Annotated in this window: 101 protein-coding genes and 1 riboswitch (1 of these 102 running past the window's edge); of the genes, 40 read left to right on the plus strand and 61 right to left on the minus strand. The window is 67.9% G+C overall.

Annotated elements, in window-relative coordinates:
* Positions 1–427 precede the first annotated feature (427 nt).
* The 3 genes from E3T28_RS07210 to E3T28_RS07220 form a co-directional block, all read right to left on the minus strand.
* Positions 428–1912: an amino acid permease gene (locus tag E3T28_RS07210; protein WP_134429329.1), complete on the minus strand. Its 1485-nt coding sequence runs from the start codon at positions 1910–1912 to the stop codon at positions 428–430.
* Between the two features lie 140 nt (positions 1913–2052).
* The gene (locus E3T28_RS07215; RefSeq protein ID WP_134429331.1) at positions 2053–3549 is read right to left on the minus strand and encodes a phosphohexomutase domain-containing protein; all 1497 of its coding nucleotides are present in this window, start codon (positions 3547–3549) and stop codon (positions 2053–2055) included.
* A complete protein-coding gene (locus E3T28_RS07220; RefSeq protein WP_134429333.1) occupies positions 3546–3779 on the minus strand; it encodes a DUF3499 family protein in 234 nt (77 codons plus the stop codon). Before E3T28_RS07220 ends, E3T28_RS07215 begins: the two co-directional genes overlap by 4 nt.
* Positions 3780–3823: 44 nt before the next feature.
* Here E3T28_RS07220 and E3T28_RS07225 point away from each other — a divergent pair, with 44 nt between their 5' ends.
* Complete coding sequence (locus tag E3T28_RS07225; RefSeq protein WP_134429335.1) at positions 3824–4276, plus strand: metallopeptidase family protein; 453 nt, start codon at positions 3824–3826, stop codon at positions 4274–4276.
* 211 nt (positions 4277–4487) lie between these two features.
* Entirely contained in the window at positions 4488–5168 is a 681-nt protein-coding gene (locus E3T28_RS07230) for a hypothetical protein (RefSeq protein ID WP_134429337.1), read from the plus strand.
* Positions 5169–5741: 573 nt separating this feature from the next.
* Here the strand turns inward: E3T28_RS07230 and E3T28_RS07240 are convergent.
* Positions 5742–7136: a glycosyltransferase family 87 protein gene (locus E3T28_RS07240; RefSeq protein ID WP_166786955.1), complete on the minus strand. Its 1395-nt coding sequence runs from the start codon at positions 7134–7136 to the stop codon at positions 5742–5744.
* A gap of 112 nt (positions 7137–7248) precedes the next feature.
* On the opposite strand from E3T28_RS07240, the gene E3T28_RS07245 reads away from it, so the two are divergent.
* Positions 7249–8556, plus strand: a complete 1308-nt coding sequence (locus E3T28_RS07245) for a molybdopterin-dependent oxidoreductase (RefSeq protein ID WP_134429341.1) — start codon at positions 7249–7251, stop codon at positions 8554–8556.
* Positions 8553–9074: a hypothetical protein gene (locus E3T28_RS07250; protein ID WP_134429343.1), complete on the plus strand. Its 522-nt coding sequence runs from the start codon at positions 8553–8555 to the stop codon at positions 9072–9074. The genes E3T28_RS07245 and E3T28_RS07250 overlap by 4 nt, the downstream gene beginning before the upstream one ends.
* On the opposite strand, the gene E3T28_RS07255 is transcribed toward E3T28_RS07250, so the two are convergent.
* From E3T28_RS07255 to E3T28_RS07265, 3 genes are read right to left on the minus strand one after another with little or no spacing between them, the layout of a single operon-like run.
* The gene (locus E3T28_RS07255; RefSeq protein ID WP_134429345.1) at positions 9023–9718 is read right to left on the minus strand and encodes a class I SAM-dependent methyltransferase; all 696 of its coding nucleotides are present in this window, start codon (positions 9716–9718) and stop codon (positions 9023–9025) included. The genes E3T28_RS07250 and E3T28_RS07255 overlap by 52 nt on opposite strands.
* Positions 9715–10371, minus strand: coding sequence for a TIGR04282 family arsenosugar biosynthesis glycosyltransferase (locus E3T28_RS07260; protein WP_134429347.1), 657 nt, complete (start codon positions 10369–10371; stop codon positions 9715–9717). The genes E3T28_RS07255 and E3T28_RS07260 overlap by 4 nt, the downstream gene beginning before the upstream one ends.
* Entirely contained in the window at positions 10368–11036 is a 669-nt protein-coding gene (locus E3T28_RS07265; protein WP_134429349.1) for a glycosyltransferase family 2 protein, read from the minus strand. Before E3T28_RS07265 ends, E3T28_RS07260 begins: the two co-directional genes overlap by 4 nt.
* 120 nt (positions 11037–11156) lie before the next feature.
* Between E3T28_RS07265 and E3T28_RS07270 the strand changes: the two genes are divergently transcribed.
* Positions 11157–11909, plus strand: a complete 753-nt coding sequence (locus tag E3T28_RS07270; RefSeq protein WP_241979216.1) for a response regulator transcription factor — start codon at positions 11157–11159, stop codon at positions 11907–11909.
* Complete coding sequence (locus E3T28_RS07275; RefSeq protein WP_134429351.1) at positions 11906–13072, plus strand: sensor histidine kinase; 1167 nt, start codon at positions 11906–11908, stop codon at positions 13070–13072. The genes E3T28_RS07270 and E3T28_RS07275 overlap by 4 nt, the downstream gene beginning before the upstream one ends.
* Before the next feature lie 165 nt (positions 13073–13237).
* Here the strand turns inward: E3T28_RS07275 and E3T28_RS07280 are convergent, their stop codons facing one another.
* From E3T28_RS07280 to manA, 8 genes are all read right to left on the minus strand, one after another.
* Positions 13238–14302 carry an NAD-dependent epimerase/dehydratase family protein gene (locus E3T28_RS07280; protein ID WP_134429353.1) on the minus strand — a complete coding sequence of 355 codons (1065 nt, stop codon included), beginning with the start codon at positions 14300–14302 and terminating at the stop codon, positions 13238–13240.
* A complete protein-coding gene (locus tag E3T28_RS07285) occupies positions 14299–15237 on the minus strand; it encodes an MTAP family purine nucleoside phosphorylase (RefSeq protein WP_134429355.1) in 939 nt (312 codons plus the stop codon). The genes E3T28_RS07280 and E3T28_RS07285 overlap by 4 nt, the downstream gene beginning before the upstream one ends.
* Positions 15238–15258: 21 nt before the next feature.
* Positions 15259–16716 carry a DUF5719 family protein gene (locus E3T28_RS07290; protein WP_134429357.1) on the minus strand — a complete coding sequence of 486 codons (1458 nt, stop codon included), beginning with the start codon at positions 16714–16716 and terminating at the stop codon, positions 15259–15261.
* On the minus strand, positions 16706–19861 hold the full coding sequence (locus E3T28_RS07295; protein WP_134429359.1) for a glycosyltransferase: 3156 nt from the start codon (positions 19859–19861) through the stop codon (positions 16706–16708). Before E3T28_RS07295 ends, E3T28_RS07290 begins: the two co-directional genes overlap by 11 nt.
* Before the next feature lie 145 nt (positions 19862–20006).
* A complete protein-coding gene (locus E3T28_RS07300; protein ID WP_134429361.1) occupies positions 20007–20327 on the minus strand; it encodes a WhiB family transcriptional regulator in 321 nt (106 codons plus the stop codon).
* Between the two features lie 159 nt (positions 20328–20486).
* On the minus strand, positions 20487–21461 hold the full coding sequence (galE, locus tag E3T28_RS07305) for a UDP-glucose 4-epimerase GalE (protein ID WP_134429363.1): 975 nt from the start codon (positions 21459–21461) through the stop codon (positions 20487–20489).
* 251 nt (positions 21462–21712) lie between these two features.
* Entirely contained in the window at positions 21713–22669 is a 957-nt protein-coding gene (locus E3T28_RS07310) for a hypothetical protein (RefSeq protein ID WP_134429364.1), read from the minus strand.
* A gap of 275 nt (positions 22670–22944) precedes the next feature.
* Positions 22945–24357, minus strand: coding sequence for a mannose-6-phosphate isomerase, class I (gene manA / locus E3T28_RS07315; protein ID WP_134429366.1), 1413 nt, complete (start codon positions 24355–24357; stop codon positions 22945–22947).
* Between the two features lie 131 nt (positions 24358–24488).
* Here manA and E3T28_RS07320 point away from each other — a divergent pair, with 131 nt between their 5' ends.
* A complete protein-coding gene (locus E3T28_RS07320; RefSeq protein ID WP_134429368.1) occupies positions 24489–25667 on the plus strand; it encodes an acyl-CoA dehydrogenase family protein in 1179 nt (392 codons plus the stop codon).
* 169 nt (positions 25668–25836) lie between these two features.
* Here E3T28_RS07320 and E3T28_RS07325 read toward each other — a convergent pair whose 3' ends face one another.
* Both E3T28_RS07325 and E3T28_RS07330 read right to left on the minus strand, forming a co-directional pair.
* On the minus strand, positions 25837–26121 hold the full coding sequence (locus E3T28_RS07325; RefSeq protein WP_134429370.1) for a metal-sensitive transcriptional regulator: 285 nt from the start codon (positions 26119–26121) through the stop codon (positions 25837–25839).
* Positions 26118–27794, minus strand: coding sequence for an FAD-dependent oxidoreductase (locus E3T28_RS07330; RefSeq protein ID WP_134429372.1), 1677 nt, complete (start codon positions 27792–27794; stop codon positions 26118–26120). Before E3T28_RS07330 ends, E3T28_RS07325 begins: the two co-directional genes overlap by 4 nt.
* A gap of 81 nt (positions 27795–27875) precedes the next feature.
* Here E3T28_RS07330 and E3T28_RS07335 point away from each other — a divergent pair, with 81 nt between their 5' ends.
* Together E3T28_RS07335 and E3T28_RS07340 are read left to right on the plus strand one after the other, a co-directional pair.
* Positions 27876–29180 (plus strand): O-antigen ligase family protein, encoded by a 1305-nt coding sequence (locus tag E3T28_RS07335; protein WP_241979217.1) that lies wholly within the window; start codon positions 27876–27878, stop codon positions 29178–29180.
* A 19-nt stretch (positions 29181–29199) separates the two neighbouring features.
* Positions 29200–30501, plus strand: a complete 1302-nt coding sequence (locus E3T28_RS07340; protein WP_134429376.1) for an O-antigen ligase family protein — start codon at positions 29200–29202, stop codon at positions 30499–30501.
* A gap of 25 nt (positions 30502–30526) precedes the next feature.
* Here the strand turns inward: E3T28_RS07340 and E3T28_RS07345 are convergent, their stop codons facing one another.
* Positions 30527–31561 carry a glycosyltransferase family 2 protein gene (locus tag E3T28_RS07345; RefSeq protein WP_241979218.1) on the minus strand — a complete coding sequence of 345 codons (1035 nt, stop codon included), beginning with the start codon at positions 31559–31561 and terminating at the stop codon, positions 30527–30529.
* On the minus strand, positions 31561–32730 hold the full coding sequence (locus tag E3T28_RS07350) for a glycosyltransferase family 2 protein (RefSeq protein WP_241979219.1): 1170 nt from the start codon (positions 32728–32730) through the stop codon (positions 31561–31563). The genes E3T28_RS07345 and E3T28_RS07350 overlap by 1 nt, the downstream gene beginning before the upstream one ends.
* A 58-nt stretch (positions 32731–32788) precedes the next feature.
* On the opposite strand from E3T28_RS07350, the gene E3T28_RS07355 reads away from it, so the two are divergent.
* From E3T28_RS07355 to E3T28_RS07365, 3 genes are read left to right on the plus strand one after another with little or no spacing between them, the layout of a single operon-like run.
* On the plus strand, positions 32789–33664 hold the full coding sequence (locus E3T28_RS07355; protein ID WP_134429380.1) for a glycosyltransferase family 2 protein: 876 nt from the start codon (positions 32789–32791) through the stop codon (positions 33662–33664).
* Positions 33661–34818 (plus strand): hypothetical protein, encoded by a 1158-nt coding sequence (locus E3T28_RS07360; protein ID WP_134429382.1) that lies wholly within the window; start codon positions 33661–33663, stop codon positions 34816–34818. The genes E3T28_RS07355 and E3T28_RS07360 overlap by 4 nt, the downstream gene beginning before the upstream one ends.
* Entirely contained in the window at positions 34815–35912 is a 1098-nt protein-coding gene (locus tag E3T28_RS07365; RefSeq protein WP_134429384.1) for a glycosyltransferase family 4 protein, read from the plus strand. The genes E3T28_RS07360 and E3T28_RS07365 overlap by 4 nt, the downstream gene beginning before the upstream one ends.
* Here E3T28_RS07365 and E3T28_RS07370 read toward each other — a convergent pair.
* Genes E3T28_RS07370 through E3T28_RS07400 form a run of 7 tightly spaced genes read right to left on the minus strand, consistent with a single transcriptional unit; the run spans position 35888 to position 43023 of the window.
* Positions 35888–37051, minus strand: a complete 1164-nt coding sequence (locus E3T28_RS07370; RefSeq protein ID WP_134429386.1) for a glycosyltransferase family 4 protein — start codon at positions 37049–37051, stop codon at positions 35888–35890. The genes E3T28_RS07365 and E3T28_RS07370 overlap by 25 nt on opposite strands.
* On the minus strand, positions 37044–38678 hold the full coding sequence (locus E3T28_RS07375; RefSeq protein WP_134429388.1) for a DUF2142 domain-containing protein: 1635 nt from the start codon (positions 38676–38678) through the stop codon (positions 37044–37046). The genes E3T28_RS07370 and E3T28_RS07375 overlap by 8 nt, the downstream gene beginning before the upstream one ends.
* The gene (locus E3T28_RS07380) at positions 38675–39961 is read right to left on the minus strand and encodes a hypothetical protein (RefSeq protein ID WP_134429390.1); all 1287 of its coding nucleotides are present in this window, start codon (positions 39959–39961) and stop codon (positions 38675–38677) included. Before E3T28_RS07380 ends, E3T28_RS07375 begins: the two co-directional genes overlap by 4 nt.
* On the minus strand, positions 39958–40926 hold the full coding sequence (galE, locus tag E3T28_RS07385; protein ID WP_134429392.1) for a UDP-glucose 4-epimerase GalE: 969 nt from the start codon (positions 40924–40926) through the stop codon (positions 39958–39960). The genes E3T28_RS07380 and galE (E3T28_RS07385) overlap by 4 nt, the downstream gene beginning before the upstream one ends.
* The gene (locus E3T28_RS07390; RefSeq protein ID WP_134429394.1) at positions 40923–41306 is read right to left on the minus strand and encodes a DUF2304 domain-containing protein; all 384 of its coding nucleotides are present in this window, start codon (positions 41304–41306) and stop codon (positions 40923–40925) included. The genes galE (E3T28_RS07385) and E3T28_RS07390 overlap by 4 nt, the downstream gene beginning before the upstream one ends.
* Positions 41307–41330: 24 nt before the next feature.
* Positions 41331–42020 (minus strand): glycosyltransferase family 2 protein, encoded by a 690-nt coding sequence (locus tag E3T28_RS07395; RefSeq protein WP_241979220.1) that lies wholly within the window; start codon positions 42018–42020, stop codon positions 41331–41333.
* Positions 42021–42063: 43 nt separating this feature from the next.
* Entirely contained in the window at positions 42064–43023 is a 960-nt protein-coding gene (locus tag E3T28_RS07400) for a glycosyltransferase (RefSeq protein ID WP_166786956.1), read from the minus strand.
* Between the two features lie 132 nt (positions 43024–43155).
* Between E3T28_RS07400 and E3T28_RS07405 the strand changes: the two genes are divergently transcribed.
* Complete coding sequence (locus tag E3T28_RS07405) at positions 43156–44553, plus strand: hypothetical protein (RefSeq protein WP_134429399.1); 1398 nt, start codon at positions 43156–43158, stop codon at positions 44551–44553.
* Positions 44554–44635: 82 nt separating this feature from the next.
* On the opposite strand, the gene E3T28_RS07410 is transcribed toward E3T28_RS07405, so the two are convergent.
* The gene (locus E3T28_RS07410; RefSeq protein WP_134429401.1) at positions 44636–46897 is read right to left on the minus strand and encodes a hypothetical protein; all 2262 of its coding nucleotides are present in this window, start codon (positions 46895–46897) and stop codon (positions 44636–44638) included.
* A 203-nt stretch (positions 46898–47100) separates the two neighbouring features.
* On the opposite strand from E3T28_RS07410, the gene E3T28_RS07415 reads away from it, so the two are divergent.
* A complete protein-coding gene (locus tag E3T28_RS07415) occupies positions 47101–48021 on the plus strand; it encodes an ABC transporter permease (protein ID WP_134429403.1) in 921 nt (306 codons plus the stop codon).
* Positions 48022–48025: 4 nt separating this feature from the next.
* Positions 48026–49252: an ABC transporter ATP-binding protein gene (locus E3T28_RS07420; RefSeq protein WP_134429405.1), complete on the plus strand. Its 1227-nt coding sequence runs from the start codon at positions 48026–48028 to the stop codon at positions 49250–49252.
* Here E3T28_RS07420 and E3T28_RS07425 read toward each other — a convergent pair.
* Genes E3T28_RS07425 through E3T28_RS07440 form a run of 4 tightly spaced genes read right to left on the minus strand, consistent with a single transcriptional unit; the run spans position 49249 to position 53833 of the window.
* Positions 49249–50544 carry a glycosyltransferase family 4 protein gene (locus E3T28_RS07425; RefSeq protein WP_134429407.1) on the minus strand — a complete coding sequence of 432 codons (1296 nt, stop codon included), beginning with the start codon at positions 50542–50544 and terminating at the stop codon, positions 49249–49251. The genes E3T28_RS07420 and E3T28_RS07425 overlap by 4 nt on opposite strands.
* Positions 50545–50588: 44 nt before the next feature.
* On the minus strand, positions 50589–51578 hold the full coding sequence (locus tag E3T28_RS07430; RefSeq protein WP_134429409.1) for a glycosyltransferase family 2 protein: 990 nt from the start codon (positions 51576–51578) through the stop codon (positions 50589–50591).
* Positions 51571–52500, minus strand: coding sequence for an NAD-dependent epimerase/dehydratase family protein (locus E3T28_RS07435; protein WP_134429411.1), 930 nt, complete (start codon positions 52498–52500; stop codon positions 51571–51573). The genes E3T28_RS07430 and E3T28_RS07435 overlap by 8 nt, the downstream gene beginning before the upstream one ends.
* Positions 52493–53833: a rhamnosyltransferase WsaF family glycosyltransferase gene (locus E3T28_RS07440; RefSeq protein ID WP_135102704.1), complete on the minus strand. Its 1341-nt coding sequence runs from the start codon at positions 53831–53833 to the stop codon at positions 52493–52495. The genes E3T28_RS07435 and E3T28_RS07440 overlap by 8 nt, the downstream gene beginning before the upstream one ends.
* A gap of 97 nt (positions 53834–53930) precedes the next feature.
* Here E3T28_RS07440 and E3T28_RS07445 point away from each other — a divergent pair, with 97 nt between their 5' ends.
* Complete coding sequence (locus E3T28_RS07445) at positions 53931–54803, plus strand: glycosyltransferase family 2 protein (RefSeq protein ID WP_134429415.1); 873 nt, start codon at positions 53931–53933, stop codon at positions 54801–54803.
* Here the strand turns inward: E3T28_RS07445 and rfbA are convergent, their stop codons facing one another.
* Together rfbA and E3T28_RS07455 are read right to left on the minus strand one after the other, a co-directional pair.
* Positions 54804–55673, minus strand: coding sequence for a glucose-1-phosphate thymidylyltransferase RfbA (rfbA, locus tag E3T28_RS07450; protein ID WP_134429417.1), 870 nt, complete (start codon positions 55671–55673; stop codon positions 54804–54806).
* Positions 55674–55675: 2 nt separating this feature from the next.
* Entirely contained in the window at positions 55676–56284 is a 609-nt protein-coding gene (locus E3T28_RS07455; protein WP_134429419.1) for a dTDP-4-dehydrorhamnose 3,5-epimerase family protein, read from the minus strand.
* Between the two features lie 72 nt (positions 56285–56356).
* Here E3T28_RS07455 and rfbB point away from each other — a divergent pair, with 72 nt between their 5' ends.
* From rfbB to E3T28_RS07470, 3 genes are read left to right on the plus strand one after another with little or no spacing between them, the layout of a single operon-like run.
* A complete protein-coding gene (gene rfbB, locus E3T28_RS07460; protein WP_134429421.1) occupies positions 56357–57343 on the plus strand; it encodes a dTDP-glucose 4,6-dehydratase in 987 nt (328 codons plus the stop codon).
* Positions 57343–58197: a dTDP-4-dehydrorhamnose reductase gene (gene rfbD / locus E3T28_RS07465; protein WP_134429423.1), complete on the plus strand. Its 855-nt coding sequence runs from the start codon at positions 57343–57345 to the stop codon at positions 58195–58197. Before rfbB ends, rfbD begins: the two co-directional genes overlap by 1 nt.
* Complete coding sequence (locus E3T28_RS07470; protein WP_134429424.1) at positions 58194–59339, plus strand: glycosyltransferase family 4 protein; 1146 nt, start codon at positions 58194–58196, stop codon at positions 59337–59339. The genes rfbD and E3T28_RS07470 overlap by 4 nt, the downstream gene beginning before the upstream one ends.
* Positions 59340–59400: 61 nt before the next feature.
* Here the strand turns inward: E3T28_RS07470 and E3T28_RS07475 are convergent, their stop codons facing one another.
* The 3 genes from E3T28_RS07475 to E3T28_RS07485 form a co-directional block, all read right to left on the minus strand.
* On the minus strand, positions 59401–60765 hold the full coding sequence (locus E3T28_RS07475) for an LCP family protein (protein WP_241979221.1): 1365 nt from the start codon (positions 60763–60765) through the stop codon (positions 59401–59403).
* Entirely contained in the window at positions 60762–61229 is a 468-nt protein-coding gene (purE, locus tag E3T28_RS07480; RefSeq protein WP_134429548.1) for a 5-(carboxyamino)imidazole ribonucleotide mutase, read from the minus strand. The genes E3T28_RS07475 and purE overlap by 4 nt, the downstream gene beginning before the upstream one ends.
* 87 nt (positions 61230–61316) lie before the next feature.
* Positions 61317–62453 carry a 5-(carboxyamino)imidazole ribonucleotide synthase gene (locus E3T28_RS07485; RefSeq protein ID WP_134429426.1) on the minus strand — a complete coding sequence of 379 codons (1137 nt, stop codon included), beginning with the start codon at positions 62451–62453 and terminating at the stop codon, positions 61317–61319.
* A 121-nt stretch (positions 62454–62574) separates the two neighbouring features.
* Here E3T28_RS07485 and E3T28_RS07490 point away from each other — a divergent pair, with 121 nt between their 5' ends.
* Positions 62575–63099 (plus strand): GtrA family protein, encoded by a 525-nt coding sequence (locus E3T28_RS07490; RefSeq protein ID WP_134429428.1) that lies wholly within the window; start codon positions 62575–62577, stop codon positions 63097–63099.
* Here the strand turns inward: E3T28_RS07490 and E3T28_RS07495 are convergent.
* Positions 63058–63615, minus strand: coding sequence for a PH domain-containing protein (locus E3T28_RS07495; RefSeq protein WP_241979222.1), 558 nt, complete (start codon positions 63613–63615; stop codon positions 63058–63060). The genes E3T28_RS07490 and E3T28_RS07495 overlap by 42 nt on opposite strands.
* A gap of 6 nt (positions 63616–63621) precedes the next feature.
* The gene (locus E3T28_RS07500; protein ID WP_134429430.1) at positions 63622–64464 is read right to left on the minus strand and encodes a biotin--[acetyl-CoA-carboxylase] ligase; all 843 of its coding nucleotides are present in this window, start codon (positions 64462–64464) and stop codon (positions 63622–63624) included.
* 204 nt (positions 64465–64668) lie between these two features.
* On the opposite strand from E3T28_RS07500, the gene E3T28_RS07505 reads away from it, so the two are divergent.
* A complete protein-coding gene (locus E3T28_RS07505) occupies positions 64669–66282 on the plus strand; it encodes an acyl-CoA carboxylase subunit beta (RefSeq protein ID WP_420898264.1) in 1614 nt (537 codons plus the stop codon).
* A gap of 9 nt (positions 66283–66291) precedes the next feature.
* Positions 66292–66594 (plus strand): acyl-CoA carboxylase epsilon subunit, encoded by a 303-nt coding sequence (locus E3T28_RS07510; RefSeq protein ID WP_134429433.1) that lies wholly within the window; start codon positions 66292–66294, stop codon positions 66592–66594.
* Between the two features lie 436 nt (positions 66595–67030).
* On the opposite strand, the gene E3T28_RS07515 is transcribed toward E3T28_RS07510, so the two are convergent.
* From E3T28_RS07515 to E3T28_RS07530, 4 genes are all read right to left on the minus strand, one after another.
* Positions 67031–68068 carry a hypothetical protein gene (locus E3T28_RS07515; protein WP_134429434.1) on the minus strand — a complete coding sequence of 346 codons (1038 nt, stop codon included), beginning with the start codon at positions 68066–68068 and terminating at the stop codon, positions 67031–67033.
* Positions 68065–69363: a sensor histidine kinase gene (locus E3T28_RS07520; protein ID WP_134429435.1), complete on the minus strand. Its 1299-nt coding sequence runs from the start codon at positions 69361–69363 to the stop codon at positions 68065–68067. The genes E3T28_RS07515 and E3T28_RS07520 overlap by 4 nt, the downstream gene beginning before the upstream one ends.
* A complete protein-coding gene (locus E3T28_RS07525; RefSeq protein WP_134429552.1) occupies positions 69350–70006 on the minus strand; it encodes a response regulator transcription factor in 657 nt (218 codons plus the stop codon). The genes E3T28_RS07520 and E3T28_RS07525 overlap by 14 nt, the downstream gene beginning before the upstream one ends.
* Positions 70007–70115: 109 nt before the next feature.
* The gene (locus E3T28_RS07530) at positions 70116–71429 is read right to left on the minus strand and encodes a class I SAM-dependent RNA methyltransferase (RefSeq protein ID WP_134429436.1); all 1314 of its coding nucleotides are present in this window, start codon (positions 71427–71429) and stop codon (positions 70116–70118) included.
* A 45-nt stretch (positions 71430–71474) separates the two neighbouring features.
* Here E3T28_RS07530 and E3T28_RS07535 point away from each other — a divergent pair, with 45 nt between their 5' ends.
* The gene (locus E3T28_RS07535; RefSeq protein WP_134429437.1) at positions 71475–72128 is read left to right on the plus strand and encodes a Maf family protein; all 654 of its coding nucleotides are present in this window, start codon (positions 71475–71477) and stop codon (positions 72126–72128) included.
* A 109-nt stretch (positions 72129–72237) separates the two neighbouring features.
* Positions 72238–74022: an acetyl/propionyl/methylcrotonyl-CoA carboxylase subunit alpha gene (locus E3T28_RS07540; protein WP_134429438.1), complete on the plus strand. Its 1785-nt coding sequence runs from the start codon at positions 72238–72240 to the stop codon at positions 74020–74022.
* A gap of 131 nt (positions 74023–74153) precedes the next feature.
* Here the strand turns inward: E3T28_RS07540 and E3T28_RS07545 are convergent, their stop codons facing one another.
* Complete coding sequence (locus E3T28_RS07545) at positions 74154–75590, minus strand: NAD(P)H-quinone dehydrogenase (RefSeq protein WP_134429439.1); 1437 nt, start codon at positions 75588–75590, stop codon at positions 74154–74156.
* A 191-nt stretch (positions 75591–75781) separates the two neighbouring features.
* Here E3T28_RS07545 and E3T28_RS07550 point away from each other — a divergent pair, with 191 nt between their 5' ends.
* Entirely contained in the window at positions 75782–76615 is an 834-nt protein-coding gene (locus E3T28_RS07550; RefSeq protein WP_134429440.1) for a purine-nucleoside phosphorylase, read from the plus strand.
* A gap of 134 nt (positions 76616–76749) precedes the next feature.
* Positions 76750–78525 carry a phospho-sugar mutase gene (locus E3T28_RS07555; RefSeq protein ID WP_134429554.1) on the plus strand — a complete coding sequence of 592 codons (1776 nt, stop codon included), beginning with the start codon at positions 76750–76752 and terminating at the stop codon, positions 78523–78525.
* A 317-nt stretch (positions 78526–78842) separates the two neighbouring features.
* Here the strand turns inward: E3T28_RS07555 and E3T28_RS07560 are convergent, their stop codons facing one another.
* From E3T28_RS07560 to E3T28_RS07605, 10 genes are all read right to left on the minus strand, one after another.
* Complete coding sequence (locus E3T28_RS07560; protein ID WP_134429441.1) at positions 78843–79115, minus strand: PTS sugar transporter subunit IIB; 273 nt, start codon at positions 79113–79115, stop codon at positions 78843–78845.
* Positions 79112–79576 (minus strand): PTS sugar transporter subunit IIA, encoded by a 465-nt coding sequence (locus E3T28_RS07565; protein WP_134429443.1) that lies wholly within the window; start codon positions 79574–79576, stop codon positions 79112–79114. The genes E3T28_RS07560 and E3T28_RS07565 overlap by 4 nt, the downstream gene beginning before the upstream one ends.
* 43 nt (positions 79577–79619) lie before the next feature.
* Positions 79620–80741, minus strand: a complete 1122-nt coding sequence (locus tag E3T28_RS07570) for an adenosine deaminase (RefSeq protein WP_134429445.1) — start codon at positions 80739–80741, stop codon at positions 79620–79622.
* Between the two features lie 157 nt (positions 80742–80898).
* Positions 80899–82206 (minus strand): thymidine phosphorylase, encoded by a 1308-nt coding sequence (locus E3T28_RS07575; RefSeq protein WP_198417168.1) that lies wholly within the window; start codon positions 82204–82206, stop codon positions 80899–80901.
* A gap of 8 nt (positions 82207–82214) precedes the next feature.
* On the minus strand, positions 82215–82652 hold the full coding sequence (locus tag E3T28_RS07580; RefSeq protein ID WP_255575855.1) for a cytidine deaminase: 438 nt from the start codon (positions 82650–82652) through the stop codon (positions 82215–82217).
* A complete protein-coding gene (locus E3T28_RS07585) occupies positions 82649–83944 on the minus strand; it encodes an ABC transporter permease (RefSeq protein WP_370260436.1) in 1296 nt (431 codons plus the stop codon). Before E3T28_RS07585 ends, E3T28_RS07580 begins: the two co-directional genes overlap by 4 nt.
* Positions 83941–85209 carry an ABC transporter permease gene (locus E3T28_RS07590; protein WP_174776823.1) on the minus strand — a complete coding sequence of 423 codons (1269 nt, stop codon included), beginning with the start codon at positions 85207–85209 and terminating at the stop codon, positions 83941–83943. The genes E3T28_RS07585 and E3T28_RS07590 overlap by 4 nt, the downstream gene beginning before the upstream one ends.
* Positions 85206–86726: an ABC transporter ATP-binding protein gene (locus tag E3T28_RS07595; RefSeq protein WP_134429449.1), complete on the minus strand. Its 1521-nt coding sequence runs from the start codon at positions 86724–86726 to the stop codon at positions 85206–85208. Before E3T28_RS07595 ends, E3T28_RS07590 begins: the two co-directional genes overlap by 4 nt.
* Positions 86727–86912: 186 nt before the next feature.
* Positions 86913–88004, minus strand: coding sequence for a BMP family lipoprotein (locus E3T28_RS07600; protein ID WP_134429561.1), 1092 nt, complete (start codon positions 88002–88004; stop codon positions 86913–86915).
* Positions 88005–88216: 212 nt separating this feature from the next.
* Entirely contained in the window at positions 88217–89338 is a 1122-nt protein-coding gene (locus tag E3T28_RS07605) for a mannose-1-phosphate guanylyltransferase (protein WP_134429450.1), read from the minus strand.
* Between the two features lie 78 nt (positions 89339–89416).
* Here E3T28_RS07605 and E3T28_RS07610 point away from each other — a divergent pair, with 78 nt between their 5' ends.
* From E3T28_RS07610 to trpS, 8 genes are all read left to right on the plus strand, one after another.
* Positions 89417–90571 (plus strand): glycosyltransferase family 4 protein, encoded by a 1155-nt coding sequence (locus E3T28_RS07610; RefSeq protein WP_134429452.1) that lies wholly within the window; start codon positions 89417–89419, stop codon positions 90569–90571.
* A gap of 113 nt (positions 90572–90684) precedes the next feature.
* The gene (sdhC, locus tag E3T28_RS07615) at positions 90685–91098 is read left to right on the plus strand and encodes a succinate dehydrogenase, cytochrome b556 subunit (protein WP_134429454.1); all 414 of its coding nucleotides are present in this window, start codon (positions 90685–90687) and stop codon (positions 91096–91098) included.
* Between the two features lie 12 nt (positions 91099–91110).
* Positions 91111–91563 carry a succinate dehydrogenase hydrophobic membrane anchor subunit gene (locus E3T28_RS07620; protein WP_134429456.1) on the plus strand — a complete coding sequence of 151 codons (453 nt, stop codon included), beginning with the start codon at positions 91111–91113 and terminating at the stop codon, positions 91561–91563.
* A 17-nt stretch (positions 91564–91580) separates the two neighbouring features.
* Positions 91581–93395 carry a succinate dehydrogenase flavoprotein subunit gene (gene sdhA / locus E3T28_RS07625; protein WP_134429457.1) on the plus strand — a complete coding sequence of 605 codons (1815 nt, stop codon included), beginning with the start codon at positions 91581–91583 and terminating at the stop codon, positions 93393–93395.
* Between the two features lies 1 nt (position 93396).
* Positions 93397–94179: a succinate dehydrogenase iron-sulfur subunit gene (locus E3T28_RS07630; RefSeq protein WP_174776824.1), complete on the plus strand. Its 783-nt coding sequence runs from the start codon at positions 93397–93399 to the stop codon at positions 94177–94179.
* Positions 94180–94278: 99 nt separating this feature from the next.
* A complete protein-coding gene (locus tag E3T28_RS07635) occupies positions 94279–95379 on the plus strand; it encodes a YihY/virulence factor BrkB family protein (RefSeq protein ID WP_134429459.1) in 1101 nt (366 codons plus the stop codon).
* Between the two features lie 9 nt (positions 95380–95388).
* Positions 95389–96312: an exodeoxyribonuclease III gene (locus tag E3T28_RS07640; RefSeq protein WP_134429461.1), complete on the plus strand. Its 924-nt coding sequence runs from the start codon at positions 95389–95391 to the stop codon at positions 96310–96312.
* A gap of 65 nt (positions 96313–96377) precedes the next feature.
* The gene (gene trpS / locus E3T28_RS07645) at positions 96378–97382 is read left to right on the plus strand and encodes a tryptophan--tRNA ligase (protein WP_134429463.1); all 1005 of its coding nucleotides are present in this window, start codon (positions 96378–96380) and stop codon (positions 97380–97382) included.
* Positions 97383–97917: 535 nt separating this feature from the next.
* Here the strand turns inward: trpS and E3T28_RS07650 are convergent.
* The 4 genes from E3T28_RS07650 to E3T28_RS07665 form a co-directional block, all read right to left on the minus strand.
* Complete coding sequence (locus E3T28_RS07650) at positions 97918–98808, minus strand: endonuclease domain-containing protein (RefSeq protein ID WP_134429465.1); 891 nt, start codon at positions 98806–98808, stop codon at positions 97918–97920.
* 331 nt (positions 98809–99139) lie between these two features.
* Entirely contained in the window at positions 99140–100654 is a 1515-nt protein-coding gene (gene glpK, locus E3T28_RS07655; protein ID WP_134429466.1) for a glycerol kinase GlpK, read from the minus strand.
* Positions 100655–100736: 82 nt separating this feature from the next.
* Positions 100737–101501 (minus strand): MIP/aquaporin family protein, encoded by a 765-nt coding sequence (locus E3T28_RS07660; RefSeq protein ID WP_134429467.1) that lies wholly within the window; start codon positions 101499–101501, stop codon positions 100737–100739.
* A 239-nt stretch (positions 101502–101740) separates the two neighbouring features.
* Positions 101741–103429, minus strand: coding sequence for a glycerol-3-phosphate dehydrogenase/oxidase (locus tag E3T28_RS07665; protein ID WP_241979232.1), 1689 nt, complete (start codon positions 103427–103429; stop codon positions 101741–101743).
* A 218-nt stretch (positions 103430–103647) separates the two neighbouring features.
* Between E3T28_RS07665 and E3T28_RS07670 the strand changes: the two genes are divergently transcribed.
* The gene (locus E3T28_RS07670) at positions 103648–104622 is read left to right on the plus strand and encodes a sugar-binding transcriptional regulator (protein WP_134429468.1); all 975 of its coding nucleotides are present in this window, start codon (positions 103648–103650) and stop codon (positions 104620–104622) included.
* A gap of 75 nt (positions 104623–104697) precedes the next feature.
* Here E3T28_RS07670 and E3T28_RS07675 read toward each other — a convergent pair whose 3' ends face one another.
* The 4 genes from E3T28_RS07675 to dhaK form a co-directional block, all read right to left on the minus strand.
* Complete coding sequence (locus E3T28_RS07675; RefSeq protein ID WP_134429567.1) at positions 104698–105819, minus strand: glycerol dehydrogenase; 1122 nt, start codon at positions 105817–105819, stop codon at positions 104698–104700.
* A 388-nt stretch (positions 105820–106207) separates the two neighbouring features.
* The gene (gene ptsP, locus E3T28_RS07680) at positions 106208–108682 is read right to left on the minus strand and encodes a phosphoenolpyruvate--protein phosphotransferase (RefSeq protein WP_134429469.1); all 2475 of its coding nucleotides are present in this window, start codon (positions 108680–108682) and stop codon (positions 106208–106210) included.
* A gap of 3 nt (positions 108683–108685) precedes the next feature.
* Positions 108686–109330, minus strand: coding sequence for a dihydroxyacetone kinase subunit DhaL (gene dhaL / locus E3T28_RS07685; protein ID WP_134429470.1), 645 nt, complete (start codon positions 109328–109330; stop codon positions 108686–108688).
* Between the two features lie 4 nt (positions 109331–109334).
* The gene (gene dhaK / locus E3T28_RS07690) at positions 109335–110333 is read right to left on the minus strand and encodes a dihydroxyacetone kinase subunit DhaK (RefSeq protein ID WP_134429472.1); all 999 of its coding nucleotides are present in this window, start codon (positions 110331–110333) and stop codon (positions 109335–109337) included.
* A gap of 208 nt (positions 110334–110541) precedes the next feature.
* Here dhaK and E3T28_RS07695 point away from each other — a divergent pair, with 208 nt between their 5' ends.
* The 5 genes from E3T28_RS07695 to ribH all read left to right on the plus strand — a co-directional run.
* The gene (locus E3T28_RS07695; protein ID WP_134429473.1) at positions 110542–111327 is read left to right on the plus strand and encodes an IclR family transcriptional regulator; all 786 of its coding nucleotides are present in this window, start codon (positions 110542–110544) and stop codon (positions 111325–111327) included.
* An 82-nt stretch (positions 111328–111409) separates the two neighbouring features.
* Positions 111410–111541, plus strand: a riboswitch (FMN riboswitch).
* A gap of 105 nt (positions 111542–111646) precedes the next feature.
* Positions 111647–112663: a bifunctional diaminohydroxyphosphoribosylaminopyrimidine deaminase/5-amino-6-(5-phosphoribosylamino)uracil reductase RibD gene (gene ribD, locus E3T28_RS07700; protein WP_134429474.1), complete on the plus strand. Its 1017-nt coding sequence runs from the start codon at positions 111647–111649 to the stop codon at positions 112661–112663.
* Positions 112664–112670: 7 nt separating this feature from the next.
* Positions 112671–113303: a riboflavin synthase gene (locus E3T28_RS07705; RefSeq protein ID WP_134429475.1), complete on the plus strand. Its 633-nt coding sequence runs from the start codon at positions 112671–112673 to the stop codon at positions 113301–113303.
* The gene (gene ribA, locus E3T28_RS07710; RefSeq protein ID WP_134429476.1) at positions 113300–114562 is read left to right on the plus strand and encodes a GTP cyclohydrolase II; all 1263 of its coding nucleotides are present in this window, start codon (positions 113300–113302) and stop codon (positions 114560–114562) included. The genes E3T28_RS07705 and ribA overlap by 4 nt, the downstream gene beginning before the upstream one ends.
* On the plus strand, positions 114559–114656 hold the 5' end (the start) of the coding sequence (gene ribH, locus E3T28_RS07715; RefSeq protein WP_134429477.1) for a 6,7-dimethyl-8-ribityllumazine synthase. Its footprint extends 385 nt past the window's final position; only the first 98 of its 483 coding nucleotides appear in the window; its start codon is at positions 114559–114561; its stop codon lies off the right edge, out of view. The genes ribA and ribH overlap by 4 nt, the downstream gene beginning before the upstream one ends.

A 114656-nucleotide genomic window follows, 5' to 3' on the forward strand; every position in this document is an offset into this window, starting at 1 on the left:
ATTTGACATTGTGCACGCTGTTGAGTTCTCAAGGATCGGACGCACTCGACTTCAGGCCCAAATTAGGCTGTCGCTTCGAGGCAACTTGTATAACTTAGCTGCCCGGCCACACCCTGTCAAATCACGGAAAAGCAGCCAATTCCAGCCCGCCGAAGCGACCCGAACCACCACCCACCAGACCAAACACGCAGCCGGAGAAAGTTACAATCTTAGGCCTCCCCCACACCCACCTGAAACAGGAACAAGCATGAGACGAAGCTAAAAACTTTGGTTCCACATGAGGCCGGGAAGCTCTGCGGCTTTCCGCACCTGTGGGGTACGTTTGAATACATTACGGTCCCCACCCACAGCCGTCAAAACCAGACACCGCCCGGGCGTGTCACACCCCGAAAGACAGAACAACCAGGCAGCATCCGTCTCAAAAGACCTACTTCCGGGCAGTCGCGTTCTTGATCGGGTCGAGAGTCTTCAACTCGTCGTCGGACACCGAACCGTCCGTGCCGGGGTGCACGGCATCCCGGTCGCCGCGGTATTTCCACAGGCCGATGCCGACCACGATGCCCGCAAGCAGCAGAGACATCAGGAGTTCCATTCGGGTGCGTTCGAGGATGGCCATGCCCACCAGCAGAGCAACGATCGCGGCGATGGCCACCCAGGTCAGGTAGGGGAAGGCCCACATTTTCAGGCTCAGTCGACTGGCGGCATCCGTGCTCATACGGCGGCGCAGGATCAGCTGCGACACGGCGATGACCAGCCAGACGAGGAGCGCGATCGCACCAGAGGTGTTGACCAAGAGAAGGAAGACCGTATCCGGGGCGATGTAGTTCAGGCCCACCGTGATGAAACCAACCACCGTGGAGGACAAGACGGCGCCGCGCGGCACGCCTCGGACGGAGATCTTGGACCACGCCTTGGGGGCATCGCCGCGTTCGGACAGGGAGAAGAGCATGCGGCTCGCGGTGTAGAGCCCCGAGTTCAGGCAGGAGAGCACGCTGGTTAGCACGATGATGTCCATGATCGTGCCGGCCCCGGGGATTCCATAGAGCTCGATCACGGCGACATAGGGGCTCTTGGCCACCGAGGCGCTGTTCCACGGCAGCAGCGTGACGACGACGGCGATAGAACCGATGTAGAAGACGAGGATGCGCCAGACCGTGGACTTGACGGCTTTCTTGACGGCGTCGACCGGGTTCTCGGACTCGCCGGCGGCGATCGTGGCGATTTCGGCGCCGAAGAACGAGAAGACGACCACGAGCACGCCGCCGAGGACGGCTCCGCTGCCGCTGGGGAAGAACCCGCCGTTGCCGGTGAGGTTGCTCAGGCCGGGGGCGGCGACCCCGGGCATGAGCCCGAGAATGGCCACGACGCCGAGGAGCAGGAAGACGGCGATCGCGGCCACCTTGATCGACGCGAACCAGAACTCGAATTCGCCGAACATCTTGACGGAGGCGACATTGGTGCCGGTGAGCAGCACCATCAGGATGAGAGCCCAGACCCACTGGTCGACCTCGGGCACCCAGCGGTGCACGATCGCCGCGCCGGCTGTGGCCTCGATGCCGAGGACGATGATCCAGAACCAGGCGTACAACCAACCGATACTCAGTCCGGCCCAGCGACCGAGTGCTTTATCGGCGTAGGTGGAGAACGAACCGGTTTCCGGATGCGCCGCCGCCATTTCGCCGAGCATCCGCATGACCAGGATGACCAGGAGTCCCGCGGCCGTATAGGCCACCAGGATTCCCGGCCCAGCTTGCTGGATGGCGGCGCCGGACCCGACGAAAAGTCCGGCGCCGATCACGCCGGCGATGGCGATCATGGAGAGGTGGCGCGGTTTCAGAGACTTGGACAGCTGCCGCCCTCCCCCGTCGTCCGCCTTCGCGGCAGTGCGGTCTGTGTCCGTCTGGTGGGCCATGTCACTCCAGTTTCAGTGGGATGCTGCCACCGCGACGGTGCGGCCGGCTGCTATCCATTGGGAATCGTGTGTCAGCGTATGACGCCCGAATGCGGGTGCCGGAACCGACTCGCGGGCGGAAACGTGCTCGTAACGTGCCGTCAGTCGTCGGCAACGAGCGCGAGGACCGCGTCGCGGATGCGCACCATAACCTCAGGGGTCGCGGCCTCCACGGTGAGCCGCACCACCGGTTGAGGTTGCTGCTGTTCCGGTGCTCGTTGCGGCACGGGGTGCGACGGACGCACGTTGAACCACCAGAACGGTTCGTCGACGCTCGTCATGCCGATCGCCGTGAGGCCGTCGACCTCCTCGAAGTCGGCGGAACCCGTGAACGCGTCGACGATGCGCGCGTAGACCCCAGGCAGGTCGTCGACGGCCACGCTGATTTCGCCGGAATGGGCGTAGGGCATGGCATCCGTCGCCAGCGCCGACAGCGGGCGGGACTGGAAACCGACCTCCGCCAGGACGTACATGGCCGCGAGGAGACCGCTCTCGGCGCACCAGAACCGGGGGAAGTAGTAGTCACCGGAGTGTCCGCAGCCGAGGACGGCTCCGGTGGACCGCAGCTCCGCCCGCATCGGGGCACCGCCGACCGGGACGGGGACGGCGGCCGCTCCGTTCGACTCGATCGTCTCCGCGACGAAGCGGGAGACCGTGAGGTCGTGCAGGACGAGTTGGTCCCGGTCGGGGGTTTCGATGCGCGCCTGTGCGATCACCTGCCGGGCGAGTATCGCGCCAATGGCGGACGCAGGCACGACGGACCCGGTTTCGTCGACGACCACGCAGCGGCCGCCATCCGGGTCGAAGCCGAGCCCGAGGTCGGCCGCGTGCTGGATCACGGCATTGCGCAGATCGGTGAGGGTGGTCGGGTCGGCAGGGTCGATCGGGTGCGGCGGGAGATTTGGGTCCTGGTCGAAAAAGAGCGGCACGATGGTGAGAGGTGACCCTCGGCCGGCGTCGCCGGCGGTGTCGGCCGTGTCGCGGGTGGTCCGGCCTTCCGCAGCGGCGCCGGAACCGTCGCCGAGGACGACGGGAACCGTGACCGCGGCGGCTCCGCGGCCGGCGTCGACCACGACGGTGAGCGGGCGGATGCCGCTGAGCCCGACGATCGCGCGCAGGCCCGCCGCGTAGTCGGGCATCAGATCGAGCGTGCGGCGGGTGCCGGGCGTGGCCACGGGTGCCGTGCCCTCGACCAGGTAGCCGACGGCCCGGTCACGGATGCCGCCCAGACCGTGATCCTGACCGATCTCCTGGGCGCCCGCCCGCAGCAGCGTGAGCGAGGAGGTCGTGATCCGGGCGGCCGGGGCGTTCAGGGTTCCCGAGCCGAATCGGATCTCGTCGGTGGAGCACACGCCGAGGTCGACGACGGTGGCCCCCCGGGCATTTGCGCCCTGCGCGAAGGCGGCCGCGAGTTCGATGGCTTCGCCGCGGTCGTATCCGACGAGCACCTCGCGGCTCCGCGCGCCGACCTCGTCGACGAAGGCGGCGGCAAGGGCAGCCACCATCTGACCGGTCAACGGTTGGTCGGCCGTGCCGCGCACCTCGTCCTGGCCGACGACGGCGTCGAGGCGGGCGGCGGCATCCGTCTGGGCGCTCATATCGTGAATCCCGACTCGGTGTCCGGCCCATCTACCGTGCGGAGACGCACCAGCTGCCAACCCTGCGGGGCGGCGGTCAGCCGCGCGTGCCGGGCGCAGAGGTCGAAGGTGTGCGGTTCGCGCTGCACGGCGAGCGGGCCGAGTACGGCCATTGCGTCGGCGTAGTCGAAGGTGAGAGTCGCGGCGGATTCGTCCGGGCAGGCGACACGGGAGCAGGGCCGGAATGACATTGGCTACAGGCTACCCGTTCAACCGGCAGAACTAGGATGGAAGCATGTCCCGAGCTCGCAGTTCCGCCTCCTCGACCCCGGCGCCCGTTCAGCGCGGGCGCGGTCGGGACCGGCACGGCCGGGGCATCCGCAGCTCGGCCACCGGACCGTACTTGCCGCCCCTGCAGACGCGCATCGACACCTTCGACATGACCGTGGCCTCCACCGTCGACTACCTCCGCTCGGTCTGGCCGGACCAGTTGAGCGATGTCACGTTCGAGGTAGCCGCCGGACCTGCCTCGGTTCTGCCGGGCATCGGGGTGGAGCGCTGGGGCGTGAACGCCGCGGAGCGTCGCGTGGTGTTCTATCGTCTGCCGATCCAGCGGCTGACCCGGCTGCACAGGAACGACGACCTGCATCGGCGAATGGTGATCGAGAGCTGCGTGTTCCGCGCGATCGCCGAGCTGCTCGGCAAGGACCCGTGGGACCTGGCACCGGATCGGTTCCGGCACTTCTAGGGACGATTAATTGCTCTGCTTGCCTCCTCCGCTTGCCGGCGGCCGGGTTCTGCTCGGCCGCTTTTTTGTGCCCGGATCCCCGGAATGGCGGGGTTTCCGGCCGGAGTTCACACTGATTTGAACTTATTCCAAACCGTTTGCCGGAGGGGACCGAACCTCATTCAGCACCAAGAACTGCTGAATCCCAACCACAGACCCTAAGGAATTCCTCATGCGCTCATTCACCAAGACCACGCTCAGCCTCGCCACCGCGGGCCTCCTCATCGCCGGGCTCGCCGCCTGCTCGACCACCGCGGATGCAACCGCCCCGGCGGAGAATTCCTCCTCCTCCTCCTCCGAGGAAGCAACCCCCAAGGCCGTCGCCTCGATCCCCGCGCTGTCGGGCGTCGACACCTCCGTTCTCCTCGACGCTGACTTCGCTGCGGCGCTGACCAGCCTCGGCCTCACCCCCGGAACCGTGGGCACCGCCACCCTGACCGACGGCAGCCTGCACTTCCCGATCACCGGCGGAAACGTGGACTACTACGACCCCGAAGAGGACTACCGCCCCTTCGTTCAGGGCTCCATCGAGCACGAGGGCTCCGGCTTCTCGCTGACCGCCGGCGAGACCACGGTCGAACTGACCAACTTCACGATCGACCCGGGCTCCAGCAAGCTGTTCGGTGACGTGAGCGTCAACGGCGAGTCTGCCGCCACCCAGGTCCTGCTCTTCAACCTGTACGGCGGAACCCTGAAGCCGCTGCAGATGGACGGCGACAACGCCATCCTCGAGGGCACCACCGTGCACATCTCGGCTGAGGCCGCCGGCCTGCTCAACGACACGTTCATGACGGATGCCGTCGCTGACCAGCTCCTGGTCGGCATCGCGAAGATCACGGTCGCCACCAAGTAACACCGCTTTCGTCGAGGGCCCGTCGCGCAGATGCGCGGCGGGCCCTTTTTCGTGTTGCTGCCGGTGCTCGAGCTCGTCGCGGCCCGATGGTTCCCGCCCAGCATCCGTTGTCGCCACCCACGCTAACTGAGGAAAATTTCGCAACACGCCGCTCAGACAGGTTGGGGTGCCCGAACTGGAGTGTCCCGAATATCTCCTCATTCACGTTATGTCGGATGCGGGTAGCCGGCCCGTGTGACAAATGCCGGAAACAGGCGCTGCGGCGAGCCCCATTTCCTCCACAATGCGGTTTTGATCAGGTTATCCACAGGCCGCCGGTGGGCTCCCGGCCGGACCATCGAATGTCAGTGGCTGCCCGTAGGGTGTCCCTCATGAAGACCTTCTACAGTGAGCAACGGGAGGAGCAGACGGTGAAAGTGCGGCAGCCGGATCAGGGCGAAGGGGCACCGTTCTGAGTTTCGTCGGGCCCGGATTCGTCGGGCCCAGATACGACAGGCCCGGATTCGACAGGCCCAGATTCGGACACGCCCAGATGCCACAGGCCCAGATACGACAGGCTCGGTCTCGGCAGGCTCAACCGCCGGGTTTCGACAGGCGCGCGAGCGGTCGGAACAGGCGCCGCGCCACCTCGGGGCGGGCGCGGTGGATCGACATGACGATGATTACGACGATCGCCGTTGCGATGGCCACTCGGGTGAGCGGAATCGACGGGACCAGAAGGCGCAGAGTGAGGGCCATCGGCACGAGGAGCCATTCCCAGCGGCCGCTGAGGGCGATGAACGGCAGCAACAACAGGGCATACCAGGAGTAGCGCGGGCTCAGAATGAGCAGCGCGCTGCCGATCATGACGAGCTGGCCGAGCCACGGCTGGTCGGGGTCAGTCTTCCAGATGACGAGCACGGCGATGACGATTAGCAGCACGCCCGCGACGATGACCGCCGAGCCGCCCGGGGCGACGAGCGAGAGCAGGGCGAAGCGGGTGCCGTCCTCGTACCCTTCCTCGGAGAGGTAGCCGGGCAGGTAGCCGAGCACCCCGATCCCGGTGGTCAGCACATACGGCACGTACAGCAGCAGGAAAGTGACCACGGCCGCCACGGTGACCTTCCAACCCTGGCGTCGCAGCATGGCCGGGGCCGCGAGCACGGGGATCAGCTTGGTCGCGATCGCCGCGCCGAGCGCGATCCCGCCGCTCCAGTAGCGTCGGCCGGTCACCAGGAACACCGCGCTCAGGGTGAAGACCACGCCGAGCATGTCGACATGGGAGTTCGTGACCGCCTCGGTGGCCACGAGCGGGCACCAGGCCCAGAGCGCGGCGAACCGCTGTTCGATGCCGCGGCGGCGCATCCCGACCAGCAGCATCACGGTCGTGCCGACGCTGAGCAGGAGACCCGTCAGCTGCAACGGCCAGTACTCCGCATCCGGGCCTGTGATCGCCCGCACGCCCGCGAAGTAGATCTCGGCCGCCGGGGGATAGATCGTGGGCACGCCGGTGCGGTTCAGGGCCGAGCAGAGGATGTCCCCCGACTCGGATTTCTGCGCCGTCTGGATGCGTTCGCCGACGCACACGGGCTCTCCGGCCTCGGACAGCACCGGGCCGGGGAACAGCCAGTCGGGGCGCAGGGCGTCCAACCGGTCGTCGGCCGGCGTGTAGGCATACGGCGAAATGCCCTCCATGGCCACGATGCCGTCCCAGGCGTAGCGCGCGGAGTCCGTGCTCGTGTTCGGCGGGCCCACCATGGCCGCGGCCCCGATCCCGACCGAACCGGCCAGGATCAGCACCACCACGGCCCGGCCCCGCACCCCGCGCAGCACGAGCACGGCGAGCGCGAAGAGCAGCCACAGCCCGGCGGTGCAGATGACGAGGGGCACCGTGTCGCGTCCCGGTTTGAACAGGTCGTACGACAGCACGCTGAAGGCCGTCAGGGCCGCACTGGCGGCAAGGAGGAGGGAGACAACGGCGATACGCACTCCCCCATCCTGACGGAATCCGGGCACAAGGGCGCCACCGACCCGGGCGCGCGTCACCGGACCGTAAGGATTGCGCCGTCTCTTCGGGCGTTCCGGATGATGCAATGGATCCATGAGGCGAATGATGTACGAGGCCCGACGCGCGCTGGCCTCCCCCGTGCGCAATCCCCGAATGGCGGTCGTGATCGGCCGGCTGCTCGGCGCCGCGTTCATCGTCTGCTTCGGAACCGGCCTGTACAGCCACTTCCTGCAGGAGCCGCTGCCGTGGATGCGGTTCGCGACCCGGCCGGCGTCGCTCTACCAGTTCACCCAGGGCACGCATATCGTGGCCGGCATTGCCTGCTTCCCGCTGCTGCTGGCCAAGCTCTACATCGTCTTCCCCGAGCTGTTCGCGTCCCCACCGGTGAAATCGTTTCTGCACCTGCTCGAACGCGCGTCGATCGCCCTGTTCGTGGGTGCATCCCTGGTGCAGATCACCATCGGCCTGGTCAACACCTACAAGTGGTACCCGTGGCCTTTCCCGTTCCGCGAGGTGCACTACGCCCTCGGCTGGGTGCTGGTGGGGCTGCTGGTTCTACACATCGGCATCAAGCTGCCGGTCATCACCCGGTTCTGGAGCGGCCGTGCCGCCGCCGAGCACGAGGCAACGGATGCCGCGAGCGAGGCGGACACCCCGGCCGACGTCGAAGCGGTGCGACTCTGGGGCAGCAGCCGGCCGTCCGGGGTGACGGGCCGGATGATCGCCTGGATCGACGCCACGCCCTCGGCCGTGGGCGGAGCGAAGGCCTTGACTGAGGCGAAGCCCGCGACGGACGCGAGGGCGCTGAGCCGCCGGGGCTTCCTCACCACCGTCGGAGTCGCCTGCGCGGCCGTGGTGGGGCTGACCGCCGGGCAGACCTTTGCGCCCCTCGACGCTGTGAACGTGTTCGGTCCGCGCAAGAAGGGCGTCGGCCAGCAGGGCGTTCCGGTCAACCGCACGGCCGAGCAGGCGAAGGTCACCGCGTCGGCCACCGCGGCCGGCTGGGTGCTCACCCTCGCCGCCGGCGGGGTGGAGCGCAACTTCAGCCGGGCCGAACTCGAGGCCCTGCCGCAGACCGAGGTGGAGCTGCCGATCGCCTGCGTCGAGGGCTGGAGCCAGCTGGCGGTCTGGCGCGGGGTTCGCCTGTCGGAACTGGCCGACCTGGTCGGCGCCGACGCCGGCGCATCCTTTCGCCTGACCAGCCTCGAGGAGCGCGGCAGCTTCAGGAAGACCGAGATGGGACCGGAATACGTGCGGGACCCGCTGACCCTGGTGGCGCTCGAGCTGAACGGTGAGACGCTCGACCTGCAGCACGGCTACCCGGCGCGCATGATCGCCCCGGGCCGGCCCGGAGTACTGCAAACCAAATGGCTGAGCCGGATAGAGGCGATCACCGCATGAGCACCCCAGGCACAAGCACCACAGGAACGAGCGCCGCAGGCGCTCTCCCTTCGACCGTCGACCGACGGATGCGCGCGGTGCGCACCAGCCTGATCCTGATCGGCACGGCCGGGCTCCTGTTCGGCCTCTACGTGCTGTTCGACACCGTGCGCCTCACCCGACTGCCCGGGGTGGCGCTCTGGATCGGCGCGGCGATCGTGCTGCACGACGCCGTGCTGGCGCCCCTGGTATTCTTCTCCGGCATTCTGCTGCGCCGCGCAGGGCGCCGCGTCGCGGGCACGATCGTGCTGGTCGTGCAGGGCGCCATCGTGGTTGGCTCGATCATGACGCTGATCGTGGTGCCCGCGATCGTGGCGAAGTCGCTCTCCTCGAACAATCCGAGCATCCTTCCGCTGGACTACGGGCGGAACCTCGCCCTGTTCTGGGTGGTCGTCGCCCTGGTCGCGACGGTCTGGTCGGTCGTCATCTACGCGCGCAGCAGGCGCGCGAACCAGCGGCCGTCCAGCCGCCAGTCCTGAGTCACGACCAGACCGGCCGCCCCGGCTCGGTCGCGGAGGCCGTCGATGCCGATTTCCGCCCAGGGGAACACCGCGCTTCGGAGCCCGGTTGAATCCTCGATCGTGCCGAGGTAGCTGTCGTCCCTGGCCGCGTCGTGGCTGAGTTCGACCAGCAGCACACCGCTCGGGTCCAGCAGTTCGGCGCAACGCGCCAGCAGAGCGGAGGCGTCGCCGCCGATCCCGATGTTGCCGTCGACGAGCAGCGCGGCAGCCCAGGCTCCCTCCCGCGGCAGCGGGTCGAAGACGCTGCCCTGCAGCACGTCGAGGCCGGCGTCGGCGGCCATGCGCACGGCGGTCGCCGAGACGTCCAGGCCGAGCGCGGTCAGGCCGAGCCCCATCGCGGCCCGCACCATGCGGCCGGGTCCGCAGCCAATGTCGAGAACCGGTCCCGTGATCCCGTCGAGCAGGCGGAGGTCGGTGTCATCGGCGTCGGCGCTCCACCGACCGGCGTCGATGGTGGCGTGCTCGCCGGAAGACGCCCGGCGCAGGTAGAGCACGTTGTCGGCGTTCTTCAGCGCGGCAGCATAGGGTTCCGCCCCGCCGGCGCCGAACGTGGTCGGTTCGGGCGCCCACTCCCCCTCGAGCAGCGCGGGAACCAGCTTCATCGGAGCCCGTCCGTCGTGCTCGGTGCCGTCATGGCGGTCAGGGCCTCGGCGAATCCACCGGTGGGCGCGATCTCCGCCACCCGGTGGGCGTCATCGATGGTGTCCACGTCGGTGAGGGTGGGCAACAGGCTCACGCGCAGGCCGGCATCCGTCAGCCGTTTCAGCTGCAGCGCCCCGGTGTCGTCGCGGGACATCGGCACGCCGCGGATCAGGTCACCTCGAACGCGGGCATCGGCCAGGTCATTCAGAGCCAGCGCCCAGAAGCCGCCGTCGTCGGCGAAGCCGAACCAGGCGTCCACGTCGTCGGTCCAGTCGGTGAAGACGGGTTCGAGCTGGGCGGAGGTGAGCTGCGGGGTGTCCATGCCGACCAGCACCGTGGGACCCTCGCAGGCGTCGAACACTGCGGCGAGCCGCACGTCGAGGGTGCCCTCCACCTGAGGGAGGATCTCGTAACCGGCTGCGGCGAGCGGCGCAATCACGCCGTCGAAGGCCAGGATGCGGCGGGTCGCGGGCAGGGCGGCAAGCGCGGCGAGGGTGTCGTCGAGGCTGGCCGCCGCCAGTTCGGCGGCCTGCTCGAGACTCAGAGGCGGGTGCAGCCGGGTCTTCACGCGTCCCGGCAGACATTCCTTGGCGATCACGACGATGGTCGTCATCGGCGCGTCTCCCGGAGAAGGGCGGACATGTCGTGGACCGCGGTCAGGGTGCCGCGCACGGTGCCGGTCACCTTACTGCGGCCGACCCGGGGCGAATACGAGGTATCGACCTCCAGGATGCGCCAGTTCGCCTCCGCCGCCTTCAGGAACATCTCCAGCGGATACCCGCTGCGGCGGTCCTGCAGGTCGAGGTTCAGCACGGATTCGCGGCGCGCGGCGCGCATGGGCCCGAGGTCATGGATGTTCACCCCTGTTATTCGGCGCAGACGCCAGGACAGACTGGAATTGGCGATGCGCGCGTGCAGCGGCCAGGAGGCGGCGGTCGCGGGTAGGCGGCGGCCCAATACGAGATCGGCCGTTCCGGCCCGCACGGGGTCCACCAGGCGCGGCAGCTCGGCCGGGTCCATCGAGGAGTCGGCGTCGCAGAAGGCGACGATCGGCGCGGTGGCGGCCAGGAGTCCCGCGTGCGCGGCGGCACCGAAGCCTCGGCGGGCCTCGTGCACGACCAGGGCGCCGGCCGCGGCGGCGATCTCGGCCGATCCGTCGGTCGAGCCGTTGTCGACGACGACGGCCCGATACCCCTCCGGCAGGCGCGACAGCACCCAGGGCAGGGCGCCGGCTTCGTTCAGGCACGGCAGCACGAGGTCCACTTGGATCACAGTCATGAATCGACCCTAGGGGGGCAGGCTCCCCCGAAACACCAGAAGAGATTACGGACTGAGGAAGAAACGGGGTCGCCGGCTCCAACCCGGCACACCCGGTGCCCGCCGCCCTATCCTGAACTCGTGCCCTCTTCCCTGCCCCCGAGCGATTCACGCCCGCTACCGCCCCACGAGCGCCGCATCCTGGTTGTCGACGACGATCCGACGGTGTCCGAGATCGTCTGCCGGTACCTGCGGGCGGCCGGGTTCGTGGTCGACGAGGCGGCGGACGGCCTGGCCGGGCTGGCGACGGCCGAGCAGCTGCGTCCGGACCTGGTCGTGCTCGACCGAATGCTGCCACTTCTGGACGGCATCGAGGTGTGCCGCCGCATCCGTGCCGACTGGGAGATCCCGGTGATCATGCTGACCGCCCTGAACCAGGAAGAGGACCGCATCGACGGTCTCGAGGCCGGCGCCGACGATTACCTGACCAAACCGTTCTCCCCCCGCGAACTCGTGCTGCGGGTTCAGTCGGTGCTGCGGCGCAGCAGTGCGACCGTCGTTCCGGCCGGGCTGATCTCGGCCGGCGAGTTCGACTTGGACGCGCAGGCGCACGAGGTGCGGCTGCGCGGCGAGCCGCTGGTACTCACCACGCGGGAATTCGACCTGCTGTCCTACCTGATCGGGCGGCCGCACACCGTGCTCAGCCGGGAAGACCTGCTCCGCTCGGTCTGGGGCTGGGAGTTCGGCGACCTGTCCACCGTCACCGTGCACGTGCGCCGGCTGCGGGAGAAGATCGAGGCCGACCCGGCGCAGCCTCGGCTGCTGAACACGGTCTGGGGTGTCGGCTACCGGTTCGACCCGGTTCCGCTGACTCTGACCGGGCGGCCGTTATGACACCGGATGTGCTTCCCGCCGCCTCCCTGTTCGCTCTGGCCTGCGCGGTGGTCGTCGGCGGCGCCGGCCTGCTCACCCTGCGACTGCTCTCCCGCACCTCCCTGGTGCTGCAACTGATGGTGATCGCCCTCGCCACCGTGGTGTCGGTCGTCGGCGGGATGGCGGCGGTCGCCTCGCAGATGTACGTGTCCCGGCACGACCTCACGGTCTTCTACTCCGTGGCCGGAGTCGCCGGACTGGTGTCGCTGGCGATGGCTGCGGTGCTCGGTCGGCAACTCGCCCGGGACAGCCGCTCCCTGCGCTCGGCCGCGGCCAGCATCGGGCGTGGGGAACGGGTCGCGTCGACCGACCGGCAGAGCAACAACGAGTTCACGGCGCTGGCCGGGGAGCTGGCCGCGACCGGGGAACGGCTCGCCGAATCCCGCGCCCGCGAGAACCAGATCGAGGAGTCACGGCGCGAGCTGATCGCGTGGATCTCGCACGACCTGCGCACGCCGCTGGCGGGCATCCGTGCCATGGCCGAAGCCCTGGAAGACGGGATGGCCGAGGACCCGGACCGGTATTACACGCAGATGCGCGGGCAGGTGGACCGGCTCACGGGCATGGTCGACGACCTGTTCGAGCTGTCGAAGATCCACTCCGGCACCCTGCGCCTGACGCTGCAGCCGGTCTCGCTCTACGACCTGATCAGCGACACGGTCGCCGGGCTCTGGCCGATCGCGCAGGCCAAGTCGCTCGACCTGCGCTTCGCCGGGGAGACCAGGCTGACGATCCTCGCGGACCCGCGCGAGCTCTCCCGGGTGGTCGGCAACCTCGTCATGAACGCCATCCAGCAGTCGCCGGCCGGCAGCGCGATCGTGGTCTCGGTCACGGCCAGCGCCGGTTCGGGCGCCGGTGCCGCAGACCACGCCGTGATCTCGGTGACGGATGCCGCGGGCGGCATCCCGGAGCGGGACCTCGGCCGGGTCTTCGAGGCCGGCTGGCGGGCGAGCGGTCCGCGCACCCCGGCGGCCGAACCGCTGGGCACCGGCGGCGCGGGCCTCGGGCTGGCCATCGTGCAGGGGATCGTCCAGGCGCATCACGGCGAGGTGCGCGTGTTCAATGTTCCGGGCGGATGCCGGTTCGAGGTGCTGTTGCCGCAGCATCCAGCCGCTGCGACCTGACCCGCACCGATCGCACCGATCGCACCGATCGCACCGATCGCATTCGACGGAGATTTTGCCCGAATCGACACCAAAAGCGCCGGAAATGCCGCTTCTCAGCAAAATCTCCGTCGAATCGGTTCACGCCGGGCTACCGGGTGACGGCGGGGCGCCCGGGCTACCGGGCTACCGGGTGACGGCGGCGCGCAGGGGCGCTGTCGCGAAGGAGCGCATGCCCTCCTCGAAGGAGACGGCGGGCGCCCAGTCGAGTTCGCGGCGGAGCCGTTCGGAGGACGCTGTGATGTGCCGCACGTCGCCGAGCCGGAATTGCCCCGTGACGATGGGGGCCGGGCCGTCGGTGGCCCGGCTGAGGGCGGCGGCCATCTCACCGATCGTATGCACCACACCGCTGCCCACGTTGAACGGGCGGAAGGTGGACGGCTCGGCACCGGCGGTCCAGTCCAGGGCGGCGAGGTTGGCGGAAGCGACGTCGGCGACATGCACGAAGTCGCGGCGCTGGCCGCCGTCCTCGTAGACCCGCGGGGCCTCGCCGCGTTCCAGGGCCGAGCGGAACAACGACGCGACGCCCGCGTAGGGCGTGTTCTGCGGCATCCCCGGCCCGTAGACGTTGTGGTACCGAAGGGCCACGGCCCGGCCGCCGGTGGACCGGGCCCACGCCGACGCGAGGTATTCCTGCCCCAACTTGGTGCTCGCGTAGACGTTGCGCGGGTCGAGCGGGTCGTCTTCGGTGACCAGGAGCGGCTCGAGGGGCTCGCCGGTGGCCTCGTCGACGGGGTCGAACACGCCCCGCTGCAGATCGGTCTCGCGGCGCGGTCCCGGACGGGTGAAGCCCTCCGGTCCGCAGTAGCTGCCCTCCCCGTAGACCACCATCGACGAGGCCAGCACGAGCCGGTCGATCCCAGCCGAGGTCATCGCGGCGAGCAGCACGGCAGTGCCGACCTCGTTGCTGTGCACGTAGTCGGGGGCGTCGGCGAAGTCCACACCGAGGCCGACCTTCGCGGCCTGGTGGCAGACGACATCCGTGTCGCGGAGGGCGAGGGTGACGACGGATGCGTCAGTCACGTCGCCGACGATGATGTCGACCCCGTCGGGCAGCACCGGAAGCCCGCCGTGCACGTCGTTGCGGAGGGAGTCGAGCACACGCACCTGCCAGCCGCGGGCGAGCGCGCCGGCGACGATCGCGCCGCCGATGAAACCGGCACCGCCCGTAACGAGCAGGCGCCGCGTCACTTGTCGGCTCCGGCCGACGCGGCGTCGGTGTCGGCAGGGGAACCGTCGGCAGACGCAGGGCGGCGATCGAGCACGGCACTGACCTGCTCGGGAGCGATCAGCATGCGGGGGGCGAACTGCTCGGGCAGGGCGCGCAGGATGCCGTCGATCGCGGCCAGGATGCGCGGCTGGGCGGCCCGGAGGCGCGTGAAGACCAGGTCGGCGGAGACGGCGTCCGGGTCGGCCGCATCGTCGAGGGCGGGGGCCAGGCCCGCGTCGGCGTCGGTGACGAAGGAGAGGTTGACCGTGCCGATGTTGAGTTCGGCGGCCAGCACGACCTCCGGGTACTGCGTCATATTGACGGTGTGCGCGCCCGCGGCGCGGAACCAGAGCGATTCCGCCCGGGTGGAGAACCGTGGGCCCTGGATCACGACGCAGGTGCCGGTCGGCGCGAAGTCCTCCTCCAACGACGCGAGCGCGTCGACGGCGAGCCGGCGCAGCTCGGGATCGAACGGGTCCGCGGCGGCCAGGTGCGCGACGGTGCCCTGGTCGAAGAAGGTGTCGGCGCGCCCCGAGGTACGGTCGATGAACTGGTCGGTGACGACCAGCATCCCGGGCGGATAGTCGGGGCTGACTCCGCCGACCGCCGAGGAGGAGATGATGGCCTTCACGCCCAGCCACGCCAGAGCCCAGATGTTGGCCCGGTAGTTGATCAGGTGCGGCGCCACCGAGTGGTCGCCGCCGTGCCGGGGCAGGAATGCGACCCGCCGGCCGGCCCGCACACCGATGGTGATGGACGCGGAGGTAGGGCCGTAGGGCGTGATGATGTCGACGGATGTCACGGTGCCGACGTCGAACAGCCGGTACAACCCGGACCCGCCGATCACGGCGACGGCGACGTCTTCGGGCGTGCGCTGGTCGGCGGCGGGCCGGGCAGCGTTGGTGGTCTCGGTCACGGGGGCTCCAGAGGTTCGCGGTTAGCGGGGGTAGACCCGGATCGGGGCCGCCAGCGGACCGGCCTGGTTCAGCGTGAACGCGGCGAGCAGTCCGTCGCCCGCGTAGGACACCGAGGCAACGGTCGAGGTTCCGCCGGAGACAAGGTAGCGCTGCGACTGTTCCAGCGGCACCGTCGCCGAGCCGCCGGCCGGCACCGTCACGGTGCTGGGCGCGCCGTTCTCGGGGCTGATCGTGTAGCCGGCGTCGGCGCTGCCCGTGTTGACCAGGTTCAGCTGGGGGGACGGCCCGGCGGCGGCGGCCACCAGGAACTCGTCGGCGAGGGCGTCGGAGGACGCGAACCAAGCGAAGTCGCGACCGGCCGAACCTGCCGCCGAACTCTGCGCCGCGGCGACGATCGGCTCACTGGCGATCAATTTCAGGGAGTAGGTGCCGGGTACGAGCCCGGTCAGGGGCACCTCGGTGGCCACCCCCGGCTGCACGTCGACCTGCACCGAGGTCCCGGCCGCCTGGCCGGTCGCACCGGTCACGCCGACCTGCACCGTGGCGGCCACGGCGCCGGGCACGAGCACCCGCACCGAGGTCACGTCGTCGCTGAGGCCTCCGACCTCGTCGGGGGCATCCGATCCGGCCGCGTTGGAGACAACCACGCCGGCGATGGCCTGCTCTTCGGTGGGGCCGCTCGAGGGTCCGACCAGGTCGACGCCACCGGGTTCGAGCCCGCGCACGATGCTCTGCTGCAGCGTGGCCGCCACCTGGCCACCCGTGGACAGCACGTGCACGACGGGCGAGCGGAGGTTGGGGGCCAGTCCGGCGAGAGACACGACCCGCTGGGTGCCCGGCTGCACGAGGATGCCGGTGGAGCCGGGAGCGTCCACCGGCCCGGTCTCGCCGAACACGGCCAGGTCGACGGTGGCCACGACGGTGGTCGGATTGCTGAGCAGCACCAGGCTGGTTCGACCGATGTCGGTGGAGCCGCCGACCAGCCAGTTGTCGCCGGCAGCCTCTCCGCAGCCCGCGACGGCCAGGCCGCCGAGCGTTTCGCTGCCGGCGATCTGGGACTGGCTGCCGCTGACCAGCGGTGCCGCCTCCGAGCCGGGCGGGGTCGGCACGCGCAGCAGCAGCGGAGCCCCGAACGACTCGGCGTTCGCATTGTCCGGGGCCTCCATACCGGTGGCCTCCGGGTCGATCCACCCCGACTCGCCCGCCGCCGGGTGGGCGCCGGAGACTGCTGCGGCACTGTCGATGGAACTGGTGGCCTGGGCCTGACTGGAATCCTCGGCCAGCGCAAGGAGCGGCCCCGGGCAGACTCGTTGCTGCTCGCTCGGTGTCGGGGACACGATCACGGATGACGGCTTCTTCTCGACCGTGGGCCAGCTGACGAGGGTGGCGGCGCCGACGGATGCGACGACGACGCCGAGACCGACGAGTCCGGCCACCGCCCGCGCCCCGAGCAGGGCGATTCCGCGTTTACTGGACATGGTGGTGTTCCTCCGAGCGGGCGCCGCTTTCGGCGTCAGGAGCGATGTCGGTTGACGTTTCCCGTTCGGCTCCGGCGGTCGTGCCGGGTTCCGTCGTGCCGGGTTCCGTCGTGCCGGGTTCCGTCGTGCCGGGTTCGGTCGTGCCGGGTTCGGTCGTGCCGGGTTCGGTCGTGCCGGGAACAGCGGACGCAACGGCGCGTTCCGCGGACGGCCGGAAGCCGGGCGCCGGCTTCTTGCGGGCCGCCGCCTTGGCGAGGCGCTTGTTTTCCCTGGTGCGGGCCTTCGCCGTGTTGCGGATGGCCTCGCGACTGGCCTGGCGCACCGCCTCCGGCCCCGCGCCGGTCGGGATCGAGAGCAGCACGGTGGCGCCGATCACGAGCGCGGTGATCAGGAAGAACACCAGGCCGAGGGTGCCGCCGGCGTTGGCCGGAACGGCGCCGTTCGCCGTGGTGGCGACCGAGGCATCCGTCACCTCGTACTGCCAAAGTCGGCCGAAGACCGTGTCGCCCACCGGGGACAGGGCGGCGTTGCCGTCGAGGGCGGTTGTGGTGCGACCGGCGGTCTCCGCTGCCGCTGGGCTGACCGCGTCCGTGACCCCCGGGGCGGCCGGCGTGACGACGGCCGGGCGCAGCAGCACGAACCGGATGCCGAAGTCGGCCAGACCGGCCGCGGCGTCGAGCCCGCTTCGAGAGACGAGGTTTCCGGCCAGGGTGGCCAGTTCCTCCTCCCGCGGGCTGAGGGCCCTGTCGGTGCTGCTGAGGGTGGACTGGGTGTTCAGGGTGGCACCGGGGCCGCGCACGATCGTCGCGAGGATGCCGCCGTCGGGTTGTGGCACGATCTGCAGAGTGCCGACCCGGGCATCCGTCTGCGCCTCGGCGGTCACGAACGCAGGTTGGGTGCGGTCGATGCCCTCGGCCACGACGCTGGTGCCGAGGGGCAGGGCTGCGACCAGCGGTGACACGACGATCACGAGCAGGACGATCGCGGTGACCGCCGGGGCCATGGCGAAGCGCTGCATGCCGCGCAGGGCGAAGACGACCGCGCCGACCAGTCCGAGCCAGTAGAGGCTCAGCCCCGTGCCGGCCCAGATGCCGGCCGACTGGCCCCCGACTGAAATGAGGTAGAGCTGGCTGGCGGCGAGGGCCGTGCCCACGCCGAGCAGTGCGGTCAACAGCGCGAAGCTCGCGCCCCGGGCCCCATGCAGGAAAAGGGCAAGGAGGGCGAGCACGGCCAGCGGGATCAGGAGCACCGGCACGAGCACCGACGCGTCGACGCCGGGCAGCCCGAGCGACTCGAGCAGCGGGGTCCAGCCGCCGAGTTGGCCGGCAGGGAAGCCGAGCAGCAGCTGCCCTACCGAGACGTCGGGGCCGGGCAGCGGCACGCCCGGGTCGGCCAGCAGGGCCAGCCAGTTGCCGCGCAATCCCTGGTCCCAGATCAGCGGCGCCGCGAGGGCGAGGGCCGGCAGCGGTATTCCGATGAACCGCATCACGCTGCGGCCGCTGACCAGCATGGCAATCAGCCAGACCACCAGCAACGCGGGCGCAAGCGATGGCGCCGCGGCGACGATGGCGGCGAACAGCAGGGCCGCCGAGGCAGAGGCCGACCAGGAGCGGGCGGCCATGAACCCGGCGAAAAACAGCCACGGCAGCAGCAGGTGCACGAGGATCGCGGCCGGGCGCCCGGCGGCGAGGGCACTCAGGAAGGTGGGCGCGAGCATCCAGAGCACGGCGGCGACGGCGCGAAGGGACGCGCGCTCGGTGAGGCGGGTCGCCGCCAGCCAGGCGCCGAGGGCAGCGAGCGGCAGAGCGAGGAAGAAGAGCAGGACAAGGGAGAAGGACGGCGACCAGAAGGTGAGCGAGCCCAGTACCGCCAGCACCGACGCGAACGGGTCGGCTCCGCCGACAAAGCCCAGGCCGATGTCGCGCCAGCCGTAGCCGATGCTCCCCCAGAGGTCGGCAGGAGTGTCCGACAGCGGCAGCAGCCCGCCTCCGGTGAGGGTGCGGGCTCCGATCAGCGGCGCCAGAACGATCAGCCCCGCAACCAGTGCGGCGAGCACGGTCCACGCGCCACCGCCGGACATGAAGCGGATTTCGGGGACCTCGCCGTTCACGCCGGTGAGGCTGGCCTCCCGGCGGAGCGCCTGACGGCGGCGCACCTCGACGGTGGGCACGCGCAACGAGGCGATCGACGACCAGCCCAACGTGCGGGTGGCGGCGAAGCGGCGGCGGGCCGCTCTCACCCGCAGCCCGCTGAACGCGGCGGCGAACGCGGCGGAGTACTCGCCCAGGATCGCGCCGGGTTCCTTCTGCAGCAGTTGGACGAACGAGCGCAGGAACGCGAGGGGAACCAGTCCCAGCCAGTGCACGGGGATCATCCAGCGCGGGGAGTAGACGAGGCGGCGATGCAGTTGGGCGGCACGCATGGCGCGGAGACGCTTCCGACGTGCGCGGCCGCGGGAGGAGCCGCTGGTGCCGGCGACGCCGTCGCCGGCCGAGGCGACCTGGGCCGCGGCGACGCCGGAGACGCGGTAGCCGGCCATCCGCACACGCACACAGAAGTCGAGGGAGTCGTCCGCGGACGGCAGGGCCGGGTCGAAGCCGCCCAACTGCTGCCAGACGAGGTGGCGCACCAGCATGCCGCCGGCGCTCACGCCGAGCACGTCGCTCATGCCGTCGTGCTGGCCCTGGTCGAGTTCGCTCTCCACCAAGGTGACGGTCGCGCCGCCGGGAGTCAGGGACTGCCCGAATTCGTGGATGTAGTCGCCGGCATCCCAGTCCATGACCTTCGGGCCGGCCACGGCGACGGATGGCGCAATCTCCAGTTCGCCGAGCAGGGCCGCGAGGGCGCCGGGTTCCGGCGCGCTGTCCTGAGCGAGGAGCCACAGCATTTCCCGGTCGTTCTCCGCGGGTGCGATCACCCGCACGGCCGCGGCGATGGCCTCTCCGAAGCTGATCCCGGCATCCGCTGAGATGAAGTGCGTCGGCGCGTGGGCAGCCAGAAGCGCCGCCGTGGTGTCGGTCGATCCGCAGTCGACCGTGATCACGACGTCGGGTTGACGCGTCTGGCGGCTCAGCGCCTCGAGCGTGCGTTCGAGGTGTTTAGCGCCGTTACGGGCAACAAGGATGGCGGTGACTCTGGCATGCATATGGAGAACAGCCTAGGTTGGATCGGGCCCGATGAGGAGCAATCTGAGGGGCGAGCCTGAAAAACACGGCCTCGCCTCCGGTTCGCTGCTGCCGGCTTCGGGGCCGGATTCGCGTGCGGCAGGCGTTCGAGCGCCCGCCCTGGGCCTAGCTGGCGCGCTTGCGCAGTTTGCGCCGTTCCCGCTCGGACAGGCCGCCCCAGATGCCGAACCGCTCATCGTTGGTGAGCGCGTACTGCAGGCACTGGGTTCTCACCTCACAGGAGGAGCAGATCTTCTTGGCATCGCGGGTCGACCCTCCCTTTTCGGGGAAGAACGCCTCCGGGTCGGTCTGCGCACAAAGCGAGTCCGACTGCCAGGACAGTGGATCGCCGTCGCCCGCTTCCTTGCGAACTCCGGGCACGCCCAGTCGGACCGGGTCAATGAACCAGTCCTCCGGCACCCCGGCACGAGACTCTGATAGCGCCAAATCGTCACCCACCCCACTGCAATACTTGCCCCGAAATTACGCGTCAGCCCTAATTACAGCCGTGTAATTCCTTGCCGTCAAGTCGCAGATAGTAAACCCTCAATATTCGCTGGAGAGTTTCGACTCGCCCAAGAGCGAAAATAGGTGCGATTTGTTTGGTCAGGGCTGAGAGACGGATGCCGCCTGCCGTGATTCCCAGGCGCTCTGCACCATATCCTCGAGGCTGTGGCGCATCGCCCAGTCCAGATCGCGGGCCGCCAGTTCACCGGAGGCGACGATCCGGTCGGGGTCGCCCGCGCGGCGCGGGCCGATCACGGGCGCGAAGTCGATTCCGGTGACGGCGGACACGGTGGACATTATCTGCCCCACCGATACCCCATCGCCGCTGCCGAGGTTGTAGACGGGCAGCACGGGCTCGCCGGCGTCGAGGCGCCGGGCGGCGGCCACGTGCGAGAGGGCCAGGTCGGCCACGTGGATGTAATCGCGCACGCAGGTTCCGTCGGGGGTGGCGTAGTCGTCACCGTTGATGTTCGGGGTGCGACCCTCCATCAGCGCGTCGAAGACGAGAGGAAAGAGGTTGTGCGGGCTGGTATCGCGCAGGTCGAGCGCTCCGGAGCCGACCACGTTGAAGTAGCGCAGGGCTGTGTACGTCAATCCGGCGGCGATGGCCTGGTCGCGCAACAGCCATTCGCCGATCAGCTTCGACTCCCCGTAGGGAGATTCGGGGTTCTTCGGGGTGTCCTCGGTGACCAGGTCGGTGTGCGGGGTGCCGTAGACCGCCGCGCTCGAGGAGAACACCATCCGGCCCACTTCGTTCTCCTGCATGACCGACAGCAAGGTGGCCATGGCCGTGACGTTCTGCTCGTAGGTGTGCAGCGGACGCTGCACCGAGACGCCGGCGTACTTGTAGCCCGCGACGTGCACGACGCCGGTCACGGCGTGCTCCGCGAAGGTGCGCATCAGCAGCTCGCGGTCAAGGAGGGTGCCACGCACGAACGGCACATTCACGGGCACGAATTCGGCGTGCCCGCTGGAGAGATCGTCGATGACGACCACGTCGATGCCCTCCGCCAAGAACGCACGCACGATGTGGGAACCGATATACCCGGCACCTCCGGTGACTAGCCACGCCATTTGAACCTCGCAAGATCTGACGGCAATCGAGCACTGCCGCCCTGCAAGCCTAGCCTCGGGTGCCCGAACGAATTCGACGGAGATTTTGCTCCAGACGCACCCAAACAAGGGTTTTCGAGGCTGAATAGGGAAAATCTCCGTCGAATTCGTCCGGCCGGCGGGCGAGGGGGGGGGGGGTCGGCGGGGTCGGCGGCCACTGGCGATGGATGCGCCGGGGCGGCGACCATGGGGATCGGGAACCGAGCCGATCGCTAGCCGGTGCGGCGGCGGACCCGCGGCATCCGTTCGGGGAAATGCGGGAACGCGGTCGACGGCTCGCGCCGGTAGTCGAACTCCAGCGCCGTGACCATCGCCCGCACGCACAACCCCCACTGTTTGCGGAGAAGTGCGTAACTGAACCGCAGTGTGCGCCCGTTCTTGCTCGCGACCAGCAGATCGCGCTCCCGGTCGGCCTCGAAGGCAAGCGAATCGTCGTGCCAGTCTTTTCCGTCGATCTCCACGAAGGTCGACGGCCCGATCTGGCCGTCAAGACGCCCGACCCCGGTGACGAACGGTTGCGGCACGAAAGGGATGCCCGCGGCCAGTGCTTTGAGCCGGAATTCCGTTTCACCACCCGCGGCGGCGCGCCCGTCGACCTCGTGGCGCCAGGGCTGCACCCGCAGCGGAGCGCGGGCGAAGATCCAGTCCAGATCGTCGAGGACGATACCGACGCCGTTTTCCTGGGCGCTGTGCAACGCCGCATCGAGACACACGATCGCGGTCACCCGGTCGTGGTTGTTCAGAATATGCACCAGGGCCTCACGCACGCCGGTGCGCCACACGCAGTCCCCGCGCCCATCGATCGCCTCATCACTCCACGTCACGCGGCACCGCACGCCGTCGAGCACATCCAACCGCGCGCGCATATCGGTCGGTCGCCGCAACCCGCGCGCCGCACTGGGGACGCTGACGTGGAGTTTGCCGGTGGCCGGGGTCCAGATCCCGTAGGACGTGAGGCAGCTCAATCCGGTGAGCCGCCCACCGATCCGGAACGCCTCAACGGCCGGCTGCGGCGCCGACGGCACCGAATACCAGCCCGTGCGCACCCGCACGATCGTTCCGCGGCTCACCGCGCCGCGGAGGCTGCCATCGCTCCAGCCTCGGGCACGGAGTGCGGCGCGCTTGACGAAGAGTCCGTGGTCGACGATGTCCCTGGTGAGCGAGCGCATGGTCCGGAGTCTCGCAGCGGGGTCGACCCGGCGCCCCGCATCCGTCACCCTGGGGAGAACCCACCCTCGCCACGAGTTGGGGAGGGTCTCACTTCCCGGACGCACCCGCACCCGGCTCGACTGCGGCAGCGCTCCAGTGCGGCAGCGCACGACTGCGCCAAGGAACGAATTCGACAGTGAACGAATTCGACGGAGATTTTGCCCCAGATGGCCCAGAAACGGGCGACAAACAGGTTCTGGAGCAAAATCTCCGTCGAATTGGTGAGAGACCGGGCCTAGGGGGTCGTGGCCAGGAAGACCTCGCCGCTGCCGGCGAACGTGAGCATGCCCTCGTCGGGGGTGATGTAGACCGAGTCGCCGCGCTTGAGGGCGGCGGATGACCCCGAACCGGCCACGAGGAATCCCCCGGCCGTGCAGATGGCGATCGCGGGTCCCGTCAGCGTGACCTGCCGCATCGGCACCCCCGCGTTCGAAGCCGAAGCGGCATCCCGGCCGGCAGGGGCAGCGGCGGCACCGACTCCGGCGACGCCGGCCGACGCACCGGCACCCGCACCGGCACCCGCCCCCGCACCGGCACCCACACCAGCACCAGCACCAGCACCCACACCAGCCCCCTCAGCCTCCGCCGCGATGTGCATGAGCACGAAGTCATCCACGTCGGGGCGGTACTCCGAGACGCCCCGCGACGACACCACGGGCGAAAGATACGGCACGGGCAGCGGCGTGAAGTCGAGCACCTCGAGCAGCTCGTCGACGTCGATGTGCTTGGGGCTGAGGCCACCGCGCAACACGTTGTCCGAGGCGGCCATCAGCTCCACGCCGAGGCCCCACAAGTAGGCGTGGATGTTGCCGGGCGGCAGGTACAGCACCTCGCCGCGCTTCAGCGACACCCGGTTCGTCAACAGCGAGATCACGACGCCGGGGTCCCCCGGGTACGCGCGGGCGAGGTCCCGCACGGTGGCGAGTTCGAGCGGGAAGTCGAGGATCGCGCCGCTCTCCGCCAAGCCGGCAGCGCTCTCGGCGAGCGCGACCACCCGCTCGACCAGCCAGGCCACCTCGCCGGAGTCGCCGCCACGGCCGTCGCGCAGTAGCCAGTCGACGCAGTCGCGCAGGGCGTCCGGGCCGAGCAGGTGCCGCTCGAGCGCATCGAGCGCGCCGGGCTGCGGGTGCTCCGAGGCCACGTCGAGGGCGCGGAGTTCGCCCAGGATTCCGCGGATCTCACCCAGCTCGCGGAACCCGCAGAGGGCCTCGAACGTGTCGCTCAGGGCGAAGATCAGCTCGGGCTTGTGGAACGGGTCACGGTAATTGCGGTCCGCCGCGTCCTGCGGGATACCGGCCGCATTCTCCAACCCGAAGCCGATGCGCGCCCGCTCCGAAGTCGGGTGCGCCTGCAGCGAGAGCGGTTTACCGGCCGCGAGGACCTTCAAGAGGAACGGCAGCCGCGGTGACGCAGGCGCGGTCGGCACACCACCGAGGGTCGCCTCCGGATCTGCCTGGATCCAGTCCAGCAGGGTGCGGTGGCCGCCGACCTGCTCGGGGTCGGTGATGATGCTCGGCGAACCGTGGTGCGCGCCCAGCCAGAGCTCGGCCTCCGGTGTGCCCGACGCCGCATAGCCGAGCAGACCCGGAATGGCGGTGGTCGAACCCCAGGCATAGTCCCGCGGCGAATTGGTGATGCCCACAAACATGGCGCTCTCCTGCACTCTTCGGTTTAGACCAAACTACCAACCGCTTTCGGCGAGCCGGTCCGCGCCCATAGGCTGCGAGCATTCGCCGACCGCCGCAAGCGAGGCCGTCGCCCCCTGCAATGGAGCACCTGATGACCTTCGAGCTACTTCCCAGCGACTTCTACGGCTACGAGAATCTACTGACCGATCAGGAAAAAACCGCGCTGGCCAATCTGCGCGCCTATCTCGAGTCCGACGTTCGGCCCATCGTGAACGGATGCTGGGAGCGCGCCGAGTTCCCGGCCGAGGTCATCCGTCCGCTGGCGCAACTCGGCGCCTACTCCTTCGGCTGGCCCGAGACCCGACCCTTCGAGAACTCAGCGGTGTTCCGCGGCTTCGTGGCCCTCGAGACGGCGCGCGTGGACGCATCCGTCGCCACGTTCGTCGGGGTGCAGAACGGACTCGCCTGCGGCACCATCTCGGCGACCGGGTCGCAGGAGCAGCGCGACGAATGGCTGCCGCGTCTGGCGAGCGGGGAGATCGTGGGGGCGTTCGGGCTGACCGAACCGCTCTCCGGCTCGGACGCGGCGCAGGGCCTCCGCACGACGGCCACTCGCACCGGCGACACCTGGCTGCTGAACGGTTCCAAGCGCTGGATCGGCAACGCCACCTTCTCCGACATCACCATCATCTGGGCGAAGGACACCGCCGACGGGATGGTCAAGGGCTTCATCGTGACCACCGACACCCCCGGCTACACCGCCACCCGGATCGAAGGCAAGATCAGCCTGCGCTCGGTGCAGAACGCCGACATCGTGCTCGAGAACGTGGTCGTGCCCGAGAAGAACCGGCTGCAGAACGCGAACTCGTTCAAGGACACCGCCAAGGTGCTGCGCCTGACCCGCGCCGAGGTGGCCTGGGCTGCCGTGGGCACCTCGATCGGCGCCTACGAGGCCGCCGTCGCCTACGCGAAGGAGCGTACGCAATTCGGCAAGGAGATCGGCGGGCACCAGCTGGTGCAGGACCTGTTGGTGAAGTCGCTCGGCAACATCACCGCCAGCCTGGGCATGGTCGTGCGGGTCTCGCAGATGCTCGACGAGGGCACCCAGCGCGACGAGCACGCCGCCCTGGCCAAGCTCTACACGACGGCACGGATGCGCGAGACGGTCGCCTGGTGCCGCGAACTCTTCGGCGGCAACGGCATTGTGCTCTCGTACGAGGTGGCCCGCTTCTTCTCCGACGCGGAGGCCGTCTACTCCTACGAGGGCACCCGGGAGATGAACACCCTGATCGTGGGGCGCAGCATCACCGGGCAGGCGGCCTTCGTCTAGCGACGTCGGAGCCCGAGTCAGGGTGCGCGACCGTCCTCCGGCCGCGAACCCCCAACGAATTCGACGGAGATTTTGCCGAAATCGGGCCCGAACCGGGTGGAAACGAGCTTTTTCGAGAGAATCTCCGTCGAATTGGTTCGACGCCGGGCTGGGTGACGCGCGGAAGGCGCTACGCCAGCGTCAGGAAGAGCTTCTCCAGCTCCTCGACCGTGAGGGAGTTCTCCCCCTGCGGGTTGTCGAGGCACTCGCGCATCGCCGTGGAGACGATGACGAAGCCCGCCTTGTCGAGCGCGCTCGACACTGCGGCGAGCTGGGTGACGACATCCTTACAGCTGCCGCCGGCCTCGACCGCGGAGATCACGGCGGCGAGCTGGCCCTGGGCCCGGCGCAACCGGTTGAGAATCTTCTTCTGGTTCTGCTCCCCGGCGACGTGGGCAGCGCTGATTTCGGTCATGCCGAAATCCTTTCAGATTTGGCGGCGCTGACGTTCATCAGGCCGAGGGAGGTAACACCAGCGGTCCAGGTGCGGTAGCCGCCGTCGAGGTTCCGCACGTCCAGCCCGATCTGGCTGAGGATGCGCGCAGCCGTGTGGCCGCGCTGGCCCACCTGGCAGTGCACGATCAGAGGCGCGTCGGGCAGTTCGGCCAGGCGGTCCCGCAGTTCGTCGAGTGGCACGTTGATCGCACCCGGAATGCTCCCGGATTGGAACTCCGCCGCCGAGCGCACATCCACGAGCACCGCGCCCGCGGCCCGGGCGGCGGCCAGCTCATGCCACTGCAGCGCACGCGTCGTACCCGCGGCGAGGTTGTCGGCGACGTAGCCGAGCTGGTTGATCGGGTCCTTCGCCGACGAATACTGCGGCGCGTACGCCAGCTCGAGGCGGGTGAGCGCGGATGCCGTCAGCCCGCCGGTCATCGCTGTCGCCAGGATGTCGATGCGCTTGTCGACGCCGCTGCCGCCGACGATCTGGGCGCCGAGGATGGCATCCGTCGCCGGGTCGACCAGAAGCTTCATCGACATGGTCTCGGCGCCGGGGTAGTAGGTGGCGTGGGAGGCCGGGTGGGTGTGCACGACCCGGTGCGCGCGGCCGCGCTGAACGAGGCGCTTCTCGCTCCAGCCGACCATGGCCGCCGTCAGGCCGAAGATGCCGAGGATGGCGGTGCCGAGCGCCGGGGACGCCGTTCCAGGCTCACCGGCGATGCTGTCGGCAGCAGCCCGACCGTGCCGGTTCGCGAGACCGGCCATGGTGATCAGGATGCCGCTGTCATCGATGGCGTCGATCTTCTCGACGCCGTCGCCGACCGCGTAGATCGCCGGATCGTTGGTCTGCTGGCTGCCGTCGACGGCGATGCCGCCGCTGGCGCCGATCGTGATTCCGGCCAGGGCGGCGAGCGAGGTGTCGGGGACCACCCCGACGGAGTCGATGACGAGGTCGGCCGGGACGACGGATCCGTCGCTGAGTTCGACTCCCCCGTCGGCGGCGGCGGCGACGGTCGTATTCAGGCGCACGTCGACGCCTCGCACCAGCAGCTCGTCGAAGATCGGCGCGGCCATCTCGGCGTCGAACGGCCCGAATACCTGGGAGCCGAACTCGACCAGGGTCACGTGCACGCCGCGGTGCACGAGGTTTTCGACGGCTTCCAGGCCGATGAACCCGGCGCCGATGACGACGGCGGAGGCCTGACCCGTGACGCCGGCCAGCAGGGCGGTGATGTGGTCGACGTCGTCGACCGTTCGCAGGGTGCGGGTGGCGAGGCCGGCCGGGGTGATCCCGGTCCGGGCCGTGGCGCCGGCGGCCAGGACGAGTCGGTCGTACGTCTCGGTGGTTTCGGCGCCGGTCTGCGTCCGACGCACGGTGACGGTCTTCGCTGCCCGGTCGATCGCGGTGACCTCGTGGTCGACGCGTACGTCGAGGCGGAAGCGGGACGCGAGGGATTCGGGCGTCTGGAGCAGCAGGTTGCTCCGGTCGGTGATCACGCCGCCGACGTAATAGGGCAGGCCGCAGTTCGCAAACGAGACATAGTGGCCGCGCTCAAATACGATGATTTCGGCCGTCTCGTCCAGCCGACGCAAACGCGTCGCCGCCGACATTCCACCCGCGACTCCACCAACAATGATCGTTTTCATTTCGAACCTCCGGGATAACTATACCCCAGGGGGTATGAAAAATGACAGATGACCGCCCCGGCACGCTCTAGCCTTAGACACATGCCCGCCGTCCAGAGCCGATTCGTGGTTCGCAGCTTCGCGACCCTCGTCTTTTTCTCCACCCTGGCCGGGCAGTTCTGGCGCAGCCTGTTCGGCTGGTGGGGCTACGGCACGATCGCGCTGCTCGTTGTCGCGGGCGCCGTCGTCGCCCTGATCAGACTGAAACCTGACTGGATGTGGCCGCGGTTCCCGAAATCGCTCATCGCCTTCCTCGGCCTGGCCACGCTGTCGCTGGCCTGGTCGTTCTATCTCGGCGCGTCCCTGATCGGGGTCACCCTGCAGTGGGTCACCACCCTGGCCGCGCTCTTCCTGGCCCTGTGCCTGAGTTGGGCCGAGCTGCTGCGCACGCTGTCCGCCGCCCTGCGCTGGATCCTCGCCCTGTCCCTCGCCTTCGAGCTGATCGTCGCCGTGTTCGTTCGGCAGGCCGTGCTCCCCTTCTGGGTCGACTACGGCGCCCGCGACGTGCCGGAGTCGTTTTACTGGTCCCGCGGCATCCTGTTGCAGGGCGGCCCGATCGAGGGCATCGTCGCCAACCGCAACCTGCTCGGGTTCGTGGCGCTGATGGCCGTGATCGTGTTCGCCGTGCAGCTGGCCGCCGGCACCGTCAGCCGCAGCTGGGGCCTGGCCTGGCTGGGCCTCGCGTCGCTCATGCTGCTGCTGACCCGGTCCGCGACCGTGACGCTCGCCGCCGCCGCCGTCGCCTTGGCACTGCTCTTCGCACTCTGGGCCCGCCGCCGCGCCCCCGAAGGGCGCCGGCCGGTGTATCTGGCGGCTGCGGCATCCGTGATCGTCGGCGGCGCCGGCCTGGCGGTCCTCACGCCGACGCTACTCACCCTGCTCGGCAAGTCCGCCGACCTCACCGGCCGTCTCGACATCTGGCGCAGCGTGACCGGGCTGGCCGCCGAGCGCCCGGTGTTCGGCTGGGGCTGGGTGAGCTACTGGGCTCCCTGGGTCGAACCGTTCGAGGGTCTCGCCGTGCGCCGCGGCGTCGTCTACCTGCAGGCGCATAACGCCTGGCTCGACGTCTGGCTCCAGCTCGGCATCCTCGGGCTGATCGTCCTCGCCGCCCTCGTGTTCGCCACCCTCTGGCGCAGCTGGTTCCTCGCGGTCGACCGGCCGCGGCGCGCCCTCGAGGACACGGAACCGTACGCGGCCTCCGCCCTGCTCCCGCTGCTGCTGACGGTGGCCCTGATCGCCCAGACCCTGGCCGAGAGCCGCATCCTGATCGAGTCCGGCTGGCTGCTGCTGGTGGTGCTCGCCGTGACCACGAAGCGGCAGCAGGCCACCAATCAACGGATGCCGTAGGCGGTAGCGTGGGAATGTCATGACCTACCGCGCGAATTCCCCCGCCGTGCCGGACCAGTTCAAGCGACTGTTCGCCTCCCCCAAGTTCGCCTCCTCGCTGACACTGGTCATCATCGGCTTCGCCTTCGCGGCCACCGCCCTGCGCGCCGTGATCGGCCCGCCCGGCGTCGTGGGCATTCTCGTGGGCCTCGTCGTGCTGGCCGCGTTCTCGCTCACCGCCCGCTGGGCCGGCGTCGACTGGCACGGGCTGCTGCCGATCTCGATCATGGTCTTCGTGGGCTGGTGCGCCCTGTCGGTGCTGTGGTCCGGCTACCCGCTGCACACCCTCAGCGCCGCGCTCTACCAGCTCGCCTTCACCTTCCTGGCCATCTACATCGCCCTGGCCCGCGACACCATCCAGGTCGTCCGCGCCACCGGCGACGTGCTGCGGGTGCTGCTCGGACTGTCCCTGGCCCTGGAGGTGCTCTCCGGCCTGCTGCTCGACACCCCCTTCGTCTTCCTCGGCATCCAGGGCAACATCGACTCGTTCGGGCCCGTGCAGGGGCTCTTCGGGTCCCGCAACGTGTTCGGGCTGGTCTCGCTGATCGCGGCGGTCACCTTCGCGGTCGAGCTGCGGTCCCGGTCGGTGCGGCGCGGGCTCGGCATCGGCTCCATCGCCCTGGCCGTATTCGGCCTGCTGCTCACCCGCTCCCCCGTCATCCTCGTGGTGGCCCTGTTCGTGGGCCTCGCCGCGCTGGCGCTGATCTGGTTGCGCGCCACGCCCGCCGCGAACCGATGGCTGCTGCAGACCGGGCTGCTCGGCGGCACTGTCGTGGCCGGCATCATCGCGGTCGCGGCCCGCGCGCGCATCACCGACCAGCTGAACGCAGGTAGCGAGTTCGAGGCCCGCACCACACTGTGGGGCGAAATCTGGCGTCTGGCCACGCTGAACCCCCTCGAGGGCTGGGGCTGGGCCGGCCGGTGGCCCGTCGACGTCACGCCCTACGGCTGGCTCAGCTTCGTCACCGGGCGCCCGCAGACCTCCGGTTTGAACGCGTACCTCGACGTCTACTTCCAGGTCGGCCTGGTCGGCCTCCTGGCATTCCTCGCGCTCGTACTGCTCGCGTTCTGGCGGTCGTGGCTGCTCGCCTCCGACAAGCGCTCAATGGTCTACGTCTGGTCGCCGCTCGTGCTGGTGACTCTGCTCGTCACGTCGGCGGCCGAAAGCACCGTGCTGGTCGACTTCGGCTGGCTGCTGCTGCTGATCTGCGCTGTGAAGGCCGCGCAGGGCAAGAGCTGGCGCAGCCTGCTGCAGCCCACGCCGCACCGGCACCCGGAGTAGCGGGCGCCGGCCGGGAGTCGAGTGCTCAGACCGGCTGCACCAGATCACGCAGAATATCCTGCAGGCCGAGTCCGAAGCGACGGTAGTCACCGACACGCCAGCCCTCGAAGACGGAGGCGACCCGGGCCGCGCGCAGGGCCGGAAGGGTGCTTCGGCGGCGTTCGTGGGCCAGCTTGGCGTCGATCAGAGCGAGTGTTGCGGCCGAAGGCGCAGGCTGCAACTGCGCGGCCCGCGCTTGCAGCGACTGGGCTCGGACCAGCAAACGGGCGTTGCGCGCCGTGCGCGGCGCCCGCAGCCGACCCAGCTTGCCAGCCGCGTCGAGGCTGGAGGCACCGATCTGGTTACCCGCATGCTGCCGGTAGTCCAGCAACGGAAGTTCGAGCAGGTCAACCTCCCCGGTCGCGGCGGCCACGACCGCAAGCCATTCATCGTGCACCCACGCCGCCGGGAACGGGCGCGCCCGCTGCACCAGCCCCCGACTCAGCATCACGGTGGCGCCGGTGACGATGTTGCGGCGCAGCAGGATGTCGAAGGCGTGCCCGTCATGCTCCGCGGCCCGCTCGGCGGCGGAGACCCCCAGGGTGGCGAGCAGGGTACGGCCCGTCTGCCGGCCCGCCTCGTCGACGAGTCGGGCATCCGTATGGAGCAATTGCAGGTCGGGGCGAGCGTTGAACTCGGCGGCCAGCAGGGCCAGCCGCTCCGGGGGCCACACGTCATCCTGATCGCTGAGTGCGAGCAGCTCACCCGTGCAGGCGCCGAGCGCCTGCTCGAAGTTCGCGGTGACGCCGAGCGGCGCCGGGTTGCGGATCAGTCGCAGGGTCACGGTCTTCCGCGGATGCTCCGCCTTCCACGCGGCGAAGACGCGTTCCACCTCAGCCGGGGTTCCATCGGTGGAGCCGTCGTCGGAGACGACGATCTCCTGGGCGGGCGCGCTCTGGCCGAGGATGCTGCGCAACTGTTCCTCGATGAACTCGGAACCGTTATAGGTGCAGAGCGCCACGGACACGCGCGACACAGCGGACATGGGTGGGCGGGCGGCGGTACCGGTTGAACGACTCATCAGCGTCGCTTCAGGCCGACTGAGAGCACCCCGAGGAAGAGGCCACCCATGACCGTTTGCGACCCCAACATCATCAGCAGGGCCGAGGGGATGGCCACCCGTATGGTGGTGCCGGCCTCGAGCGCGCCGTATCCAGTGGACGCCCAGCCGATCAGCTGCGAGAGGGCGATGGCCAAGCCGATCACGAACAGCACAACTCCGAGGATCGCTCCACTCTCGAGGCTGATGCGTTTCTCGAGCCGCTCGAAGTTGCGGCTTCGGGGGATTCGGAAGCCCTCGTGCTGGGCGTAGATCTTGGTCAGCAGGGCGAACAGAAAGGCCTGATAGCCGACGACCGCCAGAGCGGCCAGGTAGATCTGGCTGGAGTAGGTGAAGCCCACCTCCCCCACCACGACGGGCCCGAAACCGAGCAGCACGGTACCGACCAGACCGATCAGGAACGCGGCCACCCCGGGGATGAGGAAGAGCCAGCGCGGGCTGAAGATGAGCAGGAAGCGGAGGTGCCGCCAGCCGTCATGCCAGCTGCGCAGGTGCGGCGGCCGGCTGCGGCCGTCCTTCTTCAGGGTGGTGGGCACTTCGCTCACCCGGGACCCACCCAGGGTGGACTTGACGACCATCTCGCTGGCGAACTCCATGCCCGAGGTCTGCAGGTGCAGGGCAAGCATCGACTCCCGGTTGAATCCGCGCAGCCCGCAATGGAAGTCCTTGATCGGGGAACGGAACAGGGACCGTCCGATCCAGGACAGTACCGGGTTGCCCAGGTACTTGTGCAACGGCGGCATGGCGCCGGGTTCGATGCCACCTCGGAAGCGGTTGCCCATCACCAGTTCGTCGCCTGCGCGCAGCCGCTCGACGAAGCCGTCGAGTTCGCTGAAGTCGTAGCTGTCATCGGCATCGCCCATGATGACGAAGGTGCCCCGGGCGGCCTCGATACCCCCGATCAGAGCGCTGCCGTAGCCCCTTTCCGTGACATCCACCACCCGGGCCCCGTGGGCCTCGGCAATCTGCTGCGACCCGTCAGTGCTGCCGTTGTCGGCGATCAGGACCTCACCGGAGATGCCGCTGCGCCGCAGATATCCCTGGGCCTTGTCAATGCAGATCGCGAGCGTCTCGGCCTCGTTGAGGCACGGCATCAGGATCGAAAGTTCAATGGTTTCGGTGATTGGCATGCGTGGTGCAAGTCCCGTCATTGTTGGTCTGGCTCCATCATCGTACAGAATGTGCTGTGTGGACCTTGGACTGGTGGTGACGACGCTCGGCCGTGTCGAGGGCCTGAAACGACTCTTCGATTCTCTGTCCGACCAGCTTCTCGCCGCGGACGCCCTCGTCGTCGTCGCCCAGCGCAACCTGCCGGAGGTGGAGGCGCTCGCATCCGTCTACCGCTCGGAGAGCATGCGAATCATCGTGATGACGTCGCCGCTCGGTGCGGCCCGCGGCCGCAACGCGGGCGTCGCCGCACTTCCGGCCGACCGGGATCTGATGCTCAATTTCCCCAATGACACAACCTGGTACCCGCAGGGCGCTCTGGCCCGGATGCGGCTCCTGGCTGAGACGTTCCATGCAGGCGCCCTCACCGTGGTCGACGAGAACGGGCCCAAGTTCGTGCTGCCCGAGCCGGGCGCGGCCTTGACCCGGTGGACGGTCTGGAGCGTGATCGAGATGGGCATCCTGATCCGGCGCACCATGTTCGACCGGATTGGCGGCTTCGACCCGGAGATCGGCACCGGCGCCCCGACGCCGTGGCAGGCCGGGGAGGCCACGGATCTGCTCCTGAAACTGATCCGTGCCGGGGAGCAGGCCGGCTTCGCCTGGCAGCCGCCCTCGCTCACGGTGGGCGGAATCAGCGACCCGAGCGGGCTCAGCAGCGCGGAACGACGCCACAAGCTGCGCGGCTACGGCCGCGGGCTGGGGCGGCTGGTGACCCGCTGGAAGTACCCGTCGTGGTGGCGGTTGGCGTTCCTCGGCGGCGGCCTGTTCTTCGGCCTGCGCAACCGTGGCACGAACGCCCTCCTCGACGGCTGGTGGGTGTTCCTCGGTCGCCTCGAAGGGATGCTCGGGCGCACCCTCGGCCCGGCCGGCACGCTCACCGCGGTGACCCGGTGACGGCCGACCTGCCCTCCCCCCTCCGGCTGCGGCGGGCCACCCTCAGTCTGATCACCCTGCTCGGGGGCGTGTCACTGGCCGTCATCCCCGCGGCCACGGTCGCCATCTCCTCCCGGCTGTTCAGTCGCCCGGAGCAGGGCCTGATCGCCGTTGCGGTAATGGTGGCCACCTTCGCCGGCCAGCTCACCTTCGCGGTCGTTCTGGAGTCCCGGCTCAGTTCGGCCGCCACCGAACGCCGGGTGGTGTTCCCGCTCTGGTTGGCGGGCCTCGCCCTGGTCGCCGCCGCGGTGATCGCACTCAACGCCACGAATCCGGTCGTGCTCTGCCTCGGCCTGCCCCTGCTGATCGCGGCCCTCGAGGTGGGCCGGGGCGTCTCGGTCGCCGAGCGCCTGGACTTGCGGGAGATCTGGGCATCCGTTTTCGTGGGTCTGGGCGCCCTCGCCGGCGTGCTGGCCGCGTTCACCGGTCAGGACTGGGCGCTGATCCCCCTCGTGGCCGGTATCGCCCTGGCCACCCTGGTGCGCTGCCTACCGGTGACCCACCGGGCCAGCCGCCCAGAGCCGGCCGTGCTGGGCTGGGTGGTGGCCGACACGGCGATCACCGGCGTGATCTACCCGCTCCTGAACACCATGATCCTCACGCTGATCGGACCGGATGAAGCGGTGCTGTTCACGGCCATCGCGACGGTGTCCGGCCTGCTCGCGATCCCCCTGAACTTCATGCGCCTGCGCCTGCTCAAGGAGCACTCCCGCCTCGATATCGCGGTGTCGGCGGGTGCGGTCCTGGCAGCCGTGGTGGTGCTGGTCGTGCTCGAACTCACGGGCGTGCTCGGCTTCGTTTTCGGCGGCGTCTGGACCAGCTCGGCCACGATCCTGCCGCTGGTGCTCGCCTGCGGCTGGCGGGCCGCGTCGCTTGCCACGACCATTCCGTTCGCCGCGCTGCGCCGGATGGGCGAGGTTCGGCTGCTCACCGGGCTGCGCGCCGCCGTCTCCGTGATGGCCTTCGCCCTGGCCGGAGTCGGCCTGGCCCTGCACAGCCTGTCGGCCGTGTTCCTGGGTCTGCTCGTCGCGGAACTGGCGTCGGCCGTGGTCTACGAGCTCGCACGACGCCACCGGGTACGCGCCGCCGCGCTGGCGATGGCGGCCGCCGCGTGAGCCGCGTCCTCGTCGATCTGCTCTTCTTCACCGGCCGCAAGGGCGGCATGGAGTCGTACGTGCGGGAGGTGTACGGTCGCATCGAACGAGGTGCCGACGGGATAGAGTTCGTCGGCTTCGCCTCGAGCGAACTCGCCGGCTCGGACACGTCCTGGTTCCCGGGCGCGATCATCGACTCCGGCATCAGCGGCGAGAACCGGATCGCCTGGGCCCGCGGTGAGCTCTTCTCCGTCACCCGCGCGGCTCGGCGGCTGCGTGCCGACCTGGTGCACTGCCCGGCGAACCTCGGTCCGTTCTGGTCGCGGGTGCCCGTGGTGCTGACCGTGCACGACCTGCTGCCGTTCCGGCATCCGGAATACGTGCCGGGGGCCTACTCGCGTATTCTCCGCACCATGATTCGGGTGGCCGCGCACGGCGCCCGCCGCGTTCTCACCGTGAGCGTCGCCTCGGCGGACGACATCGTGCGCTTCCTTCGGGTTCCGGCCGCCCGCGTCGACGTGGTGCCGCTCGCGGGCCAGGACACAGATGCCTGCCCGCCCGCGGCACCCCTCCCCCGATTGCCACGCCACGTGCTGGCCGTGGGCAACCGGATGCCGCACAAGAACTTCCCCCTGCTGCTGGAGGCCGTCGCCCTGATCCCCGCCGCGTCCCGGCCGCACCTGACGGTCACCGGCAGCCACGGTGATGACCCACTCGCCCCCGTTGTAGCCAGGCTTGATCTGGAGGCGTGGGTGTCGCTGCGGGGCTGGCTGAGCGCTGAGGAACTTGACCGGCTCTACGCCGAGTCGAGCCTGATCGTGTTCCCTACTCTGTTCGAGGGCTTCGGCCTGCCGGTGCTGGAGGCCATGTCCCGAGGCTGCCCCGTGGTCTGCTCCGATATCCCGGTGCTGCACGAGGTCGCCGGCGACGCGGCCGTGTACGTGGCGCCGCAGGATGCCGCCGCCCTCGCGGCGACAGTAGCCCGCCTACTTGACGACCCGGCCGAGCTGGCTCGCCGGTCAGAGCAGGGCCGTGAGCGCGCCCGCGCCTTCTCGTGGACGCGGACCGCCCGGCACACGGTGGCGTCGTTTCAGCGGGCCCTCTCCGAGCGGTAACGCGCCAGGATCTGGTCGACCGAAGCGCTCAGGCCGTGGCTGAGCCGCTCGCGCCGGAACCAGTCCAGGGTAGTGCGGCGCAACGGCTCACCGGCCTCGACTGCCCGCACGATGGCCGCACCGAGTTCGGACGGGCCCACGGAGACGGACACGAAGCCATTGACGCCGTCTACGACCAGCTCCGCGGCGGCGTTGTCGGGGCCCGCCACCACCACGCTGGGCGTGCCGAATGCCGCCGCCTCGGCGATGACGAGCCCGAACCCTTCCCGGGCCGACGGGTTGACCAGCACCCGGGCACCCTGCACGAGGCCCCGGAGCTCGCCCTCGCTCACCCGCCCTCGCAGCTCGACGGCGGAGGCCAGGCCGAGTTCGCCCACCCGCGCGGCCACGCGGGGCGTTTCAGGGCCGGAGCCCACGATGACCGCGCGCAGGGTTGGCGCCTGGTGACGGGCCTCTCGCAGGGCCGGAATGAGATCGATCAGGCGTTTGTCGGCGATGTGCCGGCCCACAAAGACCAGGTAGGGGTCGACCGGCCGCTCGGTCGTGGCATCGGGCTCGGCGCCGACGAGATCGACCAGTCCCAGCGTGACCGGCTGGGCGCTGCGCCGATAGCGGCGCAGCCGGGCGCCGGTGAACGCGCTGTTGACGGTGTGTACGTCACAGAGACGGATGCCCACGGTCTGCAGCAGGAACGCGATCGTTCCCGGCAGCGCGCCGGCGTACTCCCGCCACTTCGTCCACGGCCAGACCTCGAGCCAGTCGGCGACAACGAGCGCGGGCGTGCCGAGCAGGGCCAGCCGCACCGCGAACAGGTTCAGCACCGGCAGGGTGCTGACGACCACGATGTCGTAGCTCCCGCGCCGGCGGAGGAAATGATGGAACAGCGCCCAGGCGAAAGCGACAGCGCTCCGCGGCGTGCGGGTGCCGCCGGCATCGTAGATGTCCCCCTGCCACACCGGCACGATGGTGAAAGGCGCCGCCGGGGGCGCATCCGTCGGCCATTGACCGCGGGTCACGTAATCGACCGTGCACCCACGCTCGATGAAAAGCTCCGCCAGGCGGCGGTAGACCCGTTCGCCGCCGCCGGTGTTGACCGGGAACAGGCAGTCGAAGGCGACCGCGACCCGCGGTTCAGGCACGGATCATCTCGGTCTCCGGCTCGGGCGACGCGGACGCGCCGGGGTTGGTATCGCCGACGGAGTTGGCTTCGGCTTCGGCTTCGGCACGGGCGCTTCGCGCGGCGAGCCGGCCCGCCCACAGCAGGAAAAGGAGCGAGACGAGGCCATAGAGGGCGACCAGGGGTAACGCCCCCAGCGGTGGTTCCCAATCGGGGTTCTCCCAGATGGTGCTGAACGATTGCTCCGTGCCGACCACGTAGCGCCGCAGCACCAGGAAGAACGCGGCCAGGCCGTAGGCGGCCAAGAGGGTGAGTCCGATCCAGGTCAGCCGGGTGGACAGGAACGCGAGACGCCGCCCCGACCGACCGGACAGGAGCCACGCGGCCACGAGCGTCACCCCCACGTAGAGGAAGAGTCCGTAGCGGCCCTGCCAGATGATGCCGGTCTGGTGCGCGCTGTAGCCCTGCACGAGGGCAGGAACCAGCAGCGCGGCTCCCGTGACGATCCCCATGGTCACCACGCTGCGCCGGTCCAGCCCGGCGAAAGCGAGCGCCACCAGGATGGCCAGGGCGGCCACGAACGGCCAGTAGACGGCGACAGACAGAGGCGTGTCGAGCCAGCCGAAGAACCCGATGGCCTGCTGGATATAGTCCGGGGTCAGTTGGATCACATACGCGAAGCCATGCATGAACGATGCCCCCACCTGGGGCGCGTCCGAGGCATCCGCCTGGCCGGACAGGCTGCCACCCCGGAGGGTCCAGAGAATCGAGAAGAGCCCGCCGGCCGCCACCGACGCCAGCGCGACATAGGAGGAACCCGTCGTGAAGAGGGTCCTCACCGCCCTCCACCCCGTGGCAGCGAAGCACAGGCCCACCACGACCACGAGCCACAGCGGCCCCGTCGCGCGGGCGGTGGCCAGCACGATCGATGCCACCGTGACGATCGTCCAAAGGTAGCGGCGGGACAGTGACGACACCACTCCCGCGTCCCGGCCGTCGAAGTGCTGCAGGAGCCGGAGCAGGGAGATCCAGAGTGCACCGGCCGCCGCGACCTCGATGCCGTTGGGGTTCACCGCACCGAAGAGGTACAGCACCATGGGCGTAGCGAGGAAGGCCAGCCCGAACGGCAGCCAACGGGAACGCCACACCGACATCGCGGTTTGGAAGGCCCAGGCCACGAAGACGGAGCACAGCAAGCCGCTGACGATGCGCATGGAGTAGATCCCGGCCGATCCGTCGAACAGAAGGGTCGGCCAGCCGACGAGGTAATAGTAGATCGGGTTGTACGCGCTCACCCAGGTGTTGAACCAGTCGGCGCCGCCTGAATCCCCTAGCTCGAACCCGCAGTCCGCGGTCATCTCGGGGTGGAACAGGTAGCAGACGATCTGCTGGCTGTAGGAGTACTCCTCCGGCAGGTCGACGACGGAGTGTCTGACCCCCGCCACGGGGTGTCCGGTCAGGTCACCGCGCACCTGTGCGATGGCCTTGGCGGCATGGGCGTTCTCGTCGGGGACGGAGAAGATCGGGCTGGCGAGGGACCACAGGGTGGCGAGCATCGCCATCAGGGCGAAGGCCGTCCAGAAAACGGACCGGGTGTGCGCTGGTTTGTGGCGAACACGGAGCGCCTTCCGGGAAGACAGCACCCTCATGACACGTCTCGTGAGAGGCGGTCTCGCCGTTGCGCAGACGTCCGCACGACAGCCGTGATGTGAATGAACAGACCGGCGGCGGGCCCGATGACCAGGGCTGCAATCACACGATCACCGATCGCCCAGGGCATCAGCACCGCGCCCATGGCGATGACGGCCGCAACCACCCATCCGGCCGTATAGGCGGTGTGACTGTCACGGGACAGAACGGCCGGCCCGGTCACGAAGAGCCCCGCGATCATCCCTGATGCGAACACCAGCGGAACCAGGAGGTCGCTCACCTGCCTCACCGTAACGCCGAACAGCCAGACGAAGACCTGTTCGCCCCAGAGCGCCGTCATCCCCGCGAAGACCGCAGTACCGATCGCGACGACCGTGAGAAAAAGGACCAGAGCGCGGATGATGTTCGCTTCACGGGACGCGAAGAAGACCAGCAGGTAACTCTGGAATGCAGTGAGCGGCACGAGCAGGGGCGCCCGGAGGAGCGTGATGGCCAGAATAAGAGCGCCGAAATAGGCCCGGTCGACTCCGTCAGCGAACAGCGCGAGGAGCGCCGGGAACCCGGTGACCATCGCCGCCATGGCCGCAGCCGCCAGCATGGTGCGGGAGCTGTTCCAGAGCAGGCTGCGATAGGTGCCGTCGACATAACGTGCAAGCGCCAACCGCTTGCGGGCAACCACCAGGACGGTTCCCATCGTGATCGGGAACGGTGCGATCACGGCCCAGGCCAGCCAGGTCTGGTCCCCGCCGAGCGCGAGCACCGACAGGACCGCTGCGAGGCGCAGAGCGCCGTCCAGGCCCACGATCAGAGCTAGGTCGGCCCAGAGTCCGAGTCCGGAAAGGACCCCGCTGAGGGAGGCGACCGCGACGCAGGCCACCGCTCCCACCGCCAACGGCAGGACCAGTCCGAGTTGACTCGCCCCGAAAGCGGGGAGCGCCCAGAGGGGGAAACTCACCGCGATCGCAATACCAACGATCCCGGCCGCGAGAAGAACGAACTTCGGGACCGGAACGCGGGGTTGCCCGGGCACCTCGGCGGTGGCGAGTGCGCGGGTACGCGCCGACACGGCCCGGGTCATCTCCTGTTGAAGGCCGAAGAGACATCCCACAATGAAGTAGAGAACGGCCCAGAAGACAGCGAACACAGAATAGGCAGCGAGGCCGGCCTGCTGGGCCACCGCCAGGGTGACGAGATAACCGGAAACCCCGGCCACCACGGCGGCTCCCCCGATGAGGAGGATGCTGAGCTTTCCCCGCCGGCCGCTGCCGGTGGATTCACTCACCGAGATGATTCCTGGGCGCTCCAAGCCGAACTCACCATGTCACTCAGGGAGCGGATTGCTGACCATCCCAGGACTCGACCGATCTTGTCGACCTCGGCGACCACGGAGGCAGGGTCGCCCGGGCGTGGCGACTCGATCGACGGGTGCAGGTCGGTGCCGGAGACACGTGCCACTGCGTCGACCACATCACGCACCGAATACCCGCGGCCGGTGCCGACGTTGAAGACGTCGAAGGGCTCGGGCTGCTCATGCAGCCGGGAGAGCGCGGCCAGGTGAGCGTCCGCGAGATCGGCGACGTGGATGAAGTCTCGAACGCACGTGCCGTCGGCCGTGTCGTACGTGTCACCGAAAATGACCGGGTTCTGGCCCTCGGCCATTTTCTGGAAGACCATCGGTATCAGGTTGAGCACAGCGCGGTCAGCCAGCTCGGGTCGGGCGGCGCCCGCCACATTGAAGTAGCGAAGGCTGATCGCGCGCAGTGGCCGTGCCGCTGTCTCGTCGCGGATCATCCACTCGCCGACGAGCTTGGTCTCGCCGTAGGGGTTCACCGGCCGTGTCTCGTCAGTTTCCAGGAGCGGGAGCCCGGCGCCGTTACCGTACACGGCGGCCGAAGAGGAGAAGACCAGACGGGTCACCCCGGCCTCGCCCATGGCCGCCAACAGATTGGCCAGACCACCGAGGTTCTGCTGGAAGTACCACGTGGGGCGCTGTACCGATTCGCCGACTTGCTTGCGCGCGGCAAGGTGCACGACCTCGTCGACATCGTGCTCCATCATCAGGTCGCGAAGGCGTGCGACCGCGGTGTCTTCCGACAGCTCCAAGCGCAGGATCGGCACCCCGGGCACCCGTGCTTCGATGCCGGTGACGACGTCGTCCGCGATCACGACCGAGCGCCCCTGCTTGAGCAGCAGATCAACGATATGAGCTCCGATGTAGCCTGTGCCACCGGTCACCAGGGTTGTCATGCGGGATTGACATCTTCCGTCGGGGTTCGGCCGTCCTGCGCCGTGGGTGCTTCGGTCAGTGCGATCTGGCGGGCCAGGTCGGTTATCTGACGGTCGAGTCGCCGGTTGTGAGCGGAGGACGTGACGGCGAAGCCGAGGAAGACCACGATCAGCCCGTAGAGGAGCAGATCCGTTCCGCGCCCCACGCCCAGCACGGAGGCGACCGCGTTGGTCAGGTTCGGGAAGATGACGGCGATGACCGCACTCACCATGACCAGCAACAGTGTCAGACGGCGGATGGCCATGCCCCGCGCACCACGCCGGGGTAGGAGGATCACCAAGCCCAGAACGGCGAAGACTGTGATCAAGACAACCTTGATCAGAATTTGATTAGCGTCCATGGGTTTCCGTCCCTCGCAGTCCGATCATTTGAAGATGAGGTCGCTGACAATGTTGACGGAGTTCCAGACGGACTGGCCCTTCGACCTCGAGTAATCCGTATAGATGATGTGCACCGGCTGCTCGGCGTAACGGAGCTTCAACCGCCCGATTTCGTTGACGATCTCGGAGGCGTGGGCCATCCGGTTCTGGGTCACTCGAATCGAACTCGCCGCCTGGCGAGACAGGGCACGAAGTCCGTTGTGCGCATCCGTGAGGCGCACACCTGATGTGACGTTCTGGAAGACGACGGCGGCCTTGAGGACCAGCCGTTTGATCGCGCCGGGTTTCGTGCGGTCGTCGAGGAAGCGCGACCCCACCACGATGTCCAGCGGCTCCGTCGCCAGGCGCCTGACCATGTCCAGAGCGTCCTCTACCCGGTGCTGCCCGTCGGAGTCGAAGGTCACGAAATACTCGGCCCCCGGGTCGGTGAGTGCGTATCGAAGTCCGGTTTGCAGCGACGCACCCTGACCTAGGTTGATGGGGTGGTGCACGACGTGGGCACCAGCGCGGCGCGCCGCCTGGGCCGAGTCGTCGGTGCTGCCGTCATCCACGCAAACGACGTGGGGGAACGTCTCCCGGGCGTAACGGATGACGTCTCCCACCACGGCTGCTTCATTGAAGAGCGGAATGACGAGCCACGTCTTTTCCGCGATTATCCGGTCCGCGTCGCTCATCGCCGGATCCATCGGACTAACGTCCCTAGTCATATCATCTGCTTCATAATCCATCGGACTTGGCTGTGCCTTTCCCATTCTCTTTCGAGCCTAGGCCCTTGCTCCCTGCGGGACGGACCCGGAACAACAGCGCGTAGGCGAACCTCAAGGCGCGTTGCGGAAGTGCTCTGAACGCACTTCGGACAAGCAGGTTCACGTACATTCGGGGCGTTCTGATCAGACCGTACGAGCGCAGGTTGCGCTGCATCTGCACCTCCGCGGCGAACATCCCGCGGGCGGACCGACGCTTGAACATGGCCGGGTCAGCCCGGAACAGGAGTAGTGGTTCAGCGAGATTCAGCATCGGATAGCCCCCGGCAGCCAGCCGGGCAAACAGGTCATAGTCCTCCATATTGGGGACATGACGCACGCCGCCGACCGCCAGGGCTGCGTCCCGGTCCAGGAAGAGCGTCGGATTGTTGATCGGGCTGTTGGTCAGAACGTATCGCCGGATTCGTTCTTCCGTGAGCGGCATCACCCGCAGTCCGACGATGTTCTCCTCGTCGCCCTCGAATTCCAGCATGGCGGCGCCGATCGCCGCATAGTGCCCACCGGATGCGGCCTGCGCCTGCATTTCCAGCCGGTTGGGCAGGGAGACGTCATCGGCGTCCATCCGGGCGACCCAGCGGTTTCTCGCCGCTTCAATGCCCGCCTGCATCGCGTAGGCCACGCCCCGATTCTGCGCCAGCGAGATTCGGCGCACCCGGGAGTCGACCCCGCCGAGTTCGGCCACGACCGCGTCAAGGCCCGTGCCCAAAGGCCCGTCCTCCACGATCAGGATTTCGTCGGCAGGGAGAGTTTGATCCTGCATACTCCCGAGGGCCCTGCGCAGATGGCCAGGCTCGACTCCGCTGTAGACGGGGATCACCACGGTGATCGGTTCGAAGGATTCGCCGACTGGGCTCACGGTACTATCCATCCTTCTGTTCGTTGCACCCCTTTGCCGGGGATTATCTGCGCTCACGACTAAGGTCGAAGTACCCATGGTATGCGGCCCATTAGACGGCGCGCGCACCCGTTAACGCCCCATCCGTCTTCCAGCTATCGGGGCCGCCGGTATTCTCGACGGAATCCGGGTCGCCTCCAAGAGATTGATATGACCGTGTCACACGAGCAAACCGTCACAGCCGCCGCAAAATACCAGTCGCGATGGAGGCGCCTCTTCATCGCCCTCTGGGTACCGGTCGTTCTGGTCATTGCCTCGTTCGGGATGTCAGCCGTCGTAACCGCGAACCACGGACCGGCTCTCTCCCCTGTTGACGAATGGGTCTATGTCGACTACCTGTTCAAACTTCCCGTACAGGGCATCGTGCACGAGGGCGAGAAGATCGGCAAGGAAGCCCTCGTCATCATGTCCTGCGACGGCGTCACGCCGTACGGCCCGATGGGCCCGGCGTGCGGCAGCAGCGTCGCAGACCTGTCGGTGTTCCCGTACAAGGGCGTCACGTCGGCCGATGCGTACACTCCAGCCTACTTCGCGGTGACGCGCGTGGTCGGAGACGCCGTCCACACGGTCACGGGCATCAATCAACTCTCGTCATGGCGGGTCACGGGGGCGCTCTGGCTCGGGCTGGCCTCCGTGCTTCTGCACCTCCTACTTCGGCAATGGCGCATCCGGCGCCCGGTCATCCTCGGGCTCGGGTTGGCCCTGATCGCATCGCCGTTCGCCTGGTGGACCTATACCTATATCAGCACGGACGCTCCCTCCCTCGCCTTCGGCATCCTCCTCCTCCTGACGGCGGTGAAGATCGGCCGGGGCCAATGGTCCGGGTGGTGGCTGGCGGTGATCTCAACGGCAGCGGTGCTCTTCAAAGTGACGAATGTTCTCGGCGTCTGCCTCGCTGCTCTGTACCTGCTCATACTGTGGCTGCTGGAGCGGAAAGAAACACACTGGGCCGGTTGGAAGACTCGCAGACCGTATCAGCGGAACCGGTCATCGCTTGGATTGCTCTTCTTCGCCGTCCTCGCGCTCGGCGCATCGGTGACCGCCCAGCTGGCTTGGCTGGCCTTCCGCTCAGCGGAAGCGGTCGGAATCCCCGTCGATCAGGCGATCGGCATTCCACTCACACCTGAGGAGCTCGTCTCCCAAGTCGCGACATTCCTTCCCAGCGCGATCGTCTCCAACGTCAATGTCACGGGCTCGACCGACCTCGCCTACGCAATTCCGGGCTTCGTGGTTGCACCGCTCACGTGGATCTGTGTTGCCGGGGTCCTGGGGGCGTTTTGGACCCTGCGCAAGGGATCGAAACTCACCCCGATCGTGGTGTCCGTTACTATGGCCGCTTTGTTCTTCGCGCCCATGCTCGCAATTATGATCCATGTGACGACCGGCAACTACTTTCCGCTTCCGCCTCGGTACGGGGCCTCGATCGTGGGGTCGTTCCTGCTGCTGGCCGGTCTCACAATTCGGAACCGCTGGGCCGTCGGCATCCTCGTGGCCTACTCGGTCGCCCTTTACGCCTACGTTCTCGTAAGTGCCCCGTTGCTGGCCTAAAACCCCAGTTGCAGAAAGAACTGGCCCCGTGCGCTGTAGGCATGGGGCCAGTTCTACGAAAACTACGGGATCGTGATTGAGGTCAGCCCCGTGTACCCCCGGTTCCAGGTGTCCAGGTGAGAACGCCGCCAAAGAACGTCTGAGTGCACACCGAGGCCGCGTTGCAAGTCATCTCTGACTTGGGCCATCCGAGTGTGCCGCCCAGGCCTCCGAGGGTGTTGTAGTACGTGCGCATCTCGCCTCGAAGGGCATACGCGCCGAACTGCTTCGACGCGGCGATGGCTCCCTTCTCGAAGGTCTGCACCGATCCTCCCCCGTTCGCGGCGACGAAGATCTCGCCACTGGTGGGCCAGCCCAGGACCCCCGTGGTTCCACCGGCCGTCGTATAGGCACCGTTGATGGCGGTCCCAACGATCGAGGCCCCTTGGGTTGACGACCAATACAGCGTGCCGCCCACGAACGTCTGTGAGCACCGCGTGGCATCGCCACAGACCTGATCCCCCGTGGGCCATCCCAGCATTCCATCGATGCCGCCGGCCAGATTGAACGCGGTGCGGATGTCCCCGGTGAGAGCGTGCGCCCCACCGTTCGGGGACCAGGCGATCGCCCCGTTCTGGAATGCCTCAACCACACCGCCGCCATTGGCGGACAGGGCAACGACACCGGAGGTCGGAAGGCCTAGCGACCCAGTCGACCCGCTCGTGCCACCCAGCTTGTCGTAAGCGCCCGCCAACCGTGCGTCTACGTACGCCCCCTGACCCGCCGTCGTCCAATAGAGTTTGGCACCCTGGAACGACTGGGAGCAGTCGGCTGCTCCGCAGAGCTGGTCCGACGTCGGCCAGCCGGCGGATCCGCCGATTCCCCCGACGGTGCCGTAATAGTCCCGAATGGACCCGGAGAGTACGTGCGCCCCGCCGCTCGAGGACCAGGCGATGGCACCCTTGGCGAATCCCTGCACGCGCCCGCCACCGTTGACGGTCAAGGTCGATGGCGCAGTCGTCGGCAGCCCGAGGCTTCCCGCCGGGCCTCCGGCAGCCGTGTAGGCCCCCAGCAGTGCGGTCGGAACGAAGCTGCCGCCCGCGGCGGGCGAGGCAAAGAACGTGCCGCCCGTGAAGGGCTGCGTGCACAGACCCGCACCATCGCAGGTCTGGGCGGCGGTCGCCCACCCGGGATCGCCGGTGACTCCGCCGGCTCGCGCCAGCTGGCTCCTGATCTCCCCGGACAAGACCCAAGACCCGGCCTTGGAGGACACGATGGCCCCCTTCTGGAAACCCTGGACTGTGCCGCCGCCGTTTGCCGCGATGCTGTTCGGGTCGGATGTCGGCCATCCGAGTGTCCCGGTGATGCCCCCCGCCAGGCCATATGCGGTGCGGATGGCGCCCGTGAGGACGTACGCGGTGGTACCGGTGGACCAAGCGATGGCGCCGTTCACGTAGCCGCGAACGTACCCGCCGCCGTTTGCCGTGTACTTGGTGACCTTCGTTGTCGGTGCGCCCAGGTAGCCGCCTGAACCGCCCGCCCGTTGGTAGGCCCGTTCGATGTACGTCTCGGGCCCTTCGATCGGGGAGCCGAACCAGTCCGAGTACATGCGCCAGAAATTACGGTTACCGTAGGAGCTGCAGGTGTCGCCGGACCCGTAGAGATTGGAGAGGCCCGCCTGGTTGGGCTGGTATGGCGTGTAGTTGTAGAGTCCGGCCGTGGCCTGATTCCTGATGTATACCGAACTGCTTCCGCAAGAGCTATTCGGGTGGTACCACACTGCGTTCCAGCGATCCGGTGCGTGACGCCACCGGGTCGGATTGTTGGCGTAGTACTGAAATTGCAGCGCAGCGGCGTAGACCTGGTTGAAGAAGCCGTAGTACGACGTATCACAGTCGGCCGTGTCCGGGCATCCGTAGCCGGTGGCACTGCGGTACTGACGCGCCGACGGCCAATCGTCAGTGACTATTCCCTGCTCCTTTTCGAGCAGAACGATCATGGCTTTCTGACTGATGCCACAGGCAAGGCCCACCTTGGCAATGATCTGCGCGGCCGACTCATTGGCTTGGCCCTGATAAGCGTCACAGTCGTTGGAGACCGCGGCGCGAGTTGGCGTGTCCTGTCGATAGTCCTTCAGACAGACGTAGCCGATACGGCACGTCGGCACCCTCTCATTGAGGAATTGCTGAACCTGGGACGCGCTCATGGCGGCCCCGTCGAAGAACAGGTTGTCGCTGATGATGTAGGCCGGATCAAAGAAGGAAGCATCAGCAGCCTGGGCGGCTGGCGGCGGAGCGACTGATACAAAAAGTGCGCCCGCGAGGGCCACCGCCAGCGTCAGCCCAGTCAGGCGTTTGAATCTCACAGGATCTCCATCTTGGTCGGCATGACGCCGGGTTGGCCAGGCGATCCCAGCAGCGAGAGATTCGGGCCCTCGTCTCCTACACCACTCCCCTGGAGGTAAGCAGACCTCAAGGCTATCGACTCACAGGCAATGCGGAGCCTGCAACACGACACGATTTCGCCTAGACTCGTCCTCGCCCATCCCCCCACAATCGAGAGTTGTTCATGTCATTGGCACAAGCCCGCGATCGCGAACAGCGAGTTGCCATGGAAGACCTCAAGCCGGTCGGGCAGTCGACACGCTTCGTCACCGGCACCTGGACCTCGATCAAGGATGTCTGGGCCAGCCGCGAGTTGACGTCCCTCCTCGTGAGACGCGAGCTCAAGGCGCGGTACAAAGACAGCTCGCTCGGCATTGTCTGGAGCTTGGTACGTCCGCTCGCCCAGCTTCTCATCTACTACTTCGCCATCGGCGAGATTCTGGGCTTGGCCCGCAGCATTCCCAGCTTCGCTATTTTCGTCTTCGTGGGACTCACCACCTGGGGGCTGTTCGTCGAGATCGTCCAGGGCGGAACGACCTCCATCACCAACAATGCCGGCCTGATCAAGAAGATCTACTTGCCGCGGGAGATCTTCCCGCTCGCAAGCGTCGGTGGTGCCCTTTTCAACTTCGGCGTGCAACTCATCATCCTAATTCTGGCCACCATCGTGGCTGGCCAGATTCCCATGGACTTCAATCTGCTGTACGCACCCCTCTCCCTGGCTGTACTCATTTTCTTCGCCACAGGTCTGGGCATCCTCCTCGCCGGCCTGAACGTCTACTTGCGTGACGTCCAGCACCTCGTAGAGGTGGCTATCATGGTCCTCTTCTGGGCTTCGCCGATTGTGTACTCATTCTCGTTCGTGCACGACAAGCTGCAGGGAAACTGGCTCGAACAGTTGTATCTGGCAAACCCGATCACCGTCGCCGTGCTCGGGATGCAGCGTGCGTTCTGGGTAGCCGGCACCACCGAGTCCACGTCACAGAACTGGCCGGACGACCTGGCCATCCGGCTCTGGATCGCCTTGGGCATCAGCATCGTGATCCTCTGGATCGGCCAGCGCATCTTCTCACGCATTCAAGGCAATTTCGCACAGGAGCTGTGACCCGATGAGCACGCCGACAATCATCCACGTGGAAGACGTTTCGAAGAGATTCGTCATGCACAAAGACAAGTCCATCAAGGAGCGCATCCTCAACTTCACCCGGGCGCGCAAGCACCAGGACGACTTCTGGGCGCTCAAGGACATCTCCCTCGACATCGCAACCGGCACGACCGTGGGACTTGTCGGACACAACGGTTCAGGCAAGAGCACCCTACTGAAGGTCGTCGGTGGGATCATCCAGCCCACGACCGGCCATGTCAGCCGTCGCGGCCGGATGGCCGCTCTTCTCGAGCTGGGCGCGGGTTTCCACCCGGACCTCACCGGCCGGGAGAACGTCTATCTCAATTCGGCCATCCTCGGCCTCAGCCGCAGCGAAACCGACGGGTACTTCGACGAAATCGTAGACTTCTCCGGCATCGAGGAGTTTATCGACACCCAGGTGAAGTTCTACAGTTCGGGCATGTACGTGCGGCTGGCGTTCGCGGTCGCCGTCCACGTTGACCCTGACCTGCTCCTCGTCGATGAGGTTCTTGCTGTTGGAGACGAACCGTTCCAGCGCAAGTGCATGGCAAAGATCGCTCAGTTCCAGGCCGAAGGCCGCACGATCGTGTTGGTGAGCCACTCCGCCGAGCAGGTTGGCGCACTCTGCGACAGGGTCGTCGTGCTCGAGCACGGGGAAATGCTCCACGACGGCGATCCGGCACAGGCACTGCGCGTGCTCCGAGGCAGTTTCTCCGACGAGCAGGTCAGGCATGAAGAGAAGCTTGAGGCCGAAGGCCGGCCCGAGCACCACGTCGTCGCCGTTCCGCAGGTAAGCGTGACCGCATCGGAGCAGGACAACGCGGGAATTATTGCTCCGCGCGCCGACATCCACGTGAGCGTGCAGTACGAGGTTCTCGAAACCATCGACCCCTGGCTGATCGGCGTCGCCCTGGAGACCGCGGTCGGCAACGTGGTCTTTCGGATGACAACGCGTGAACTTGGCGAGACGCTTCCGCTGGAGCCTGGTACCTACGCGCTGAACGTGACGTTCAAGAACCACAACCTCGGGGGTGGGTCGTACTCGGTCAGCGTCGGCATGGCCTACGAGGCCGGGGCGACGATCCAGGTCGTGAACCCGGCCGCCACGTTCGAGGTCGCGGACTACGGAGTAGGCCGGGGTGCGATCCGTTTGGACGTCGAATCCAGTATCCGACGGATCGAAGCCGCCCGGGCCGCCGGCCTCTCCTAGAAGCCGCGACGCACCGTACGCAGTTTCCGCAAGGTCCGGTTCACCCAACTGTGCCGGATTCCGTTCAGGGTGCGATAGAGCCGACTCGAATAGAGCTCGTCCAGAGTCTCGTTCATCGAGGTGAGCCTGTCCTCCTGCTCCAGGATGTCCGTCTCCAGCTCGACGATGGTGGCGTTGAGTTCGGCTGACGCGTCCTTGAGCTCGTCGGAGAGCGCCTGCATTCGGATCCACTCGCGCACATACGAGCCGAAAGCGGCCTGAACGTTTTCGTGCGCCTGAATCTGCTGACGGGTAAGGTCGCCGATCGCCCTGCGCCGATCTGAGGCGAACTCCAGCAGGTCGTCGAGCCGTTCCGGCAGAAGGTAGACGCGCGTCCAGTCACGACGCACCAAGGCCGCCTCCGCGACCGCGTCGTCGATACCTTCGGAGATCTCTGCGACGATCTCCGAAGTGCTCTTCGTTCCGGTTCCTCTGCCCGAGAAATTCTGCCAGCGCGCTTCCTCAATGTTCGCCCGGCTGATCCAACCCGGTCCGCCGAAATGGTCGTAGCAGTACACGGGGACTCCGGCGACGATCGAGTACTGCACCGTCTTGCCGATGGAGATGATCGCGTCCGTGCCGGCCAGGGTGTCCGGCGTTACCCGCCGCGGAGCGGCTCCCAGCTCGGTCTGGGAACCGATCACGTCCAGGACGAAGTGTTCCCGGAGTCCACCGAAGGCAGCGACGAGTTCGGGTGGGATGTGGTTGGAGACCACCGTGATTCGCCGCTCAGCACTCGGAGTCGGTGACACCTCGCCGAATCGGGCCGGCGCCGCATTGCCCATCACCTGGAGACGATCGGGCTCCACATCCTCGTAGACCCCCGTCCCGCGATGGATTTCCAACGATCGCGGCGACTCGAACAGGACGGCCGTGGCCAAGGACGATTCCAAGGCCGCAGCCATCGTGAACTCAGCCGGGAGAATCGATGACATGTGGTGGAACACGAACAGGATCTCGTTGGCGTGTTCCAGCACGACCACTGGGATGATGGAGTGCTGAATCCACGCGAGGTCAGGAAGCCGTGCCTCCAGGTTCGCAGCGAGTGCGACATCCCACAGCTCGAAGACCGTGACGCCCTCGATCCGGTCGAACTCCTCACGGATCGGGTAACCGAAGGAGTGGGTTGCGATGACGACTTCCACGCCCTGCCCGGCGAGGTACTCTGCGAGTTCCAGGGTCACGATCTCGGCGCCCATGTAACGAAGCAGGTGCGCCTGGGTGATCAGGATCTTCGACCCTTTTAGCTGCATTTCATATCCTTGGAAGTTGCGGGGTCAGTGCTGAGCAGAGGCACTCAGATTTTGCGTGCAGTCTCCAGCGATCCCGAGTCGAGGGCCGCCTGATCCGTGAGATCCGTCAGGGTCGACGCTCGGTAGCTCGTCCACTTCCGCACCTGGTAGGGGGGGTTCATGGCGAGCCAGAAGAACCGGCGCTTCCAGCTGAAGTCGGGGTCTCGGAGAATGCGCAGCGTGTCGCCGGCGATACCCCGCATGGTGAGGCGAAGTTGCGCTCGCCCCGTCATGGGTGGGATCGGGAAACCGATCTGGCGCAGACCGATGGTCTCGTCGAAGATCCGCTTGCCGTACTCGGCCAGGGTGAGGTCGTTCGAGTGCTCGACCGCCGCTCGACCTGCGTACGCCTTGCGATAGCCGGCCTCGATTAGGTCCTTGCCGAAGAGTTGGTCCTCTGCGTAGCGCACATCGCGGTACGGGATGGTGTTGAGCAGGAAGTCTCGCCGCGCGGCCGAATTGACGTCAGAGTAGAAACTGATGGCGTTCAGCACACCCTCACTCTGCACGAACGCATCCTTGTAAAACACGGACGTGCCCCAATCCGGTCCGAAGCCCGCGAAGACACCCTGGATCTCGTACTTGAGCAAGGGGAAACAACCGGAGCGGGGAATCTGCTTGCCCATCACGGCGACAATGCGCTTATCGAGCCGGAACGGTTCGAGCAACTCGCGCAGCCACTGGCGGGAGGCGGGGATGGCATCGTGGGTCAGATACGCCACGAACTCGCCGGTCGCCAGCTGGGCGGCGAGGTTACGGGTCTTTCCGTGGCCGAACTCCGAGTTCGGGATCTCGTGCAGGCGCACCGAGGAGAATCGGCGCACGATGTCGAGGGTTGAATCCGTCGATCCTGAATCGATCACGAGCACCTCGAACGCGCCGTCCAGCTCCTGGCCCAGGACTTCCGTCAGGATGCGTTCGAGGTAGGCCTCACCGTTGTAGGTGAGGATCGCGACCGTCGCACGGGTCGGGGTTACAGCGTTCTCATCACTCATTCGGGTGGTCTCGGATCTCTTCATAGGTCAGCCTGACGCCCTCGTCGAGCTCGGTCATATTCGCCGTACCGAACTCCGAGCGGTAGCGTTCGGTGTCGAGAACGACGCGGTCGACGAACGTGGGCGGGGCCGGTCGTTCCTCAACGGTGAAGTCGATGCCGGTCACGCGGCGCAGTGAGTTGATGATGTCGGACACCGAATAGCCGATGCCGCTGCCCAAATTGTAAAGGTCGAATTCGGTGTCCACGCCCACCATAGGCGTCACCATCCGAACAAGATCCTCCACATAGACGTAGTCGCGCACCATCGACCCGTTGCCCAGCCGGATCACCGGTCGCCCCAAGGAAATCTGTCGGAGTGCGATCGGGATCAGGCCCTGCTTCTTGTTGGGCTTCTGGCGCGTTCCGTAGGGGTTTGAAATGCGCAAGGCAGTGGACTCGAGTCCATGTTTGGCCTTGAAGTAGTGCAGGTAGTGCTCGATCGACAGCTTGCCGATCCCGTACGGGGAAATCGGCAGTGCCCGGTCGATCTCCGAGTACTCTGCCTTGCACTGCGGTCCGTAGATGGCACCGCCGGTCGAGGCGAAGTAGAACCGTTTGATCCCCGAAGTCGCGGCCGACTCGAGCAGCTCAACCGTCTGGGCGACATTGGTGCGGATGTCCAGGGTCGGATCGCTCTCGGCGGTCGCTGGGCTCGTGGTCGAAAGGAAGTGGAAGACGTAATCTTGACCGCTAACGGCGCCTTCGAGATCGGAGCGGCTGAGGAACTCCCCCTGCTGCACCCGCACGCCCGGGGCCGTAAATGTCGGTTTCAGGGAACTGAACCGGTCGAAGGCGGTGACGGTATGCCCGGCAGCGGCGAGTGAATCTACAAGATGGGATCCGATGAAGCCATTGGCGCCGATAACGACTGTATTAGCCACGCATAGCCCCTTCGAACGCCGCGAGGAATTGCACGCCGGAATCCGACCAGTTGACCTGAGCTACCGACTCCGACATGGCGATCGATCGTGCGACCGCATCGGGGTGGTCGAATACTTCGGCCATTTTGCGCGCGATGGCCAGTGGCGAGGCCGGCACGTATTCGATGAAGGGGTTGTCCGAGACCATCCGGTTGTTCGGGCCATCGTTGACGACCGGAGTGACACCGCTCGAGAGCAGTTCCAACGGCAACAGGGACATATTGGACAGCGACATCACGAGACCCGCGGCGCAGCGGTTGTACACGGCGTTGAGTTCGGAGATGTCGAGGCTCGAGAGGTTCGTGTACTCAAACGGGATATTCCAGTTGGACACGTCCCAGCCGGCGAGGTTGATGCGCACCTCGGGTTTGAGCCTGGCGAACTCAGCCAGGGCGAGCAACCCGAATTCGAACGCGCGGCGCGGCGTGACGGGCCTAGCGTAGAAGAAGACCTCGTTGCGACGTCCGACGTTTGTGACGCTGTAGTGAGTCTTGTCCACTGCGAAATCGAAATGGTCCGTGGTCATGCCATATTCGGTGGCGAGCTTGTGGGCCAGCCACCCACCGGCGGTGATGCCGTGAAAGCCGAATTTGTAGGTGTTGCCAGCCAGCAGGGACTCGGTGCCAAGCGGGTAGAAGCTGGCCTCATAGTCCTGCACGAAATAGAACCGGCGAGCATCGGACTTGTCAAGATAGGCAGGGTAGGCCGTCTCCCATCCGGTGGCGAAGAGGGCCTGGGTGCTTGCGTCAACGCCCTGCTCGCGGTCGTACATCGTGATGCGGGCCGCTACTTCCGGGTATGCCCCGGCAGACTTCAGCATCGCGCGGATGTCGGGGATGCTCACGGCGGCGGCACTCGTCGTGTAGAGATAGATCGAGCAGCGGTGCCCGGCTTTCTCGGCGATGTCGATGAACCGGAACAGGTTCTGGTGCCCCCCGCTCTCGAGCCCGGGAGGCGACATGATCCAGGCGATGTCTACTGGGCCTTCGTCGACCACGGTCGGCGAGACTCGCCAGTGCGGGGACTGGGTCCAATCCAGCTCCGCCGCATCCTCATTCGCGACGAGCATGATGGCCTCGTGTCGCGCGATCACCGAGCTGGCCTTCGTCAGGCTCCGCACGATGAATACACGCGCGCCCTCCGCACGCAGAACTCGCGCTGGACGAAGGGCGATGTGCAGCGCCTTTCCTACAAAAACTCGAGGACCCTGCTCGCGGATGATGCGCATACTCCGGTGGAACACAGAGATCCCCTTGTGGGTCGGCATCGGATCGGTATTAGTAGGTATAGACATGTCTGGATCACTCTATCAACCGGCCCGGGCCGGGTCGGAACCCGCCTGTCGGACGCGGCGACCCGGGGCAACACGGCACTGGGTATGCTTGACCCTGATGTCTAGCACTCCCCTCGAATCCACGGTTGTGGTCACAGTCACCTACAATTCGAGTTCCCACCTGCCGAAATTCCTCGACTCGGTGCGCACCAGCGAAGACCACCAGCTCACCGTGATCGTGGCCGACAATCACTCATCAGACCTCGAGGCCATAAGTCTCATTGTCCAGTTGCAAGGTGCACGCCTTCTGCCACTGGGTGAGAATCGAGGCTATGGCGGTGCCATCAACGCAGCGATCGCGTCTCTGCCGAGACACGTCACCTCGATCCTGATCTCGAATCCGGACGTCGAGCTCGGCCATGGCGCAACCAGCGCGCTGCTCGCAGAGCTTGCGGCCGATCCTCTCGTCGGCTCGGTCGGACCGAGAGTGCTCAACGCCGACGGCACCACGTATCCGTCCGGACGAGAGCTTCCCTCGCTCCGAAACGGAGTGGGGCACGCGCTCTTCGCACGCATCTGGCCAGCCAACCCGTGGAGTCGGTCGTATCGTGCCGAGAGCGAGGGTTCCGACGTGCGCCGCCCGGTTGGCTGGCTGTCCGGTTCCTGCCTCCTCGTTCGTCGCACCGCGTTCGAGGAGCTGAACGGTTTCGACGAGGGGTTCTTCATGTACTTCGAAGACGTCGATCTGGGCTACCGGCTGGGAAAGGCAGGGTGGAAGAACGTCTACACGCCCGAAGCATCGGTCGTTCACACCGGTGCGCACTCGACCAGCACCGAGTCCGGCAAGATGGTGCGCGCCCACCATGACAGCGCGTACCGATACCTCGAGAAGAAATACTCTGCTCCCTATCTGGCTCCGGTTCGCTGGGCGCTGAAGCTCGGCTTGACGGTGCGGGCCCACGTCTTGGCCCGCACCGGCCGGCTCGGCTAATCAGTCGTTCGCGGCGATGAGCCCGGTCAGATAACGCCCGTATCCGCTTTTCTGGAGCGGCTCCGCCAGCGCCTCGAGGTCGGAATTTGAGATCCAGCCGGCCCGCCAGGCGATCTCCTCGATGCAGCCGACCTTGAAGCCCTGGCGGTCTTCGATCACGCGCACGTACTCGGACGCCTGCATCATCGACTCGAACGTGCCGGTGTCGAGCCACGCCGTGCCGCGGTCGAGAACCTGAACGTGCAGGTTGCCCTGGGCGAGGTAGCGCTCGTTGACGGTGCTGATCTCGAGTTCGCCGCGCGCACTGGGCTCGATGGTCTTCGCGATCTCGACGACCGAATTGTCGTAGAAGTAGAGGCCGGGAACCGCGTAGTTGCTCTTCGGCTTCGTCGGCTTCTCCTCGATCGACAGCGCGGTCATGCTGCCGTCGAACTCCACCACCCCATAGGCGTTGGGGTTGCTCACGTGGTAGGCGAAGATCCGGGCTCCCACCAGGTCGGCGTTGCCGCGCAGGGCCGATCCCAGGCCGGCGCCGTGGAAGATGTTGTCGCCGAGCACGAGAGCGACGCTTTGGTCCCCGATGAATTCCTCGCCGATGATGAACGCCTGGGCGAGGCCGTCCGGCGACGGCTGCGAGGCGTACTCGATCCTGAGGCCGAGGTGAGACCCGTCGCCGAGCAGCGCCCGGAACTGGTCGTTGTACTCGGGCGTGGTGATGATCAGGATCTCGTTTATGTCCGCCATCATCAGCGTCGACAGAGGGTAGTAGATCATCGGCTTGTCGTAGATGGGCATCAGCTGCTTGGAGATGGCCTTGGTGATGGGCCACAGTCGGGTGCCGGAACCGCCGGCGAGGATGATTCCGCGCATTGTTACTTTCCTTCGTTTAGGGAGGTGTAGAACGCCCGAGCGTCGGCCCAGGTGGGCAGCTGACCGCTGGCGGCGGCTTCGGTCAGGCTCGGGGCATCCGTGTCCTTCGGGGACAGGAGAAGCTCGCCGGCCTCGGGCGGGAAGACCAGGCCGATGTCCGAGTCAAGCGGGTTGATGCCGTGTTCGCGTCCCGGGTTGAAGGGCGCGGTGACGAGGTAGCTGACCGTGGCATCGTCGGTGAGTGCCACGAAACAGTGGCCGAGACCCTCGGCGATGTAGATCGCTCGGCGATCCATGTCGTCAAGTAGGACGCTGTCCCACTGGCCGAAGGTCGGCGAGCCGACCCGGATGTCGATCACGTAGTCAAGCACGGCGCCGTGCGTCGCGGTGACGTACTTGGCCTGGCTGGGTGGGATATCGGCGAAGTGGATGCCGCGCACGGAACCGCGCTTGGACACCGACGTGTTGGCCTGGGCGATCTTGAGGCTGTGCCCGATCGTCTCCTCGAGACGGTCGAAGCGATACCACTCGAGGAAGACTCCCCGGTCGTCTCCGAACTGCTTCGGAGTGATTTCGTAGGAATCGGGGATGGAGAGTTCGCGGATCTTCACCGACTAAGCCTACCAAGCGCTTACCGGTAGAATCGCGGGGGCACTTTCATCAAACGGAACGGTTACCTCCATATGAAGATCCTCGTCACCGGCGGAGCCGGTTTCATCGGCTCGAACTTCGTTCGGCGCACCCTCGAAGACGCCTACCCCGGCCTCGAAGGAGCCGAGGTCGTCGTACTCGACGCCCTCACCTACTCGGGCAACCTCGAGAACCTGGCCCCCGTCGCCGGGTCCCCGCGGTACTCGTTCGTGCACGGAGACATCCGTGACGCCGCGCTGCTCGACGAGCTCTTCCCGTCCCTCGACGCCGTGGTGCACTTCGCCGCCGAATCCCACGTGGACCGCTCGGTGCGCGACGCGTCGATCTTCGTCGAGACGAACGTGCTCGGCACCCAGCAGCTGCTCGACGCGGCGCTCCGGCATGACCTGGCCCGGTTCGTGCACGTCTCCACCGACGAGGTCTACGGGTCCATCGCCGAGGGTTCGTGGAACGAGGAGCGCGCGCTCGAGCCGAACTCCCCCTACTCCGCCTCGAAGGCCGGCAGCGACCTGCTCGCCCGCAGCTACCACCGCACGCACGGTCTGAACATCTCGATCACGCGGTGCTCAAACAACTACGGGCCGTACCACTTCCCCGAGAAGGTCATCCCGCTGTTCGTCTCCAACCTGATCGACGACAAACATGTTCCCCTCTACGGCGAGGGCAACAACATCCGTGACTGGCTGCACGTGGACGACCACACCCGCGCCATCGCGATGGTGCTCGTCGGCGGCCGCGCGGGTGAGATCTACAACATCGGCGGCGGCACCGAGCTGACCAACAAGGAGCTCACGCAGATGCTCCTCGACTCCACCGGCAAGGACTGGTCCTATGTGGACCGGGTCGCCGACCGCCTCGGGCACGACCTGCGCTACTCCGTGGACATCTCCAAGATCCAGGCCGAACTCGGCTACGCACCGCTCGTTCCGTTCACTCAGGGACTCGCGGACGTGGTGCAGTGGTACCGGGACAACCGCAGCTGGTGGGAACCCCTCAAGGCCCGTGCGGAATTGAACTGATGACCCGCTACCTGATCACCGGCGCGGCCGGGATGCTCGGCCGCGACCTGCAGGCGGCGCTCGCCGGCCGCGACGTCACGGCGTCCGACCGCACCGAGCTGGACATCACCGACCGGGCCGCGGTTCTGGCCGGAGTCGTCGGCTATGACGTCATCATCAACGCCGCCGCCTACACCAAGGTGGACGACGCCGAGACGAACGAGGATGCCGCGTACGCGATCAACGCGACCGGTCCGCACAACCTGGCGCTCGCCGCATCCGCTGCCGGGGCGAAGCTCGTGCAGGTCTCGACCGACTACGTGTTCGACGGCAGCGCCACCGATCCCTACTCCGAGGACACCCCGCTCAACCCGATCTCCGCCTACGGCCGCACCAAGGCCGCGGGCGAGGCGTTCGTGCTGGCGGAGCACCCGGCGGGCAGCTACATCGTGCGCACGGCCTGGCTCTACGGGGAGCACGGCCCGAACTTCCCCAAGACCATGCTGAAGCTCGCCGCCGCCCGCGACACCCTCAGCGTCGTCGACGACCAGGTCGGCCAGCCCACCTGGACTGCCGACCTGGCCGCACAGATCGTCGCCCTGCTCGATTCCGACGCGCCCGCCGGCATCTATCACGGCACCAGTTCGGGCGTGACGAGCTGGTTCGGCTTCGCTCAGGCTGTGTTCGCAGCCGCGGCCCTGAACCCGGAACGGGTCACCCCGACCGACAGCTCGCAGTTCGTGCGCCCGGCTCCCCGGCCCTCGTATTCGGTGCTCGGCCACGACGCCTGGGCCGCTGCCGGGCTGTCCCCCATCCGCGACTGGCGCGAGGCTCTGGCCGTGGCCTCCGAGCAGGGGATCTTCGCGGACCGATGACCACACTGAAAGTCGTCCTGGACCGGATGAGCGCACCGGTTCCGGGCGGCATGGGTCGGTACACCGAAGAACTGACCCGGGCCCTGATCGCTGCGGCTCCGGCCGAGTGCGACGTTGGAGGAATCGTGTCGGCCTCGTCGGCTGAGGACTACGCGCGGATCGAGGCCTCCCTCCCGGGCCTGGCCGGCCTGCACAAGACGACGCTCCCCCGCCGCGAACTCACGGCGGCCTGGCAATTGGGCATCGTCAACAGCTCCGGGTCAGGCATGATCCACGCCCCGTCTCTGCTGGCGCCCCTGCACCGGCACAGCATCGTCAAGGACGGCACCCAGATGACCGTCACTATTCACGACGTGCTGGCCTGGACGCATCCGGAGGCCCTCACCCCGGCCACCGTCGCGTGGACGAAGGTCATGGTGAAACGCGCCCGCAAGTACGCGGATGCGATCGTGGTGCCCAGCCACGCCGTGGCCCACCAGCTCGCGGGCATCGTCGACCTCGGCGACCGGGTGCGCGTGATCGGCGGCGGCATCGGCAGCGGCCTCCGCCTGCCGTCGAACTCCTCCGCGACGGAGATCATCGCCGAACGCCTGACACTGCCGAACGAGTACATCGTCGCCGTCGGAACGCTGGAGCCGCGCAAGGCCCTCACGGCGCTGGTCACGGGCCTCGGCCTGCCGGGAGCCCCGGACCTTCCACTGATCGTCCTGGGACCGGCCTCCTGGGGCGAACTCGAACTGGCCGCCGTGGCCGACGAGGCCGGGCTCCCGTTCGGCCGGGTGCGGGCTCTCAACGGGCTGACCGACGAGGAACTGGCCGTGGTCATCTCACGGGCGTCCGTGTTCGTCTACCCCAGTCTGGAAGAGGGCTTCGCCGGCCCGATGATCCAGGCGTTCCACCTCGGCACCCCCGTGGTGCACTCGGACGCGCCTGCCCTGATCGAGGCCGCCGGCGATGCGGGGCTGGTCGTCGAGCGTGCGGATGCCGCCGGGTACCCCGAGCGTCTGGCCGCGGCCGTGACCCAGGTGCTGTCCGACACCACACTGGCCAGCCGTCTGCGCATCTGCGGCACCGACCGCGCCTCGGCCTTCACCTGGCGCGATTCCGCCGAGCGCATCTGGCTGCTGCACGCGGACCTGTAGGCCGGGGCCGGTCCTGCCGGCCCCGAACCTCGACCTCGCCCTGCACCAGACTCGACCGGCTTTACGAGGCCGGTTCCGCCGTGGGCGGCGGAGCCAGGGCGGTCTCGATCAGGCTGCGGATGACGTCGTAGTCGGGGTCCTCCGGGTCGATGTCGTTCTCCGGCACCAGCTCCACGGACTGGATCGGCAGCGCCTTCGTCTTCGATGCCAGGTCCACGAAATAGCCGAGCATACCCTGGGGGATGTCGGTCTTCACGACCTGGCTCCCGGCGGTGGCGATCGCCTGGAACTTCGTCAGCACGTTGGCGGGGCTCGCCTGCTGCAGGATCGCCTCCTGAACCTGCCGCTGCCGCACCATCCGGTCGTAGTCGCTCGTGTCGTGGCGTGAGCGTGCGTACCAGAGGGCGTGGAACCCGTCCATGTGCTGCATGCCGGGCTCGAACCAGAAGGCCACCTCGGAGAACGTCTCGTCGGTGTGCACCGGGACGCGGTGGTCGACGTTGATGTCGACGCCGCCGAGGGCGTCGATCAACTCGGAGAAGCCCTGCATGTCGATCAGCACGTAGTACTGGATCGTCAGGCCGGTCACTCCCTCGGCCGCGTCGCGCATGCCCTCGATGCCCGGTTCGCTGCCCTGATCGACGGCGTCCGGATACATCTCCGGGCTCTTCAGCTCGACCTCGGTGTAGATCGAGTTGAGCATGCAGGCAGAGACCTCGCAGCCGTCGATCGAGCCGTACCCCTCCGGGTAGACGGATGCCAACGGCGAGTCGGCCGGGAACGGCACGTCCTCGAGGTTGCGCGGCAGGCCGATCATGCTGGCCTGGCCGGTCTCGGCGTCGATGCTGACCACGGAGATGCTGTCGGGGCGCAGGCCCTCCCGGTCAGGGCCGGCGTCGCCGCCGAGCAGCAGGATGTTGTAGCGGCCGTCGGAGGGCGGCTCGGTCGGGCCGGCCACGAAGACCGAGGACAGGAACCCGCTGGCCGTCGTGGCCACGTAGGCACCGTACCCGGCCGTGCCGACCACGCCCACCATCAACACCGTCGCGAAGCCGGCGATGATCGGCCGGGCCTTGGGGGTGGCGCGAACGAGGCGCACCAGGCGCAGGGTGTCCAGAGACAGGATCAGCCAGACCACGCCGGAGAAGGCCAGCAGGAGCGCTACCGCCCACAGGCCGATCGAGTTCGTGAACACGGTCAGGACGACGGCAGGCCAGAGCACGTAGACAACCCCGGCGACCACCGCGAGGGTGAGCAGTGTGAGCGTCAGGCGGAGGCCGAACCGGCCGAGCCGACGGCTGCCGGCCAGCACCTGAGCGGAGCCGGGCAGCACGAAATTGAGCACGACGAGCCACCAGGCTCGCTTGGTCATGACCGGGGCGGACCCGACATCCGGATGCCGGATCGGCGTACGTGCACTACTCATAATCTGTCTTGGAGGTCCAGGTTCTTCTGCTCGACCTGGGCGGCGAGCATCTCCATGTAGCCGAGCAGCTTCACCCGGAGGGTGTCGTCGGCGATGGCGAGAACCTTGACGGCGATGAGAGCCGCGTTGCGTGCGCCGCCGATGGAAACGGTGGCCACGGGAACCCCGGCCGGCATCTGCACGATCGACAGGAGCGAGTCCAGGCCGTCGAGTCGGCCGAGCGGCACGGGCACGCCTACCACCGGCAGGGTGGTCACGGCCGCGAGCATGCCGGGCAGGTGGGCAGCCCCTCCGGCGCCGGCGATGATCACCCGGAGGCCGCGCGCGTGGGCGCTCTGGCCGTAGGCGATCATCTTCTCGGGGGTGCGGTGCGCCGAGATGACCTGCACCTCGAAGGGCACGCCGAAGTCGCGCAGCAGCTGGGCGGCGTCGCTCATCACCGGCCAGTCGGAATCGGAGCCCATCACGACGCCCACAAGCGGCGTCGGGGTGGCGCCGCGCGGAGCGGTCTCGGGCACAGGGTTGTCTGTCACGCAGTCGATCCTATTTGGTCAGTCCTGAAAAACAGCCGCTGCGGCCCGCGCCTGGTAGGCGACGAGGTCCAAATCGTCCCCACCGACGGTCACATGGCCGACCTTGCGCCCCGGTCGGGGGTCCTTGCCGTAGGTGTGCACCTTGGCTGTCGGAAAGGCCTCGAACGCGGCCGGGTAGCGGGACGAGAGGGTCTCCGACGCCGGCCCGCCGAGAATGTTGACCATGACGGTCCACGGGTCCCTGGCGTCGGTCGCCCCGAGAGGAAGGTCGAGCACGGCCCGGAGATGCTGCTCGAACTGGCTCGTCGTCGACCCTTCGATCGACCAGTGGCCGCTGTTGTGCGGGCGCATCGCCAACTCGTTGACCAGGATGCGCTCATCCGTCGTCTCGAACAGTTCGACGGCCAGCATGCCGGTGGCGCCGATGCCCTCGACGATGCGCACGGCTATGTCGGCCGCCGCATCGGCCAGTCGACCCTCGGACTGGGGCGCCGGAGCGATGACCTCGGAGCAGACGCCACCCTGCTGCACGGTCTCGACCACGGGCCACAGCGCGATCTGGCCGGACGGACGGCGCGCGACCAGCTGGGCGAGCTCCCGGCGAAACTCGACGAGCTCCTCCACCAGGAGGGCGCCGTCATTGCCGTCTTCGGCGAGCGCGGCGAACCAGTCATCCGCCTCGTGCTCGTGGGTGACCAGTCGCACCCCCTTGCCGTCGTAGCCGCCGCGGGCCGTCTTGACGACCGCGCGACCGTTATGGGCGGCCAGGAACACGCCCAGCTCGGCGGCGTTCTCAACCCGCGCCCAGTCCGGCACCGGCAGACCCAGCTCGCTCAGGCGCTGACGCATCAACAGCTTGTCCTGGGCATACAGCAGCGCGTCGGGGCCCGGGTGCACGGCCACGCCCCTGGCCACAAGCTCACGCAGGATCTCCTGCGGCACGTGCTCGTGGTCGAACGTGACGACGTCGACGGTCTCGGCGAAGGCCAGCACCACGTCCCGGTCGCGGTAGTCGCCCACCTGCACCGCGGCCAGGTCGGCCGACATGCCCTCGTTCTCGGCCAGCACCCGGATCCGGATGCCCAGGTTGACGGCCGCCGGAATCATCATCCTGGCCAGCTGTCCGCCGCCGATCACACCCACAGTCGTATTCATCGCTCCACCAACTCCTTGACACCGTTCATTCCCCGATACGGGTTCTCTCAGGCAGCACGCTGGGCCTCGCCGTAGACTCGGGTTCTCGTCTTCTATCTTTGCCCATCATCCGGAGGGATGCATGCCGAGTACACAGCGCCGATCAGCACGGCTCCTGGCCTTCGCCAGTCAGCTCGGCAAGTTCGGAGCTGTCGGCCTGGTCGGCTTCGCCGTCGACTTCACGGTCTTCAACCTGCTGCGCACCACGGTCTTTGACCCTGCCGTGCTGGAGGCCGGACCGATCTACGCCAAGGTTGTGTCGACCACACTGGCCATCATCGTGAACTGGATCGGCAACCGCTTCTGGACCTTCGGGTCGAACCGCCAGTCCCGCACCCTGCGCGAGGCGGCCGAGTTCTTCGCCGTCAGCCTGATCGGCATGGCCATCGGCCTCGCCTGCCTCTGGGTCAGCCGCTACGGGCTCGGCTACACCAGCCTGCTCGCCGACAACATCTCCTCGAACGTGATCGGCCTGGGGCTGGGTTCGGCTTTCCGCTTCGTGCTCTACCGGCACTGGGTGTTCTCCCCGCGGCGCGCGGCCGAGGCAAAGGCCGGCCGGGGCCGTCTAGCGGGATCCCCAGTGCGCGGTCTCGTCGGCGAGAGCTGACTGCTCCTGGCGGCGCGAGCCCATCAGGGTGCGCGAGGACTCCATCTGGTCGTGCAGCACCTGCTGCACGAGGGCGGCGTCAGGCACGTCTTTCAACACGAGCGGATGCTCCAGTCCGGCATTGATCAGCACGTCACCCGAGTGGGCCAGCGACTGCAGCCAGTTCTGGCGTACGGTCACGTCGTAGCCGCGGCTGTGCAGAAGTTCCTGGCGGGTGCGCACGAAGAACCCGTGCCGAAAGATGATGCGCCGGGTCGTGATCGTATAGCGGTTGTTCAGCCACGAGGCCAGCGGCAGCAGCCAGAGCAGCAGCACGAGGGCGGCTGCGGCGGCCAGCAGCGCCAGGTTCTCCCACGGCTCCGGCAGCGAGCCGTAGAAATACCCGGCGGCGCCGACAATGGCCAGTAAGGCCAGAGTGGGCCAGAACAGGATCCGGGCGTGCGGGCGAAGCCCGGCCACGACCGATTCGGCCGGGGGAAGCACCTCGGCCGTACCGAAGCCCGCTGTCTTTGTCATAACCCATTAATACCGCAGGTGGGTGACATCCCCGGCTGCGACGGCCTGCGGTTCTCCGTTCGCCTGGTCTTCGACGATGAGCCGGCCGCTGACGTCGAGAGCGATCGCGGTGCCCACGAGGTCGGTGCCGCCGGGCAGTTCCACCCGCACGACCCCGCCGATCGTGGCGCACAGCTCGGTCACCGCGTGCAGCAGCCCGCTCCGCACCGGGTCACCCTCCGCGTCGAGGAAGGCCCGGGTGAGCTGCCGTAGTTCGGTGAGGTAGCGGGCGAGCACGGCATCCGGATCGGGCGCAGAACCGGTCACCAGCAGCAGCGACGTCGACGTCAGCGTGGGCAGGTCGTGCTCGTCGAGGGAAACGTTCAGGCCGGCGCCGATGACCAGTCCCTGCGCGTCGGGCAGCAGTTCCGAGAGGATGCCCGACACCTTGTAGCCGTCGATCAGCACGTCGTTGGGCCACTTCAGGGTGACCTCGTGCCGGGGGGCCGCCTCGCCGGGCTCGTTCGCCCGGGCCGCCAGGCTCGCCTCGACGACCGCGCGCACGGCCCGGGTCATCGCCGCCCCCGCGAGAAGGGGGAACCAGCCGTAGTGGTCGATCGGGAGCGGGGCCGCGCCCACCCGCGGTCGGAGCAGCACCGAGATGGCGAGCGACTTGCCGGTGGGGGCGAGCCAGGTGCGGCCCAGTCGGCCGCGACCGCGAGTCTGGTTGTCGGTGACGACCGTCGACAGTTCGGGCCAGGCTGCGGCATCCTCACCCACCGCGTGGCCGACGAGAACGTCGTTCGTCGACCCGGTCTCGGCCAGGTATTCGAAACGTGGCACGACCTCGCGGCTGAGCGGAAACTCCATCTGGCACTCTCCCTGTGGCTAACTCCTGTAATTCTCCCGAATGGCGGCTCAAATGACACAATCCCGGCTCGAAACCGAGAGTTCTCAGGAGTTGGCCACGGTATTTCAGCCCTTGGCCACGGGGATGCGGGCGCACCCGACCAGCAAACCGGCCGGTTTTTGTAGACAATCGTCAACGATCGGGGGCCGGGGCTGGCCGGTAGAGTGAACCGCGTGACTGAGAACTCGCCCCTTGCGGGCCCCGACCTGTACACGACGGCTGGAAAGCTCGCCGACCTCAAGCTGCGCTATCACGAAGCCGTGACCGCCAGCGGCGAGGCCGCGATCGAGAAACAGCACGCCAAGGGCAAGATGACCGCCCGGGAGCGGATCGAGCTGCTCCTCGACCAGGGCTCCTTCGTCGAGCTCGACGAGTTCGTGCGGCACCGCACGCACGCGTTCGGCATGGAGAAGAAGCGGCCCTACGGCGACGCCGTCGTCACGGGCACCGGCACCATCCACGGCCGCCAGGTCTGCGTGTACTCGCAGGACTTCACCATCTTCGGCGGTTCGCTCGGCGAGGTCGCCGGCGAGAAGATCATCAAGGTGATGGACCTCGCCCTCAAGACCGGGGTGCCCATCATCGGCATCCTCGACTCCGGCGGAGCCCGCATCCAGGAGGGTGTCGTCGCCCTCGGCAAGTACGGCGAGATCTTCCGCCGCAACACGGCCGCGTCCGGCGTCATCCCCCAGATCTCGATCATCTGCGGCCCGGCCGCCGGCGGCGCCGTCTACTCCCCCGCCCTGACCGACTTCGTGATCATGGTCGACAAGACCAGCCAGATGTTCGTCACCGGCCCCGACGTGATCAAGACCGTCACCGGCGAAGACGTCGGCATGGAGGAGCTCGGCGGCGCGCTCACCCACAACACGATCTCCGGGGTGGCGCACTACCTGGCCAGCGACGAACCCGACGCCCTCGACTACGCCCGCACCCTGCTCAGCTACCTGCCGGACAACAATCTGGCCGACCTGCCCGTGTTCGACAGCGACATCGAACTCGAGACGACGGATGCCGATCGGTCGTTGAACACGATCATCCCCGACTCCGCGCACCAGCCCTACGACGTGAAGACCGTGATCGAGCACATCGTCGACCATGGTGACTTCCTCGAGACTCAGCCCTTGTTCGCACCGAACATCGTCGTCGGCTTCGCCCGGGTCGAGGGACGTTCGATCGGTATCGTCGCCAACCAACCCAATGCCATGGCCGGCACGCTCAACATCCCGGCCGGCGAGAAGGCGGCCCGTTTCGTGCGGTTCTGCGACGCGTTCTCGATTCCGATCCTCACCCTGGTCGACGTGCCCGGGTTCCTGCCCGGCACCGACCAGGAGTGGACCGGAATCATCCGCCGCGGCGCCAAGCTGCTCTATGCCTACGCGGAGGCGACCGTGCCTCTGGTCACCGTCATCCTGCGCAAGGCCTACGGCGGCGCGTACATCGTGATGGGCTCCAAGCAGCTCGGCGCGGACATCAACCTGGCCTGGCCGACCGCGGAGATCGCCGTGATGGGTGGACAGGGCGCCGTGAACATCCTGTATCGCGCCGAGATCAAGAAGGCCGAGGCAGCCGAGGAAGATGTCGCCGCCGTGCGCACCCGCCTGGCCAACGAGTACACCTACAACGTGGCCAGCCCGTTTCTGGCGGCCGAGCGCGGCGAGCTGGACGGCATTATCGAGCCGGCCACGACGCGCGTCGCGGTGACCAAGGCACTGCGCGCCCTGCGCACCAAGCGAGCGAGCCTGCCGCCCAAGAAGCACGGGAACATTCCGCTGTAAGCGGGCGTCATGACCGATCCATCGAATTCCACAACTCACCTGCCCGACTCGGGCTCCCCGGGCTCAGCCGAGCACGACGGGTCCGCAGCGCCCGACGTTCCTGCGGTGCCCGGGCTGCGCTTCGTGACCCGCGGCGTCACCTCCACCGAAGCGGCGGCCGTGTCGGCCGTGCTGCACGGCCTGGTGCGTGAGGAGTCCGACAACCTGCATCAGGCGCCGGCGCGAGGCCAGAGCGCCTGGCACCGCAGCCAGCGAGGTGTCCGGGTGCCTCTGACGCCCGGCCGAGGCCACTGGCGCGGGTTCTCGGCCTGACCCTGCGGACCTTCGGTTCGGGAAGGGACTCCCGGTCCCCCTAAATGCCGACTTATATTGCCGAATCGGTTCGACCAAGATTGGTTTTGCTGGTGGAAATCCTCGGAGGTCCACAACCAAAGCCCGTCGACTAGGGTAAGCAGTCGGGTTTTGGGGGCAAGTCAGGGTGACATTCGGGTTGTCGCCCTGGCACGAAAGTCGAAAGGGATCAACCGCACGGTTGGTCCCTTTCGCATGTGCGGCGCGATTGGCCCAGATGGACGGGTGTTGCACACCGCCGCGTCGTTCGACTCCGAGGCCTGGAGCAACTCCGTCCCCAACGAATTCGACGGAGATTTTGCCGAGAATGGCCCTGAACGCCGCGAAAAATCCCCTTGAGGAGAGAATCTCCGTCGAATTGGTTCGGCGCCGGGCGCGCAGTCCCGCCGGGGCTGACCTAACCCTGACCGGACATGAGCACCGGGTTGCGCGGAATCTCCAGCCAGAGGTGCACCTCGGGTTCCGGCGACTCCTGGCCGAGGGCGCTCAACCTGGCGTCCGCACTGCTGAGACCGACGACGGTGACCGCTGTCGCGGATCCGTCGCCCGCGGTGCGGGCGATGATCGTGTCGGCCGTGGTTGAGTCGATCGCGTCCGCCAGGGTGTTGAGCACCGCTTCCAGCTCCGAGCCGCGGATGTCGTCGATGCTGCCCTCGTCGAGCAGGGTGACGATGGCGCCGCGGCGGCGGGCGGCCATCACCGCGTCGCGGACGGCGTCATTGAGCAGCTTGCGACCGCGGATCTCGTCCCGCACGGCCGCCTCCAGGTAGCGGGACTCCTGCCGTTGCTCGGCGGTCAGCTCACCGCCCTGGTCGATGATGCTCCGCAGCATGGGTGCGGCCAACCGGATGGTCTGGGCAAGCCGCACCTGGCGCTCGTAGAGGTGCGCTTCCTGGGCGGCCTGCCACTCGGTGGCCTCCTGCTCGGCCAGGGCGTACTGCCGGGCGTCGCGGCCGGCCTTCGCCAACGCCCGCGCCAGGATGACCGCGACCGCGACCCAGACCACGCTTCCGATGACGCCCATCGACCCCAGGGCGGCCGGGCCGGCCCAGAAGACCGTGTGCACGACCAGCGTCGCCGCGCCGACCCAGGCGAGCCACGGGCGCCGGCGGGTCGCGGTGATGGTCATCAGGGTGCCCACTGCCGCGACGTACCAGGTGGCGTAGCCGTTGTCGACGGAGCCGTCCAGCTGGCTCCCCACGAGCAGCGGCAGCATCGCGCAGACGGCGATGTTGAAGTACGCCAGCCACAGCGGCATCCGGATCGGGCTCGTCGGCCAGAGGCTGAGCACGGTCGCCACGCAGTAGACGAGAAGCGCCAGTGCCGCCGGCACCGGGCTGCGCGGCTGGCCCAGCGAGTAGAAGCCGAGCACGACGTGGTAAGTGGAGAACATGGCGGCCAGGGAGAGCACGAGTCCGCGCGGAACGGTGATCATTCGGGGCGTCCGTCCTCGGCCGGCGGCCACTCGAGGGTGATGGTCGTGCCGCGGCCGACCGCCGCGCACACCCGCACGGATCCGCCGGCGCTGGCCACCCGATCCTGGATTGAGATGCGCAGTCCGAGCCGTTCCGCCGGCACCAGGTCCGGGTCGAAGCCCACGCCGGTGTCGGCGATGGTGATGGTGCAGCCGCCCTGGGCGTTGCCGTTCATCGTCAGGGTCCGGTCGGGCTCGAAGCTCGGCGTGCCGGCATGCTGGGCGCTGTTCACCATGGCCTGCACGCTAGCGGCGAGGATCGCTTCGCTCGCGTGGGCCGGGAGGCGCAGCCCGTCGATCTCGCACCCGACGACGTCGAACGGCACCGGCAGCCGGTCCGCGGCGGCCCGGATCTGCGCGCTGAGCTCGCTGAAGGGAACCATGCTGTCGTCGCCGGCCGGCACGATGGCTGCGTCGTTGAGCCGGGTGAGAGCATCCGCTGCCATGCCGGAGGCCAGTTCCGCCGCCTTCGGGCTGGAGGCCGCGGCCGCGGCGAGGAACGTGGCCAGCACGCTGTCGTGCACGATCGAGTCGACCTGCACACGCTCGACCTCCGTCGCATGCTGGCGCACGGCGTTCCCGTACTGGTGCAGCGCGTTGGTCTGGGCGTTGTCGACCGCAAGGGCCGTCTGCCGCAGCATGAAGATGATGATCAGGATGACCTGGCCGAGAATGATCGCGTAGACCGCGTCCAGGGACGACAGGAGGAAATCGGCGTCGCCGCCGGACGGCATCGACCGCACCACCCCATAGACGATCGGCACGACCACCGTGTAAATCACGGCCCAGAGCACCGGGAAGGCCAGGGCTGCGCAGGCCGTTGCGATCGTGCACATGTACCAGAGCCACGGTTTTCCGTCGAGCACGGCCGCAGGGTCGCGCATCAGGAGCGGCCAGGCCAGCAGCGCCGCCAGGTAGAACATCGCGACGGTTCCGGCGGCTGCCCGCACCCCGACCTTGGTCACGGCGGCCACCACGACGGCGGCCAGCGACAGACCGAGCAGCAGCGGCGTGAGCAAACCCATCACCGGCATCCGCACCGGTGCCTGAGCGAGCATAATCGGCATCGCCTGGAGGGCGAAGACCACGCCGACCCCGGCGACGGAACGCGACGCCACGACTTCGATCCGGGTGCGGCTGATCGGGTTCCGCGGCTGTTTGGGTCTCCCGATCAGATCGGAATCTAGCAGCTCGGCGTCTGGCTGCGCCGCGGTGGAGCCCCGTGTTCCGGCGCCCGCAGGCTCACCCGCGGGCATCTCCGCCATCCGGGTCGAGGCCCGGCAGGATTCCGTCTTCGACGGCGCGCCGGAGCAGGTCCACCTTGGTGGGTGCCGGACGGCCGACCTCCACGTATTTCACGCGGATTCGGTCGAGGTACTCACGGGCGGTCGAATGCGCGATGCCGAGCTGCATCGCCACCATCTTGAGCGGGAGTCCCGAGGCGTAGAGGTGCAGCACATCGCGTTCGCGCCGGCCGAGCTGGGCCTTGGCGAAGTCGCGGTCGGCGTCGATGGCCGTGGCCCATTCGAGGTTGTTGAGCACATCGCCGCGGGCCACGGATGCGACGGCCGCCATGACCGTCGTCGTGGGCGACGACTTGGGGATGACGCCGGCCGCACCGGCGGCGAGCGCCTCGCGCACCAGGGCGACCCGGTCGGCGATACTGTGCACGAGCACCGACGCCCCCGTGCTCTGGGCCCGGTGCACATTGTCGGTAACGCGGGATCCGTCGCCCAGCGACAGGTCGAGCACGATGACGTCCACGGCGCGGCCGTCGATGCCGTCCACCAGCTCCTGCACGGTGGGTGCGGTGAAGACGACCTCATAGCCGACGTTCTCGCAGGCCGCTTTGATGCCCAGGCGCACCGACTCGTGATCGTCGGCGATACCCACCCGCACGGGATGGTTTTGCGCGCCGGCGTCGGGGGTTCCCGGGGCCGAGGGGAGAGGTGCTGCTGGCTGGTTCACGGTTCCTACGTCCTCACGTTGTCGTACACGTCAACGATAGCTACCGGGACAGGAGCGCGACGGCTTCGACATGGTGGGTATTGGGGAACAGGTCGAAGGCACGCAGTCGGCGAAGGGTGTACCCATGGCCGGCGAGGAGGGCGATGTCGCGGGCCAGGGCGACCGGGTCGCAGGCCACGTAGACGATCTGGGCCGGTCCGACGGCGGCGAGCAGGTCGATGACTTCCTTGCCGGCGCCGGAGCGGGGCGGGTCGAGGATCACCGTGGCGGCCGCCTGGCGGGCCCGGTCGGCGGCGCTCGAATCGCGCACCAGAGCGTTCAGGAACCGGTCGACGCGGGAGGTCTGCACGCTGGCCCCGACCCATTCGGCGAGGTTCTCGGCCGCGAAATCGGTGGCCTGCGGGTCGCTCTCGACGCTGGTCATCCGCACGGTGCTGCCGAAGCGGTCGCCCACAGCGGCGGCGAGCAGGCCCACCCCGCCGTAGAGGTCCAGGTTCGCCGCCCGCGGATCGAAGGCATCCGGGTCGATGCTGTCTTGCACCGCGCGGTAGAGGGTCTCGGCGGCGCTGGTGTGCACCTGCCAGAACCCGGCGGCGTCGAGGCGGAACTCGCGTTCGCCCACGACCTCGCGGATCAGTGTTTTCGGGGTGTGGCGGCGACGGCCCTTGTCGTCCTGTTCCGCCACCAGGATCTGCACGGTGCCCAGGCTCGGGGCGACGATATCGACGGATGCGGCGCCGGGGAACATTTTGTCCAGCGGTGCGGCCGCCTCCAGCAGGCGGTCGGCCAGCGGCAGGTCGCCGACCGGGATGACCCGGTGCGAGCGGGCGGCGTAGGGGCCGACCGAGCCGTCCTCGTCGACGTGCAGGCGCACGCGGGTGCGCCAGCCGGTGCCGTCGGCAGCGTCTCCGGGCGAGGCGTTGGGGCCGACCGGGACCGGCTCGACGGCGACCTCGGACTCGATGCCGGCCATCCGTTTCAGGGCGTCGGCCAGAACCTGCCGCTTCAGCTCACGCTGGAAGCCGAGCTCGATGTGTCCGAACTCGGCGCCGCCGGCACGGTCGACGGGGTCACGGTCGAGGGCAGCCGCAGCCCAGATGTGCGGCTGGCGCTCCGGTGCGGGGGTGAGGACCTCAACGGTCTCCGCCCGCCAGAAGCTCTTGTGGCTGGCAGAGGTCAGCCGGGCGCGCACGCGCTCCCCCGGCAGGGTGTCGCTCACGAAGACCACGCGGCCCTCGTGCCGGGCGATGAAGATACCGCCGTGAGCTACGTTGGTGACGTCGAGTTCGAGTTCCGCGCCCACTTCTGCGGAGTGCCCGCTCGAATCTGCCTGAATGTCATTGCTGGTGCCCATCCTTCGATGATCCCACACCGCTCCCGCCCCGATCGAAGGAAACCCATGCGCTTGTACCTCGCGTCCACGTCTCCGGCCCGGCTGATGCTGCTGCGCACCGCCGGGATCGAGCCCGTCACCGTCGCGCCCGACGTCGACGAGGACGTGGTCGCCGCCGATGCCGCCCGAGCCGCCGGTGGGCCGCTCACCCCCCACCGGGTCGTGGAGTTGCTGGCTCGGGCCAAGGCGGAGGCCGTCTCCCGCACCCTGACCGGCAGCGGCGACATCGGCGACGGCCTGGTGCTCGGGGGCGACTCGGTCTTCGTGATCGACGACGTCATCTACGGCAAACCGCACACCGCCGCGAAGGCGCGGGAACGCTGGCACCTGCAGCGCGGCCGCACCGGGCAGCTGTACTCGGGACACTGGCTGATCGAGCACTCGGAGGGCGTGGCCGGGCGGGCTGTCGGCGCCGTGGCCGTCGCCGACGTCACCTTCGCCGACGACATCGAGGACGCCGAGCTGGACGCCTACATCGCTACCGGCGAGCCTCTGTACGTGGCCGGGGCCTTCACCATCGACAGCCTCGGGGCGCCGTTCATCACCCACATCAGCGGGGATCCGTCCACCGTTGTCGGGCTCTCGCTGCCGACCCTGCGCCGGCTCGTGACCGGGCTGGGCCACGCGTGGCCGAGCCTGTGGAACCGCCCCCGCGACTGACAGGGCGCCGGTCTTCGAGCCCGATTGTAGGCATCCGCACCTTTCCCGCACCCCTTTTTGTGGGAGAGAACCAAAAACCCGGCTGCTCTGCCCCATAAGCTAGGGCACTGTGCCCCCAATAACGAAGGTCCTCATCGCAAACCGGGGCGAAATCGCCGTCCGGGTGATCCGAGCCGCAAAAGACAGCGGCATAGCCTCGGTTGCCGTCTACGCCGACCAGGATCGCGACTCGATGCATTCGCATCTGGCCGACGAGGCCTACGGTCTCGACGGAACCACGAGCGCCGACACCTATCTGGTCATCGAGAAGCTGCTGTCCGTGGCCCGACGGTCCGGCGCCGATGCCGTGCACCCCGGCTACGGGTTCCTCGCCGAGAACGCCGACTTCGCCCGCGCCGTGATCGGCGCCGGCCTGATCTGGATCGGCCCCTCCCCCGACGCCATCGAGAAGCTCGGTGACAAGGTTTCCGCCCGGCACGTCGCCGAGAAGGTGCACGCGCCCATGGCGCCCGGCACTCTCAACCCGGTGGCGGATGCCGCGGAGGTGCTCGATTTCGTCGACCTCCACGGCCTGCCGGTCGCCATCAAGGCGGCCTTCGGCGGCGGTGGGCGCGGCCTCAAGGTCGCCCGCACCCGCGAGGAGGTGCCCGAACTCTTCGACTCCGCAACCCGCGAGGCCATCGCCGCGTTCGGTCGCGGCGAGTGCTTCGTCGAGAAGTACCTGGACAAGCCGCGCCACGTCGAGACTCAGTGCCTCGCCGACGCGGACGGCACCGTCGTCGTCGTCTCCACCCGCGACTGCTCGCTGCAGCGCCGCCACCAGAAGCTGGTCGAGGAGGCTCCGGCGCCGTTCCTCACCCACGCGCAGCGTGACGAGATGTACCGCGCGTCCAAGGCGATCCTCGCCGAGGTCGGCTACGTCGGCGCCGGCACCTGCGAATTCCTGATCGGACAGGACGGCACCGTCTCATTCCTGGAGGTCAACACCCGGCTGCAGGTCGAGCATCCCGTGTCCGAGGAGGTGACCGGAATCGACCTGGTGCGAGAGCAGTTCCGCCTGGCCGAGGGCGGCCGCCTCGACTACCCCGACCCGGCGCCGATCGGGCACTCCTTTGAGTTTCGCATCAACGGCGAGGATGCCGGCCGCGGCTTCATGCCGGCCCCGGGACCCGTGCACGTCTTCAAGCCCGCCGGCGGCCCCGGTGTGCGCGTGGACAGCGGTGTCACGGCCGGTGACGTCATCTCGGGCTCGTTCGACTCCCTGCTCGCCAAGCTCATCGTCACCGGCGCCACCCGGGAGGAGGCGCTCGAGCGCTCCCGCCGGGCCCTGGACGAGTTCGAGGTCGCCGGTCTCCCCACCGTGCTCCCGTTCCACCGCCGGATAGTGCGCGACCCTGCCTTCGCCCCGGCGAACGGCGAGCCGTTCACCATCTTCACCCGGTGGATCGAAACCGAGTTCGTCAACGACATCGAGCCGTGGAACGGCTCACCGGAGGAGCTGACCGGCCCCGCGAAGCACCACAACGTCGTCGTCGAGGTGGAGGGGCGGCGGATCGAGGTCAGCTTGCCGGTCCGCCTGCTGCCCGGCGGGGCTTCCGAGAGCACGGCCGGCCCGGCACCCCGTCGGCGCGGCGGCTCCCACGCCGTCAGCTCCGCTACCGGTGATGCCGTGCACGCCCCGATGCAGGCGACCATCGTGAAGGTGGCCGTGGCAGAGGGAGACCTTGTCGTCAAGGGCGACCTGCTGCTCGTGCTCGAGGCCATGAAGATGGAGCAGCCGCTGACCGCGCACAAGGACGGCGTCGTCGGCAACATCGGCGCGATCATCGGAGCGACCGTGGCCTCCGGCTTCCTACTGATGGCCGTCCTCGACGGCGACCCTGTCGGAGCCTGACGCGCGACGCCCGCTCGTCCCAGCCCGCCGCTCCTCCCCCGTCCGCTCCCACTGACCCGCGAGTTGCGGACATGACACCCTCGCTACCGAAACGAAGGTGTTTTCTCCGCAACGGCGGGCAGGCGGGGAGGTCAGAGCACGATGTGCATGGCGCGGGCGGCATCCGTGATCGAATGCGTCAGCGACGGGTAGACCGGGAACGCGCGCGCGACCTCGTCGACGGTGAGCCGGTGCTCCACGGCCAGGGCCAGCGGGAAGATCAGTTCGCTGGCCTTGGGTGCCACGATCACGCCGCCGATCACGGTTCCGGTGGTGGTGGTGGCGAACAGCTTGACGAAGCCGTCCTTGATGCCCATCATCTTGGCGCGCGGGTTCGAGGCCAGCGGGAGCTTGTAGATGCTGCCGCGGGTGAGGCCGTCCTCGATCTGCTTCTGGGTCCAGCCGACCGTGGCGATCTCCGGCTGCGTGAAGATGTTCGCCGCGACGTTGCGGATCTCGATCGGGTTGACCGCGTCGCCCATGGCGTGGAACACGGCGGTGCGCCCCATCATCGAGGCGACGGATGCCAGCGGCAGCTCGGTCGTGCAGTCCCCGGCCGCGTAGATGTTCGGCATCGACGTGCGCGCGACCCGGTTCACCCGGATGTGACCGGATTCGGTGAGTTGCACGTCGGCCTCCTCGAGGCCGAGGCCCTTCGTGTTCGGAACGGATCCGACCGCGATCAGGCAGTGGCTGCCCTCGACGGTGCGGCCGTCAGACAGTGTGGCGAGCACGCCGACCTCGGTGCGTACGACGGACTCGGCGCGGGACTTGCTGAGCACGACCATGCCGTTGCGTTTGAAGACGTTCTCGACCACGTTCGCGGCGTCGGCGTCCTCGCCGGGCAGCACCCGGTCGCGGCTGGAAATCAGGGTGACCTTGGCACCGAGGGCGCGGTAGGCGGAGGCGAATTCGGCCCCGGTGACGCCGGAGCCCACGACGACCAGATGCTCGGGCACGGCCCGCAGGTTGTAGAGCTGCGTCCAGGTGAGGATGCGCTCGCCGTCGGGGATGGCGGTCGGCAGGATGCGCGGGGTCGCCCCGACAGAGACGACGATCGTGTCGGCCTCGATCCGGTCGAAGTCGATGCCGGAGCCGTCCTCGGCCGTGGACACGATCACTCCGCGGGTGCCGTCCAGTCGGCCGTGGCCGTGCACCAGGTTCACCCCGGCGCGCATCAGGGTCGCCTTCATGTCTTCGGATTGCTGCCGGGCCAGGGCCAGGAGCCGCTTGTTGACCGCGGCGAGGTTGATGGCCACCTCGGGGCGGGCCGGCTTGCCCTTGTCCCCGCGCACGAACAGCTGCACGCCGAGCTCGGTCGCATCGTGGATCGAGTTGGTGGCCTCGGCCGTCGCGATGAGGGACTTGGATGGGACGACATCCGTGATCACGGCCGAACCGCCCACGCCGACGCGTTCGATCAGGGTGACCTCGGCGCCCTGCTGGGCGCCGGCCAGTGCGGCCTCGTACCCGCCGGGACCCCCGCCGAGGATAGCGATGCGCTGCTTGCGTTCGAAGTCGTAGGCCATGCACATATTCTCCTGCCCCGGCGCGCCCGCCGCCAAACCCCGGGGCCCCGCTCCCCCACCCGCGAACCAATTCGACGGAGATTCTGCCGAAAACTGACGTTGCGGCCCTTTTTCGGCTGCTCATTTGCAGAATCTCCGTCGAATTGGGCAACGGACCATCTCCGAAATCGGCGGGCAATTAGAGTGGGGGAATGCTGAAGACCGACATTAATCCGCTTGACACGCCAGAAACCGATCCGTTCGAAGTTGCACGGACCGCCGCTTCTGAGATCGCCGAGGCCACGGGCGTAGCCCACCACGACATCGCCCTGACCCTGGGCAGCGGATGGGGCAAGGCCGCCGATCTCATCGGCGAGACCACGCACACCCTCGACGCGCAGTACATCACCGGTTTCAGTGCACCGGCACTGGCCGGCCACGCCGGCACGCTGCGGTCGGTGCTCCTGCCCAACGGAAAGCGCGCCCTGCTCATCGGCGCCCGCACCCATTACTACGAGGGCCACGGCGTCCGCCGGGTCGTGCACAGTGTGCGCACCGCCGCCGCCACCGGCGCGACGACCATGATCCTCACCAACGGTGCCGGCGGCATCCGAGAGACTTGGAGAGCCGGCACCCCGGTGCTGATCAGCGACCACATCAACCTCACGGCCGACTCGCCCCTCGAGGGCGCCACGTTCGTCGACCTCACCGACCTCTACTCGCGCCGCCTGCGCGACCTTGCCCGCACCATCGACCCGTCGCTCGACGAGGGCGTGTACTGCCAGTTCCGCGGCCCGCACTACGAGACGCCCGCCGAGGTGCAGATGGCCAAGGTCATCGGCGGCCACATCGTGGGTATGTCGACCGCCCTCGAGGCGATCGCCGCCCGCCAGTCCGGCATGGAGGTCCTCGGCCTGTCCCTGATCACCAACCTCGCGGCCGGTATCCAGCAGGAGCCGCTCAGTCACTCCGAGGTGCTCGAGGCCGGCGCGCTCGCCGAGCCCGTCATCAGCGCGCTCCTCGCCCGGATCGTGGCCGCACTGTGAGCCTCGACAACACCGGCCCGCAGGCGACCGGCCGACACTCCGCCGACGCAGACGCCGCTCCCACCACCGACCCCGGCACTGACCCCACCACCGATGCCGGCACCGAATCCGACGCCACCGCCCTTCCCGACACGATGGTCATCGAGACCGTCGACGCCGACACCGGCACCGGCACCGGCACGAATGTCGAGACCGGAACCGATCCCGCTCCGGCCACGGATGCCGCCATCTCCGTGATCGCCGTGGCCAACGCCTGGCTCGGCCAGGACCCCGATCCCGAGACCCAGGCCGAGTTGCGCCTGCTGCTGCGCGGTGCCGGAGACGGCGACGCCACGGCTCTCGCTGAACTGCACGACCGCTTCGACGAGCGCCTCGCCTTCGGCACGGCCGGGCTGCGCGGTGCCATCGCCGCCGGCTCCAACCGGATGAACCGCGTGCTCGTCTGCCAGGCCGCCGCAGGCCTGGCCGCCTTCCTGAAGAGGACCACAGCCCCGGGCCGGGTCCCGTCGGTCGTCATCGGCTACGACGGGCGCAAGAACTCGCAGGTCTTCGCTACCGACTCGGCCGCGATCATGGCTGGAGCCGGGGTGCGCGCGATCCTGCTCCCCCGTCTGCTGCCGACCCCTGTGCTCGCGTTCGCGGTTCGCCACCTCGACGTCGGCGCGGGCATCATGGTCACCGCCTCGCACAATCCGCCCAACGACAACGGCTACAAGGTCTACCTGGGCGGAGCCAACCAGGGCTCGCAGATCGTCTCGCCCGACGACGCCTCTATCGCAGCCGAGATCCTGCGCGTCGCCGCGGAGGAACGGGTTCCCGATCTGCCCCGTGCACCCTACGAGACCGCCCCCGAGGCGGTCGTGCAGGCCTACATCGACGCGACGGCGGGCCTCGCGCACCGACCGCGGGCCCAGGTCAACACCGTTTATACGGCCCTGCACGGCGTCGGCTGGGATACCACCCGCCGGGTGTTCGAGGCCGCCGGCTTCGACCTGCCCACCCTCGTCGACGCGCAGATAGCCCCGGACTCCGCCTTCCCCACGGTCTCCTTCCCCAACCCCGAGGAACCCGGCGCAATGGACCTCTCCTATGAAACGGCCCGGGAGGCCGGCGCCGAACTGATCATCGCCAACGACCCGGATGCCGACCGCCTCGCGATCGCCATCCCGCACGAGGGTTATCCCGGCGGCTACCGTCGTCTCAGCGGCAACGAGGTCGGGGCCATCCTCGGCTGGCGGGCCGCCGAACTGGCCGCGAGCGCCACCGGTGACGGCGGCGCCACCGGCACCCTCGCCTGCTCCATCGTATCCACCCCGGCGCTGGAAGCAGTGGCGAAGGCCTATGGGCTCCGGTTCACCGACACCCTCACCGGCTTCAAGTGGGTGTCGCGCGCGCCCGGTCTGATCTTCGGCTTCGAGGAGGCCCTCGGCTACCTGGTGAACCCCGAGACCGTGCGCGACAAGGACGGTATCTCCGCCGCGGTGGCGCTGCTCTCCCTGGTCAGCGACCTGAAGGCGGAAGGGATCACCCTGGCCCAGCACCTCGACCGGTTCAGCGAACGCTTCGGCCATTTCGCCTCCGGTCAGATCTCCGTGCGCGTCACCGACCTGACCGAGATCGAGCGGGTCATGGCGCGGCTGCGCGAGACGCCCCCGGCCTTCGTCGGCAGCCTCGCCGTCGACCACATCGACGACCTCTCCGAGGGCTTCAACGGGCTGCCGCCCAGCGACGTGCTGCGCATCCGCCTGGCCGACGGTTCGCGTGTCATGGTGCGCCCGAGCGGCACCGAGCCGAAGCTCAAGGTTTACCTCGACACCAGCAGTTCCAACGGCACGGTCGCCGAACGCCGGGCCGCCGCCGAGGCGACCCTCACCGAGCTGGACCGAGGCATGCGCGAGCTGATCGCCTAGCCCCCGGGCGGTTCCCACCGCCGTCACCGTGCCCGTTCCGGTCGAGAGTGCCCGCTAGAGCGGGCACTCTCGACCGGAACGGGCACTTTGGCGTGTGGGTCCCGGGCCCGGCACCGCTACAGCGCCACAACACGGGGGCGAGCGGGTCAACTGGTGCCACGGGCACCGTCGCGCGGCCGGCAGGCCAACGGGCGGCAGGCGACTCAACGGGTGGCACGGGCACCGGCGGGCGGCAAGTCAACGGGCGGGAGGCAAGTCAAGGGGCGGTAGGCAGCCGGGGACACCGACGGGCAGCAGGCCGATGGACAGGGCGCAGGTCAGCCCAGGGCTGCTTCCAGCTTGGCGGCAAGCTCGTCCACGTCGAAGTAGTTGTCGATCACGACGATGTCGGCGTTGGTTTTGCCGATGGCGGCGACCAGCTCGGAGGAGGTCAGGATAACCTGCGCATCCGCGCCGACCGTGCGCACGCCGGCGACGTCGGTGGCGGTCACATCGGCCTCGATGTCGAGCCGCGCCAGCGCACGCTCGGCGTTGATTTTGAGGATGGCGGAAGTTCCCACTCCCACCCCGCAGAGGGCGACGATCTTCATGAGGGCTCCTCGGTTGGTGTGGGCACGCCGAGCAGGGCACGGATGGCGTCGGCCTCCGTCGCCGCGGCGAGCGAGGGGATGACGTGCGGGTCGTTGAAGACGTTGGCCAGCTCGGCCACGAGCAGCACGTGCTCGTCGGAGCTGGTGACGGCGAGGCCGAGCACCACGCTGACCGGATCGTTGTGCGGATGTCCGAACGCGACCGGTTCGGCCAGGGTCACGATACTGAGGCCCTCGGAGTGCACATCGGGGCCGGGCCGGGCATGGGCGAGGGCCAGCCCGGGGGCGATCACCACGTAGGCGCCGAACTCCTCGATGACGGCGATCATGCGTTTCGTGTATTCGGGGGTCGTGGCACCGGAACGCTCGAGGGCGTCACCGGCGGCGGCCACCGCGCCGCGCCAGTCGTCGACGTGGACGCCGATCGCGATGGCTTCGAGGGGCAGGGGCGGAAGGGGCATGGGAACTTTCACGGGGTATAGGTGGTCGGCTTTCGAGAGGAGATCAGGCGCTTTCGAAACCGGCGACGATGGTGTCGGCCAGCTCTTCGCGTTCCTCGAGCGGCAGGAACGCGGCCTGCGCAGCGTTGAGCTGAAACACCTCGAGGTCGTCGATGTCGTAGCCGAACGCATCGCTGAGCAGTGCGAGCTCCTTGGTCAGGGTCGTGTTGCTCATCAGCCGGTTGTCGGTGTTGACCGTGACCCGAAAGCCCAGCTGGTAGAGCAGGTCGAAGGGGTGGTCCAGCAGGTCCTCGCCCCAGGTGGCGATCGCGCCGGTCTGCAGGTTCGACGACGGGCTCAGCTCAAGGGCGATCTCGCGGTCGCGCACCCACTGCGCCACCGGGCCGAGCGTGACATAGGTGTTCTCCGCGTCTTCGCGGCCGATCACGATGTCCTCGGCCACGCGCACGCCGTGGCCCAGGCGCAGCGCCCGGCCGTCGTAGAGCGCCCCGCGGATGCTCTCCAGCCCGTCGGCCTCGCCTGCGTGCACGGTGACGGGCAGGAAGGCCTGGGCCAGGAAGTCGAACGCGTCCCGGTGATTGTGGGCCGGGAACCCCAGTTCGGCGCCGGCGATGTCGAAACCGACGACCCCGTTGGAGCGGTGCCGCACGGCGAGCTCAGCGATCTCCAGGCTCCGATCCGCGTGCCGCATGGCGGTGATCAACTGGCCGATTCGGATCCGGGAACCGGCGTCGGCGACCAGCGCCATGCCGGCCTCGATGCCTTCCTGCACCGCCTCCACCGCCTGGTCGAGGGTAAGTCCACGGGTCAGGTGCTGTTCGGGCGCCCAGCGGACCTCCCCGTAGATCACGCCGTCGGCGGCGAGGTCTTCCACGAATTCGCGGGCCACGCGCACTAGTCCCTCGCGGGTCTGCATGACGCCGACGGTCACGTCGAAGGTCTTCAGGTAGTCGACCAGGTTGCCCGAGTCGGCCTGGGTGCTGAACCACGAGCCCAGCGCCGCCGCATCTGTCGCCGGCAGGGACGCCCCGACCGCCTCGGCCAGCTCGATAATGGTCTGGGTGCGCAGCCCGCCGTCGAGGTGGTCGTGTAGCGAGATCTTCGGCAGCGCGTTGATGCTGGTGCCGGCTCCGGGCAGCAGATAATCCTCAGGGCTCTTGTTCACCCCTCCAATCTACCGGCTGGGTGCTGAGAGTCACGCTGCTGGGCCGACCAGGCCCGCACATCCGCTCAGATGAGCGGGCCCGCGGCGCACGGCCCGAGGGCGCACGGCCCCAGAGCGCACGGCCCGAGGACGCGCGGAACGGGGCCGTACCGGCGGCTTAGCGCCCGATGCGCTCGGCGATCAGCGGGCCGCCGTCGAGCACGGGTTCCCCGGGGTCGCCGATGCGGTAGGCGCCGTCCACGGCTTCCAGGGCCCGCGCGAAGCGCTCGGGCTCGTCGGCGCTGAGGGTGAACAGAGGCTGGCCGGCTCGCACGGTGTCGCCGGGCTTGGCGTGCAGGTCGATTCCGGCGGCGTGCTGCACGGGATCCTGCTTGCGGGCCCGGCCCGCGCCGAGGCGCCAGGCGCCGATGCCGAACGGCAGTGCTTGCTGCTCCACGAGCACCCCGTCGCGCTCGGCGGTGACGACGTGGGTTTCGCGGGCCATGGGCAGCGGGGCGTCGGGGTCGCCGCCCTGCGCACGGATCACGTCGCGCCACTTGTCCATGGCGCGCCCGTCGGTGAGGGCGGATTCTACGTCGACGTCGGTGATGCCGACCAGGGCGAGCATCTCCCGGGCCAGGGCCACGGTGAGCTCGACGACATCCGCCGGCCCGCCGCCGGCGAGGACCTCGACCGATTCACGCACCTCGTTGGCGTTTCCGATGGCAAGCCCGAGCGGCACGTTCATGTTGGTGAGCAGAGCGGATGTCGCCACGCCCGCGTCCTCTCCCAGCGCCACCATGGTGCGGGCGAGTTCGCGGGAGCGTTCGATGTCTTTCAGGAATGCGCCCGACCCGAACTTCACGTCGAGGACGAGGGCGCCGGTGCCCTCGGCGATCTTCTTCGACATGATCGACGACGCGATCAGCGGGATCGCCTCGACGGTGCCGGTGATGTCGCGGAGCGCATAGAGTTTGCCGTCGGCCGGGGCGAGCCCGCCGCCGGCGGCGCAGATCACGCCGCCGAATTCCTGCAACTGCGCGAACATCTCCTCGTTGGTCAGGTGTGCGCGCCAGCCGGGGATCGATTCGAGCTTGTCGAGGGTTCCGCCGGTGTGACCGAGGCCGCGGCCGGACAACTGCGGCACGGCCGCGCCGAAGACGGCCACAAGGGGCATCAGCGGCAGGGTGATCTTGTCGCCGACGCCGCCGGTGGAGTGCTTGTCGGTGGTCGGTTTGCCGAGGCCGGCGAAACTCATCCGCTCGCCACTGTTGAGCATCGCCATGGTGAGATCCTTGATCTCCCGGCGATTCATGCCGTTCAGGAAGATCGCCATGGTCATGGCGGCCATCTGCTCGTCGCCGACGTAGCCGCGCGTGTACGCGTCGATCAGCCAGTCGATCTGCGGCGTGCTGAGCTCACCCCGATCACGCTTGGCGTGGATCAGGTCCACGGCGTCGAAGGCCTCGATACGATTCTGGTTCAAGCTCACAACTACTCTTCCTGGTATTCGGCGAGCTGCCTCGGCCCGAAGGCGTCCGGCAGCACTTCATCGATGGTGCGCACACCCGACACGGTCTGCAGCAGCATGCCGGGCGCGGAGTGTTCGTACAACAACTGGCGGCAGCGGCCGCAGGGCATCAGCGTGCGTCCGTTGCCGTCGACGCAGGTGAACGCGACGAGGTGGCCACCGCCGGTCAGGTGCAGCATGGAGACGAGGGCGCACTCGGCGCAGAGGGTGAGCCCGTAGGAGGCGTTCTCCACGTTGCATCCGCTGATCACCCGCCCGTCGCTGACCAGGGCCGCGGCACCGACCGGGAATTTCGAGTACGGCACGTAGGCCTTGCCCATCGCCGTCGTGGCGGCTTCCCGCAGAGCGACCCAGTCGATTTCGGCGGCCTTCGAGAGGGCGCCCGGCGTGGTCCCGGTCACGATTTGATGTACGGCTTGCCGGATGCCGCCGGGCCCCGGGACATTCCGACGAACCCGGCTACGGCGAAGATGGTGACCAGATACGGCAGCATGAGCATGAACTCGCTCGGCACTGGCGAGCCGATGATGCTGAGCACGTTCTGCAGGTTGCTTGCAAACCCGAACAGGAGGGCTGCGAGGGTGGCCCGGATCGGGTCCCAGCGGCCGAAGATCACGGCGGCGAGGGCGATGAAGCCGGCTCCGGCGGTCATCTCCTTGCCGAAAGCGCCGACCGAACCGAGGGTGAAATAGGCGCCGCCGAGTCCGACGATCGCGCCGGCGAGCGACACGTTCCAGAACCGGGTGCGGGCGACGTTGATCCCCACCGTGTCGGCCGCCTGAGGGTGCTCGCCCACGCTGCGCAGGCGCAGGCCCCACCGGGTATGGAAGATGCCGTAGTACACCAGGGCGACGGCCACGTACATGATGTAGACGATCAGCGTCTGCCGGAAGAAGACCGGGCCGATGATCGGGATCTCGCTGAGCAGGGGGATGTTGATGCGCTCGAACCGCGGCGGCTGGTTGAGCAGCGCCGCATTGGGCGCCATCACCTGGGAGTAGAGGAAGCCGGTGACGCCGATCACGAGCACGTTGAGCACGACACCGACGATGACCTGGTCGACGAAGTACTTGATCGAGAACGAGGCGAGCACCATCGAGACGAGCACACCGGCGAACATGGCCGCGACGAGGCCGAGGATGGGCTGGTTGGTCAGGGACGCCACCATGGCCGAGGTGAACGCCCCGGCGAGCAGCTGGCCCTCGATCGCGATGTTGACGACGCCGACCCGCTCGGAGATGACACCGCCGAGTGCGCCGAAGATCAGCGGTACGGCCAGGCTGAGCGAACCGAAGAGCAGTCCGGGCACCGGGATGGACTCGCCGGCGGCGGCCCAGACCAGGAATCCGATCAGGAAGAGCACCGCGAAAACGGCGATCAGCCAGATCGGCACCTTGCGCCGGGACTGCACCAGCCACACGCTCACGCCCGCGATCAGGAGCAGCAGCACGCTGATGACGATGCCGGTCATCCGGGTGGGCAGCTCGAGATCGGGAAGCTGGATCAGGTCGCTCGTGGTGGAGAGCCGCATGGTGCTGACACCCTCGCGGCCGAAGACCACCAGGAGCACGAAGGCGAAAACCGTGAAGACTCCGAGGGCGATCGGAGCCTTCCAGCTCTTCACGTTCTCGAACTCGGGGCGATCGTCTGCGGCGGGCAATACGGGCTGGACGGCCGGAGCTACTGTGCTCACTTTGCAGCCACCTCCTGGGAAACGTTGGGCAGTGCACGGCGGGGCGCGGAACCCGGGGCCGGCAGGCGGAAGATGGCCCTCACGAGAGGCGGAGCCGCAATGAAGAGCACGATCAGCGACTGCACGACGAGCACGATGTCGATCGGCACACCCTCGGCCGCCTGCATCGAGAAGCCGCCGGCCTTGAACGCTCCGAACAGGATGCCCGCGGCGAACACGCCCCACGGTTTGGACCGGCCCAGCAGGGCGACCGTGATCGCGTCGAAGCCGATGCCCGAGTCGAGCCCGGCACCAAACCCACTCGTGGTGGTGCCGAGCACCTGGTTGATGCCGGCCAGGCCGATCAGCCCGCCCGAGAACAGCATCGCGTAGACGTAGATTCGTTTCACGCTGATGCCGGCGACGCGCGCCGCGTGGGGGTTCAGCCCCACGGCCCGGAACTGGAAGCCCAGGTTCGACCGGGACAGCAGCCACCAGGTGAAGATCGTGGCGGCGATGGCCAGGATGAACCCGAAGTGCAGGGAGTAGGTCGAGCCCAACAGATCGGGGAAGACCGCGGTGGCCTTGGTCGCCGGACTCTTCGGGTTGTTCGACCCGGGCGTCTTCAGGAAGCCCTCGCGCAGCAGGTAGCTGACCAGGTAGAAGGCGACGTAGTTGAGCATGATCGTCGTGATCACCTCGTGGGCACCGGTGCGGGCCTTGAGCAGACCCACGATCCCGCCCCAGAGGGCACCGCCGAGGACGCCGGCCACGAGGGCGGCGACCATGTGCAGGCCGTAGGGCAGGTCGACCGCGAAGCCGACCCAGCCGCCGAGGGCTGCGGCGATCAGCATCTGGCCGCGACCACCGATGTTGAACATGCCCACCCGGAAGCCCAGGGCCACGCCGAGCCCGGCCATGATCAGCGGGGTGGCGAAGGTGAGCGTTTCGGTGAGCGGCTTGATGCCGGCCGCGAAACTCGGCCGGCGGAAGTTGTAGACCGACCCCTGGAACAGGGCCGAATACGCACCGGCCACGGAGTTCCAGACTTCCCGCAGCAGGTCGCCCGGCCGGGAGAAGAAGTAACCGGCGGCTTCCTGCACACCGTCGTTGGTGAAGGCGATCATGATGCCGCCGACGAAGAGTGCGAGCACGACGGCGAGCACGGAGATGATGGCGTTGCCGGTGGTGATCTCGCGGAACGCCTGGTTCCAGCGGGACGGCTGTTCGGGGTCCGGCGTCGCCGGCGTCCCTGACTCGGTTATGGGACCCTGTGTCGCGCTCACGCGGCAGCTCCTTCTCCGGCGGGCGTTTCGCCGGCCATCATCAAACCAAGAACGGCGCGCGGCGTGTCGCCGGGAACGATGCCGACGATGCGCCCGCGGTACATGACCATGATCCGGTCGGCCAGGGCCGCCACCTCGTCGAGCTCGGTCGAGATGACGATCACGGGCGTGCCGGCATCCCGGGTCGCCACGATGCGCTCGTGCACGAACTCCACCGAACCGACGTCGAGTCCGCGGGTGGGCTGGGCCGCGATGAAGAGGCGCAGGTCACGGCCGAGCTCGCGGGCGAGCACGACCTTCTGCTGGTTGCCGCCGGAGAGCTTGCCGACCGGGGTCTCGATGCCCTGGGCGCGCACGTCGAACTCCGTGACCTTCTTCTCGGCGAACGCGGCGAGGACGGCTCGCTGCACGTTCCAGCGCTTCACGAAGGGTTTCGAATTCGAGCGGTCGAGCATGAGGTTCTCGGCGATGCTGAATTCGCCGACCAGGCCGTCTTCGTTGCGGTCCTCCGGAACGAAACCGACACCGGCTTCGAGCACCTGGCGCACCGAGTGCCCGCGCAGCGACGTGCCGTCGAGGGTGATCTCACCGGAGACCCGCGGCTGCAGGCCCATCAGCGCCTCGGTGAGGTCGGTCTGGCCGTTTCCCTGCACCCCCGCGATGGCGAGGATCTCGCCGCTGTGCACGTCGAAGCTGACGTTGTTGACGAGGATCTGCCCGTGCGGGTCGAGCACGGTGAGGTTCTTCACTGAGAGAACCGCCGCACCGGGCCGGGCCGGAGACTTGTCCACGGTGAGGTCGACGGCACGGCCGACCATCTGGGTGGCCAGTTCGACGTTGGTCGCGGTCGGGGAGGCCTCGCCGACGACCTTGCCCAGACGGATGACGGTGATCCGGTCGGCGACCTCGCGCACCTCGCGCAGCTTGTGCGTGATGAAGACGATCGAGGTTCCGCTGGCCTTGAGCTGGCGCATGATGACCATCAACTCGTCGGTCTCCTGCGGGGTGAGCACGGCGGTCGGCTCGTCGAAGACGAGTACCTTCGCGTCTCGGGAGAGCGCCTTGATGATCTCGACCCGCTGCTGCACGCCCACGGGGAGGTCCTCGACGAGGGCGTCCGGGTCGACGTCGAAACCGAAGCGCTGGGAGATCTCGCGGACGTGCTGGCGAGCAGCGGGCAGGTCGAGGCGACCGCCGGTCTTGGTCTCCTCATGCCCGAGCATGACGTTCTCGGCCACGGTGAACACGGGGATCAGCATGAAGTGCTGGTGCACCATGCCGATTCCCGCGGCCATGGCGTCGCCGGGTCCGCTGAAGTGCTGCGGGACACCGTCGAGCAGGATCTCGCCCTCCTCGGCCCGGTACAGGCCGTAGAGCACGTTCATCAGGGTGGATTTCCCCGCGCCGTTCTCACCGAGAAGTGCGTGGATTTCTCCGGCCTCGACGGTGAGGTCAATGTGGTCGTTAGCGACCAGGGCACCGAATCTCTTCGTAATGCCTCGAAGTTCGAGCTTCATGTGGACGATTCTATTCAGTGGCGAGCGAAAGTTGACGCTCTTGCTCATATGTTGGCGGGAGGACAGAGTTCGCTCGCGTGTGCCTGAACTCGGCCTCACGGAGTGCACCCTTTAAGGCGGGAGGGGAGGCCCGCTCGATGCGTGCCTCCCCGACTGCGTTTCTTGTGCTGCTGTGGTGCTTCGGTGCTACTTCGGGGTCGCGGGCGACTCAACCGTGAGGGCGCCGCTGATGATGTCGGCCTTGATGGCCTCGATCTCGGTCATGACCGCGGGGTCGACCTTGGATTCCCAGTCGTGGAGCGGGGCGATGTCGACGCCCTCATTCTCGAGCGTGCCCACGTACGGGGTGGCCGAGAAGTCGCCTTCGGCGTCATCGAGGATGATCTGCTCGGTGGCATCCGTCATCTTCTTCAGCACCGAGGTGAGGTACAGCGGAGCGAATTCGGGCGTGGTCTCGAACAGGTCGCTGTCGACACCGATGATGGCGACGTCCTTGCCGGAGTCCTGGATGGCCTGCGCGGTGCCCTGGAAGAGCGGTCCGGCAACCGGGAGGATGATGTCTGCGCCGCCGTCGATCAGCCCGGTGCTCAGGGCCTTGCCCTGGTTGATGTCGTCGAAACCACCGGCGAAGAGACCGGTCTGAGCGGCCTTGTCCCAGCCGAGGACCTTGACATCGGTGCCCTTCTTCTCGTTGTGGTACGCGACGCCGTCGACGAAGCCGTCCATGAAGATGGTGACCGACGGGAACTGGAGTCCGCCGAAGGTTCCGACGACACCGGTCTTGGAGGTGCCTGCGGCCAGGTAGCCGGCCAGGAAGGCGGCCTGCGCGGTGTCATACAGGACCGGCTTCACGTTCTCGAGCTCGAGCGGGCTGAAGTCATCGTTGGAGAGCGCGGAGTCGATCAACGCGAAGTTGGTGTCCGGCGCGGCCTGGGCGGCGTCGCGGGTGGCATTGGCCAGGGCGAAACCGACCGTGAGGACGAAGTCGCAGCCCTGGTCGACCATGCTGGAGACGTTCGGGCCGTACTGGTCCTCCGACTTGGACTCGGCCTGCTGGAATTCGATTCCCAGGTCGTCGGACGCCTTCGTGATGCCCTCGAAGCTGGACTGATTGAACGACTTGTCGTCGAATCCGCCGAAGTCGGAGACGATGCAGGGCAGGTAGTCCGACTCGGCACCGCCGGTGGTTCCCTCATCGGTCGGCGCCGGCGCGCAAGCTGCGAGAAGGGCCACGACGCCCAGCGTGGCGAGGCCGCTGAATGCGACCCGTCGTTTCATGATTGTCAAAATGACCTCCAATGGTCGCCCGGCGCGGGTTCGCAGGGGGCTGTATTGGACTACACGCTACCGAAAGATCCACTGCTCAAAGGAGCAAACCCGGCCCGCGCGCGAAAGGTTATCAAGACGCGATATTGGCCCGCGGCAGCCCTGCCCGCCACCGCGGCCCCATCCAGTGCAAAAGTGCCCTCGATCGGGGGGTTCGATGCCGGTTAGAGGACGTCGCTACTCCCGGACAGCTTCAGCGCGTCGACGACGGCCTTCACCTTCTGCGCGTTGGCGCTGGTGGTGATCAGGAGGGCGTCCGGGGTGTCGACCACCACGATGTCCTCGACGCCGATGAGGGCGATCATCCGCCCGGTGTGACTGACCACGATCCCGCTCGAGGAGTCGGCGAGCACCCGGGCACCCTCGCCGAGGATGGCGAGGTCCCGCTTGCGGCCGTTGGCGAGGATTTTCGCGATCGACGCGAAGTCGCCGACGTCGTCCCAGTCGAACTGTCCGGGAATCACGGCCAGCTTGCCGCGGGCGGCAACCGGTTCGGCGACCGAGTAGTCGATCGCGATCTTCTTCAGACGCGGCCAGACACGGTCGACCACGGCGCCGCGCCGCGGGGTGTCCCAGGCGTCGGCGAGTTCCAGCAACCCGGCGAGCAGTTCGGGCTCAGACGCCCCGATCTCTTCGAGCAGGCGGTCGGCGCGGGCGATGAACATGCCGGCGTTCCAGAAATAGGTGCCGTTCGCCAGGTAGTCCTGAGCCGTGGCCAGGTCGGGCTTCTCCACGAAGGAATCCACCGAGAGGGCGCTGGCTGCTCCGGCGATGTCCAGGGGGCCGGCGGTCTTGATGTAGCCGAAGCCGACGGCCGGCTCCGTGGGCTGGATTCCGATGGTGACGATGTAGCCGGCGTCGGCGGCGCGCACGGCGTCGGCGACCGCCTGACGGAACAGGTGGGGCCCCTTGATCACGTGGTCGGCGGCGAAGGAGCCGATGATGACGCCCGGTTCGCGTTTCTCCAGGATGGCCGCGGCCAGGCCGATCGCGGCGGTGGATTCGCGCGGCTCACTTTCGAGCACCACGTTCCGGTCGGCCAGCTCGGGCAGCTGCTCCTCGACGGCGGCCCGGTGCGCGCGACCGGTGACGACCATGATGCGCTGCTCGCCCGACAGCGGCGCGAGCCGGTCCCAGGTGGCCCGCAGCAGGGTCTGGCCGGACCCGGTCAGGTCGTGCAGGAATTTGGGGGCGTCGGCACGTGAGAGAGGCCACAGCCGGGATCCGATGCCACCGGCCGGGATCACGCTGTAGAAACGGTCAAGAGGTTCCGTGGACTGAGGCATTCGGCCAGACTACCGCCCGGTCCGCGCCGTTCACGGTGCGTTCACCTGCCCGCCGGGGGGCCTGCCTACGCTCGCACCATGAGGGTTGCACTCATCACCGAAAGTTTCCTGCCCACGATCAGCGGAGTCACCACGAGCGTGTGCAGGGTGCTCGAGCACCTCGCCCGCACGGGCCACGACGCGATGGTCATCGCCCCGGCCGGCGCTCCCGACGAGTACGCCGGGTTCCCCGTGCACGGCATGCCCGCGGCACGCTACCGGCAGTTCCCGGTCGGGATGCCCAGTCCGCAGGTGCACCGGCTGCTGGCCGATTTCGCCCCCGACGTGCTGCACGCCGCCTCGCCGTTCCTGCTCGGCGCCCAGGGCATCGCGGCCGCGAACCGGCAGGACGTGCCCAGCGTCGCCATCTTCCAGACGGATGTCGCCGGCTACGCCCGCCGCAACCGGCTCGGCCCGGCCGCGCAGTCGGCCTGGCGCTTCGTCAAGTGGGTGCACGAGGGAGCCGACCTCACCCTGGCTCCCTCCTCCGCGTCGATGAGCGATCTGCGCCGCATCGGCCTGCGCCGGCTTGCGCACTGGAACCGCGGCGTCGACCTGGTCGGCTACCACCCCAATCGGAGATCCGATCCGGAGGTGGCCGCCCTCCGGCGCCGGCTGGCCCCGAACGGGGAGGTCGTCGTGGGTTACGTCGGCCGCCTGGCACCGGAAAAGCAGGTGGAGAGGTTCCGGGCGCTGCGGGGGATGCCGGGCATCCGTCTCGCCCTCGTCGGCGACGGCCCCTCGCGGCCGGCGCTCGAGCGGGAACTCGCCGGGATGCCGGTGACTTGGCTCGGCCGTCTGGACGGAGCGGACCTGGCCCGGGCCTATGCGAGCTTCGACCTATTCCTGCACGCGGGCACCGAGGAGACCTTCGGCCAGACCCTGCAGGAGGCGCACGCCGCCGGTCTTCCGGTGGTCGCTCCGCGCGCCGGCGGCCCGATCGACCTGGTCAGCCATGGTGAGAACGGCTTCCTCTTCCACCCGGACGACGAACGGGATCTGCGCCGCTTCGTCGCCCTGCTGGTGCTGGACCCCGCGCTCCGGCGACGCATGGGTGAGGCCGGGCGCCGCAGCGTGCTCGGCCGATCCTGGGAAAATGTCTGCGGCACGCTGCTGGAGCACTACGAGCACGTCATCGACGAACGCGCCGCCGTACGCGCCATGGTTGCGGTTCCGCTGTCAATGCAGCGATAGCCGGGCATTCGCGTTTTATCTCGGCACAGAGACACTTATAATTGTCTCACGTGCGTATTGCGCATTGTCGGCCTGATTCGTCGAGGCCGCTACTCAGCCAGGGAGGGTTGGTCATGCCAGAGCAGGCAGCGACACTGACATCCCAGCAGAAGACGACATCACGTCGCCCCGCCGGAACCCTGTATCGGGGCCGCGAGGGCATGTGGTCGTGGGTTCTCCACCGCATTACGGGTGTTGCGATCTTCTTCTTCTTGCTGGTTCACATCTTGGACACCGCGCTGGTGCGCGTCAGCCCCGAGGCCTACAACGCGGTCATCAGCAGCTACCAGACGCCGATCATGGGCCTCGGTGAAACCGCGCTGGTCGGGGCCATCGTCTTCCACGCTTTCAACGGGCTGCGGATCATCCTGATCGACTTCTGGAATGCCAAGTACCAGAAGGCCATGTTCTACGTTGTGATCGCCCTGTGGGTGGTAACGATGCTCGCCTTCGTGCCGCGCCACCTGATCAACGTGTTCAGCCACTAAGCGGGGAGAGCCATGACATCCACAATCGAAGCTCCCCGCAGCCCCTATTCCCGCGCGCCGCGATCCCGCGGCGTGAACTGGGAGAAGTGGGGCTGGATCTACATGCGCGTCTCCGGCGTCGTTCTGGTCGTGCTCATCTTCGGCCACCTCTTCGTCAACCTGATGGTCGGCGAGGGCGTCAGCGCCCTCAACTTCGCCTTCGTCGCCGGCAAGCTGACCACCCCGTTCTGGATGGTCTGGGACGTGCTCATGCTCTGGCTCGCCCTGATCCACGGCGGCAACGGCATGCGCACGCTGGTCAACGACTACGCCACGCAGCGCCTGACCCGAGGCATCCTGAAGTCCGCCATCCTGGCGGCCGTCGTGATCCTGATCGTGCTCGGCACCCTCGTGGTCTTCACGTTCGATCCCTGCCCGGCCGGCTCGCCCGCCGACCTTCTCCCCTCGTTCTGCCCGGCCAGCTAGGAGCTGCTAACACACACATGACTACGGATGCTGTAACCGCGCCCTCTGAGTCCACCGTCATCGCCGGTGTGCACTATCACAAGTTCGACATCGTCATCGTGGGAGCCGGTGGCGCCGGCATGCGTGCCGCCATCGAAGCCGGCTCCGGCGCCAGCACCGCAGTGATCTCCAAGCTGTACCCGACGCGTTCGCACACGGGTGCGGCGCAGGGCGGGATGGCCGCGGCCCTCGCCAACGTCGAAGAGGACAACTGGGAATGGCACACCTTCGACACGGTGAAGGGTGGCGACTACCTGGTGGACCAGGACGCAGCCGAGATCCTCGCCAAGGAAGCAATCGACGCGGTCATCGACCTCGAGAACATGGGCCTGCCCTTCAACCGCACGCCGGAGGGCAAGATCGACCAGCGCCGATTCGGCGGCCACACCAGCGATCACGGCAAGGCGCCCGTCCGCCGGGCGTGCTACGCCGCCGACCGCACCGGCCACATGATCCTGCAGACGCTGTATCAGAACTGCGTCAAGCGCGGCATCAACTTCTTCAACGAGTTCTACGTTCTCGACCTGGTCATGACACCGGTCGACGGGGTCGACCAGCCGTCGGCCGTCGTCGCCTACGACCTCTCCACCGGCGAACTGCACGTCTTCCAGGCGAAGGCGTTCATCTTCGCCACCGGTGGGTTCGGCAAGATCTACAAGACCACCTCCAACGCGCACACCCTCACCGGCGACGGCGTGGGCATCGTGTGGCGCAAGGGCCTGCCGCTCGAGGACATGGAATTCTTCCAGTTCCACCCGACCGGCCTGGCGGGCCTGGGCATCCTGCTCACCGAGGGCGCGCGCGGCGAGGGAGCCATCCTCCGCAACGCCGCCGGCGAACGGTTCATGGAGCGCTACGCGCCCACCATCAAGGACCTCGCGCCGCGTGACATCATCGCCCGCTGCATGGTCAAGGAGGTCGCGGAAGGCCGCGGCGCCGGTCCGAACAAGGACTACCTCTACCTCGACTGCACCCACCTGGGCGCCGAGGTGCTCGAGACCAAGCTGCCCGACATCACCGAGTTCGCCCGCACCTACCTGGGCGTCGACCCGGTCACCGAGCCGGTGCCGGTCATGCCCACCGCCCACTACGCGATGGGCGGGATCCCGACCAACGTGAACGCGGAGGTGCTGCGCAACAACACGACCGTCGTGCCCGGCCTGTACGCGGCCGGCGAGTGCGCCTGCGTGTCCGTGCACGGCTCCAACCGCCTCGGCACCAACTCGCTGCTCGACATCAACGTCTTCGGCAAGCGCGCCGGAAACAACGCCGTCGCCTACGTCAAGACGGCCGAGTTCACGCCGCTGCCGGCCGACCCGGCCCAGGGTGTGCGGGAACTGCTGGAAGGCATCCGCACCTCGACCGGCACCGAGCGCATCGCCGTGCTCCGCAAGGAGCTGCAGGAGACAATGGACGCCAAGGCGCAGGTGTTCCGCACCGACGAGTCGCTCTCCGACGTCACCAACGTGATCCACGGCCTGCGCGAGCGGTACAAGAACATCGGCGTGCAGGACAAGGGTCGCCGGTTCAACACCGACCTGCTCGAGGCCGTCGAACTCGGCTTCCTGCTCGACTTGGCCGAGGTCGTCGTGTTCTCTGCGCGCAATCGCAAGGAGAGCCGCGGCGGGCACATGCGCGACGACTTTCCCCTGCGCGACGACGCAAACTACCTCGTGCACACCATGGCCTACCTGACCGGAGACCCGCTCTCCGCCGACGCCGCCGACCACATTGCGCTCGACTGGAAGCCGGTCACCATCACGCGCTACCAGCCGATGGAAAGGAAGTACTGAGTTGAGTACCGCTACCGCCACCGAAACCGCACCGACGACCGCGGGCGCCCCCGTCGTGCCGGAGGAAATCCAGTCCTTCACCGTCACCCTGATCATCCGCCGGTACAACCCGGAGGTCGACGACGAACCGCACTGGGACGACTTCGACGTGCAGATGTACCCGACGGACCGCGTGCTCGACGCCCTGCACAAGATCAAGTGGGAGCAGGACGGCAGTCTCAGCTTCCGACGCTCCTGCGCGCACGGCATCTGCGGCTCGGATGCCATGCGCATCAACGGCCGCAACCGCCTGGCCTGCAAGACCCTGATCAAGGACCTCGACATCACCAAGCCGGTGTACGTGGAGGCGATCAAGGGCCTGCCGCTGGAGAAGGACCTGATCGTGGACATGGAGCCGTTCTTCGAATCGTTCCGTGCCGTGCAGCCGTTCCTGGTGGCGAACAGCGCCCCCGCCGACGGCAAGGAGCGGATCCAGACCGTCGCCCAGCGCGAACGCTTCGATGACACGACCAAGTGCATCCTCTGCGCCGCGTGCACCTCGAGCTGCCCGGTGTTCTGGACCGACGGACAGTACTTCGGTCCGGCCGCGATCGTCAACGCCCACCGCTTCATCTTCGACTCGCGCGACGATAACGCCGCCGTGCGCCTCGACATCCTGAACGACAAGGAGGGCGTGTGGCGCTGCCGCACAACCTTCAACTGCACCGAGGCGTGCCCGCGCGGAATCCAGGTCACGCAGGCCATCTCCGAGGTCAAGCAGGCCATGCTGCGCGGCACCCTGTAGCCGCACGGACTCGACCGGCCGGTCTCCCCACGACGAACGTCCGTGGCGAGACCGGCCTTTCGCGTTCTCGACCGCACGGCCGCCGCCTAGGCTGAACTGGTGAATACTCCCGCGGTGATCGACCGGACCAAGACGCTCATCGGCCGGGTCATGCGTTCGCGCCCGGTGCGGGTCTTCACCCGTTTCGGGGAGAGCGGCGGCGGCATCCTCGCCGCCGGCATGTCGTACCAGGCCATCTTCGCGACGTTCGCCGCGCTCTGGCTGACCTTCTCCATCGCCGGGCTATGGATCACGTCGAACCCCGACCTGGAGCTGACGCTCTACTCCTTCATCAACCAGTCCGTCCCCGGGCTGATCGGCGAGGACGGCGTGATCGACCCGAGCGACCTCGCCAACGCCCGGGTCTTGGGCTGGTCGGGCGCCTTCGCTCTGGTCGGCCTGCTCGCCACCGTGCTCGGCTGGCTCTCGAATACGGCGCTCGCGGTGCGCACGATCTTCCGGATGCCGCCAGACAAGACCTTCATCCTCCTGGTCAAGCTGCGGGAACTGGGCCTCGGCCTGCTGTTTGCGGTGGTGCTGGTGCTGTCGGCGTTGATCTCGATCGCGAGCACCGAGGCGCTCGGGGCGCTGTTCGGGCTGTTCGGAGTGTCCCGGGATTCGTTCTGGTTCAACGCCGCCGCCCGCTCGGTCGGGCTGCTCCTCGTGCTCCTGATCGACACCATCACCCTCGCCGCACTGTTCCGGGTGCTGTCCCGGGTGCGGATCCCGTTCCGCCAGCTGATCACCGGCGCCGTCCTGGGCGCGGCGGGCCTCGGCGTGCTCAAGATCCTCGGCAGCACGCTGCTCGCCGGCGCCGGCCGCAATCCGCTGCTCGCCGCCTTCGCGGTGATCATCGGGCTTCTGATCTGGTTCAACCTGACCAGCACGCTGACGCTGCTCGCGGCATCCTGGATCGCCGTCGGCATGGACGACGGCGGGTTGTCTCCGCGCCGGATCAGCGCGGACGAGGTCGCCACCGAGAAGCGCCTGCGGGAGGAGGAGGCGTTCCGGGTGGTGGTGCTGGCCGAGCTCCGGGATGCCCGCCTCGCGCACGACACCGCAACCTGGCCCCGCCGGCTGCTCACCGGCCGCCGCCTGCGCGCCGCCGAGAAGCGGGCCGCAGAGCTTCAGGCCGACGGGTCGGAGCCCGAGCCAAAGTAGAATCGGGGAATGCCTTCCGCCTCGACTGCCGCCACCGGCCCCGCCGCTGCCGACCCTGCCTCCTCCGCCGCATCCGCCGCATCCGCCGCATCCGGGGCAGGCGGCACGCGGCTGCGGATCGCGAGCGTGAACGTGAACGGCGTGCGCGCCGCTTTCCGCAAGGGCATGGGCGACTGGCTGGCTGAGCGGGACGTGGACATCCTCGCCCTGCAGGAGGTGCGCGCCTCGACCGAGGACCTCGAGGGTCTGCTCGGGCCGGAGTGGAGCATCCTGCACGATGCCGCCACCGCGAAGGGCCGGGCCGGGGTGGCCCTGGCCAGCCGGTCGACCGCTGCCATCCACCGGGTCGAGCTCGGCGCAGCCGAATTCGACAGCGCAGGCCGCTGGCTCGAGGCCGACTACGAGGTCAACGGCACACTGATCACGGTCGTGAGCACCTACGTGCACTCCGGCGAGGTCGGCACGCCGAAGCAGGTCGAGAAGTACAAGTTCCTCGACGCCATGCTCGCTCGGCTGCCCGAGCTCGCCGCGCACAGCGACCGGGTCGTCGTGCTCGGCGACCTGAACGTCGGCCACCGCAAGTTCGACATCAAGAACTGGCGCGGCAACGTGAAACGCGCCGGGTTCCTGCCGGAGGAGCGCGCCTACTTCGACCGCATCGTCGGCGCCGAGGACGCCCCGGACTACAACGCCGGGGCCGGTCTCGGCTGGGTCGACGTGGGACGCCGCTGGGCCGGCGAAGTGGACGGGCCGTTCACCTGGTGGTCGTGGCGCGGCCAGGCGTTCGACAACGACACCGGCTGGCGGATCGACTACCAGCTGGCGACGCCGGCGCTCGCGGCATCCGTCACCGGTTACGCGGTCGACCGCGCGGCCGCCTACGACCAGCGCTGGTCCGACCACACCCCCGTGGTCGTCGACTACTTCATCTGACCTCCCACTCCATCTCGCGCCGTCGGCTCTGCCGGAGGCAACACGCTACGAAAAGATCTGATCCCATGACCAAGCCCCGCCTCTACTCGGGCATGCAGCCGAGCGCCGATTCCCTGCAGATCGGCAACTACATCGGCGCCCTCCTGAACTGGAAGGCGCTGCAGCAGACCCATGACGCGTACTTCTCCATCGTGGACCTGCACGCCCTGACCGTGGCGCAGGACCCGGTGAAGCTGCGGGAGAACACCCGGCGCACCGCCGCGCAGTACATCGCTAGCGGCATCGACCCGTCGGCGTCGACGCTGTACGTGCAGTCGCATGTCGCCGCGCACGCCCAGCTGTCCTGGGTGCTGAACACGATCACCGGTTTCGGCGAGGCCAGCAGGATGACCCAGTTCAAGGACAAGTCCGCCCGGCAGGGATCGGACGCGACCACCGTGGGACTGTTCGCGTACCCGATGCTGATGGCCGCGGACATCCTGCTGTACGACACCCAGATCGTGCCGGTCGGTGAGGACCAACGCCAGCACGTTGAACTGACCCGCGACCTCGCCGCGCGCTTCAACGCCCGGTTCGGGCAGACGTTCACGGTGCCCGAGGTCGCCATCGTCAAGGAGACCGCGAAGATCTACGACCTGCAGAACCCGACGTCGAAGATGTCGAAGTCGGCCGAGTCGCACGCCGGCGTGATCTGGCTGCTCGACGAGCCGGCGGTGACGGCCAAGAAGATCATGCGCGCGGTCACGGATGCCGAGGGCGGCGTGGTCTTCGACCGCGAGAACAAGCCGGGCGTGGCCAATCTGCTCACGATCTACTCGGTGCTCGCTTCCCGCAGCATCCAGTCGATCGAGGACGAATACGCGGGCCGCGGCTACGGTGACCTGAAGAAGGGGCTCGCCGAGGTGGTCACCGGCACGTTCGGGCCGATCCGGGCACGGGTGCTCGAACTGCTCGACGACCCCGCCGAACTCGACCGTCTCCTGGCCCAGAACGCTGACCGGGCGGCTGGCGTGGCCAACGAAACGCTGGCGCGCGCCTACGACCGCGTCGGCCTGCTGCCCCGCCGCTAGAGTCGAGGGATCCGCGCCGGCGGCCCGGGCCCGTCGACGGCCCCACTGCTGGGTCGGCAGGGAGTCTTCGTTCTCGGTTCGACGTGTGGCGAATTCAGGATATCCGTCGCCTCGGTTCGCATTCGCCCCGGAAAATCGCGGAATTGGTTGTATGTCTCGGCCAATCTCCTGAGTTGGCCACACGGAGACGAACCTCGGGCCCAGGGCGACGGATCCACTGGCAGGCCGCTCTGCTGCGCGCGGTACCCGGCCTCACTGTCGGGCGCTCGGGTTTCGGCGCGGGAGCGGCCCAACATTGTGTGGCTAAATCAGGACATCCGTAACGACCGTTGCCCTCCACGCCCGGAAAGTCCGGATCTGACACCGCGCTTGGGTCGATTTCCTGAGTTAGCCACACGGGTGCGGGCATAGAACTCTTGTCTGACCGGGTGGCCGGATTCGCCGGAACCGGGCGCTACGGCCCGGCCGCACCGGGAAGCCGGATTCGCCCGCACCGGGCGCTACGGCCCGGCCGGACCGAGGAACCGGAGGCAGGTTAGACGATGAAGGTTCGGTAGTGGCCGGCTGCCGCCAGCAGGCCCGTGATCGCGGCGATGACGCGCTCGGGGTGGTGGATGATGTCCCGGTAGAGCACTCGCAGAGTCAGGTAGCCCCGCATGGCGAGGTCGCAATCGCGGGAGCGGTCCCGCGCGTGCGCCTCCCAACCGTCGTGGAACTGCCGGCTGTCGGCTTCGACCACGATGCGCCCCTCCACGACCATGTCGACGCGGCCGACGCCCCCGATCTCAACCTGGATCTCGACGTCGAAGCCTGCTCCCCTGATCACGAGGCGAAGCACGGTCTCCTGGCCTGATTCACTTCGGCAGTCGATGAGCCGGCGCAGGGACTGGAATTCCGCGGGCAGGGCTGCGAAGATCTGCGACACGGCCTGAGCCGTAAGCAATCTCTTGAATAAGGCATTGTCGAGCGAGGCGATCGCGAATCTCGGTTTCTGACACCGGAAAACCTGGACCAGCGCATCGGCCAGCCCGATGCGGCACTCGGAGCCACCGGCTGGATCGAGCAGCTGACCCCAATGGAGTTCCACACCGTCTCGATTCTGGGTGGTAAGCCGCTGAAAACGATCGTGCGGGGCCCTTAACCGGGAAGCGGTGGGGTCGAGGTGGATGTGCGCGAAGGTGCTGTCCAAAACGAAAATCCCGGAGTTCGCGACCGCGGAGATGCAGGCGAGCCGCCCGCCCAGCCGCACCGCTTCGAGGACGTGCGCATCCGTATCGGGAAGCGCGTAGTGACCGCGGCGCGCCCGGACCAGATAGCCACTCTCCACAGCCGCCCTCAGCACCCGCCAATTGGCGCCGGCGGCGTTGAGAGCCTCGGTCTCGGCGATCTGCACATTGTGGACGCGGAAATATTCTGCCCAAGTCATGTCGACAGTGTGGACAGCACGGACTCCGTCCGCCGCGTTTGCGCCGACGTGTGGACTGCTCCGGTCAACCAGTGCTGTGGAGGACGAGCGGTTGCACCGCCTACCCGGGGCTAACTCAGGAGGAATGGCCGTGCCACTGGGGACGGACCGCACTGGTCCGGCGTGCTGGGGCTCGGCCGGTGTAGATTTCCTGAGTTAGCCACACATCACCCGGGAGAAGGGTCTCCGGGGAACTTCCCGCGACGGAGGGAGGGATGCCGAGACCCGGCGGCCAGGTGTGGCCGCCGGGTCTCGGTGGGTGGGGTGCGCGGGATGCGCGCGGCTGTGGGAGCTAGACCACGTCGGCGTCGACCCAGTCGAGGGACTTGGTGATGGCCTTCTTCCAGTTGCGCAGCAGACGGTCACGCTCGGCGACGTCCATGCTCGGCTCCCAGCGGGCGTCCTCCTGCCAGTTGGACCGAAGCTCGTCGAGGTCGTTCCAGAAGCCGACCGCCAGGCCGGCCGCGTAGGCGGCACCCAGGGCGGTCGTCTCCGCCACCACCGGGCGCACGACGGTCACGCCGAGGATGTCCGCCTGGAACTGCATCAGCAGGTCGTTGGCCGAGGCGCCGCCGTCGACCTTGAGCTCGGTCAGCGGCACGCCGGAGTCGGCGTTGACCGCGTCCAGCACCTCGCGGCTCTGGTACGCGATCGCTTCGAGGGCGGCGCGGGCGATGTGGCCCTTGTTCACGTAGCGGGTGAGGCCGACCAGGGCGCCACGGGCATCCGCACGCCAGTACGGCGCGAACAAGCCGGAGAAGGCGGGCACGAAGTAGGCACCGCCGTTATCCTCGACCGACAGGGCGAGCGCTTCGATCTCCTCGGCCGTGTTGATGATGCCCAGGTTGTCGCGCAGCCACTGCACGAGCGAGCCGGTGACCGCGATGGAGCCCTCCAGGGCGTAGTGCGGTTCGGCGTCGCCGAGCTTGTAGCCGAGCGTCGTGAGCAGGCCATTCTTGGAGTGGATGATCTCGGTACCGGTGTTGAAGATCAGGAAGTTACCGGTGCCGTAGGTGTTCTTGGCTTCGCCCTGGTCGAAGGCCGCCTGCCCGAACGTCGCGGCCTGCTGGTCGCCCAGGATGCCGGAAATCGGGGTCTCGCGCAGCAGGCTGTGGCCGCTGGCGACGCCGTAGACCTCGGAGGAGGAGCGAATCTCGGGCAGCATCGACTTCGGCACGTCGAACGCGGCGAGGATCTCGTCATCCCACTGCAGGGTCTTCAGGTCCATGAACATGGTGCGGCTGGCGTTGGTGACATCGGTCAGGTGCACGCCGTCCTCGAGGCCACCGGTGAGGTTCCAGAGCACCCAGGTGTCGGTCGTTCCGAACATGAGGTCGCCGGCCTCAGCCTTTTCGCGGGCACCCTCGACGTTCTCGAGGATCCAAACGATCTTCGTGCCGGAGAAGTATGTCGCCAACGGCAGGCCGACCTTGGCCTTGAAGCGCTCGACGCCACCGTCAGCGGCGAGACGGTCGACGATGGGCTGGGTGCGGGTGTCCTGCCAGACGATCGCGTTGTAGACGGGAAGCCCGGTGTTGCGGTCCCAGACGACGGCGGTCTCGCGCTGGTTGGTGATGCCCACGGCCGCGATGTCGTGGCGGGTCAGGTTGGCCTTGGCCAGAGCCTGGCCGATGACCTCACGGGTGTTGTTCCAGATCTCCATCGGGTCGTGCTCGACCCAGCCTGCCCGCGGGAAGATCTGTTTGTGTTCGAGCTGACCGGTCGAGATGATCGAGCCGGCCTTGTCGAAGATGATCGCACGGGAGCTGGTCGTTCCCTGGTCGATTGCGATGACGTACTTTGCCATTGTTAACTCCTTTGTCAATGCTGGGTACACGGTTGTTCAGAAACGAGACGGGAAGAGCAAGGGAGAAGAGACGAGCGGATGCCTAGGCCAGGATCGGCAGGAGGAACGCGGAGGTCCACCCGGCCAGGAGGCCACCGATGACAGGGCCGACGACGGGCACCCAGGAGTAGGCCCAGTCAGAGGAACGCTTGCCCTGGATCGGCAGCAGGAAGTGCGCGATGCGCGGGCCGAGGTCACGGGCGGGGTTGATCGCGTAGCCGGTCGGTCCACCGAGCGAGGTGCCGATCACGATTACGAGCAGGGCCACCGGCAGGGCGCCGAGGGCTGCCAGGCCGCCGTTCTCGCCCTGGCGTCCGCCACCGAACGCGATGACGACGAAAACGAGAACGAAGGTGCCGATGATCTCGGTGACCAGGTTCCAGCCGTACGAACGGATGGCCGGGCCGGTCGCGAACACGCCGAGCTTGCTGGCCGGATCCGGTTCCTGGTCGAAGTGCTGCTTGTAGGCAAGCCAGACGAAGGCGGCACCCAGGATGGCACCGACCATCTGGGCCCCGATGTACGCCGCCACGGACACGGCGTTGACCGGAACTCCCGAGCCGAATTCGGTGGCCCCGGAGGACACGAGTCCAAGCGTCACGGCGGGGTTCAGGTGGGCGCCCGAGTTGTAGGAGACGATCACGCCGGCGAAGACTGCGAGGCCCCAGCCGATGGTGACCATCAGGAAACCGCCGCCGAAGCCCTTGTTCTTTGTGAGGGCGACGTTGGCGACCACCCCGCAGCCGAGTAGGACGAGGAGCGCGGTTCCCACCACTTCCGAAAGGAACACGATACCGAGATTGTCCACGTTGACATCCTTTTAAATGATTGAAATGAGTGAAGCGAGAAAAACGAACAGTAAAAAACCTAGCGACTCGAGGCCGCCCATTGCGCAGACCGCGGTGCACGTTTGTGCAGATCAGGCAATGAGTCGGTAGACCGCACCCCCGGCCGGGTGGTGGGGGTCAGTGCGAACGGAGGGCAGGCGGCCACAGGGACCGCCTGCCCTCCGAGCTGTTCCGTTCTGTTTCGCGGTTCCGAGCCGCCCTAGACGGCCGGGGCGACCGGCGTGTCCACCGGGGCCAGATGCACGCCGTACAGGTCGAGCAGCGTGTTCGCCGCGGTGTCGACCTCGTGCGCGCACCGAGCGGCGTCCCAACCCAGGATCGGCGCGAGTACGCCGGCCAGCTCGGTGAGCAACGGCAGGGTCACTTCGCCGCGGAAGGCGATGCTGGTGCGGCGCAGCAGCAGGTCCATCAGGTGCATGACCGATTCCGTGGAGGCGATGAGCTCGATTTCACGCCGGGTGTACCCAGGGTGCTGCGCGAGCGGAGCGTCCGGTTCGGCGGTGAGCCAACTGATCACCTCGGTGGCGCGGGTGCCGTACCGGGTCAGCAGCACGTCGGCCCGCTCGGTGCCGACCTGCTTGCCGTTGGCTGCAACCCAGACCCGGCGTGCGGCGTCCGTCGCCGGGAAGTCACGGCCACCACCGATGGCCAACCCGACCGTCGAGACAGTGCGCTGCTTGCCGAGCAGGGTCAGGATGTCACCACTCATGTGTTCGGCGAGGGCGCGGAAGGTCGTCCATTTGCCACCGACCAGGCTCAGCAGGGTGCCGGGCCGGGCTCCGAGCGGGCGCGACTCGATGCGGTAATCACGGGAGACGAAACCGGGCGCCTCGTCGTCGTGGCGGGGCAGCGGGCGCACGCCGGCGAACCGGAACACGATCTGCGACCGGTCCACGGCCACCTTCGGGAAGACGTGATTGACGAGTTCGAAGAAGTAGTCGACCTCGGCCTCGGTGCAGCGCGCCGGCTGGGTCATGTCGTGCTCGAGGTCGGTCGTGCCGACCAGAACGCGTCCCGCGAGCGGGTAGATCAGCACGATGCGGCCGTCTTTGTGCTCGAAGAAGATCTCGCGGCCGCCGGTCGCGGCAAGCAACTCCGGGTTGTCGAGCACGACGTGCGAGCCCTTGGTGCCGCCCATGTAGGTGCTGGCCTGGCCGAGGGCCGTGTTCGTGAGGTCGGTCCAGGGTCCGGACGTGTTGACGACGATGTCGGCTTCAAAGCTGAATTCGGCACCGGTGACCGTGTTGCGGAGGCGCACGCCCGCGGCATCCATGCCGACGGCCTCGATGTAGTTGGCGCTGCGGGCGTGGGTGCCGGCTGCCAAGCCATCGAACAAAACGTCGAGGGCGAGGCGCTCCGGGTCGTGCATGGAGGCGTCGTAGTAGGTGGCCGTGTACTTGAGGCTCGGGTTGATCTGCGGCAGCAGCTTGAGCGATGCCTTCCGTCCGAGGAACTCGTGCCGGGGCACGTTGCCGCCGTCGCGGGAGAAGGAGTCGTAGAGCATCATGCCGATCTTGATCAGCAGCGCTCCGCGTTCCTGGGCCGCACCCTGCTTGTGGGTGAGGAAACGCATCGGCGCGGACATCACGCCGGAGACGGTGGAGTAGATCGGGATGGTCGTCTTGAGCGGCTTGACGTAGTGGGGGGCGATCTTGAGGAGGCTGTTGCGCTCCTCGACCGACTCCTTGACGAGGCGGAATTCGCCGTTCTCCAGGTAGCGCACGCCGCCGTGAATCATGTGCGAGGACGCCGAGGAGGCCCCGGAGACGTAGTCGCCCCTGTCGACGATGGCTACATCGACGCCCTGGAGGGCCAGATCGCGGAAAGTCGCGATGCCGTTGATGCCAGCTCCGATGATGAGGACCTGGGCCCGGGGCCGGTCCTGGATGGCCGCCTGGGCGGCAGCGCCACTGGACTGAGGCGGGGCGGAGGATGACTGATCGGGTGTGGACAGCACTGATTCGCTCACTTCTCTGTGGGGGTAGAAACCGTGATGTTCTGTCACAGCCGGCCCGCAATCGCATTCGGGAGAGCGGGAACTCTACCAACCCTGCTAGGTTCTACACAAATGGTCAAGCGGTTTGAACATATGTGCAAGGAGTCAGAATGACCCATCCGGACGACCTCTCCCTGTCCGACCGCACCAGCGATACGCTCACGGCCGCTCACCTTTATTACATGCAGGACCTGACCATGGACGCCATCGCGCGGGAGCTGCACACCTCTCGCTCCTCGGTGTCCCGCCTGCTCAGCCAGGCCAGGGCCAGCGGGCTGGTCGACATCCAGATCAGATCCCCCCTCGACGCGACGAGCCGGGTGGAGAAACTGATTCTGGACCGCTTCCAGGTCACCGCGCACGTCGTGCCGGTACCCGACCACGCGAGCGACGTCGACCGTTTGGAACGAGTGGCCCTGTCGGTTGCACGGATTCTCGGCGAGTTCGTCGACTCGAACATGATCATGGGCATCGCTTGGGGCTCCACGATGAATGCGGTCAGCCGCCACGTGACCCCCAAACGCACACACAATGCGCAGATCGTACAGCTGAACGGCGCCGGCAACACGCGCAGCACCGGACTCGACTACGCCAACGAGATCCTGCAGCGGTTCAGCACCGCGTTCGGCGCCCGCCTGGAACAGTTCCCGGTTCCCACCTTCTTCGACGACCCCGCCACGCGCACGGCGTATTGGCGGGAACGCGGCCTGCGCCGACTGCTGGAGATGCAGAGGAACATGGACGTCGCCCTTTTCAGCGTGGGTTCACCCTTCTCGAATGTGCCCAGCCACGTCTATGTCGGCGGCTACCTGGACGACGACGAGCTCGACGCGCTCAGCGACGCGGGGGTCGTCGGCGACGTCGCGACGGTCTTCTATCGCGCGGACGGCTCGACCGACGGAATCCCGCTCAACGAACGCGGAACCGGCCCGGAACTGTCGGTGTTGCGCCGCACCCCCCGGCGCATCTGCGTCGTCTCGGGCAGGTCCAAGGTGGACAGCCTCCGAGGGGCGCTGGCGGCCGGCCTGATCACCGACCTGTTCATCGACGAGAGCACCGCCCGGGCACTCTGCGAGGGACCATGAGGAAGGCCCGCCGGCGGCCAGTGGACGTTCGTGGCAACCGGCGGAGCGACGGGTCAGTGCGTCAGCGCGAACGACTCAGTGCTTCCGCACGTACGGGATGGGGGCAGGCAGTCCCCGCGCCGCACGCACGGAGCGGGAAAGCCGCTCGATCGACTTGAGGGCGTCGAGAACGTCGTCTGCCGTGACCACGAACGGCATGTTGTGGATCGTCTCACCCGGCAGGGTTGAGGCCGTGGCGATGGCCCTCAGCTCCTTCTCGTCGTCCAGGCCGAGACCGATCTCGGTCAGCGTTGTGGGCAATCCGACCAGAGTGGTGAATTCGATGAAGTCTTCCACCTCAGCCCGGGGCGCGCCCTCGAGCACCAGCTGGGTCAAAGAGCCGATGTTCACTTTCTGACCGTGGGTGAGCCCGTGGGTCTGCGGGGCCGCGGTCAGGCCGTTGTGGATGGCATGAGCCGCGGCCAGGCCGCCCGACTCGAAACCGAGTCCGGACAGGAGAGTATTCGCTTCCACCAGCTTCTCGAGGGCCGGAGTGACCAGGTTGTCACGCACGGCATCGAGAGCGGGAAGGGCGTTCTCCCAAATGACGTCCCACGACAGCTTGGCCAGCGCGGTGCCGGTCTGAGTGGGCAGCCCTCCGGCCATCGTGGTCGCGTTGGCGGCCGCCGTGGCCCGGGCTTCCAGCCAGGTCGCCAGAGCGTCACCGACGCCGGCGATCAGGAACTCGACCGGCGCATTGGCCACGATCTGGGTATCGATGAGCACGAGGTCGGGGTTGCGAGGGAAGAAACGATATTCGACGAACTCACCCTCCTCGGTGTAGATCACCGAGAGCGCGGAGGTGGGAGCATCGGTCGACGCCACGGTCGGCACGCTGACCCAGCGGATACCGGCCAGGAAGCCGGCGGCCTTGGCGGAGTCGATCGTGCTTCCGCCGCCCACGCCGACGATCACGTCGGACTTGGTTGCGCGGATCTTCTCGACCAGCGCGTCGACTGCGGACGCCGTCGCGAAGCGGCCGAATCCGACCCGTTCAACGCGGAGGTCGGCCGCGGCAAAGCTCGCCGACACCTGCTCCCCGGCGAAACCCCACACGACGTCGTCAGCGACGATCAGAGGGGCGGAGCCGATCTGGGAGACGAATTCGCCGAGGCGATCGATCGCTCCCTTGCCTTGGACGTAACGTCCGGGGCTCATGACTGTGCGGATTGGAGTGGTCACGATGGACCTTCTTCCTGGTCGAACTGCGTCTACATCTTCGTGGGACGGCGGCGGTGAACCGGTCTTCCGGGGCACAGATTTCACACTACGCCCGCCGCTTGGGCCGATGCCGGATGCCCCGTGGCCAGCGGCCGCGCGACCGCACGACGAACGCGATTCCGGCACATGCGCCCACGTCGCGGTCGTGGCAAGCGGATCGGGTTTTCCGCAGAAACAGGCGCAAACAGCCATTTTTCTGAATGCTATTCAGGAATTGCCCGTGCGTGTCGGCGGTTCCAAAGGGCGCCGCTGCACGTGTGTGCAAAGACGGCGCCCGCGGGCGGCCGGCGTGAAGCCGGCGCCCGCGAGCGCCTTTTCCTGATCCCTACGCCCGCGCGGGCTCCAGTAGCGCGGCGGCCGCGGACCGGGCCGCACCGGTGCTGCCGGCGTCGGCCGCGGCGACCGCGGCATCCCGGCACTGGTCCACCGTCACGGCGCCCAGGAGCTCTGCCACGCCGCCGAGGGCGCGCGGGGACATCGACAGGCTGGTCGCCCCGAGTCCCACCAGGATGGCGGCGAGCATCGGGTCTGCCGCGGCCTCGCCGCAGACCCCGACCGGCTTCTCGGCCGCCAGCCCCGCCTGGCAGGCCTCCCGGATCATCCGCAGCACCGCCGGCTGCCAGGGGTCGTTGAGCAGGGCGAGCTCCCCCATCAGTCGATCCGCCGCCATGGTGTACTGGGCGAGGTCGTTGGTGCCCAGACTCGCGAAGTCCACCCGTTCGAGGATGGGGCCCGCGGTGATGGCGGCGGCCGGCGTCTCGATCATCACGCCCACGTTGTGCAGTCCGTGCGCGGCGCAGCGGGCCGCGAAGTCCACGGCCTCGTCGACGGTCGCGATCATGGGCGCCATGACGCCGACGACGGCGTCCTCCGCAGCCGCCGCCGTGGCGATGGCCTGCAGCTGGGTGTCCAGCAGCTCCGGCCGCCGCCAGGCGGTGCGATACCCCCGGATGCCCAGGGCAGGGTTGACCTCGTCGGCCGCCGTCACGAAGGCCAGCGGCTTGTCGGCCCCGGCATCCAGTGTTCGGATGGTGACCTTCCTCCCAGGGAATGCGGCGAACACCTGGCGGTAGGCGGCCACCTGTTCGTCGAGGCCGGGAGCCTCGGCGTGGTCGAGGAAGCAGAACTCGGTGCGGAAGAGGCCGACCCCCTCGGCCTTCGCCTCGATCGCCTCGGCAACGCTGTCCGGCGAAGCCACGTTCGCGAGGAGCTGCACCCGGTGACCGTCCCTGGTCTGTCCCGTGCCGTCGAAGGTGGCAACCCGGCCGATCTGTTCTTCGGCTCGTACCATCTGATCGTCGGTGGGATCCACCACGATCTCACCGGTCGTGCCGTCGACGATGACCACGCTGCCCTCGGGCAGGTCCAGCGCGTCCCGGACGGCCACCACGGCGGGCAGGCCGAGCGCCCGCGCGAGAATGGCCGTGTGGGATGTCGGGCCACCCTCGACGGTGACGATCGCCCGGCACACCGCGGGGTCGATCAGGGCCGTGTCGGCAGGGGCCAGGTCCCGGGCCACGAGTACATACGGCTCGGAACGATCCGGCAAGCCCGGCGCCGGCCGGCCGAGCAGTTCGGACACGATTCGGTTGCGCACATCGTTCAGGTCCGGGATGCGCGCTGCGAGGAGGCCACCCTGCTGCGTGAAGACCGCCGCGACCTCGCCCACGGCCGCCCAGACGGCACGCTCCGGAACATCACCCTGCCCGGTCACCCGGGAGACTGCGGCATCGATCAGACCCGGATCCTCGGCCATCAGCGCCGTCGCGTCCAGAATCCCCCGCGCCGCGCCCGACACCCGGGCAGCCTTCTCCCTGAGGGTCAGGGCAACGGATGCCGAGGCGGCCACGATCCGATCCGCGGCCGCCTCTCTCTCGCTCACCGGGAGTTCGGCTACCGGTCCCGGTTCATCCAGCGGCTCCGGCATGCGCACAATCGGACCGACGGCCAGGCCAGGGCTCACGCCCAATGGCCCGCTCGACAGTGGCCCGCTCGACAGTGGCCCGCTCGACAATGCCCCGCTGGCTGGCCGAGCCTGCGGTTGGGCCGGAGACGGCTCGGGCGCGCGGGCGGGGACGGTCCCCAGCTCCCCGAAGCCCTTCCCCACGAGGTCGCTCACGGCCTCGAGCGCCTCCACGGCCTGCCTCCCGGCCGCGGCGACGGAGATCGTGTCGCCCTTCCGGGCTCCGACGGTCAGCAGGGCCGTCGGACTGTTGGCCGGCACCGGGGCCTGGCCGGTGCGGAGGTTGGCAACCGTGACCGTGGCCTCGAGGGTGCTGAGGGCGGTGATGAGCATCGAAACCGGTCTCGCATGCAGGCCGTCGGGGTTCAGCAACGTCACCTCGATCGTGTGTTCCGCCGCCGGGCCGGTATCGACCGTCAGCCCGGCCGGGTCCTCGTCGCCCAGGTGACTCTGCTTGGCGCCGAGAGCGCCCCGGGCCTCGCGTTCAACTTCGGCCAGGGTGGCGCCACCCGCGGCGCGCACGACCGCCGCCATCAGACCCTCAACGAAGGGAGCACTGCTGAGCCGGACGGGAATGTCCGGGTCTTCCAGGAACTCCAGCGCCATTTCGGCGCTCATCACGGCCGAGCCCAGATCCATCATCACGAGCACGCCCTCGGGAGAGGAAACCTCGGCGATGGCCTCGGCGACCTTGAATGCATCCGTTCCGGTCACGCCCTCGCCGGCACCGGCCGCGATCGCGATGGCCGGGCCGGCGACGCCGACCATCTCCAGGGCAAGCTCCACCGCTGCCCTCGCGAGCTTGGGGCTGTGGGACACCACTACGATCCCGATCACGGTCTACTCCCCGTCGAGGATCTCGGACAGGGCCTGGAAAAGCAGTGCCGTCGACGCGGCTCCCGGGTCGATGTGGCCGATACTGCGCTCCCCCAGGTAGCTTGCCCGGCCCTTGCGGGCGAGCAGGGGCTCGGTGGCATCCCGTCCCGACTGTGCGGCGGTGTGGGCGGCACGGGCCGCCGAGGAGATGTCGGAGGACACCACGAGGGCGGCATCGAACGCGTCGAGAGCTGGAGCGAGGACGTCGAACATTGTCTTGTCCCCGGCCTCGGCCTTGCCGCGGGCGACGACACCACCCAGACCGGCACGGAGCGCTGCCGCGAGACCGGGCGCGTCCAGGGTGGCGACCGGCCCTGCCTCGGTGCCGATTCGCAGGAAGAAGGTGCCGTACAGGGGGCCGCTGGCGCCGCCCACCGATGTCACCAGGGTCATGCCCACGCCCTTGAACAGCTCGTCGACGGCCGTGGCCGGTGAGGCCTGGAGCTTCTCGATGACCGCCCCCATGCCGCGGGTCATGTTCGAGCCGTGGTCGGCGTCGCCGATGGCCGAATCCAGCTCGGTGAGGTAGGAGACCTGGTCGGTCACCAGGTCGCGAAAACGGGTGAGCCAGCCGGTGAGCTGGTCGAGGGTGACGGTGTCATTCGTCATGGTGCTAAATCCCCCAGCGCAGTCCGGCGGTGTTCACCGGCGCGTCCCACAGGTGGAGCAGGTCCTCATCGGCCTTGAGGATCGTGACGGAGCAACCGGCCATGTCCAACGCCGTGATGTAGTTGCCCACGAGCGAGCGGGCGACGGTGACGCCCGCGGCTTCGAGGACCTTCCTGACCTCGGCATACATGACATAGAGCTCGATCAACGGAGTTCCACCCAGCCCGTTGACCATCACGATCGTCGGGGCACCGGTGAAGTCCAGGTCGGCGAGGATCGGCTCGACGAGCAGACGTGCGACCTCGGCGGCCCCGGCCAGCGGCACGCGGCGGCGTCCCGGCTCGCCGTGGATTCCCACGCCGATCTCCATCTCGCCTTCGGGAAGTTCGAAGGTCGGTTTGCCAGCCGCGGGAACCGTGCAGCTGCTGAGGGCCACGCCCATGGAACGGCCGGACTCGTTGACCTGGCGGGCGACGGCCGCGACGGCCGCGAGGTTGCGGCCTTCCTCGGCTGCAGCACCGGCGATCTTCTCAAGCAGCACAGTGGTGCCGACGCCCCGGCGTCCCGCGGTGAATGTCGAGTCCTCGACCGCGACATCGTCGTTGACGACCACCACGGCCACCTCGATCCCGGTCTCCGCCGCCGCCAGTTCCGCGCCCATTTCGAAATTCATCACGTCGCCGGTGTAGTTCTTGACGATGTGGAGCACACCCGCTCCGCCGTCCACGACCTTCGTCGCCTCGAGCATCTGGTCCGGTGTCGGCGAGGTGAAGACCGCTCCGGCGCAGGCCGCGTCGAGCATGCCCACGCCGACGAAACCGCCGTGCAGGGGCTCATGACCTGTTCCTCCACCCGAGAGCAGGGCGACTTTGCCTGCTCTCGTCGGGGCCGCGCGATAGATGATGCGGTTGACGTGGTCCACCCGGACTTCCGGGTGGGCGGCCGCCACGCCGACAAGGGAATCGGCCAGAACCGTCTCCGGGGAATTGATCAGTTTCTTCATGGTGAGACCTCCAGGATTATCTTCATGTTTGCTCTCCGTTGAACTTTTCGAGCTGGATCCGCGAGGCTGCTTCGTCCGCGACTCAAAGAAATACAGAACGCAATTCGACAATGTCGAATATCCTCCGGACGAATGCCCGATGTCAACACGGAGAATGAAAAGACGTCGGTGACGCGGCATACTGAAAGGACCAACCTGAGGGGCAGCTGTGATTCAAGCCATCGATCGCGCGGCGAAAGTGCTGTCTTCCCTCCAGGGCGCACGCCACCTCGGCATCACCGAACTCTCCGCCGAACTGGGGCTGCCCGTCTCCACCGTGCACGGCATCGTCAAATCGCTGCAGGGCCACGGTCTCGTGTCGCAGGAACCCGGCGGCAACCGCTACATGCTCGGCCCGGCTCTGCTCAAACTCTCGAACGTCTACCTCGACACCCTTGATGTGCGTGCGCGGGCCATGCGCTGGACCCTCGAACTCGCGCGCAGAACCGGTCTGTCCACGCGTCTGGGCGTGCAATTGTTCGATGAGGTGATCATCATTCACCACAACCAACGCCCTGACGGCAGCCAGCAGATGCCCGAGACGGGCCTGGCCATTCCCGCCCACGCCTCGGCGATGGGGAAGGTGCTCCTCGCGTACAGCCCGGACTACGCCGCCGGACTCCTCGGCCGGCCTCTGGGCAGTCTCACCGGCGCCACGATCACCGATCCGGCCCGGCTGGGCGCTCAGTTCGCCTCGATCGCGGGCAACGGCATCGCCACCGAGGAGGACGAGGCCGTGCTGGGAGAGTCGTCGGTCGCGGCGCCCATTGTCGACACCCGCGGAAATGTCATCGCCGCGGTCGCCGTCGTCGTTCCGTCGAGCGAGTGGCCTCCCGATACCAGCGTGCTGAACGGCTTGCGCGAGACGGCCCGGAACATCTCCCGGGAACTCGGTGCCAGCACCTGGCCGCCGCGGGCACCCCAACGGTCCGTCGCCGTGCCGCCGGAGTCGTGAGAGCCGTGCACGATCTGGCTAGCAGCGCCGGGAATTCTTCCGCGGCCGACGCGTTGAGATATAACTAGTAGTAGTTACAAGAAACGTGCTCCGGGGTCGGTGTAAGTCCGAACCGGCGGTGAAAGTCCGCGACCCGTGCCGCTCCCAGAGCGGAACGGTTGAGCTGGTGAAATTCCAGCACCGACGGTTAAAGTCCGGATGAGAGGCGCACGAGTCGATTGACCTTCCCGGTCGGTCGGCGGGTTTCGCGTATGCGCGACCCACCAGGTGTTTGCCGCACCGAAAACCCGGAGTCCGTTCACTGACGGACAGGACGGGAATGACCGACATCGCGGCGCTCGAGGCCACCATGCGGCGCGCGCTCGAGCTGGCCGCGAACGGCCCGGCCACCGGACCGAACCCCCGCGTCGGATGCGTGCTCGTGGGAGGCACGGGCGAGGTGCTCGCGGAAGGCTGGCACCGCGGCGCCGGAACCCCCCACGCCGAGGTCGACGCCCTGAGCCGTCTCGCATCCGGCGCCGCCCGCGGAGCCACCGCCGTCGTGACCCTCGAACCCTGTGACCACACCGGCCGCACCGGCCCCTGCTCGCTCGCCCTGATCGAGGCCGGCGTCGCCCGGGTCGTCTACGCCGTCGCTGACCCCGGTGTCGATTCATCGGGCGGGGCCGACCGGCTCCGCGGCGCCGGGATCGACGTCACCGGCGGGCTGCTCGCCGGCGCGGGAGAGGCGTTCCTCGCCGACTGGCTCGTCGCCGCCCGTCTCGGGCGCCCGTTCGTGACGCTCAAGTGGGCGTCGAGCCTCGACGGACGCGCGGCGGCCGACGACGGGACCAGCCGTTGGATAACCGGCCCCGAGGCCCGGCAGGACGTGCACCGGCGCCGCGCGGCAGCCGGCGCCATCATCGTGGGAACCGGCACCGTGCTCGCCGACGACCCTACGCTGACCGCCCGTGACGCCGACGGACGGCTGCTGCCCACGCAGCCGGTGCCGGTCGTGATCGGCACCCGCGACATCCCCGCCGACGCCGCCCTCCGTGCCCACCCGCATCCGCCGCTGTTCTTCGCCACCGACGATCTCCAGGCTGTGCTGCACGACCTGCACCGGCGCGGCATCCGTCACGCCTTCATCGAGGGCGGACCCACTCTGGCCAGCGCGTTCGTCGCGGCCGGCCTGGTCGACGAGTACCTCGTGTACCTCGCGCCCACGCTGCTCGGCGGCGCCCGGCTCGCCCTGGGTGACATCGGGGTGGCGGGAATCACCGACCAGCGCCGCCTGGCCATCGACCACTACGACCGACTCGGCGACGACCTCCTCGTCGTTGCCCGGCCGAGATAGGACACCCATGTTCACCGGAATCATCGAGGAACTCGGCCACGTCGAGAAGGTGGAGCTATCCACGGATGCGGCCCGCCTCACCATCCGCGGCCCGCGAGTCGTCGCCGACGCCGGCCACGGCGACTCGATCGCCGTCAACGGGGTCTGCCTCACCGTGGCAGAGCGGACCGGCGACACATTCACGGCCGATGTGATGGCCCAGACCCTCCTCATGTCCACGCTCGACGCCGCCCGCGCCGGCAGCCCGGTCAACCTCGAGCGCGCCGCCCTGGTGGGCGACCGCCTGGGCGGCCACATCGTGCAGGGCCACATCGACGGCACCAGCACCCTGCTTGTCGTCACCCCCGGCGAGGCTTGGCGGGTGCTGCGGTTCAGCCTCTCCCCCGAACTCGCCCCGCTCGTGGTGGGCAAGGGCTCCATCGCCGTGGACGGCGTCTCGCTGACCGTCAGCAACATCAGCCCGGCGAGCGATCCGGACCAATGGTTCGAAGTCTCGCTCATCCCCGAAACCCTCACCCATACGACGCTGGGACAGCGCACGATCGGCGATCACGTCAACATCGAAACCGACATCCTGGCCCGTCACGTTGAGCGCATGCTCGCTTTGGCGGACGTGGGATCGAAAAGGAGCCACTCATGAGCCTCGCCGACATTCCCACCGCACTGGATGCCCTCCGGCTGGGGAAACCGGTCATCGTCGCCGACGACGAGGGCCGCGAGAACGAGGGCGACGTGATCATCTCCGCGCAGATGGCCACGCAGGAGTGGATCGCCTGGACCGTGCGGTACTCCTCCGGCTTCATCTGCGCGCCGATGACCAACGACCTCGCCGACAAGCTCGACCTGCCGGTGATGGTGCAGAACAATGAGGACCCCCGCGGCACGAACTACACGGTCTCGGTCGACGCGGCCGACCGGCTCAGCACCGGGATCAGCGCGGCCGACCGCGCACACACCCTGCGCGTGCTGGCCGACCCGGCCTCCACGCCGTCCAGCCTGCACCGGCCCGGCCACATCATGCCGCTGCGCTCGATGGACGGCGGGGTCCGCGAGCGTGACGGCCACACCGAGGCTGCCGTCGACCTGATGAAACTGGCCGGCCTCGTGCCGGTAGCCGGGATCTGCGAGATCGTCGCCGAAGACGGCGAAATGATGCGCCTGCCCGGACTGCTCGCCCTCGGCGAGCGCGAGGGCGTGCTGGTGATCACGATCAAGGACCTGATCGCCTACCTGCAGGAGTTCCACACCGACACCGAGCTGCCCACGGTCAGCCCGATCCTCGAGTCGCCGCGGGTCGACTTCGAGGTGGAGACCACGGTTCCCACCCGGCACGGCCACTTCCAGGTGCGTGCCTACCGGGACCGGATGACCGGCGCCGACCACGTCGCCATCGTCTCCGGCACCCCCGTGGACGGCGCCATCGTGCGGGTGCACTCCGAGTGCCTCACCGGTGAGGCGTTCGGTTCGCTCAAATGCGAGTGCGGCCCCCAGCTCGACGCTGCCCTGGAGACCATCCAGGAGTTCGGCGGGGTCGTCGTCTACCTGCGCGGCCAAGAGGGCCGAGGCATCGGGCTGATCAACAAGCTGCGCGCCTACAAGCTGCAGGAGGAGGGCCTGGACACCTTCGACGCCAACGTGGCCCTCGGCCTTCCCGCCGACTCCCGCGACTACGGCGCCGCCACGGCCATCCTGCACGAATTGGGTCTCTCCTCCGTGCGGCTGCTGACCAACAACCCGGAGAAGATGCGCCAGCTCGAGGCGCACGGCGTGACCGTGATCGAGCGCGTGCCGCTCGTCGTCGGCGTCGGCGCGCACAATCAGGACTACCTGGCGGTCAAACGCGACCGGATGGGCCACCACATCGCCGAAGCAGACATGCTGAAAGGAATCGCACTATGAGCGGAGCAGGCTCCCCGGAGATCGAGATCGACGGAACCGGGCTGGACATCGTGATCGTCGCCGGACGGTGGCATGACGTGATCACCGACGGACT

The organism is Cryobacterium sinapicolor (genome assembly GCF_004403465.1).
Classification (GTDB): Bacteria; Actinomycetota; Actinomycetes; order Actinomycetales; family Microbacteriaceae; genus Cryobacterium; species Cryobacterium sinapicolor.

What these genes read in the sequence shown, in the direction of transcription:
- E3T28_RS07390 (WP_134429394.1), bottom strand. Translation starts at nt 41,306, where the DNA reads ATGGACGCTAATCAAATTCTGATCAAGGTTGTCTTGATCACAGTCTTC.
- sdhC (WP_134429454.1), top strand. Translation starts at nt 90,685, where the DNA reads ATGCCAGAGCAGGCAGCGACACTGACATCCCAGCAGAAGACGACATCA.
- E3T28_RS07440 (WP_135102704.1), bottom strand. Translation starts at nt 53,833, where the DNA reads ATGTCTATACCTACTAATACCGATCCGATGCCGACCCACAAGGGGATC.
- E3T28_RS07550 (WP_134429440.1), top strand. Translation starts at nt 75,782, where the DNA reads ATGCTGAAGACCGACATTAATCCGCTTGACACGCCAGAAACCGATCCG.
- E3T28_RS07470 (WP_134429424.1), top strand. Translation starts at nt 58,194, where the DNA reads ATGACCACACTGAAAGTCGTCCTGGACCGGATGAGCGCACCGGTTCCG.
- E3T28_RS07320 (WP_134429368.1), top strand. Translation starts at nt 24,489, where the DNA reads ATGACCTTCGAGCTACTTCCCAGCGACTTCTACGGCTACGAGAATCTA.
- sdhA (WP_134429457.1), top strand. Translation starts at nt 91,581, where the DNA reads ATGACTACGGATGCTGTAACCGCGCCCTCTGAGTCCACCGTCATCGCC.
- E3T28_RS07275 (WP_134429351.1), top strand. Translation starts at nt 11,906, where the DNA reads ATGACACCGGATGTGCTTCCCGCCGCCTCCCTGTTCGCTCTGGCCTGC.
- E3T28_RS07375 (WP_134429388.1), bottom strand. Translation starts at nt 38,678, where the DNA reads ATGAGGGTGCTGTCTTCCCGGAAGGCGCTCCGTGTTCGCCACAAACCA.
- E3T28_RS07485 (WP_134429426.1), bottom strand. Translation starts at nt 62,453, where the DNA reads ATGAATACGACTGTGGGTGTGATCGGCGGCGGACAGCTGGCCAGGATG.
- ribD (WP_134429474.1), top strand. Translation starts at nt 111,647, where the DNA reads ATGACCGACATCGCGGCGCTCGAGGCCACCATGCGGCGCGCGCTCGAG.
- E3T28_RS07595 (WP_134429449.1), bottom strand. Translation starts at nt 86,726, where the DNA reads ATGAAGCTCGAACTTCGAGGCATTACGAAGAGATTCGGTGCCCTGGTC.
- E3T28_RS07405 (WP_134429399.1), top strand. Translation starts at nt 43,156, where the DNA reads ATGACCGTGTCACACGAGCAAACCGTCACAGCCGCCGCAAAATACCAG.
- E3T28_RS07675 (WP_134429567.1), bottom strand. Translation starts at nt 105,819, where the DNA reads ATGAGCCCCGGACGTTACGTCCAAGGCAAGGGAGCGATCGATCGCCTC.
- rfbD (WP_134429423.1), top strand. Translation starts at nt 57,343, where the DNA reads ATGACCCGCTACCTGATCACCGGCGCGGCCGGGATGCTCGGCCGCGAC.
- E3T28_RS07510 (WP_134429433.1), top strand. Translation starts at nt 66,292, where the DNA reads ATGACCGATCCATCGAATTCCACAACTCACCTGCCCGACTCGGGCTCC.
- E3T28_RS07620 (WP_134429456.1), top strand. Translation starts at nt 91,111, where the DNA reads ATGACATCCACAATCGAAGCTCCCCGCAGCCCCTATTCCCGCGCGCCG.
- dhaK (WP_134429472.1), bottom strand. Translation starts at nt 110,333, where the DNA reads ATGAAGAAACTGATCAATTCCCCGGAGACGGTTCTGGCCGATTCCCTT.
- E3T28_RS07290 (WP_134429357.1), bottom strand. Translation starts at nt 16,716, where the DNA reads ATGTCCAGTAAACGCGGAATCGCCCTGCTCGGGGCGCGGGCGGTGGCC.
- E3T28_RS07565 (WP_134429443.1), bottom strand. Translation starts at nt 79,576, where the DNA reads ATGCCCCTTCCGCCCCTGCCCCTCGAAGCCATCGCGATCGGCGTCCAC.
- E3T28_RS07220 (WP_134429333.1), bottom strand. Translation starts at nt 3,779, where the DNA reads ATGTCATTCCGGCCCTGCTCCCGTGTCGCCTGCCCGGACGAATCCGCC.
- E3T28_RS07530 (WP_134429436.1), bottom strand. Translation starts at nt 71,429, where the DNA reads ATGGGCACCAGCAATGACATTCAGGCAGATTCGAGCGGGCACTCCGCA.
- E3T28_RS07495 (WP_241979222.1), bottom strand. Translation starts at nt 63,615, where the DNA reads ATGACAAAGACAGCGGGCTTCGGTACGGCCGAGGTGCTTCCCCCGGCC.
- E3T28_RS07535 (WP_134429437.1), top strand. Translation starts at nt 71,475, where the DNA reads ATGCGCTTGTACCTCGCGTCCACGTCTCCGGCCCGGCTGATGCTGCTG.
- E3T28_RS07340 (WP_134429376.1), top strand. Translation starts at nt 29,200, where the DNA reads ATGACCTACCGCGCGAATTCCCCCGCCGTGCCGGACCAGTTCAAGCGA.
- E3T28_RS07500 (WP_134429430.1), bottom strand. Translation starts at nt 64,464, where the DNA reads ATGGAGTTTCCGCTCAGCCGCGAGGTCGTGCCACGTTTCGAATACCTG.
- E3T28_RS07605 (WP_134429450.1), bottom strand. Translation starts at nt 89,338, where the DNA reads ATGCCTCAGTCCACGGAACCTCTTGACCGTTTCTACAGCGTGATCCCG.
- E3T28_RS07345 (WP_241979218.1), bottom strand. Translation starts at nt 31,561, where the DNA reads ATGAGTCGTTCAACCGGTACCGCCGCCCGCCCACCCATGTCCGCTGTG.
- manA (WP_134429366.1), bottom strand. Translation starts at nt 24,357, where the DNA reads ATGTTTGTGGGCATCACCAATTCGCCGCGGGACTATGCCTGGGGTTCG.
- E3T28_RS07245 (WP_134429341.1), top strand. Translation starts at nt 7,249, where the DNA reads ATGAGGCGAATGATGTACGAGGCCCGACGCGCGCTGGCCTCCCCCGTG.
- E3T28_RS07230 (WP_134429337.1), top strand. Translation starts at nt 4,488, where the DNA reads ATGCGCTCATTCACCAAGACCACGCTCAGCCTCGCCACCGCGGGCCTC.
- E3T28_RS07555 (WP_134429554.1), top strand. Translation starts at nt 76,750, where the DNA reads ATGGTCATCGAGACCGTCGACGCCGACACCGGCACCGGCACCGGCACG.
- galE (WP_134429363.1), bottom strand. Translation starts at nt 21,461, where the DNA reads ATGGCGTGGCTAGTCACCGGAGGTGCCGGGTATATCGGTTCCCACATC.
- E3T28_RS07650 (WP_134429465.1), bottom strand. Translation starts at nt 98,808, where the DNA reads ATGACTTGGGCAGAATATTTCCGCGTCCACAATGTGCAGATCGCCGAG.
- E3T28_RS07490 (WP_134429428.1), top strand. Translation starts at nt 62,575, where the DNA reads ATGCCGAGTACACAGCGCCGATCAGCACGGCTCCTGGCCTTCGCCAGT.
- E3T28_RS07640 (WP_134429461.1), top strand. Translation starts at nt 95,389, where the DNA reads ATGCCTTCCGCCTCGACTGCCGCCACCGGCCCCGCCGCTGCCGACCCT.
- E3T28_RS07215 (WP_134429331.1), bottom strand. Translation starts at nt 3,549, where the DNA reads ATGAGCGCCCAGACGGATGCCGCCGCCCGCCTCGACGCCGTCGTCGGC.
- E3T28_RS07420 (WP_134429405.1), top strand. Translation starts at nt 48,026, where the DNA reads ATGAGCACGCCGACAATCATCCACGTGGAAGACGTTTCGAAGAGATTC.
- E3T28_RS07600 (WP_134429561.1), bottom strand. Translation starts at nt 88,004, where the DNA reads ATGAAACGACGGGTCGCATTCAGCGGCCTCGCCACGCTGGGCGTCGTG.
- glpK (WP_134429466.1), bottom strand. Translation starts at nt 100,654, where the DNA reads ATGGCAAAGTACGTCATCGCAATCGACCAGGGAACGACCAGCTCCCGT.
- E3T28_RS07310 (WP_134429364.1), bottom strand. Translation starts at nt 22,669, where the DNA reads ATGCGCTCGCTCACCAGGGACATCGTCGACCACGGACTCTTCGTCAAG.
- rfbA (WP_134429417.1), bottom strand. Translation starts at nt 55,673, where the DNA reads ATGCGCGGAATCATCCTCGCCGGCGGTTCCGGCACCCGACTGTGGCCC.
- E3T28_RS07415 (WP_134429403.1), top strand. Translation starts at nt 47,101, where the DNA reads ATGTCATTGGCACAAGCCCGCGATCGCGAACAGCGAGTTGCCATGGAA.
- E3T28_RS07515 (WP_134429434.1), bottom strand. Translation starts at nt 68,068, where the DNA reads ATGATCACCGTTCCGCGCGGACTCGTGCTCTCCCTGGCCGCCATGTTC.
- E3T28_RS07475 (WP_241979221.1), bottom strand. Translation starts at nt 60,765, where the DNA reads ATGAGTAGTGCACGTACGCCGATCCGGCATCCGGATGTCGGGTCCGCC.
- E3T28_RS07545 (WP_134429439.1), bottom strand. Translation starts at nt 75,590, where the DNA reads ATGGCCTACGACTTCGAACGCAAGCAGCGCATCGCTATCCTCGGCGGG.
- E3T28_RS07260 (WP_134429347.1), bottom strand. Translation starts at nt 10,371, where the DNA reads ATGACGACCATCGTCGTGATCGCCAAGGAATGTCTGCCGGGACGCGTG.
- E3T28_RS07350 (WP_241979219.1), bottom strand. Translation starts at nt 32,730, where the DNA reads ATGCCAATCACCGAAACCATTGAACTTTCGATCCTGATGCCGTGCCTC.
- E3T28_RS07705 (WP_134429475.1), top strand. Translation starts at nt 112,671, where the DNA reads ATGTTCACCGGAATCATCGAGGAACTCGGCCACGTCGAGAAGGTGGAG.
- E3T28_RS07330 (WP_134429372.1), bottom strand. Translation starts at nt 27,794, where the DNA reads ATGAAAACGATCATTGTTGGTGGAGTCGCGGGTGGAATGTCGGCGGCG.
- E3T28_RS07250 (WP_134429343.1), top strand. Translation starts at nt 8,553, where the DNA reads ATGAGCACCCCAGGCACAAGCACCACAGGAACGAGCGCCGCAGGCGCT.
- E3T28_RS07225 (WP_134429335.1), top strand. Translation starts at nt 3,824, where the DNA reads ATGTCCCGAGCTCGCAGTTCCGCCTCCTCGACCCCGGCGCCCGTTCAG.
- E3T28_RS07395 (WP_241979220.1), bottom strand. Translation starts at nt 42,020, where the DNA reads ATGAGCGACGCGGACCGGATAATCGCGGAAAAGACGTGGCTCGTCATT.
- E3T28_RS07560 (WP_134429441.1), bottom strand. Translation starts at nt 79,115, where the DNA reads ATGAAGATCGTCGCCCTCTGCGGGGTGGGAGTGGGAACTTCCGCCATC.
- E3T28_RS07325 (WP_134429370.1), bottom strand. Translation starts at nt 26,121, where the DNA reads ATGACCGAAATCAGCGCTGCCCACGTCGCCGGGGAGCAGAACCAGAAG.
- E3T28_RS07295 (WP_134429359.1), bottom strand. Translation starts at nt 19,861, where the DNA reads ATGCATGCCAGAGTCACCGCCATCCTTGTTGCCCGTAACGGCGCTAAA.
- ribA (WP_134429476.1), top strand. Translation starts at nt 113,300, where the DNA reads ATGAGCCTCGCCGACATTCCCACCGCACTGGATGCCCTCCGGCTGGGG.
- trpS (WP_134429463.1), top strand. Translation starts at nt 96,378, where the DNA reads ATGACCAAGCCCCGCCTCTACTCGGGCATGCAGCCGAGCGCCGATTCC.
- E3T28_RS07670 (WP_134429468.1), top strand. Translation starts at nt 103,648, where the DNA reads ATGACCCATCCGGACGACCTCTCCCTGTCCGACCGCACCAGCGATACG.
- purE (WP_134429548.1), bottom strand. Translation starts at nt 61,229, where the DNA reads ATGGGCTCCGATTCCGACTGGCCGGTGATGAGCGACGCCGCCCAGCTG.
- E3T28_RS07265 (WP_134429349.1), bottom strand. Translation starts at nt 11,036, where the DNA reads ATGACTGTGATCCAAGTGGACCTCGTGCTGCCGTGCCTGAACGAAGCC.
- E3T28_RS07425 (WP_134429407.1), bottom strand. Translation starts at nt 50,544, where the DNA reads ATGCAGCTAAAAGGGTCGAAGATCCTGATCACCCAGGCGCACCTGCTT.
- E3T28_RS07445 (WP_134429415.1), top strand. Translation starts at nt 53,931, where the DNA reads ATGTCTAGCACTCCCCTCGAATCCACGGTTGTGGTCACAGTCACCTAC.
- E3T28_RS07255 (WP_134429345.1), bottom strand. Translation starts at nt 9,718, where the DNA reads ATGAAGCTGGTTCCCGCGCTGCTCGAGGGGGAGTGGGCGCCCGAACCG.
- E3T28_RS07430 (WP_134429409.1), bottom strand. Translation starts at nt 51,578, where the DNA reads ATGAGTGATGAGAACGCTGTAACCCCGACCCGTGCGACGGTCGCGATC.
- E3T28_RS07335 (WP_241979217.1), top strand. Translation starts at nt 27,876, where the DNA reads ATGCCCGCCGTCCAGAGCCGATTCGTGGTTCGCAGCTTCGCGACCCTC.
- E3T28_RS07210 (WP_134429329.1), bottom strand. Translation starts at nt 1,912, where the DNA reads ATGGCCCACCAGACGGACACAGACCGCACTGCCGCGAAGGCGGACGAC.
- E3T28_RS07610 (WP_134429452.1), top strand. Translation starts at nt 89,417, where the DNA reads ATGAGGGTTGCACTCATCACCGAAAGTTTCCTGCCCACGATCAGCGGA.
- E3T28_RS07520 (WP_134429435.1), bottom strand. Translation starts at nt 69,363, where the DNA reads ATGCCCGCGGGTGAGCCTGCGGGCGCCGGAACACGGGGCTCCACCGCG.
- dhaL (WP_134429470.1), bottom strand. Translation starts at nt 109,330, where the DNA reads ATGACGAATGACACCGTCACCCTCGACCAGCTCACCGGCTGGCTCACC.
- rfbB (WP_134429421.1), top strand. Translation starts at nt 56,357, where the DNA reads ATGAAGATCCTCGTCACCGGCGGAGCCGGTTTCATCGGCTCGAACTTC.
- galE (WP_134429392.1), bottom strand. Translation starts at nt 40,926, where the DNA reads ATGACAACCCTGGTGACCGGTGGCACAGGCTACATCGGAGCTCATATC.